At 33.2% G+C, this 115,343-nt stretch carries 89 protein-coding genes (1 of these 89 running past the window's edge); 37 read left to right on the plus strand and 52 right to left on the minus strand.

Annotated elements, in window-relative coordinates; translation table 11 throughout:
* The first annotated feature begins 117 nt into the window (after positions 1 to 117).
* Positions 118 to 732 (plus strand): outer membrane beta-barrel protein, encoded by a 615-nt coding sequence (locus CLU82_RS08410; RefSeq protein WP_100842672.1) that lies wholly within the window; start codon positions 118 to 120, stop codon positions 730 to 732.
* A 183-nt stretch (positions 733 to 915) separates the two neighbouring features.
* Here the strand turns inward: CLU82_RS08410 and CLU82_RS08415 are convergent, their stop codons facing one another.
* On the minus strand, positions 916 to 1,674 hold the full coding sequence (locus CLU82_RS08415; RefSeq protein WP_100842673.1) for a glycosyl hydrolase: 759 nt from the start codon (positions 1,672 to 1,674) through the stop codon (positions 916 to 918).
* 270 nt (positions 1,675 to 1,944) lie between these two features.
* The gene (locus CLU82_RS08420; protein WP_100842674.1) at positions 1,945 to 2,415 is read right to left on the minus strand and encodes a CAP domain-containing protein; all 471 of its coding nucleotides are present in this window, start codon (positions 2,413 to 2,415) and stop codon (positions 1,945 to 1,947) included.
* Between the two features lie 225 nt (positions 2,416 to 2,640).
* Between CLU82_RS08420 and CLU82_RS08425 the strand changes: the two genes are divergently transcribed.
* From CLU82_RS08425 to CLU82_RS08445, 5 genes are all read left to right on the plus strand, one after another.
* Positions 2,641 to 3,756: a sensor histidine kinase gene (locus CLU82_RS08425; protein ID WP_100842675.1), complete on the plus strand. Its 1,116-nt coding sequence runs from the start codon at positions 2,641 to 2,643 to the stop codon at positions 3,754 to 3,756.
* On the plus strand, positions 3,753 to 4,442 hold the full coding sequence (locus CLU82_RS08430) for a LytTR family DNA-binding domain-containing protein (protein ID WP_100842676.1): 690 nt from the start codon (positions 3,753 to 3,755) through the stop codon (positions 4,440 to 4,442). Before CLU82_RS08425 ends, CLU82_RS08430 begins: the two co-directional genes overlap by 4 nt.
* Positions 4,443 to 4,584: 142 nt before the next feature.
* The gene (locus CLU82_RS08435; protein WP_100842677.1) at positions 4,585 to 5,319 is read left to right on the plus strand and encodes an intradiol ring-cleavage dioxygenase; all 735 of its coding nucleotides are present in this window, start codon (positions 4,585 to 4,587) and stop codon (positions 5,317 to 5,319) included.
* Positions 5,320 to 5,349: 30 nt separating this feature from the next.
* Positions 5,350 to 6,048, plus strand: a complete 699-nt coding sequence (locus CLU82_RS08440; RefSeq protein ID WP_100842678.1) for a pirin — start codon at positions 5,350 to 5,352, stop codon at positions 6,046 to 6,048.
* A 6-nt stretch (positions 6,049 to 6,054) separates the two neighbouring features.
* Complete coding sequence (locus CLU82_RS08445; RefSeq protein ID WP_100842679.1) at positions 6,055 to 6,570, plus strand: hypothetical protein; 516 nt, start codon at positions 6,055 to 6,057, stop codon at positions 6,568 to 6,570.
* A gap of 67 nt (positions 6,571 to 6,637) precedes the next feature.
* Here CLU82_RS08445 and CLU82_RS08450 read toward each other — a convergent pair whose 3' ends face one another.
* Complete coding sequence (locus tag CLU82_RS08450) at positions 6,638 to 9,082, minus strand: T9SS type A sorting domain-containing protein (RefSeq protein ID WP_100842680.1); 2,445 nt, start codon at positions 9,080 to 9,082, stop codon at positions 6,638 to 6,640.
* Between the two features lie 423 nt (positions 9,083 to 9,505).
* Between CLU82_RS08450 and CLU82_RS08455 the strand changes: the two genes are divergently transcribed.
* Positions 9,506 to 11,137 (plus strand): hypothetical protein, encoded by a 1,632-nt coding sequence (locus CLU82_RS08455; RefSeq protein ID WP_100842681.1) that lies wholly within the window; start codon positions 9,506 to 9,508, stop codon positions 11,135 to 11,137.
* Positions 11,138 to 11,246: 109 nt separating this feature from the next.
* On the opposite strand, the gene CLU82_RS08460 is transcribed toward CLU82_RS08455, so the two are convergent.
* The 9 genes from CLU82_RS08460 to CLU82_RS08500 form a co-directional block, all read right to left on the minus strand.
* Entirely contained in the window at positions 11,247 to 12,848 is a 1,602-nt protein-coding gene (locus CLU82_RS08460) for a fumarate hydratase (protein WP_100842682.1), read from the minus strand.
* Positions 12,849 to 13,380: 532 nt separating this feature from the next.
* Positions 13,381 to 14,175: a polysaccharide deacetylase family protein gene (locus CLU82_RS08465; RefSeq protein WP_100842683.1), complete on the minus strand. Its 795-nt coding sequence runs from the start codon at positions 14,173 to 14,175 to the stop codon at positions 13,381 to 13,383.
* A gap of 22 nt (positions 14,176 to 14,197) precedes the next feature.
* Positions 14,198 to 15,034, minus strand: coding sequence for an FKBP-type peptidyl-prolyl cis-trans isomerase (locus tag CLU82_RS21150; protein WP_369829006.1), 837 nt, complete (start codon positions 15,032 to 15,034; stop codon positions 14,198 to 14,200).
* A 238-nt stretch (positions 15,035 to 15,272) separates the two neighbouring features.
* Positions 15,273 to 15,749 (minus strand): FKBP-type peptidyl-prolyl cis-trans isomerase, encoded by a 477-nt coding sequence (locus CLU82_RS08475; protein ID WP_100842684.1) that lies wholly within the window; start codon positions 15,747 to 15,749, stop codon positions 15,273 to 15,275.
* A gap of 202 nt (positions 15,750 to 15,951) precedes the next feature.
* The gene (locus CLU82_RS08480) at positions 15,952 to 17,391 is read right to left on the minus strand and encodes a nucleoside recognition domain-containing protein (protein ID WP_100842685.1); all 1,440 of its coding nucleotides are present in this window, start codon (positions 17,389 to 17,391) and stop codon (positions 15,952 to 15,954) included.
* 306 nt (positions 17,392 to 17,697) lie between these two features.
* Positions 17,698 to 18,801: a winged helix DNA-binding domain-containing protein gene (locus CLU82_RS08485; RefSeq protein WP_232735231.1), complete on the minus strand. Its 1,104-nt coding sequence runs from the start codon at positions 18,799 to 18,801 to the stop codon at positions 17,698 to 17,700.
* Between the two features lie 60 nt (positions 18,802 to 18,861).
* Positions 18,862 to 19,575: a 3'-5' exonuclease gene (locus CLU82_RS08490; RefSeq protein ID WP_100842687.1), complete on the minus strand. Its 714-nt coding sequence runs from the start codon at positions 19,573 to 19,575 to the stop codon at positions 18,862 to 18,864.
* Positions 19,576 to 19,661: 86 nt separating this feature from the next.
* Positions 19,662 to 20,147: a methylated-DNA--[protein]-cysteine S-methyltransferase gene (locus CLU82_RS08495; protein WP_100842688.1), complete on the minus strand. Its 486-nt coding sequence runs from the start codon at positions 20,145 to 20,147 to the stop codon at positions 19,662 to 19,664.
* Positions 20,137 to 21,030 carry a LysR family transcriptional regulator gene (locus CLU82_RS08500; RefSeq protein ID WP_100842689.1) on the minus strand — a complete coding sequence of 298 codons (894 nt, stop codon included), beginning with the start codon at positions 21,028 to 21,030 and terminating at the stop codon, positions 20,137 to 20,139. Before CLU82_RS08500 ends, CLU82_RS08495 begins: the two co-directional genes overlap by 11 nt.
* Before the next feature lie 177 nt (positions 21,031 to 21,207).
* Here CLU82_RS08500 and CLU82_RS08505 point away from each other — a divergent pair, with 177 nt between their 5' ends.
* Positions 21,208 to 21,831, plus strand: coding sequence for a bifunctional 2-polyprenyl-6-hydroxyphenol methylase/3-demethylubiquinol 3-O-methyltransferase UbiG (locus CLU82_RS08505; RefSeq protein ID WP_100842690.1), 624 nt, complete (start codon positions 21,208 to 21,210; stop codon positions 21,829 to 21,831).
* A gap of 11 nt (positions 21,832 to 21,842) precedes the next feature.
* Positions 21,843 to 22,550 carry a trans-aconitate 2-methyltransferase gene (locus tag CLU82_RS08510; protein ID WP_100842691.1) on the plus strand — a complete coding sequence of 236 codons (708 nt, stop codon included), beginning with the start codon at positions 21,843 to 21,845 and terminating at the stop codon, positions 22,548 to 22,550.
* Between the two features lie 166 nt (positions 22,551 to 22,716).
* Here CLU82_RS08510 and CLU82_RS08515 read toward each other — a convergent pair whose 3' ends face one another.
* The 16 genes from CLU82_RS08515 to CLU82_RS08595 form a co-directional block, all read right to left on the minus strand.
* Positions 22,717 to 23,571, minus strand: coding sequence for a CPBP family intramembrane glutamic endopeptidase (locus CLU82_RS08515; RefSeq protein WP_100842692.1), 855 nt, complete (start codon positions 23,569 to 23,571; stop codon positions 22,717 to 22,719).
* A gap of 251 nt (positions 23,572 to 23,822) precedes the next feature.
* Entirely contained in the window at positions 23,823 to 24,206 is a 384-nt protein-coding gene (locus CLU82_RS08525; RefSeq protein ID WP_100842693.1) for a c-type cytochrome, read from the minus strand.
* A gap of 4 nt (positions 24,207 to 24,210) precedes the next feature.
* Positions 24,211 to 25,206: a porphobilinogen synthase gene (hemB, locus tag CLU82_RS08530; protein ID WP_100842694.1), complete on the minus strand. Its 996-nt coding sequence runs from the start codon at positions 25,204 to 25,206 to the stop codon at positions 24,211 to 24,213.
* A gap of 100 nt (positions 25,207 to 25,306) precedes the next feature.
* Positions 25,307 to 25,768, minus strand: a complete 462-nt coding sequence (tnpA, locus tag CLU82_RS08535) for an IS200/IS605 family transposase (protein WP_100842695.1) — start codon at positions 25,766 to 25,768, stop codon at positions 25,307 to 25,309.
* Positions 25,769 to 25,861: 93 nt separating this feature from the next.
* Positions 25,862 to 26,770, minus strand: a complete 909-nt coding sequence (gene hemF / locus CLU82_RS08540; RefSeq protein WP_100842696.1) for an oxygen-dependent coproporphyrinogen oxidase — start codon at positions 26,768 to 26,770, stop codon at positions 25,862 to 25,864.
* A complete protein-coding gene (locus tag CLU82_RS08545) occupies positions 26,760 to 27,311 on the minus strand; it encodes a GNAT family N-acetyltransferase (protein WP_100842697.1) in 552 nt (183 codons plus the stop codon). The genes hemF and CLU82_RS08545 overlap by 11 nt, the downstream gene beginning before the upstream one ends.
* Before the next feature lie 2 nt (positions 27,312 to 27,313).
* The gene (locus CLU82_RS08550; RefSeq protein WP_100842698.1) at positions 27,314 to 27,691 is read right to left on the minus strand and encodes a hypothetical protein; all 378 of its coding nucleotides are present in this window, start codon (positions 27,689 to 27,691) and stop codon (positions 27,314 to 27,316) included.
* A gap of 78 nt (positions 27,692 to 27,769) precedes the next feature.
* Complete coding sequence (gene hemE, locus CLU82_RS08555; protein ID WP_100842699.1) at positions 27,770 to 28,795, minus strand: uroporphyrinogen decarboxylase; 1,026 nt, start codon at positions 28,793 to 28,795, stop codon at positions 27,770 to 27,772.
* A gap of 39 nt (positions 28,796 to 28,834) precedes the next feature.
* A complete protein-coding gene (locus CLU82_RS08560) occupies positions 28,835 to 29,488 on the minus strand; it encodes a uroporphyrinogen-III synthase (RefSeq protein WP_100842700.1) in 654 nt (217 codons plus the stop codon).
* Positions 29,489 to 29,511: 23 nt separating this feature from the next.
* A complete protein-coding gene (hemC, locus tag CLU82_RS08565) occupies positions 29,512 to 30,438 on the minus strand; it encodes a hydroxymethylbilane synthase (RefSeq protein WP_100842701.1) in 927 nt (308 codons plus the stop codon).
* A gap of 147 nt (positions 30,439 to 30,585) precedes the next feature.
* Positions 30,586 to 30,990 carry a GxxExxY protein gene (locus CLU82_RS08570; RefSeq protein ID WP_100842702.1) on the minus strand — a complete coding sequence of 135 codons (405 nt, stop codon included), beginning with the start codon at positions 30,988 to 30,990 and terminating at the stop codon, positions 30,586 to 30,588.
* A 69-nt stretch (positions 30,991 to 31,059) separates the two neighbouring features.
* Positions 31,060 to 32,364 (minus strand): glutamyl-tRNA reductase, encoded by a 1,305-nt coding sequence (gene hemA, locus CLU82_RS08575; protein WP_100842703.1) that lies wholly within the window; start codon positions 32,362 to 32,364, stop codon positions 31,060 to 31,062.
* Positions 32,365 to 32,719: 355 nt separating this feature from the next.
* Positions 32,720 to 33,316, minus strand: a complete 597-nt coding sequence (locus tag CLU82_RS08580; RefSeq protein ID WP_100842704.1) for a hypothetical protein — start codon at positions 33,314 to 33,316, stop codon at positions 32,720 to 32,722.
* A 17-nt stretch (positions 33,317 to 33,333) separates the two neighbouring features.
* Complete coding sequence (locus CLU82_RS08585) at positions 33,334 to 33,768, minus strand: hypothetical protein (RefSeq protein ID WP_100842705.1); 435 nt, start codon at positions 33,766 to 33,768, stop codon at positions 33,334 to 33,336.
* 134 nt (positions 33,769 to 33,902) lie between these two features.
* The gene (locus tag CLU82_RS08590) at positions 33,903 to 34,742 is read right to left on the minus strand and encodes a DUF5777 family beta-barrel protein (protein WP_100842706.1); all 840 of its coding nucleotides are present in this window, start codon (positions 34,740 to 34,742) and stop codon (positions 33,903 to 33,905) included.
* A 26-nt stretch (positions 34,743 to 34,768) separates the two neighbouring features.
* The gene (locus tag CLU82_RS08595) at positions 34,769 to 35,158 is read right to left on the minus strand and encodes a hypothetical protein (protein ID WP_100842707.1); all 390 of its coding nucleotides are present in this window, start codon (positions 35,156 to 35,158) and stop codon (positions 34,769 to 34,771) included.
* A 158-nt stretch (positions 35,159 to 35,316) separates the two neighbouring features.
* Here CLU82_RS08595 and CLU82_RS08600 point away from each other — a divergent pair, with 158 nt between their 5' ends.
* From CLU82_RS08600 to CLU82_RS08650, 11 genes are all read left to right on the plus strand, one after another.
* The gene (locus CLU82_RS08600) at positions 35,317 to 35,685 is read left to right on the plus strand and encodes a hypothetical protein (protein WP_100842708.1); all 369 of its coding nucleotides are present in this window, start codon (positions 35,317 to 35,319) and stop codon (positions 35,683 to 35,685) included.
* A gap of 14 nt (positions 35,686 to 35,699) precedes the next feature.
* The gene (locus tag CLU82_RS08605) at positions 35,700 to 36,251 is read left to right on the plus strand and encodes a YceI family protein (protein ID WP_100844980.1); all 552 of its coding nucleotides are present in this window, start codon (positions 35,700 to 35,702) and stop codon (positions 36,249 to 36,251) included.
* A 69-nt stretch (positions 36,252 to 36,320) separates the two neighbouring features.
* On the plus strand, positions 36,321 to 36,878 hold the full coding sequence (locus CLU82_RS08610; protein WP_100842709.1) for a YceI family protein: 558 nt from the start codon (positions 36,321 to 36,323) through the stop codon (positions 36,876 to 36,878).
* 121 nt (positions 36,879 to 36,999) lie between these two features.
* Positions 37,000 to 37,866, plus strand: coding sequence for a helix-turn-helix transcriptional regulator (locus tag CLU82_RS08615; RefSeq protein WP_100842710.1), 867 nt, complete (start codon positions 37,000 to 37,002; stop codon positions 37,864 to 37,866).
* A 102-nt stretch (positions 37,867 to 37,968) separates the two neighbouring features.
* The gene (gene hemH, locus CLU82_RS08620) at positions 37,969 to 38,982 is read left to right on the plus strand and encodes a ferrochelatase (RefSeq protein WP_100842711.1); all 1,014 of its coding nucleotides are present in this window, start codon (positions 37,969 to 37,971) and stop codon (positions 38,980 to 38,982) included.
* 22 nt (positions 38,983 to 39,004) lie between these two features.
* Positions 39,005 to 39,559 carry a CopD family protein gene (locus tag CLU82_RS08625; RefSeq protein ID WP_100842712.1) on the plus strand — a complete coding sequence of 185 codons (555 nt, stop codon included), beginning with the start codon at positions 39,005 to 39,007 and terminating at the stop codon, positions 39,557 to 39,559.
* 2 nt (positions 39,560 to 39,561) lie between these two features.
* Complete coding sequence (locus CLU82_RS08630; RefSeq protein WP_369829007.1) at positions 39,562 to 41,034, plus strand: PAS domain-containing sensor histidine kinase; 1,473 nt, start codon at positions 39,562 to 39,564, stop codon at positions 41,032 to 41,034.
* Between the two features lie 10 nt (positions 41,035 to 41,044).
* Positions 41,045 to 41,827: an enoyl-CoA hydratase/isomerase family protein gene (locus tag CLU82_RS08635; protein ID WP_100842713.1), complete on the plus strand. Its 783-nt coding sequence runs from the start codon at positions 41,045 to 41,047 to the stop codon at positions 41,825 to 41,827.
* A 57-nt stretch (positions 41,828 to 41,884) separates the two neighbouring features.
* Positions 41,885 to 42,283: a hypothetical protein gene (locus CLU82_RS08640; RefSeq protein WP_100842714.1), complete on the plus strand. Its 399-nt coding sequence runs from the start codon at positions 41,885 to 41,887 to the stop codon at positions 42,281 to 42,283.
* Between the two features lie 457 nt (positions 42,284 to 42,740).
* Entirely contained in the window at positions 42,741 to 43,502 is a 762-nt protein-coding gene (locus CLU82_RS08645; protein ID WP_100842715.1) for a LuxR C-terminal-related transcriptional regulator, read from the plus strand.
* A gap of 364 nt (positions 43,503 to 43,866) precedes the next feature.
* Entirely contained in the window at positions 43,867 to 44,592 is a 726-nt protein-coding gene (locus tag CLU82_RS08650) for a hypothetical protein (RefSeq protein WP_100842716.1), read from the plus strand.
* 197 nt (positions 44,593 to 44,789) lie between these two features.
* Here the strand turns inward: CLU82_RS08650 and CLU82_RS08655 are convergent, their stop codons facing one another.
* The 5 genes from CLU82_RS08655 to CLU82_RS08675 form a co-directional block, all read right to left on the minus strand.
* Complete coding sequence (locus CLU82_RS08655; protein WP_100842717.1) at positions 44,790 to 45,269, minus strand: SRPBCC family protein; 480 nt, start codon at positions 45,267 to 45,269, stop codon at positions 44,790 to 44,792.
* 72 nt (positions 45,270 to 45,341) lie between these two features.
* Complete coding sequence (locus CLU82_RS08660; RefSeq protein ID WP_100842718.1) at positions 45,342 to 45,995, minus strand: HD domain-containing protein; 654 nt, start codon at positions 45,993 to 45,995, stop codon at positions 45,342 to 45,344.
* Between the two features lie 88 nt (positions 45,996 to 46,083).
* A complete protein-coding gene (locus CLU82_RS08665) occupies positions 46,084 to 47,070 on the minus strand; it encodes an acyl-ACP desaturase (RefSeq protein WP_100842719.1) in 987 nt (328 codons plus the stop codon).
* Positions 47,071 to 47,083: 13 nt separating this feature from the next.
* Positions 47,084 to 47,818 carry a 1-acyl-sn-glycerol-3-phosphate acyltransferase gene (locus CLU82_RS08670; RefSeq protein WP_100844982.1) on the minus strand — a complete coding sequence of 245 codons (735 nt, stop codon included), beginning with the start codon at positions 47,816 to 47,818 and terminating at the stop codon, positions 47,084 to 47,086.
* A 131-nt stretch (positions 47,819 to 47,949) separates the two neighbouring features.
* On the minus strand, positions 47,950 to 48,732 hold the full coding sequence (locus CLU82_RS08675) for a lysophospholipid acyltransferase family protein (protein ID WP_369829009.1): 783 nt from the start codon (positions 48,730 to 48,732) through the stop codon (positions 47,950 to 47,952).
* Positions 48,733 to 48,808: 76 nt separating this feature from the next.
* Between CLU82_RS08675 and CLU82_RS08680 the strand changes: the two genes are divergently transcribed.
* The 3 genes from CLU82_RS08680 (at position 48,809) to CLU82_RS08690 (ending at position 51,756) form a co-directional block, all read left to right on the plus strand.
* Positions 48,809 to 49,210, plus strand: a complete 402-nt coding sequence (locus tag CLU82_RS08680) for a ribonuclease P protein component (RefSeq protein WP_100842721.1) — start codon at positions 48,809 to 48,811, stop codon at positions 49,208 to 49,210.
* Positions 49,211 to 49,279: 69 nt separating this feature from the next.
* Positions 49,280 to 50,116 (plus strand): DUF4349 domain-containing protein, encoded by an 837-nt coding sequence (locus CLU82_RS08685; protein ID WP_100842722.1) that lies wholly within the window; start codon positions 49,280 to 49,282, stop codon positions 50,114 to 50,116.
* Positions 50,117 to 50,118: 2 nt separating this feature from the next.
* Positions 50,119 to 51,756: a S41 family peptidase gene (locus CLU82_RS08690; RefSeq protein ID WP_100842723.1), complete on the plus strand. Its 1,638-nt coding sequence runs from the start codon at positions 50,119 to 50,121 to the stop codon at positions 51,754 to 51,756.
* Here CLU82_RS08690 and CLU82_RS08695 read toward each other — a convergent pair.
* The 16 genes from CLU82_RS08695 to CLU82_RS08770 form a co-directional block, all read right to left on the minus strand.
* Positions 51,753 to 52,316, minus strand: a complete 564-nt coding sequence (locus CLU82_RS08695; RefSeq protein WP_100842724.1) for a DUF4256 domain-containing protein — start codon at positions 52,314 to 52,316, stop codon at positions 51,753 to 51,755. The two genes, CLU82_RS08690 and CLU82_RS08695, sit on opposite strands and share 4 nt — an antisense overlap.
* 284 nt (positions 52,317 to 52,600) lie before the next feature.
* Positions 52,601 to 53,017: a DoxX family protein gene (locus CLU82_RS08700; RefSeq protein ID WP_100842725.1), complete on the minus strand. Its 417-nt coding sequence runs from the start codon at positions 53,015 to 53,017 to the stop codon at positions 52,601 to 52,603.
* Complete coding sequence (locus CLU82_RS08705) at positions 53,014 to 53,436, minus strand: GNAT family N-acetyltransferase (protein ID WP_100842726.1); 423 nt, start codon at positions 53,434 to 53,436, stop codon at positions 53,014 to 53,016. The genes CLU82_RS08700 and CLU82_RS08705 overlap by 4 nt, the downstream gene beginning before the upstream one ends.
* A 4-nt stretch (positions 53,437 to 53,440) precedes the next feature.
* Positions 53,441 to 53,881, minus strand: a complete 441-nt coding sequence (locus tag CLU82_RS08710; protein ID WP_100842727.1) for a carboxymuconolactone decarboxylase family protein — start codon at positions 53,879 to 53,881, stop codon at positions 53,441 to 53,443.
* An 86-nt stretch (positions 53,882 to 53,967) separates the two neighbouring features.
* Positions 53,968 to 54,777, minus strand: coding sequence for a helix-turn-helix domain-containing protein (locus tag CLU82_RS08715; protein ID WP_100842728.1), 810 nt, complete (start codon positions 54,775 to 54,777; stop codon positions 53,968 to 53,970).
* A gap of 40 nt (positions 54,778 to 54,817) precedes the next feature.
* Positions 54,818 to 55,264, minus strand: coding sequence for a GNAT family N-acetyltransferase (locus tag CLU82_RS08720; protein WP_100844983.1), 447 nt, complete (start codon positions 55,262 to 55,264; stop codon positions 54,818 to 54,820).
* Between the two features lie 91 nt (positions 55,265 to 55,355).
* Positions 55,356 to 56,330, minus strand: coding sequence for a DUF4837 family protein (locus CLU82_RS08725; RefSeq protein WP_100842729.1), 975 nt, complete (start codon positions 56,328 to 56,330; stop codon positions 55,356 to 55,358).
* A 48-nt stretch (positions 56,331 to 56,378) separates the two neighbouring features.
* On the minus strand, positions 56,379 to 57,047 hold the full coding sequence (locus CLU82_RS08730) for a DUF1080 domain-containing protein (RefSeq protein WP_100842730.1): 669 nt from the start codon (positions 57,045 to 57,047) through the stop codon (positions 56,379 to 56,381).
* A 22-nt stretch (positions 57,048 to 57,069) separates the two neighbouring features.
* Positions 57,070 to 59,118: a LysM peptidoglycan-binding domain-containing protein gene (locus tag CLU82_RS08735; RefSeq protein ID WP_100842731.1), complete on the minus strand. Its 2,049-nt coding sequence runs from the start codon at positions 59,116 to 59,118 to the stop codon at positions 57,070 to 57,072.
* Between the two features lie 449 nt (positions 59,119 to 59,567).
* On the minus strand, positions 59,568 to 60,755 hold the full coding sequence (pgk, locus tag CLU82_RS08740) for a phosphoglycerate kinase (RefSeq protein WP_100842732.1): 1,188 nt from the start codon (positions 60,753 to 60,755) through the stop codon (positions 59,568 to 59,570).
* Positions 60,756 to 61,008: 253 nt separating this feature from the next.
* Positions 61,009 to 61,965: a type IX secretion system membrane protein PorP/SprF gene (locus CLU82_RS08745; RefSeq protein ID WP_100844984.1), complete on the minus strand. Its 957-nt coding sequence runs from the start codon at positions 61,963 to 61,965 to the stop codon at positions 61,009 to 61,011.
* A gap of 39 nt (positions 61,966 to 62,004) precedes the next feature.
* Positions 62,005 to 88,683 carry a T9SS type B sorting domain-containing protein gene (locus CLU82_RS08750; protein ID WP_100842733.1) on the minus strand — a complete coding sequence of 8,893 codons (26,679 nt, stop codon included), beginning with the start codon at positions 88,681 to 88,683 and terminating at the stop codon, positions 62,005 to 62,007.
* Between the two features lie 308 nt (positions 88,684 to 88,991).
* Positions 88,992 to 92,501, minus strand: coding sequence for a type IX secretion system membrane protein PorP/SprF (locus tag CLU82_RS08755; RefSeq protein ID WP_100842734.1), 3,510 nt, complete (start codon positions 92,499 to 92,501; stop codon positions 88,992 to 88,994).
* A gap of 1 nt (position 92,502) precedes the next feature.
* Positions 92,503 to 94,026, minus strand: a complete 1,524-nt coding sequence (locus CLU82_RS08760; protein WP_100842735.1) for a gliding motility-associated C-terminal domain-containing protein — start codon at positions 94,024 to 94,026, stop codon at positions 92,503 to 92,505.
* A 200-nt stretch (positions 94,027 to 94,226) separates the two neighbouring features.
* Positions 94,227 to 95,516: a hypothetical protein gene (locus tag CLU82_RS08765; protein ID WP_100842736.1), complete on the minus strand. Its 1,290-nt coding sequence runs from the start codon at positions 95,514 to 95,516 to the stop codon at positions 94,227 to 94,229.
* Positions 95,517 to 95,626: 110 nt separating this feature from the next.
* Entirely contained in the window at positions 95,627 to 96,076 is a 450-nt protein-coding gene (locus tag CLU82_RS08770; protein ID WP_100842737.1) for a hypothetical protein, read from the minus strand.
* 401 nt (positions 96,077 to 96,477) lie between these two features.
* On the opposite strand from CLU82_RS08770, the gene CLU82_RS08775 reads away from it, so the two are divergent.
* The 5 genes from CLU82_RS08775 to CLU82_RS08795 all read left to right on the plus strand — a co-directional run bounded on the left by CLU82_RS08775 (position 96,478) and on the right by CLU82_RS08795 (position 101,299).
* The gene (locus CLU82_RS08775; RefSeq protein ID WP_100842738.1) at positions 96,478 to 97,614 is read left to right on the plus strand and encodes a DNA polymerase III subunit delta'; all 1,137 of its coding nucleotides are present in this window, start codon (positions 96,478 to 96,480) and stop codon (positions 97,612 to 97,614) included.
* A gap of 6 nt (positions 97,615 to 97,620) precedes the next feature.
* Entirely contained in the window at positions 97,621 to 98,004 is a 384-nt protein-coding gene (locus tag CLU82_RS08780; protein WP_100842739.1) for a DoxX family protein, read from the plus strand.
* A 47-nt stretch (positions 98,005 to 98,051) separates the two neighbouring features.
* Positions 98,052 to 98,564, plus strand: coding sequence for an acyl-CoA thioesterase (locus tag CLU82_RS08785; protein WP_100842740.1), 513 nt, complete (start codon positions 98,052 to 98,054; stop codon positions 98,562 to 98,564).
* Positions 98,565 to 98,896: 332 nt separating this feature from the next.
* A complete protein-coding gene (recA, locus tag CLU82_RS08790) occupies positions 98,897 to 99,931 on the plus strand; it encodes a recombinase RecA (RefSeq protein ID WP_100842741.1) in 1,035 nt (344 codons plus the stop codon).
* Between the two features lie 366 nt (positions 99,932 to 100,297).
* Positions 100,298 to 101,299: a hypothetical protein gene (locus CLU82_RS08795; RefSeq protein ID WP_100842742.1), complete on the plus strand. Its 1,002-nt coding sequence runs from the start codon at positions 100,298 to 100,300 to the stop codon at positions 101,297 to 101,299.
* Between the two features lie 654 nt (positions 101,300 to 101,953).
* Here the strand turns inward: CLU82_RS08795 and CLU82_RS08800 are convergent.
* Entirely contained in the window at positions 101,954 to 102,721 is a 768-nt protein-coding gene (locus CLU82_RS08800; RefSeq protein ID WP_100842743.1) for a 1-acyl-sn-glycerol-3-phosphate acyltransferase, read from the minus strand.
* Positions 102,722 to 102,825: 104 nt separating this feature from the next.
* Here CLU82_RS08800 and trpS point away from each other — a divergent pair, with 104 nt between their 5' ends.
* Positions 102,826 to 103,800 (plus strand): tryptophan--tRNA ligase, encoded by a 975-nt coding sequence (trpS, locus tag CLU82_RS08805; RefSeq protein ID WP_100842744.1) that lies wholly within the window; start codon positions 102,826 to 102,828, stop codon positions 103,798 to 103,800.
* A 192-nt stretch (positions 103,801 to 103,992) separates the two neighbouring features.
* Here the strand turns inward: trpS and CLU82_RS08810 are convergent, their stop codons facing one another.
* Positions 103,993 to 104,466: an Lrp/AsnC family transcriptional regulator gene (locus CLU82_RS08810; RefSeq protein WP_100842745.1), complete on the minus strand. Its 474-nt coding sequence runs from the start codon at positions 104,464 to 104,466 to the stop codon at positions 103,993 to 103,995.
* A gap of 189 nt (positions 104,467 to 104,655) precedes the next feature.
* Between CLU82_RS08810 and CLU82_RS08815 the strand changes: the two genes are divergently transcribed.
* From CLU82_RS08815 to CLU82_RS08850, 8 genes are all read left to right on the plus strand, one after another.
* The gene (locus tag CLU82_RS08815) at positions 104,656 to 105,465 is read left to right on the plus strand and encodes a DUF1338 domain-containing protein (RefSeq protein WP_100842746.1); all 810 of its coding nucleotides are present in this window, start codon (positions 104,656 to 104,658) and stop codon (positions 105,463 to 105,465) included.
* Positions 105,466 to 105,792: 327 nt separating this feature from the next.
* Complete coding sequence (serA, locus tag CLU82_RS08820) at positions 105,793 to 107,688, plus strand: phosphoglycerate dehydrogenase (RefSeq protein WP_100842747.1); 1,896 nt, start codon at positions 105,793 to 105,795, stop codon at positions 107,686 to 107,688.
* 78 nt (positions 107,689 to 107,766) lie between these two features.
* Positions 107,767 to 110,685 (plus strand): FAD-binding and (Fe-S)-binding domain-containing protein, encoded by a 2,919-nt coding sequence (locus tag CLU82_RS08825; RefSeq protein WP_100842748.1) that lies wholly within the window; start codon positions 107,767 to 107,769, stop codon positions 110,683 to 110,685.
* 198 nt (positions 110,686 to 110,883) lie between these two features.
* Complete coding sequence (locus CLU82_RS08830; protein ID WP_100842749.1) at positions 110,884 to 111,759, plus strand: helix-turn-helix domain-containing protein; 876 nt, start codon at positions 110,884 to 110,886, stop codon at positions 111,757 to 111,759.
* 150 nt (positions 111,760 to 111,909) lie between these two features.
* Entirely contained in the window at positions 111,910 to 112,341 is a 432-nt protein-coding gene (locus CLU82_RS08835) for a hypothetical protein (protein ID WP_100842750.1), read from the plus strand.
* Between the two features lie 284 nt (positions 112,342 to 112,625).
* Positions 112,626 to 113,474 carry a tetratricopeptide repeat protein gene (locus CLU82_RS08840; protein ID WP_100842751.1) on the plus strand — a complete coding sequence of 283 codons (849 nt, stop codon included), beginning with the start codon at positions 112,626 to 112,628 and terminating at the stop codon, positions 113,472 to 113,474.
* Between the two features lie 25 nt (positions 113,475 to 113,499).
* Positions 113,500 to 113,979 (plus strand): GyrI-like domain-containing protein, encoded by a 480-nt coding sequence (locus CLU82_RS08845; RefSeq protein WP_100842752.1) that lies wholly within the window; start codon positions 113,500 to 113,502, stop codon positions 113,977 to 113,979.
* Positions 113,980 to 114,020: 41 nt separating this feature from the next.
* The gene (locus CLU82_RS08850; RefSeq protein WP_100842753.1) at positions 114,021 to 114,515 is read left to right on the plus strand and encodes a hypothetical protein; all 495 of its coding nucleotides are present in this window, start codon (positions 114,021 to 114,023) and stop codon (positions 114,513 to 114,515) included.
* Between the two features lie 139 nt (positions 114,516 to 114,654).
* On the opposite strand, the gene dprA is transcribed toward CLU82_RS08850, so the two are convergent.
* Positions 114,655 to 115,343, minus strand: partial view of a DNA-processing protein DprA gene (dprA, locus tag CLU82_RS08855; RefSeq protein ID WP_100842754.1) — the 3' portion only. The gene runs 412 nt beyond the window's last position; only the last 689 of its 1,101 coding nucleotides appear in the window; its start codon lies beyond the right edge, outside the window; its stop codon occupies positions 114,655 to 114,657.

Consider the following 115,343-nt stretch of genomic DNA (forward strand, 5'->3'; position numbering starts at 1 on the left):
TAACTCCCTAATAAGTAACATCATTTAATCACACATCCCAGCATATTTAACACATTATTTGTAATATTTTTAATTTTTTTTTTATATTTGTTATAAACAAACACAAACAAAAAAATTATGAAAAATTTCAAATTAGTATTAATAGCATTCTTATTTTCTGCTGGTATGATGGCACAAGATAGAGGATCTGTAGTTCTTGATGTTTATGGCAGTTATACGTTCTCAAACAACGTTAACTTTGATTATGGACACATTAAAATTGGAGATGGTTTTACGTACGGAGCTGGATTTGAATTTTTCCCTCAAAAATCTTCTTCTGTAGAACTAAAATATTTAAGACTTGACACTTCCTTTAGTGCTAATGTTCCAGCAGCTATTGGTAGTAAAAATGTTAATGGTAATGGAGCGTTCAATTACATCTTAATTGGAGGAAATCACTACTTTGATAATGGTGGTAATGCAGTTCCTTATTTAGGAGGAGGAATAGGTATGGCAATTGTTGATGGTCCGCAAGGCGGAAGTGACACTAACTTTGCTTGGGAAATTAAAGGCGGGGTTAAAATAAAAACAGCTTCTATTGTTTCTGTAAGTCTTCAAGCTAACCTTATATCAACTATTGCTCCTGCTGGTACTGATACATACTGGGGTTATTATGGTCCTATAGCCGTTCAGGATTACGCTTATTCTTACCAATTTGGTTTAGGAGCTATCATCGGTTTCAACTTTAAATAAGAAAAAAACATATTTATAAAAAAGCAACTCATCTTGAGTTGCTTTTTTTGTTTAATCAAGTTTATCTATTTAACAAAACATACCGAGTTAGGATGTTTAATTTGTAAAACAACTACTCCTTTTATACTATTCTTAATTATAAAACTTACATACAACTATAATAAAAATTGTAATCTAACTATTTTAGTTACTTGTCACTGAATAACTATTACATGTATAATTTAAACCTCCAGCATTTGTCCCATACGATGATGTGATTTCAAACCCATATTGTATATTACCAACGGTAACATCCCCTATCCAACCTTTAGTTTTTATCCAATTAAAAATAGCTTTCGCATCTATTGTACCACTGTTAGTTTTTGTTGTACGCAAAAATGAATATACATTATTAGAACCATTATTTCCCCTAAAGACATTCCATGTATGCCCTCCAATACTTTGATTTGTATAAACTGGAACAGCTGCTCCAGTGGCAGACCAATTATACGAAATTGGCTTTACGTTCCCGCTACCATCTGCATTACCAGTATAATTCATCCAAAGCATAATTTCATTAGCATTTGTACTGTCCCAAAGATCATAACAAGACTCCCATGCACCTCCTGCCGGAGTAGTTGCATTGAAACTAGTACTAAGCGTATTTATAGCACTAAGTTTTTTTCCAATATATTTAGTAGAATTTGGGTACGATTTGATTCCTCCTGTATTAGGATGATTAGCCCAAACACCCCATTGACTGTAAGTGTTAGCCCAAATAGACTGACTACCTGCTCCCGAACCCCAAATGTTGTTGTAAACTGTATATCCCCCATTTGCCCAACTGGCATATTGAGCAGATGATGACCAAGAAGCCTTTACCTCTGATTCATTGTTTATACTAGGAGTCTCACATCCAACAAATACTAGTACTAATACTGCAAATAAAACTGTTTTTTTCATAAAAATATAATTTTAAAAGTTTAATTAATAATTGTCAAATGTAAATATTATTTTTATATATTCAATTTATTAGTAAAAAAATAATGATATTGACAATATTAATCAAAAAAATATAAACATAATTTAATTATTATGAAAAAACAGAATTAATTATGGTATAATTGACTATAAGTAATTAAAAACGTTACGAATAATATAATCTATGCTAAAAAACACAAAATTTGTACTTTAATTATTACAAAAAAGTAAATCAGCAATAATCAAAACTAATTATTTTCCAAAATTAGCTACCCAAATACTACCAGATTTTCCCGCACCCATTTCAATATAAATTCCATCCATCATAGCTTTACAATGATCTGGACTATTTTTCCAACCAGCAACAACTTCAACAGAATTAGTATAGTTTTTTGCAATTACCTCTCCAACATAAGTTCCTGTATAGCCAAAATACACAGCTCTTTGAATTGGACTTATTCCCTCTGGTGAAATATGATCAAAGTAATTTCGAACATTCATATCATGTGCCTGATTAATAGCCGTTTTACTCAATATAGAATTACTAACTAAAGGAGAAACTGGAGGCATATATTCCTCTCCACATTGACAACCTGTTACTCTTAATTTATTTATTTCAACCAAAACAGTAGAGGTAACATCACTATCTACTATAACATCATCAATGTCATTTTGACAAGAAACTATAAGAAAAAACAAGAAAAAGGCTTTATATAACTTCATATTGCTACTATTTTGAAAACGAATATAATTAAAATGTTTGTTTGTTTATTTGGGCATAATTGATTTCCCAAAATACTCCAATCAACTTTTTGATTATAGGAATTGAACAAAAAAACCATTAAACCTTCTCCATTACATCCAAAACTACCGCAACAATACTCAATTTTACCGCAATAATTTTATTAGAAGCCTTAATAATCATACTTTTGAAGAATTAACTTCATTATGAAAAAAAATATTTCATTTTATGTAATGCACTTTTGTTTGTGTTTTATATTTCTATTTTTACCATATGCTTTTACTACTAATGGAAGTATTTTTAGTTTACCAAACTTAGCAAACAATCCACACGATAGGATTTACTTTTTCATCTATTTTTTACTGCTGATTTTCTTCTATTTCAATTATTACATTTTAATTCCCAGGATTTATTTTAAAGAAAAACAAATTCGTTATATCACCATTTTGCTATTCTTTTTATTATTTTTTCTTTGGGTCTCTAATATTTTTGATACTCCAGATCTCAATTTTTTAGATTTCAGAAATCAGAGACAACTACCATTTGGCCAAATGCCTCCACCTCCTTCTAAGGGCTTTAATCACCAAAACATTCCTTTTTCACATAAAATACCTACTGCTGAATTTAATGATTTAACTCACTTTGGAGGGCCGCCTACACAATACAGCCATACTATTTTAGTATATCTTATTGGTGTTGTTTCAAGTTTATTTATTGCTATAAAAATTCGTCTTTCAAAGGTAGAAGAAGATAGAATGAAATCTGAATTGTCTTTTTTAAAAGCTCAAATCAATCCACATTTTTTATTCAATACCTTGAACAGCATTTATTCATTAGCCATAAAAAAAGATGACAAAACCGCCGATGCTGTCGTACAGCTATCTGAATTGATGCGCTATATTATTACAAATGCCAATGATGATGTTATTGCTTTAGACAAAGAAATCAATTATATCAACAATTACATACTATTACAAAAAACCCGATTAGGAAATACTGTAACTGTTGATTATATATTGGAAGGAAATTCATCTGGTAAAGCCATTACACCGCTTATTTTAATTTCTTTTATCGAAAATGCTTTCAAACACGGAGTAAATCCAAACGAAAACTCCGAAATTTGCATCAAGATTACCATTATTGAAGATTATCTGACATTATTTGTTTCTAATAATAAGGTGCAATCCATAAAATCCGACAGTGGTATTGGTTTACAAAACACTATCGAAAGACTCACGCTTTTGTATCCCAACAATCATGTTTTATCCATTGATGACACTCCAAAAATGTATCTGGTAAACTTAACAATTAAAGTAGGATGATAAAAGCAATTGCACTTGATGATGAACCGCCAGCTCTTGAAATTCTGCAAAGTTTTTGCAATAGAATTGACTGTGTTGATTTGCAGAAAACATTTACAAAATCGGAAGATGCGCTCAAATATTTGAAAAAATATCCTGTCGATTTGTTGTTTCTTGACATTAACATGCCAGCTATATCAGGAATTGATTTCTGCAAAAACTTACCTCATAAAATCATGGTGATATTCACAACGGCTTACTCCGAATATGCTGTAGAAGGATTCACCCTGAGTGCAACAGATTATCTATTAAAACCTATTTCTTTTATACGGTTTGAACAAGCCGTAGAAAGAGCATTTGCACAATGGAAATCCCAAAATCAAAATCAAGAACAGCAATATCTTTTTATCCGAGCTGATTACAGCTTAATAAAAATTCTGATTTCTGATATTTTATATATTGAAGGACTTGATGATTACCTGAAAATTCACATTCAAAATCAAAAAACAATTGTAGCCAGAATGACCATGAAATCCTTACTGGAAAAACTGCCAGAAACTGAATTCATAAGAGTACATCGTTCTTTTATTGTTTCTATATCTAAAATAGAGAAGGTACGCAATAAAACAATCTACATTAACCAACAAGAAATTCCTGTAAGTGCGAGTTATGAAACTACATTTTTCGCACTACTAAACAAAGAATAATACGCTTAAAACAGATTGAGAATATGAATATTCAACGTTTTTAGCATATTCACCTCTTAAAATCATCGCATTACCTCATAAATTATAATCCGCACAAGAGTTTAAATACTTTTACAACCATAACCTTAAAATTGCATTTATTATGGAAAGAAAAGATTTTTTAAGAGGGTTGGGCTTAGTTGGATTGGGTTCTTTGTCCATAATTCCCATGATTAACGCATGTAGTAAAGACGATGATACCACAACTGATTCTGCAGTAGGATCTACAACTGAATCAGGAGAGTGTTCAGTAACAACATCAGAAACGGCGGGGCCATTTCCAACAAAAAATCCAACATCATTAGTTACTTCAAATATTACCAGTAATAGAACAGGTGTAGAATTTGCTGTCAATATTAATATAAAAAACACTAATGCAAGCTGTGCAGCACTAGAAGGAGCGATTGTAGATATTTGGCATTGTGACAAGGATGGCTATTACTCTGAGTATGGTGGAACAGCGATGCAATCAGCTGATTTTACTTCCGTGCATTTTTTGAGAGGAAGGCAAACTACAGATGCTAATGGTCTAGTACATTTTACTTCCATTTTTCCTGGATGGTATAGTGGCAGAGCGACTCATATACACGTACATGTTTACAACGCATCAGGAACTTCATTACTGGTAACTCAAATTGCATTTCCAGAAGGTTCAGATAGTGCAGTAGCACTAGTAAACGCATCAAGTGTAAATGGATATACTAAAGGGCTAACTGGATATACTTATAACGCATCAGACAATGTTTTTTCAGACTCTACTACTAATGAAATGTCAACTATTACTGGAAATGTTTCAGATGGTTTTATTTTGACACACACAATAAATGTAGCTGGCTAAACGATTGTATAATTCTTTTAGTTATTCAAAATGATAAAACAAACTCCTGCTCAAATTTTTAAATCCAATTTAAGAACTGTCATTAAAACAGATGTTTTTCTGAATTTAGCAACTTTTAACTTTGGAATTTATCAAGATTCGTCTCGAAAACCATTTGGCACTTTGAAGGTTTTTAATGAAATAACACTGGCTCCTTTACAAAAAGTACTGACCTTAATTGACACCGACACCGAAATAGTATTCCTTCCTCTTTTTGGAGGAATTACCTATAAAGACGATACAGATAATGAAGATTTCATTAGAATTGAACAAATAAAACACATATCAGCACGAAAAGGGATATCGCTTGAAGTTTCTAACCCCTATGAAAAAGAAAACGTAAGCTATTTAGAAATTTGGTTCTCAACAAAAACTGCCAATTTTAAACCAGCTACAAATCGATTTGATTTTGGATTTTCTGAAAGAAATAGATTAAATCCACTTTTTGACTTCTCGAATACAATGGGTTTCATAGGCATTTATGATGGTAGAAAAGAAGGTTATTATGCTTTAAAAGACAATTTTAATGGTCTTTTCATTTTTGTAATTAAGGGCGCATTTGAAGTAGAAAACAGATTATTACAAGAAAAAGATGGTTTGAGTTTAAAGAAAACAGAAACAGTAGAATGGGAAGCACTCTCAGAAAATGCCATTTTATTAGTGTTTGAAGTTCCAACAGAAAATTTATAATCCACTATGTACAAAGCCAAAATAAGACTCGCTTACAGAATAATTATTGATAGCACTTCTTCCTACTTATGGAACCAATACGTTTGGGAAGACACGTACAAAGAATATGTAATGCAACATCAGCAATTTAACTCAAAAGAAAATCCAAAAAAACAATTTAGAGAATTATTGGCTGAAAATGAAAAGGCTATTCAATTGCATTATTTGGTGGGAATTGCTGCTAATAGCTATATTGATCAATTAAAAGGGAATTTGTATCGTGTAACCGATGTACTTGGCAATAACTACTTCCAGTTCACAAATTATCAGTTAGATATCATCAATACAGATATGACTGACCGGTCAATTCATAAAATAGGCATCACATTTTATTCGCCATTGCTGACATTGGTTGATATTGTCGAAAGCAATTATTTGGTTTCTAAAAATAATGAAAATACCAACAGTTGGGAGACTGTAATGTATCCAATACAACCCAATTTATCTATTTGTTATTACCAAAAAAATGATTTTGTTCCATGATTCAAAAAAACAAAAAAACGCTTTAATAAGCGGTTTTTTGTTTTAAAATTGGGTTAAATAATGTTATCTATTTTTTAACAACTTTTTTAATTGTTTCCCCAGAAGTAGTATATAATTTTACGATATAAGTGCCCGAAGAAAACTTAGACATATCGACTTCAGTTCTATCTGCACTTTGTATTTTAGCTGAGTATAATTCAGCTCCATTCATTGAATAAATTGAAATTTTAGTTGGCGAAATTAAATTTGAAAAAGATAAATTCATTTGGCTACTTACTGGAACTGGATACAACTGAATACTTGAAGATAATTGTTCCAGAGTTGGACCAACAGATAAAGAACCCGATGGTTTACCAACATTAATTTTCACAATAAATGACTGCGAGTTACTTGGTGTACCAATTGCAAAAATATAATTATCTAAATCACCTACTGATTTTGCTTTAGATTTACTTGTAACTAATGCAGTTTCTTCATCTAATGCAATAATATCCGTGACTTGATCTATTCCAGCTGGCATTTCGAAATTATTTACAAAAGTACCATCAAGATTTAATGCAGTTACTTTTCCATCCACTTCTGTAATATATAAAACTGCCCCACCTTGCTCTAATTTCACATAACCATGGTCTGTACTATAGCCAATTGGCGATGCTTTTTGATTTTCATTAAATGGTAAATCCATTTCACCATCTTTCGAAAGTTTAACGACCTGATTAGCATCAGAAATCCCATTAAAAATTTTAAAACCACCTGCAACAATAATTTCACCAGTATCAAGAACTTTAATTTTCTCTATTGAATAATCCGGACCTGAACCGTTTATATTAAAAGTTTCATCAATTGAACCATCTAAATTAAATCTCAACAATTTATAAAGATGATCCGAATTAAAAGTAGTATACATAACTCCACAAATAATTTTATCATCTTGTAATTCAAACTTAACTGCTGTAGTCCAAAAATTTTCAATTGGATTAAAATTAAAAGTTAGCTCTACAGTTCCGTCTGCATTCAATTTACAGAATGTCCCTGAATCGCTAGCAAGTATTTTACCATCATTTAAAACTTTAAACTGATACATGTTAATCAATTGAGTATCTGTTTTAAAATCAAAATCTTTTAAAACTTCACCTTTACTATTTAATTTTAATAATTTATTTATAGTACTAACAAAAATAGTATTATCATCTACAATTTGGAACTGTCTGATTTCTCCTAAATATTTTGGCAAAACAAAAGATTTATCAACTGTGCCACTTTCATCCATCAAAGCAATGCCAAAAGTCTCAACATCATTAACTTTTATAAAATCACCTGAAACAACTAATTTACCATCTAAATAATCACCAATTTGAAAACTACCAAATCTGCTTGCTTTTAATTCAGAAGATTCCAATAGACTACCTGATAAATCGCACACGGATACACCATATTTATTTCCTGTATTTTCAGAATTATTATATAAAATTTTATCACCTACTATACCCATAGTAAAATCATAACTGGTTTCATTTAATTTTCCAGGGGAAAAACTAGCATCCAACGATCCATCAGAATTAAGTCGGATAATATAAAAAGTAAATTCTACACCATTATTAATTCCGGCACTAATGTATATGTAAGTATCTTTTATTATAACAGTTGAGTTCTCATAACTATAATACTCACAAGAGAAACTATTATCAATTGAACCGTCTGTATTTAATCTAATCATATTTGCGTTAGATACTAAATCAGTACTAGGCTTAAAATTTCCTCCAATTACTAATTTATCATTATTCTGAAGTGTCATAGAAAATGTGCGGCCTTTTGCACCTATACCCACATCAAATGTATCATCAATTGTTCCGTCAAATTTCAACTTTACGATACTATTTTTAGAAATTCCATCAACAGAACTAAATAAACCACTGACAAATATACCATCATTCGAAACCACAACAGTATTTGTTGAAGCATTAAAAGCTAAATCATTATTAAAAGTTTCATCTAATGAAAAATCACTATTATATCTATGAAGATAACAACTTGTAAAGCTATAATAACCTATTTCTCCACCAGTAACCAATATTTTATCATCACCCTGAACCGCAATAGAAGTAGCGTTAAAAATTGTACTAACTTCCTTTATAATTCCACCATTCGAATCAAGTTGATATAACATAAAATAATCAGCATATCCACTATTCCCACTAGTTGTTAAAACTATAATATTACCATTACTCTGAAATTTAACATCCTTTATTTTAAATTTAAGATCTCCATTGAAAACAAAAGTTTCATCAAGAGAATAATCAGCATTCAATCGGATAAGATTTTTTACAGTTTTGTCTTTATAAAATCCAATATCTCCACCCAATAAAATTTTTCCATCGGGAAGTTCTTTTATTACAGCAACTTTTGCTGATTTATAAGGAATAGGTTTTACAAAAGTTTCATCAACGGTTTGAGCATAAGATGATAAAATTCCGAAAAGAGTAAGCAATAACAATGAGTAAAATTTCTTCATACGCAGTATTTGAAAGATTAATTTATTTGGTTCCTTAAACTAAAAGATTATTAGTTTAAGTGGTAAATGTAGTTTTTATATTGATGTATATTATGAAATACCACGAAAAAACAAGAATAATCATAGCTTTTTTTAATCTAGTCAAAATATCTCTCTCCCAGATAAAACAGCTCTTTATCTTCAAAAAGGAAATTAAACCAAAAAAAATGAAGTAACCTTTTACCATCAGCAATACTAAAAGCAGAAAAAATAATTTATGGTAATTTCATAAACGGCTTCTACCTTCATTTTTATTTGTTCTCTATTTTTTATTAAACAAACTCATTCACAAACATTTGAGTTAAACACAAAAAAATACTTCTTTATAGGTATTTTAAGTCGTGCAATAAAATTATAATTTTACAAAAAATTAAATCAAATTTTATGAAACAGCTTTACTCAAAACTTTATTTATTATTGACCATTAGTGTACTACTACTTGTGTCATGTTCAAAGGAAGATACTACAGAAGAACCCATTAAAGAAGTAGGTGGTGAAATTTCACGATCACAACTAGTAACCATAAATTTACCAGACGCCAATTTATCTAATAATGAATACCAAGGTGATTTTGATGGAGTTACTATAACTTTAATAAAATCAGGGAATGATAAATTAGTTTTTTTATTGCCTTATTCAACAACTCTCGGGGTACATACTTTAACCATTCCCGCCTTAAACAGTGCGACTTTCACTTATGATGTTAAAGATACTTTGCTTACTGGCACACCCGATGCTGCAATGTCTGATTTGTTTGTAAACCTAAACACCTTTGAGCAAAATTTAGATGATTCTCAAGAAGCTACAGTATTAAAAAATGCTATAAATACTTTTAATACTCAATATGAAAGTGCTTCTATTCAGGAGAAAACACAAATAGCTATATTATACAGTGCAAATAAGGCAAATTTTGACAAAATCTTTTCATTTGATGCCGCTACTACCAAAGGGTTTTCTTTTTCATTACCAGCTTCCGTTGGTAAACATATAGCTGCTGTTGGTCTAATGGGAGCTGCAGTTTTACTAATTCCTACCTCTCCGATTTTAGGCGGAGTGGCAGCTTTGGCTGGTGCTTATAAAGCTTATAAAGCTAATGAAGAAATAATAGATAATACGGTATTAACAATAGCAACTCATTTTGGATACAATTCTGGCAAGAGAGAGGATGCTATATTTATGCTAACAGATGGTGTAGAAACTACTATTAAGGCTGATTTTATTCAAAGAGGAATAATTACTGGTGATAGAGCGAACACGAATCCGTCACTTCAACAATATTTTGAATCATATGACCAATATAACTATTATGCTGAAAAAGAAAATATTGAAATTCAAAAAGCAAATGCAAGCAAAGGGCTTGATTATGGTTCAGTTACTTTAGAAACTTTAAAATCATCTGATACTGAAACAGCTATATTAGCCAATTCTGAAAATTTTAAAAACATTCAATTTTCAATAAGCGATTCAAATTTAGAATTAGTTTCATCAAACCTAGAAAAAGATGGACAATTAAATTTTGAAGTAAAAATAAAAGAAAATTCTAGTCAATCAGTTGTTGAATCTTTTATTGATTACAAATACACTGATGAAATAAGTTCTTTTTCTGGTAAATTACCAATCAAAGTGGTTCGTTCAATTGTAGGTACTTGGGAAATGGAATCATTCAATAATGGTTTATTACTTGGTCAGTATGACGATGTTTATTTTAATTGCAACATAGTAGGTGGTGCTTATACTTATACAAGTGAAGTTTTAGTATTTACTGAGAACACTTATACTACAAATGGCACATCAAACCATATTTACTACAATTTTCAAACTGATAAAAATTGTGTAGTTACTGAAGACGGAAAAGATACTCAGGAAACAATTAATGACTCATCCAATGGTACCTATATTCTTAAGGGAAATAGTTTAGAGGTAACAGATGCTGGTGAAGTTAGTTCGATTCCATTAATTTTTATTTCTAACAATAAATTAAAGGTTGGTGAAAATGTTTATGTTCGAAAAAATTAGAACCATAGATATTCTAAAATGGGACTTCCTTAAATATTTCTGAATTAAAATAACTAAAAAGACCGCTAAAGTATAGCGGTCTTTTTGATATAAATATTTTCTGCTTTATCTAAAGATTCTCAAAGAAATCATTTCCTTTATCATCAGTAATAATAAAAGCAGGGAAATCTTTGATAGTAATTTTACGAACAGCTTCCATACCTAATTCCTCAAAATCAACTACCTCAACCGAAAGGATATTTTCTTTAGCCAAAATAGCTGCAGGACCTCCAATAGACCCTAAATAGAATCCACCGTAAGTTTTACAAGCATTCATAACATCTTTGGTTCTGTTTCCTTTGGCAAGCATTACCATACTTCCACCATTTTTTTGGAATTCCTCAACATACACATCCATACGACCCGCAGTTGTAGGACCAAAACTTCCCGAAGCCATTCCTTCTGGAGTTTTTGCAGGACCTGCATAATAGATTGGGTGATTTTTAAAGTATTCTGGCATTGGTTTACCAGCATCCAATAATTCTTTGATTTTTGCGTGTGCGATATCACGAGCAACAATCAAAGTTCCGTTTAGCTTTAAACGGGTTTTAATTGGATATTGTGAAAGCTTTTTAAGAATATCAGTCATCGGTTGGTTCAAATCAACCTCAACTGCTGGTTCCAAATGTGGAGCTGTTTCTGGCAATAATCGTTTTGGATTTACTTCTAATTGTTCTACAAAAATACCATCTTTGGTAATTTTTCCTTTGATATTTCTATCAGCAGAACAAGAAACTCCTAACCCAACTGGACAAGAAGCAGCGTGACGTGGCAAACGAATTACACGAACGTCATGTGTAAAATATTTTCCTCCAAACTGTGCTCCAATAGCACTTTGCTGGCAAATTAACTGTACTCTTTTTTCCCACTCCAAATCACGAAATGCCTGACCAGACATGTTTCCAGTTGTCGGTAAATGATCAAAATAACCTGCAGAGGCTTTTTTTACAGCAGCTAAATTTGCTTCAGCAGATGTTCCTCCAATTACTAAAGCCAAATGATAAGGCGGACAAGCCGAAGTTCCTAAATCCATTATTTTGGCACGAATGAAAGCATCCAATGATTTTTCATTCAATAACGATTTTGTTTGCTGGTACAAATATGTTTTGTTGGCAGAACCTCCACCTTTTGCTAAAAACAAAAACTCATACGAAGCTCCTTTTTTAGCATAAATATCAATTTGCGCCGGAAGATTAGATCCAGAATTCTTTTCCTCAAACATGCTTATCGGTACAATTTGAGAATAACGAAGATTACGCTCCTGATAGGTGTTAAAAATCCCCCTAGAAAGCCATTCTGCATCATCGGCTCCCGTATATACATTTTCACCTTTTTTGGCCATTACAATCGCTGTTCCGGTATCCTGACAAGAAGGCAACTCGCCATCGATAGCCACAACTGCGTTTTGCAATAAATTATACGCCACAAAACGGTCGTTGTCTGTCGCTTCTGGATCGTCAAGAATTGCTTTTAGTTTTTCCAAATGTGAAGTTCGCAACATAAACGAAACATCTTTCAATGCTTCCTGAGCCAACAATTCCAATCCTTTTGGATCGACAGTAAGAATTTCGCGTTCTCCAAATTGTTCCACTTTTACAAAATCAGAACTAATTTTGCGGTATTGCGTATCATCTCTTAAAATAGGATAAGGATCCTGATATATAAAGTCCATAGTTTGTTTTTTTTAAAGAAAGCCAAATATAAGAATTGTTCAAAGAAACATAACTGATTTATATCACGTTCCGTAAAGAAATTATTAAAATATTAACTCAAATATTTATTTTAGAAACTGTAACATCAGCCATTTTGGGTTGGATGTGTCCTGCTCTCCGCTTTATCTTTATAGTTTTAAATAAAAACCACAAAGGATATCACTTCGATCAGGGCTAAGAGGAAAGATTTTACTTCTTTGCTATGATTTACAATTACCATCAAATCGGCTTTATAAAAAAGAAAAACCTCACATAATGCTACCGTGTGGACATAAGTATAAAATCAACCACAAATTTCACAAATTAGCACAAATTAGCACAAATTTGAATATGCTAAATCAACCCAATAACTATTTTCACTATACCGATTTGCGCTAATTTGTGAAATTTGTGGTTAAAAAGTAATATTTACTATTTGTGTCCACACGGTAGCATTATGTGAGGCTTTTATATTATACATAGATTTTGAATCAAAAAATTAATTAACCCAAATTATGACTTTTGATTTTTACGAATGAATTTGGCAACATCTACCATAGGAGCATTCCAAATTTCCTTTTCATGTAATTTCATAAATTGCAGTAATTCTTTATGGGCTTTTGCAGAAACATTGATAGCATGTTCTCCACCAACACCATGAAATAAAAACACTAATAAAGTATGAGACTCAATTGCTTTTTTAACCAAATCAATCATATAATCACCAGAATGACCATCGATATAAAAACAATTGATATTATTTAAATCAACCTCTTTTATATGTTGAAAACCAGACTGAACACCTCTAGCACCAACAAAATCATTTTTTAAATCATCATAAAAATTAACTGAACCAATTTTAGTATCTCCACATGGAAACGCAAAAGTTCGTTCTGTTTTACCGTCTATTGCCTGCAAAAGAGTATTTGTAACTCTAATTTCGTTGACTGCTCTTGTCACTGTATAATTATTAAGCGCTCTATCAGGACTTACCCAAGACCTACCTTGAAAAGTAGCATCACATGGATGCATTAAAGAATGATTACCCAATTCATGGCCTTTTTGCACAGCCAATCTCCACTCGGGAATTCGTTTGCTTACAGCAGAAGACTCTCCAATCAAATAAAATGTTCCTTTGAGACCAAGCGAATCAAGAGCTGGAATTACAATATCCAAATCTATATTAAGAGCGTCATCATAAGTAAGTACAACGGCACATTTTTTATTGTTCCATAATTCAGTTTGCTGTGATTGAGCCTGTTGTCCAAACATTAACAGTAATAAGATAATGATGCCTTGTATTTTCATAGTTATAAAATTTACTAAACGTTTAATTAACTGAAATTAGCTTAACATCGAAAATCAAAACAGATCCCCCAGGAATACCCCTATAATCGTAACTACCGTAACCCAAACTAGCTGGTATTAAAAGTTTACCACTTCCCCCTTCTTTAAAATATGGAATTCCTTCCATCCATCCTTTTATTACACCTTGCAGGTTAAATGAAATGCCAGTACTACTTCCTTGATCGAAAACAGTTTTATCAGTATAATAGCCTTTATAAGCAACCGTAACATTTGAAGTAGCTGTAGGTTGTTTACCTGTCCCCGCTTCGTCAATTACATAATACAAACCAGATTCTGTTTTTACGGCATTTAGTTGATTGTCTGCAATATATTTCACAATTTTGGCGTCATTTGCAGCACTGAATTCAACCGAAATCAATTTAATCTCAAAAATTAATACAGAGCCTGCTGGAACACCTTTATAATCATTACTGCCATAAGCCAAATGCGCTGGTATCAACAGAATGCCACTTCCACCTTCTTTAAAAAAAGGAATACCCTCAATCCAACCTTTTATCATTCCCTGCAAATTAAAAGTATAACCAGCGTCTGTACTTTGATCAAGTATCTTTTTGTTAGTATAATACCCTTTGTAAGAAACAGTCAAATTTGAAATTGCTGTAGGTCGCTTGCCTGTTCCTTCTTCGTTAATTACATAGTACAAACCTGAATCTGTTCTTTTTGCATCTAGATTGTTCTCTGTTACATAAGCCTTTATTTCAGCTTCATTTTGAGCGCTATAATCTACTTCTTCTTTAGAGTCACTGTTACTGCAAGACATAAAAAGTACAGCAATAATAGCAAGGAATGAATATTTCATAAATAAATTTTAATAGTTGTTGGTAGCAAATATAACTTTTTTGGCATAGCACCAATTACTAATATTTTCTTAAAAAAAATAACTTTTAAAATTAATAAACTGTTCAGTAGCTAATGCTTAATAACATTTGGTTTAATTAAACTGTAATTAACAGCGGCATACAATAACAGCTTACCAAAACTAAAAAAGCTACAGTTATTGATCTGTAGCTTTTTTAGTTTTTTGTGAATAGAGAGTTCTATTTAACTGAGTTTAATTTAATATCAAAAACCAGTACTGATCCTCCAGGAATTGGACCTTGTCCTCCAGGACCGTATCCCAAATCAGAAGGAATTAAAAGAATTCCTTTACCACCTTCTTTAAAATACTGAATTCCTTCTGTCCAACCAGCAATTACACCACGTAAAGGAAAAGAAATCCCTTTTTTATCACTCTGGTCAAAAACTTCTTTATTGGTAAAATATCCTTTGTATGCAACTGTAACTTCAGAATCAACAGTTGGCTGTTTTCCTGTTCCCGCTTCTTCAATTACATAATACAAACCCGACTCAGTACGTGTTGCTTTTAAATGATTATCTGCAATATATTTTACGATTTCGGCCTCATTGTTTGGGACAGCCTCAGTATTAGCAGCAGGAGTTATATTTTCTTCTTTTTTCTTGTCATTACAAGACATAAAAAGCACAGCTACAAGAGCTAAAAAAGAGTATTTCATTTGTTGAGATTTATTGTTTGAGTAAAATTTAAGCTAATAAACTAGTAACTAAGAATAAGATAAGTAAACCTATCGCAATGTATTTAGTATATTTTGACATTTTTTTCTGTTTAATTGGTTAATAATAGATTGTGAGCATCCAAAAGAATGAAAAATAAATTAAAACACCTAATCTTCTAAAATTAATTTGCAGTTCTTTTTTTTAAAAAAACCAACTAGCCACAAATATAGCTGTAATTACACAAATCAAATCGACCAAAAGCATCGTTCCTAAAGCGTAACGGGTATTTTTGATATTTACCGAACCAAAATAAACGGCAATTACATAGAAAGTACTTTCGGCACTGCATTGAAAAATACTACTTAACCTTCCCGTCATAGAATCGGCACCAAAAGTATTCATCGAATCAATCAAAAAACCTCGTGAACCAGCAGAACTAAACGGTCTAAGCAATGCTACTGGTAAAGCATCAGTAATTTCTTTATTGACACCCATATTAGAGAAAGCAAATGCAATCCAGTTGCTAATAATTTCAAATAAACCACTGTTTCTGAATAAAGAAATAGCCACCAACATTCCCAAAACATAAGGAAAAATGGTAACTCCTGTTTTGACTCCATTATTGGCACCTGACACAAAGGCTTCAAAAACTGTGGTTTTAGCATCTGTAAATTCCTTCTCTTTTATAAATGAAAATAGCAAAGTAAAAGCAATAATTCCAACCAATATCAAAGCAGAAAGATTAGATGTAAAATAGTTTTTTCCAATTAAATCTAAGTGGTTTACGTACATCAACAAACCAACTATGGCGGCAATTAATGTTATCAGAGCCACAACCAATGAAGCGCTTTTGAAATTAATTTTTTGCTTGATTCCAACAATTAAAAAAGCAGCAATAGTACCAATAAAAGAAGTTATAATACAAGGTAACATTACATCGGCTGGGTTAGTAGCATTCGCAGCAGCGCGATAGCCAATAATAGATGTTGCAATTAATGTCAGCCCCGAAGCATGCAGACACATAAACATAATCTGAGCGTCGCTGGCTTTGTCTTTTTCGGGATTTATTTCTTGCAAACTTTCCATGGCTTTAAGCCCAAATGGTGTCGCAGCAGAATCTAATCCTAGGAAATTAGCAGCAAAGTTTAACGTCATGTAGGATATAGATGGGTGATCCTTAGGAATACTAGGAAACACTTTTACAAATACAGGACTCAATAGTTTAGCTAATTTTCCAGAGGCTCCAGAAATGATTAAAAGTTCCATCAATCCGCAGAAAAAGGCCAGATAAGCCATAAGTGGCAAAATCAAATCAAGCAAAGTACTTTTACAAGTTGGTAATAAACCATCCGATTTTTGAACTCCGCTGAAAATCTTTACTGTTTTATTTTTATAAACATAAGTTGTGTCTGCATTTAGCGTATCACGATTGATAATCATGGTTTGATCTGTTGCTTTCTTAATACTGTCTTTGATAAAAGCAGGAACTTGTTCAATATATTTTTCAGAAATTAAAACAGGATCGTCTTTTTTTCCATTCAAAACATAATCAATGGTATAGGTATTGGCAGTAAACAAACTGACAACAATAAAAACAATCGAGGAAATAAAAATAACCAACCAGAATCTACTTAATACCATAATTTATATTTTTTGTAAATGTAATAAATCAATAACAATTTCAATATAAAGGGCAAACTGCAATTTACATTTTAAAATTACTATCAAAATTAATTTTTTAAACATCACTAACCTCTAACAAAATCATTAAGTCTTCTCATCGTGAATAAAACAAAATTTAAATCATACCATTTTAATCTTTTTCATAGTGATTGACTATTCAGTCAGTATTTTTTTATATCAAAAATACACTTAAAATTATTATCACGATTAATCTATTGATTGGTTTTAAATGTTTTGCCTATTTATCTTAGAAAATAAAGAAACCTACTCAATTATAACTTTGGTTTCCAGATAATTTTCAAAATGTTTAATCTCTTCAAAAACAATACTCTTTTTAGCTTCATCTGTAACAGTAAAAAACTGCGTTTCTACTTTCATGTGATCTTTTTTGATGGTTCGTTTCCAGGTTCCAATGACTTTGCCGTTTTCGAGAATGACGGGTTTAAAAATGCCATTATTTGTAAATGCTTTAGGTTGATGCTCTAATAAAATGGATGCTTCTCGAGTTTTATAGGAGATTAAAATCTCATCAAAAGCAGGTAAAAAATGCACACTTTCGTGAAAGTTATCAATATCAATTACATCAAGTCTAAACCAATACTTCTGATTATTAATTTCAATCGAATCCAATTCAGACTCTATTAAATTAATTACTGATTTAATTATTGCTATTGAAAAACCAGACCACCACGAAAAGTCGAGCAAAGTTGCTGGACCATGGCTTTCAAAATACCGTTTGGCTAATTTAGCTAGCGCTTCTTCTGTAGTAAGCTTCATTTCGGATTTCAAAACTCGTTCATCGAGCAAAGCATAAGTAATTTGCTTCCCTTTCATTCTTCCATTACAGACCAAACCATCCAGTTCCGCATTCATCATTATTACAGCACTAAGAAAATCCTGACTAGAAGTTTTTTTAATATCTAGTTCTTGCATGATTTCATCGCGTGTCAGATGATTATTTCCTGCTAATAACTTTTCAATCGATGAATTAGTTTGATCCAATTTTTTGTCATCAAAACCATACTTTTTTGCGGCCGAGGCTGTAAATTTTTTTACTTGTGGTGCAGAAAGAGCTAACATCCAACGAATATCTTCGGCAGCTACAAAATGCCACGTTGGTCTTAAAATATGTGTTCTAATAATTTCACCCGAATTAATAGCTTCTTCAATACTTTTTTCAGAAGCATCACATCTCGAGCCAATCGCCCATTTAGCCATAGCATAATCCTGCGCTTGCATAGCTCCAAGATGCCGTACGATTTCTTGTGGTGTTTGCTGAGTCATTTTAAAAATCTTTTGCGAAGCAAGTCGATAGTTTGCAATTTCCTGATGTGTCATTTTTAAACCATATAAGTTATATAAGTTCATTTAAGTGTGGTTCTAAAACTCAGCCACTTTGCATATTAGAAACTTAGCTACTTAAAAAAACTATACATGAATAATCTCTTCTTCAATCAATAAATCCTCTCTTCGTAAGCGAAGAAATATTTGCGCTACAGCAATTGTATCTTTTTCACAATAAGTGACTATTCGGTCAATGTCTTTTTCTACATAAAAAACGTACCCAACCTGGCTACCGTCGATATCGCCTTTTGGAGAAGGAATACCAAGGACTTTACACATCAATTTTAAAGAAGTATAATGTTTGTAATCACCAAATTTCCATAATTCTAAAGTGTCCAAGTGCGCAATTTCCCAAGGTTTTTTACCAAATAAATTCAGCTTGTCGGGAATTGGAATCTGATTGATAATCATCCTACGGGCAAGAAACGGAATATCAAATTCCTTAGCATTGTGTCCACACAAAACATGTTGAGGCCCGTTGAAATGATTATTCAACAAATTATTGAAATCTTTTAAAAGTTTCGGCTCTTCGCCAAAGAAAGAAGTCACTCTAAAGTTTCGAATATCACCTTTAATGACAAAATATCCCACAGAAATACAGACAATTTTCCCAAATTCAGCCCAAATTCCAGCACGGTCATAAAATTCTTCAGCTGTAAAATCATCTTTGCGTTGGTATTGTGTTTTTTGCTCGTACAACACTTGCATTTCAGAGTCCAAAGCATTGTAATCTTCAGATTCAGGAACAGTTTCTATGTCTAGGAAAAGGATATTGTTGAGATTTATTTTCTCTATCATAATAATTAATTTAAATCTGAATTTCAATAACAAATCAAATCTAATAATTTAATTGATGAAAATTCGTTCAATTCTTCTTTATTTAACTAGAATAAGCTTTGCTGAGTCGTTGGATTTTCAAGTTCTAGTAGCCATTTCTTTCGCCATAATCCACCTGCGTAACCCGTTAGCGATCCATCGCTTCCTATAACACGGTGACAAGGAACAACAATCCAAAGTGGGTTTTTCCCATTAGCAGAAGCTACAGCACGAATTGCTTTTATATCACCTAATTTTTTTGATAAATCCATATAGCTTAATGTTTTACCATAGGGTATCTCTAGTAGTGCTTTCCATACTTTTTGCTGAAAATCTGTTCCTTTAGGATTCAGTTTAAAATCAAAATTTGTTCTTTTACTGTCAAAATAATCCGTAAGTTGAGAAACAGCTTCTTTTAGAATAACCGGGATTTCATTTGATATTTCACCTTCAGCTAATATTGAAATTACCGAAATTCCCTTTTGGTCACCTATGATTTTTGCAATTCCCAATGGAGTCTTGAAATACGCCGTAGATTGATCGTTATTCTTCATTTTTCACATTTTGTTGCATTAAAAATTGTATGGCTGCTTTGGATATTTCTGATTGGCTTCCTTTTGGAGTAGCCAATAGAATATGGGTAAAAAGAAACCTTCTTTTGATTTCTACGAATTCCAATTCTGGATAATTATAATTTTTCATAATCGCAGTTGGAACAATCGAAATACCCAATCCGCTCTTTACCAGCTGGATAATCGACGAAATGTTATTGGATTCATGAACAACTTTTGGTTCAAAACCATATTGAGCACAAATTTGCAATAAAACATCGTAAAAGTAAGGAGCATAATCTTTATTAAAAAATACAAAAGTTGCATCTTGTAATTTTTTCAGTTCCTCTTCTGTAGTAATATTATATTTATTTCTGTTAAATACAATGGAGAAACTGTCTTTGAACCATAATTGAGAATCTATTTTTGAAGAATACAAAGGCGCACGAATAATTCCAAAGTCTATTTTTCCTTCTTCCAAAGCAGCAATTTGTTTGACTGTTGGTACTTCGTAAAGCCGAAAATTTACAAAAGGATATTTCTCAGAAAGAAATTGCAACAGCTTTGAAATATCTCCCGAAAAAGTAGAACTGACATAGGCAATGCGAAACTCACCACTTTGATTTTCAGCAATTTTTTTGGTAGTCAAATTGATGCGTTCCAAGTTTTGAACCAATTCCTGAATTTCCTTTTGGTAATATTTTCCAGCCTCAGTAAGAATTACGCGTTTATTGTTACGCTCAAAAAGCTGAGCTCCAATTTCAGTTTCCAATTCTTTAATCTGACGACTCAAAGGCGGTTGAGAAATGAATAATTTATCCGCAGCACGAACAAAGCTCAATTCCTCAGCTAATTTTAAGAAATATTTTAAGTGACGTAATTCCATAAATACTTATTAGGTATTAATAATTGACAAATTAAGCATTTTTAAGTCATATATAAAAATTTTAAGTTTGTAATGTGAAAATTAAAAATTTAGTCATTAAAACTAATAATGAGTTCGTTACAACCAAATATCGATAATTAATTTTGACACTAATACTAAATATAAAAACAAAATAGTATGGAACAGATTTGGAAAGACAGATGGGACAAAAGATACAGCAACAAAGAATTTGCTTATGGAGAAGAGCCTAACAAATACCTAAAAGAACAACTAGACAAATTAAAAGTGGGAACTATTCTTTTTCCTGCAGAAGGAGAAGGCCGTAATGCCATTTATGCTGCCAAATTGGGTTGGAAGGTTTTTGCTTTTGATATAAGTCTGAAAGGAAAAAAGAAAGCACTACAACTTGCAGAATCAAATAATGTGACGATTGACTATCAAGTTGGCGAACTGGAAACAATAGATTATGAACATGATCAATTTGATGCTATTGGGCTTATTTACGCTCATTTTCCAGCTACAATCAAATCCCAATATCATAAAATTTTGGATCGTTATTTACGAAAGGGAGGAGTCGTTATTTTTGAAGCTTTCAGTAAAAAACATCTTCATTATGTTCTAAAGGATGAAAAAATTGGAGGTCCAAAAGACATAGAATCTTTATTCTCGATAGAAGAAATAAAGGCTGATTTTCCAGATTACGATTTTGAAGAATTGGCAGAAAAGGAAATTGAACTTAACGAAGGAATATTTCATAACGGAAAAGGTTCAGTAATACGATTTGTGGGAAGAAAAAAATAAAATTAGAAACTATGAAAAAATCAACAGTAAACGAAATCAAAGAACGTTTTGACAATGATGTCGAACGATTCGCCAATTTAGAAACAGGACAAGTAGCAACAATGGATGCGCAAATTTCATTAGACCTTTTGACAGCTTCTGCTAAAGCGATAAAACCAAATGCAACCACCGTTTTGGATCTAGGTTGTGGAGCAGGAAATTATACGTTGAAAATGCTTTCTAAAGTTCCTGATTTGAACTGTACTTTGATTGATTTGAGCCAAAATATGTTAGATAAAGCTCAAGAGCGAGTTTCGGAAGGGACAGCCGGAACTGTAGAAACGATTCAAGGGGATATCCGAGATATAGATTTACCTAAAAATCATTTTGACATTATCTTAGCTGGAGCGGTTTTGCATCATTTAAGAGAAGATTCGGACTGGGAATTTGTTTTTAAGAAATTGTATGATAGTTTAACAGACGGTGGTTGTTTGTTGATTTCGGATTTATTGACTCAAGATAACGAAGCGATAAATCAATTGATTTGGGGCAGATATGGTGATTATTTGAAGCTACACGGTGGCGAGGAATACCAACAAAAGGTTTTTGATTATATCGAAAAAGAAGATACTCCGAGATCGATGGTGTATCAATTGGATTTGATGAAAAAAGTAGGTTTTTCGAGTGTTGAAATTTTACACAAAAATGCTTGTTTTGGAGCTTTTGGTGGAATCAAATAATTATAAAAAAACAAAAACCATCTCTAAATTGAGATGGTTTTGTGTGTTTTTTTTTACTACCAAATAACCTTGTCATTTTTCGACAGAGTTGAAAGAATTTTGAAATGATACTTTCAAATATTTTCTATAATCAAATTTGGAAATTAATGAGCCTTTGGAATAGTGTTTATAAGTTTTCAGTTTTTGCTTTATACCAAAAGTAAATTGCAAAAATTGTTGTGATAATTGGGAGCATTATTCCAAATTCATCTATCCAAAATTTACTTATCTCATTTGTTGATGTTAATGGAGTAAATATTTTCTGTATATAAATATTATGAACTGAATGATAAAGAGCTGCAGGCCATAGACTATTTGATTTATAAGTATAGTAAGTCAAAATAACAGACATTCCTATTATCATTACTGTAAATGAAACTATATGAATTAAAATATCGTTACTTCCTTTATAGATTAAGAAAATAAGAGGCCAATGCCAGAGTGACCAAATTAGACCACTAATTATTGATACGCCTCCAAAAGAGAATATTTTTCTAAGTTCAAAAATAAAAAATCCCCGCCATCCTATTTCTTCACCTAAAGTAGAACCTATGTTTTTTACAACACCTACTGTTGCTAAAAGTAAAACCATCAATAGTATTACAAAAAAACTATTGAATTCTTTTATTCCTAATTCATTAGACCATTCGACAACTGTATTTTGATTAAATAAGCTTCCAAAACCAAATATCCATATTAAAATATATGCTATTGATATATAAATAGTTGGAACTAAATATGATAATCGTAAATATTTAATTTTTTTCAATTCCCAAGGTAAACTTGAAATAGGTCTTTTTATGATTTTTAATGTAATGAATGCAGATAATGCAGGACACATCATTAATGCTCCAACATAAATACTTGTAGGATTTAATTTTATTATAGCATAATAGCAAATTGCACTAAGTATAATTAAAATACTTAAAAATAATATCAAAGTTTTCCAAACTTGTTTTCGAGAAATTAAAAGTGTATCCATATTGTAAGTAGACGTTTTAGTTTATTTTTTGTTACATTGAAATAGATAATAGTCCGAGATCAATGGTATATCAATTGGATTTGATGAAAAAAGTAGGTTTCTCTAGTGTTGAAACTTTACACAAAAATGCATGTTTTGGAGCTTTTGGTGGGATTAAATAAGTGTTCAAACGAAAACCCTTTCAGAGTTTAAAACTCTGAAAGGGTTTCACGGAAAGGATTTTAATATTAAGATTTGTTCTTTTAGAAGTATTATTTCAGATTGGAATCGATATAAGCTTCTAAACCTTTCAATTCTTCGTCTGAAAAGGTTCTGGTAATTTCTATATTGGCTCTCATTACTTCAAACTGACTTGGGTCAACAATAGCTTCGCCTTCGCCCTTGAAGAAATTAACTAGATTGCCATTTTTATCTTTATAGATTTTGGCAATTTCCTGAAGACTTGGTCCAATCAATTTTTTATCTACTTGATGACAAGCAACGCAATTTCCTTTACCTTCAAAAATTTCTTTTCCTAAAGCTTCTGGTGTTTGAGCTTCTGTTGTAATTTCAGTAGGTTTTCCAAAAGATTCCTGACTTTCTTTTTTACAGGATACTAATACAAAAAGAGTAACGGCTATAATTATTTTCTTCATGATTTTATTTGTTTAAAAGTATCGCAGCTTCTTTGGCGAAATAAGTAGAAATCAGACTTGCTCCTGCCCTTTTGATACACATCAATTGTTCCATCATAATTTTGTCGTTATCCAACCAACCTCTTTCGGCAGCAGCTTTAATCATTGCATATTCGCCTGATACATGAAAAACAGTCACAGGAACATTAACTGCATTTTTAACTTCACGAACGATATCTAAATAAGCGATTCCAGGTTTTACCATGACCATATCGGCACCTTCTTCGACGTCCCAAAGTGCTTCTTTGATGGCTTCGATGCGGTTAGCATAATCCATTTGGTAGGTTTTTTTGTCTTTTGGAACTACAACATTAGCTTCTCTTGGTGCGCTGTCTAAAGCATCACGGAAAGGTCCGTAAAACGCCGAAGCATATTTTGCCGAATAACTCATGATTCCCACATTGTGAAAACCTGCGACATCCAATCCTTGGCGTAAACGCAATACACGACCGTCCATCATATCCGAAGGCGCTACAAAATCGGCACCAGCTTCGGCGTGAGAAACTGCCATTTTTACTAACGCATCGTTAGTTGAATCATTTTCAACATCGCCATTGGCAATAATTCCGTCGTGACCATAAATCGAATAGGGATCTAAAGCCACATCGGGCATTACAATCATTTCTGGACAAGCGGTTTTGATAGCCCGGATAGCTTGTTGCATCAATCCGTTTGGATTCCAAGCTTCTTTTCCAGTATTGTCTTTTAAATCTTCACTAACTTTTACATAGATATTTACGGCACGAATTCCCAATGCGAATAATTCTTTGACTTCTTCAACAGTTAAATCAATAGAACGACGGAAAATACCTGGCATCGATGGAATTGCAACATTTACGTTTTCGCCTTCAGCAATAAACATTGGAAACATAAAATCGGATGGACTTAAAGTCGTTTCACGTACTAAAGAACGAATGGATTCGTTGGTTCTTAATCTTCTACCTCTTTGTAATGGGAACATAATTATTTGTGATTTTTAGCTCCATTGGAGCGATATGTTTATAGAAATATTAGTGTTGTTTTCTTGAGCTCCAGAGGAGCGACATTTTAATCGCAATGTATTATTCTAATTCTTCAAAAATATATTCGTCTTTGTATTCAATTTCAAATGCTTTTAAAAAATCGATGTATTCTTCTTTAAATGTTTTCGTTTTATGATGTTCTTCCTGATTTTGGATATAATTGATAACATTTGTCAATTGTGATTGACTATAACTGAATGCTCCAAATCCTGTTTGCCATTCGAATTTACCATTTATCCATCTTTTTTCATTGATAAATCGAGAAGAATTAGCTTTTATATCTCTAACCAAATCTGATAATGCTCTATTAGGTTTTAATCCAATTAGAATATGAATATGATCAGACATTCCGTTAATAGCTATCAATTTTTGATTTTCATTTGTAACAATTCCTGTTATATATTTATACAATTCGTCTTTCCATTTGTTGGAAATCAAATTTTGTCTGCCTTTGACAGCAAAAACAATTTGAATATATAATTGGGAATATGTGTTTGCCATTATAAATTTATCTATAAATATTCAGCTATAAATATAACGCTCCTATGGAGCTCAGTTGAATACGTAAATTTTTTTTCTATAATTATAGCGCTTCTACGAAGCTATCCAATCAATCGGATTTTCTAATACTTTTATCAATTTCTCTTCTTCACTTCCAACTTCAGGATGATGATCATAAACCCACTGAACATGTGGTGGTAAACTCATCAAAATACTTTCTATTCTTCCGTTGGTTTTTAATCCAAACAATGTGCCTTTGTCGTGAACCAAATTAAATTCAACATAACGACCACGTCGGATTTCCTGCCATGTTTTTTGTTCTGGTGTATAGGGCAAGTCTTTTCTTCTTTCTACAATTGGCACATATGCTTGAAGAAAGCTATTACCGACTTCAGCTACAAAGTTAAACCAATTTTCCATACTCATCTCTTCGTTTGCTTTGCAATAATCGAAGAATAAACCACCGATTCCTCTGCCTTCGTTCCGATGTGCATTCCAAAAATAAGTATCACATTGTTTTTTATATTTTGGGTAAAACTCTGAATTGTGTTTGTCACAAGCTGTTTTGCAGGTTTGATGAAAGTATTTTGCATCTTCTTCAAACAAATAATAAGGCGTTAAATCTTGTCCACCACCAAACCATTGTTGAATCACATTACCGTTATCATCGTACATTTCGAAATAGCGCCAATTAGCGTGAACGGTTGGCACCATTGGATTTTTTGGATGCAAAACCAAACTCAATCCACAGGCAAAAAAATCGGCTTCGCCAACGTTGAATAATTTCTGCATGCTCTCTGGTAATTTACCATGAACAGCTGAGATATTTACACCGCCTTTTTCAAAAACAACTCCATTTTCGATAACGCGGGTTCTTCCGCCACCGCCTTCTGGACGATCCCAAAGATCTTCTTTGAATTTCGCTTGACCATCAACAGCTTCTAATCCTGCTACGATTTGGTCTTGTAGGTTTTGTATGTAGGCGTAAAATTTATTTTTCATTTTTTAAATATTCAGATTTAAGCAAACCGTAATAAACAGTGTTTTCTAATGTTCCATCACCGTTTCTAAATTCGTCTCGTAAAATTCCTTCTTGTTGGAAATTATGTTTTAATGCAATTCTTTGGCTTGCAAAATTAACATCTGAAGTGCAGATAAAAACCTTATTCATCATCAATTCGTTGAAACAAAAATTGAGAGCTTCAGCAACCATCTTTGATGTAATTCCTTTTCCTTGAAAATCTTCTGCGATAAAATATCCCAATTCGCACTTAGAAATGCGATAATCTATGGTTTTTATACACAAATAACCAATTAAAGTATTTGTTTTAATATCTCTTGCGAAAAAATAAAAACCTTCTTTGTTCTTCTCTTTGTCAAGATTGACAGCGATGAAATTCTCTGCCTTTTTAAAAGAATCAGAATTGGTAAGAGTTACAGGGAAAGTTTTTGCAATATGATTTTTATTCTTATCAATAAGTTGATGGAACTCTTCGGGAAGAATATTTTCAATTCGGTCTATTTTCCAATCTGTAAAACTCATTTTTATTTGTTTTTAGCGGAAGCGATTTTAGCATTTATTCCAAAAGAAAACATCTTACTTTCCGATTGAATATGATTGTAAATAGCAATTATTTTTTCATTTAAATCAAAGTTGTTTTCTTTAGAAAGCGCCACTAAAAAATCAGCAAATTGTTCTTTTTGATTCCAATCAAAATGCAATCTATCCAAAAGTACAACTAAATCATTTGCTTCTATTTCGACCAAACTTTCAACATTCAATCCAAAATCTTTGAGCTGTTCTTCAACTTGATTTAAATCCTCAAAAGTCCAAACCTTTGGAACAAAAACAATAGACATCAACCTTTTGAGGATGTTGTCTATTCGCTGACTTTCCTGATCTTTTAAGCCTTTGTTTAGCATTTTATAAGTTGATTGTTAATGATTTATAGTTGATAGTAATTGCAAACCCAACAACTATCAACTACAAACTATCAACTATTACTGTCCGTATTCTTTCACCGCTTCCACAAAAGCTTTCGCGTGGTCAACAGGAATATTTGGTAAAATTCCGTGACCTAAGTTTACGATGTATTTATCTTTTCCGAATTCGTCAATCATTTCGTGTACCATTTTTTTGATGACAGGAATTGGCGACAATAATCTTGATGGGTCGAAATTACCTTGTAAAGTAATCTTTCCTCCTGATAAATAACGAGCATTTCTAGGCGAGCAAGTCCAATCTACTCCAAGAGCAGAAGCTTTACTTTTACCCATATCGTTCAAAGCAAACCAACATCCTTTTCCGAAAACAATAACTGGAGTAACCTCAGCCAATGCTTCAACGATTTGGTTAATGTATTTCCATGAGAATTCTTGATAATCTACAGGAGAAAGCATTCCTCCCCAAGAATCAAAAATCTGAATAGCATTACAGCCTGCTTTTACTTTTTCTAATAAATATAAAATAGTAGTATCGGTGATTTTTTGCAATAAAGTGTGCGCTGCTATTGGGTTTGAAAAACAAAATCCTTTAGCTGTATCAAAACTTTTTGACCCTTTTCCTTCAACAGCATAACAGAAAATTGTCCAAGGTGAACCTGCAAAACCAATCAAAGGCACCTCATCATCAAGCATTTCTTTGGTCAATCTGATTGCATCAAAAACATAACCTAAAGTTTCATTTACATCCGGAACATATACCTGATTCACTTGCTCCATCGTACGAATTGGATCTGGAATAATTGGTCCCAAATTATCTTTCAATTCTACATGAATTCCCATCGCTCTTGGCACTACCAAAATATCCGAAAACAAAATAGCCGCATCTGGTTTTACAATACGAATCGGTTGAACGGTAATTTCTGCCGCTAATTCTGGAGTTTCACAACGGGTGAAAAAATCATATTTATCACGCAAAGCTCTAAATTCTGGCAAATATCTTCCTGCCTGACGCATCATCCAAACTGGTGGACGTTGTACTGTTTCTCCTTTTAGTGCTTTTAAAAATAGGTCGTTCTTTAACATAATTGTATAGATATTGGCTCTAGTGCTGAGCTATTTATTTTATTTATATTCTTCTAGTACTGCTTCAATTACATCTTCAACAGAAGGTTGGTCAGCGATGATGATGTTTTTTGCTATATTTTCTAATGCAGATGCCGTGGTATCGCCAATGCAAAAGCATACTTCTTTTTTGATTGTGTTTTCTTTTAAATAACTTTCCACTCCCGAAGGGCTGAAAAAAAGAATAGCATCTACAGCATTCTTTATTTTATGAGGTGTTAACGAAGTTTCGTAAACTTGAATTTCGTTCCATTTTATCCCAGCTTCTGTCAATGCAGTTGGCAATGTATCTCTTCTAAGATTACCACTGAAAAAAGTGAAACTTTCGGAATTGTAAATCAAAGTAATTATTTCTGCTAAATCAGAAGCATATCCTGTATAAGCGATTACTTCAAAACCACTTTCGGAAAGTAATATTTTGGTTTTCAAACCAACACAATATATCTTTTTAGTTTTTAATATTTCTAAATCAGGATGTTGTAGAATGGTTTCAACAGCATTTTGACTGCTAAAAATCAAACTTTCGTTGATGTTCTTTAAATCAAAAGGTTTAATTTTGCTAGTAATAAAATCATTTTCAGCGAACTCTAAACCCGCTTCAATCAGTGGTTGTTTTTGATATTCAGCAAGTATTTTTGTAGAGAGTATTTTCATGATTTTATATTGAGGAAATCGAATTATTTTTTCAAAGTTGCTTTTATCGTCGCCATCAATTCAGCTCCGCCATTATCTAATATTTCTTTAGCACAGCTAAAACCTAATTTTTTCCACTCTTCAACGGGAACAATTTTTTCGATTTCTAATTTTTGTTTTCCATCAATAGACAATAAAATTCCTTTAAAAGTAAAAGTATCTTCTATTTCACAATAAGTTGCTAATGCACCTATAGGCGCTGTACAACCTCCTTCAAGGATTTTCAGGAATTGTCTTTCTATATGAGTACAGATTTCTGTTTCGACGTCATTAAGTTGAGAAACAGCATCAAGTATATAATCATCGTTTGCCATAGCCACAACAACCATCGCGCCTTGCGCTGGAGCAGGAATCATCCAATCCAAATCGATAAAATCTGTTGGTTTTAAGTTGATTCTTTCCAAACCTGCTGCTGCGAAAACAGCGCCATTCCATTCGTTATCTTGTAGCTTTTGCATTCTTGTATTCACGTTTCCACGTAAATCGACTACGGTATGAGTTGGGTATTTGTTCAGCCACATCGCCTGACGACGCAAACTTCCTGTTGCAATCGTTCCAGTACTTTCAAGAAAATCCAGATTTCCTTTGTGAACCAAGATATCCAAAGTATTGGCTCTTTCCAAAACTGCTGCTTGAACAATTCCAATTGGCAAAGCAGTAGGAACATCTTTCATCGAATGCACGGCAATATCGACTTGCCCATTTATCATCGCAATGTCCAATGTTTTTGTAAATATTCCAGTGATTCCGAGTTCGTATAGAGGTTTATCAAGGATAATATCACCCTCCGATTTTACGGCAATAATTTCAGTTTTATACCCTAAATCGTTTAATTTTTTTTCAACGGTATGCGCTTGCCAAAGTGCTAATTCACTATCGCGTGTTCCTATTCTAATAACTTTTTCAGCCATATTATTTTAAAAACATTGTTTTATTTTTAACCATTAAGAAATTAAGGTTCATTTAAGGTTTTTTTTGAAAGAGTTTATAAGCAATCTTAATTTTCTAAATCTCTAATGCTTAAAAAATTATATTTTATTTTAACCACTAAAAATTACTTAATCTTCTAATTTAGAAAAAAATTCGTTTACTAATGGTTTCATTGACTTTGTTATGTTTGTTGTATTGAAATTAATCAATAGCCCTTGCGGCCTTTGTAATAATTTCATATATGTTAATAATTGAGCTTCATGAATTGGTAATAGATTTTCTATTGCTTTTAATTCAACCACAACACAATCATTTACAAGTAAATCAATTCTTAAATTTGATTCTAATTTGAGCTCATAATAATCAATTTTAACACTCAATTGTTGTTTTACATCATATCCGCTTCTTTCTAATTCATATTTTAGACATTGCTCATAAACACTTTCTAGAAGTCCTGGCCCAAGCTCTTTATGAACCTTTATGGCAAACCCAGTAATCTCATAAGACAATTTCGTAACATCTTTTTTTGTCATAGAATTTTTTCAACCATTTTTCAGTAATTAACTAAACCTTAATTTTCTTAATATCTTAATGGTTAACATTTATGACAAATTGATTTTGTATTTTTCTTCGATTTCAGAAGGAATATTTTTTGGTACTAATTGTCCAATTTGAAATATTTTTTCAATAAACTCAATACTGTCATCTACCGAAGTATTTTCATCTTTCAAATGAGTAGCAAATTGATTCGTAATTTTTTGAATAATTCTAGCACTGATTAAATCAGCCTGTTCCTCATTAAAATTAGATGTTTTTTTTCTTTGAAAAGCCAATTCACTTGCTACTATATCGTTCAATTTAGCTTTTAATGCGTGGATGGTTGGTGCATATTTACGACCATTCATCCAAATATTAAATTCTAATTTTATATCCTCGATAATTGCTTCGGCAGCAGGAATATGTTGTTTTCTTCTTTCTAGAGTATCATCTGTTATTTGAGACAAATAATCCAAATGTATTAAAGTTACACCCTCGATTTGTTCTACATCAGGATTCACATTTCTAGGAATGGATAAATCCAAAATTAATAACGGTTTTTTTAAATTCAACAATGCTTTGTCTATTGTTGGATTTTTAGCACCTGTAGCTACAACCAAAACATCTGTTTGTTGAAGTTCTTCTTGTAAATTGGCATAATCTTTTACGATTACATTTAATTTACCAGCTAAAATTTCGGCTTTATTTTTGGTTCTGTTTACCAAAGTAATATGACCGTTTTTAGTATGCTTTACAAGGTTTTCACAAGTATTTCTACCTATTTTTCCTGTTCCGAAAAGTAGAATATTTTTGTCTCCAATGTTTTCTACATTTCTAATAATATATTGTACAGATGCAAACGAAACGGATGTTGCACCAGATGATATTTCAGTATCTGTTTTGATTTTTTTGCTCGCCTGAATCACCGAGTTTACCAAACGATCTAGAAAAGTATTCACTAAATCTAGAGCCTTACTTTGATTAAAAGCATTTTTAATTTGACTGATAATTTCAAAATCACCTAAAATTTGACTGTCTAAACCAGTTCCTACACGAAACATATGGTTAACTGCTTCTTGATTTTTGTAGATAAAAGCAACTTCTCTAAATTCCTCTACAGAGCCATTACTATTATCACAAAGTAATTTGATTAACTCATATGGATGATTGGCAAAACCATAAATCTCTGTTCTATTACAAGTAGAAGTTACAAGTAATGATTCGATTCCTTCGACTTTGGCTTGTTCTAATAAGGCAGATTGTGCATTAGCATCTAAACTAAATTTTCCTCTAATTGTAGCATCTGCTTTTTTATAACTTAAACCTAAAGCGTAAAATGTGGTAGTTTTGGACATATTGAAATTTTCCATATTATACTTCCTTAAAAGTTTGACAAAATTATTACTAACTAATTTATAAAAACAACGCTAGAGGAACTTTTTATATCGCTATGGAATAAATTGATTCAAAATAGCAATTCTAAATAGTATTTATTGCCTTTTATAATGAAATCAAGCCTTCGTTAGTGAGTTATGTAGATTTATTCTAAATAATATTTTCCTTATTGCTTTGAATTTTAAACGAAAAAATATCGCTGTGAGTTCTGAGATGGGTTTTTTAAATTTGATAAATCATTCACTTTCATAATACTAATGAAGTTTATAAAACAGCTTTATTAAATAAAACCCTACCTGTCCAGGCAGGGTTTTATTAAGAACTAACAAATTATTTTTGAACAATAGGTGTTCTCAATGATTCTAAAACAGCAACAACATCTGTATAAAGTTCTGTATTTGAAGCAACTCCATTAGCATTAGCAGCTGCACCAACATAACCTTCAAATTTAGTATAATCAGCATTACTAGCTTTAGTACCCATACGAGCATTTGTCGCTGGGTTGTGAGCCGCTACCATACTCAAACCAGAATACGTATTTACAGCGTTAGTTCCTCCTGTGTTAAATGAGAAGAAGTCAGTCAAATTATCTGATAATTTAGCAATATTAGTAGCTTGAGTATCTCCAGTTTCTGCTAATAGAGGAGCAAAATGAGCCTGTAAATTTCCTGCTGCATTTGATTGAATATCTGCTACAATTAATCCAATAGTTGAATTTACTACTTTACGGTAACTCAAACGACCTTGTTCGATCATCATTCCTGGATTGTCTGGATCTGTCACCATTTTTGTTCCTCCTAGGCGCTCATAAATTGTAGCTTTTGCTACTGGCATTGGTGTTGCTTCATCATCATTATTACTGCAAGAAGTTAAAGTTGCCGATGCAACGATCAATACACTTAGTGTAATTTTTGAAAAATTTTTCATAATAAAAATATTAAAGGTTAATTAAAAATTTGATTTATTGATTTAGCCATTTTATAGCTAAAACTGTTTTGATCTATTGGACAGACTTCTTTGTTTGCCAAATTTGCTGGTAAAATGTATCGCTGAGCGTCATAATGTCCTTTGGCCATTAATTGATCATACACTTTTTTAGAATTCGTAATTTTATTGTTGTGGAAATAAACCACAACATTTCTTTTTACGATTATAGAATCGGAGGTTAAGCCATTTATAGACCTTAAATCCGAACATATTTTTTTTGCTTCAACAGAATCTATGTTCGATTTGAAATCGATTCGACTGATTTGCAAATTTGGGCTTTCATACACAGCTGGTTTTGCTGTAACAATGTGGAAAATGAGAATTCCGAAGAATAGCACCATAAGAACTAATGCTGCCAAAAGACCTCTTTTTATTGTTTTGTTAATTTTCATACCGATGCATTTTAAAATTGATTTGATTTTAAAAGCATATACGAGAGCTTTTTTAAGTTGGTTTTATTTAAAAGAGAAAAAACATTAATTTAGAATTGTTTTAAATAATTAAAACTCTAAACTGTCAAATATTTTTAGAAAACTCTAGCGAGATTAAACCCAAAAAACACATCTCCTTTGGACCAATCTCCTGTAGTTCTAGCCAAATATCCAGCTTCGTCTATACCTTGGGAATTGGTAAAATGCATTTGAAAAACATGTCCACCCGTTTCTAAATCAAAACCAATAGATAATGGATTGTTATAAATAGAATTGGAAACCCTGTTCAGGTGAGCAGCATAATCGATATTTAAAGACCAGCGTTTAGCAAATTTGTACCTACCTCCAAAACCAATCGCATATTGTGTATTGTTTTGCTCAGGGTTTTCTACAAAATTTTCATGAAAAATAGTTGGCACTACTTCCAATGAAAGCTTCTCCGTGAATTTTCTAGAAATTAATAATTGGGCTACATAAGTCAACCTATTTTCAAATTTCAATTCAGGATAGTTACTTTCTTTGAGTGTGTTGTTTATTGACAAACTGTTAAATCCAACAATGCTAACTGGGAAACCATCTTTTATCTGAGGAAATAAAGCATATTTTGCAGCAAAATCATAAGCCAATTGGCTTCTGGCAGCGCTAATATGAAAACCGTCTGTTATTCCGTAGATGAATTTGATTTGGGTATTAGCGTTATCCAATCCGTAAAATCCTTCGAATCCATCTTTTATTGACCCGAATCGGTGTGCCACTATAAAGTACATATCCCCTTTTGCGGCTACTTTTGTAGATTCCAGGTTAACGATTTTCAGGGCCTTAAAAGCAGAAATTACTTTTTCTTTTGAAACAGGAATATCTACACCAGACAATAAGTCGTTTTGAGAATAAATCCATAAAGGGAATAAGAATAAAAATAGTACAAGTTTTTTCATGAGATATAATTTTAAATTATTTTGTTTTAGTACGTTACAGAACATTGATCGATTTTAAATTCTCCAAGCAATTCATCATACCCTAAAAATCTTCCTTTGATGTTTAGTATTTTATCATTTGCGATACTTTTAGGTAAGCTGTCTTTGAAGGTTGCAAATACTTTGTCATTCAATACAATCCCTTTGTTTACAGCATCAATAGCTGTTATTTGTCCGGTCATTTCGATGGTTTTATCTTGATATTTGGCATAAGCCAAACTACCATTAGAAGAAAATTCTTTTTCAAGTCCAGAAATGGCGACCACATAATCTGGTGTTTCAGAACTTATATCCCGATGTTCTTTATAAGTGTAGAGATAAATGGAAGTTGCAATTGCCAAGGAAAATGAAATCCCTAGAAGTATTTTATTTTTCATAGCTACTTTTTTTTGGTGTTTGAAGTATCTACGTTAAAAACGAATCTTTGGTTTTAAAAAATAATAATGCAGTTCAAAAAAACTATACAATACATTTTATCGTATATGTTTTAGAAATGCTTTTATGATTCATTCTTTTTAATTTAAAACCAGTCATTATGAATGCGAAAATTCTTTTTGTTTCCTTGTCATTATCTACAATTCTTTTGAGTTGTACCAATGACAACCCAGACACGCTAATGGATGATACCACAATAATAGGCTTGGCAACCTATAATCAAAATGTAAAATCCATAATTGACAACAATTGTATTGTCTGTCACGCTACAGTTCCAAAAAATGGAGCACCTATGTCATTAGTAACTTATGACCAAGTAAAACAAGCCGTTTTAAATCGTGGATTACTCACCCGAATTTCATTAGAAAACGGAAACAGTTCCTTAATGCCAAATGGAGGGCCAAGATTGCCTCAAACCACAATAGACATCATTCTTAAATGGAATCAAGATGGATTATTAGAAAAATAATTCCAAAAAACATTATGAAAAAAACATTACTTATAATAATGTTACTGGTTTCATTGATTCTCTTTTCGCAAGAAAAATTGATAACAAAATCGGGAACAATAACTATTGAAGCTTCTGTGCCTTCATTTCAACCTGTTGAAGGTATCAATAGTAATGTAACTTTTGTTTTAAATCCAGAAACAGGAGACATTGCAAGCTTGGCTTTGCTAAAAGGATTTCAATTTGAAATCGCTTTGATGGAAGAACATTTCAATGAAAATTATATGGAAACGGATAAATATCCTAAAACAATTTTCAGAGGACACATAGAAGGATTTGACGCTAACAATTTGACAGGAGAATATAAAGATTATATCATAAAAGGGAAACTAGAACTTCATGGAAAATCTAGAGATATAAACGCTAATGCAAGAATCAGTAAAACAGGTTCTCGAATTACTGTTTTTTCGAATTTTACTGTAAATACAAGTGATTTTAGCATCCCAATTCCATCTATTATTAAATATAAACTTGATAATAAAGTAAATATTAAAATTGCAGCTGTTTTGATACCCGAATTTAATTAATAACCATTAGTTCAATTTGGCAGATTGACCAGAGATATATTGCTAGAATGATAATTTAAAAATAGAATCATGAAAAAAAACATACTCATAGTAATGCTAAGTATAGGAAGTATTTGTTTTTCACAAGAAAAAATAATTGACAAATCAGGAACTATAACTTTTGAAGCTTCTGTTCCTTCCTTTGAAGAAGTTAAGGCAACCAATAATAGTGTAACTTTTGTTTTAAATCCACAAACAGGAGAAATTGCAAGTTTGGCTTTAATGAAAGGATTCCAGTTTAAAATCGCCTTGATGGAAGAGCATTTCAATGAAAATTTTATTGAAAGTGACCAATATCCTAAAGCAATATTCAAAGGAAAAATTAATGGGTTTGATGTGAATAGTTTAACTGCAAATCCTAAAGATTTTACAATAAAAGGAACATTAGAACTTCACGGAAAATCTAAGGATATAATAGCTACAGCAAAAATTAGCAAGACGTCTTTAGTAATTAAAATTTTAGCAAACTTTAGCACAAATGCAAGCGATTTTAATATTTCAATACCTGCTGTTATCAAAAATAAACTGACAAATAAAGTTAATGTACAAATCTCTACCGTTTTTAAATATAATGAGACAAAACAATAAAGATTTTATAAAATAGATGGGAAGTAAAGGATAAACCATCAAAAAGATTTAATTTTGAAAAGATAAATTATTCGTTTTATCAAAAACGGTAATAATAACTTGACTAAAGGGAATCAACAAAATGGAGGAAGAAATAAAAATTGACGATGATTTTATTTTAATTCGTTTTCAAAACAACACCAATGAAATTATAACGTTTCAACGCCCTATTCAATTGGGTTTGATTCAATTTCATTTTGGTTTGAAAGGAAATGCCAATTATATTTTTAATCAAGGAAATTATAACTTAAAACTCAACGAAGAAAAAGCTTTGCTTTTTTATAATACCGAAAAAGAATTGCCTTTACATGTTGAAATTGCCCCAAAGTCTTGGTTGATTTCTATATTTGTTTCCATCAAAAAATTTCACGGATTATTTACGACTGATGCCGAACATATTCCTTTTTTAAGTAAAGAAAACCAGGAAAAAAAATACTATAACGAAAGTGATATTAGTCCATCGATGGCGATTGTTTTGAACCAAATGTTTCATTATAATTTAAATCCATCCATCAAAAACTTGTATTACAAAGGCAAAGGGTACGAATTATTGAGTTTGTTTTTTAATCGAAGTGAAGATCCAAATGCTGAGCAATGTCCGTTTTTAATAGATGAAGAAAATGTGTTGAAGATTAAAAAAGCTAAAGAAATCATTATTGCGAATATGGCCGAACCTCCAAGTTTACAAGAACTAGCCGATCAAATTGGTTTGAACTTAAAGAAGCTAAAAATGGGTTTTAAACAAATTTATGGCGACACGGTTTATGGTTTTCTATTTGATTACAAAATGGACACAGCCCGAAAGTTGCTCGATAGCGGTTCCTATAATGTAAACGAAGTCGGTTTAAAAATTGGTTATAGTACTGGGAGTCATTTTATTGCAGCCTTCAAAAAGAAATTTGGAACTACTCCAAAAAAATATTTAATGTCAATTAATACCAATGTCTAAAAAACTATCATTTTTAGATATTAAATCATAATAAAAAAATAACATTTATCATATTTCAAAAAAGTGGGTTTTTCTACTTTTGACAAAAATCAAAATCTGCATATGAAAGGCGTATTATTAGTAAATTTAGGTTCTCCAGAAAGTCCACAACCAAAAGATGTAAAACCATATTTAGACGAATTTTTAATGGATAAATATGTTATTGATGTTCCATATTTGTTACGTGCTTTACTGGTTCGTGGTATTATTTTAAGAAAACGTCCTGAAGAATCGGCTCACGCATATCAAAAAATTTGGTGGGATGAAGGCTCTCCTTTAGTAGTACTTTCAGAAAGAATGCAGAAAAAAGTACAACCTTTAGTAAATATTCCTGTAGCACTCTCAATGCGTTACGGCACGATGACTATTGAAAAAGGTTTACAAGAATTGCATGATAAAGGAGTTGATGAAGTATTACTTTTTCCTTTATATCCTCAATATGCTATGGCTTCAACTTTAACTATTTTGGTCAAAGCCGAAGAAATTCGCAAGAAAAAATTTCCAAACATGAAATTTACGGATGTTCCTGCATTTTACAATAAACCTGATTATATTAAAAACTTGTCTGACTCCATTCAAAAACATTTATCTGGATTTGAATATGATCATTTATTGTTCTCGTATCACGGAATTCCAGAGCGTCATATTCGCAAAACCGATGTGACCAAATCACATTGCAAAATTGATGGTTCTTGTTGCAACACGCCTTCACCTGCACATGAATTTTGCTACCGTCATCAATGTTATAAAACTACCAGACAAGTAGTTAAATTACTAAATATTCCTGAAGACAAATACAGTTTGACTTTCCAGTCTAGATTAGCTGGTGACAAATGGTTAGAGCCTTATACTGATATCGAAATTGATAAAATGCCTGCAAAAGGAATTAAAAATCTTGCCGTTGTAACTCCAGCTTTTGTTTCAGATTGTTTAGAAACTCTTGAAGAAATTGCCATGCGTGCCAAAGAAGATTTTGAAGCAAAAGGAGGTGAAAATTTCTTTGCTATTCCGTGTTTAAATGATGATGACCAATGGTGTCAAACCGTTGGGAATTGGATTAACGATTGGGCTAAATAACACAAAATAAGCATAGTACTCTATGGAATATTATAACTACTTAAAATCCCTGCACCTCATCTTTGTTATTACATGGTTTGCAGGACTTTTTTATATCGTTCGTTTGTTTGTGTACCAAATTGAGGCTAACGACAAACCTTCGCCAGAAAAAGAAATCTTGCAAAAACAATACAAAATAATGACCTATCGTTTATGGTACATTATAACTTGGCCAAGTGCAGTTTTGGCCAGTATTTTTGCCTTTTGGATGTTGTTTTTTACCCCAATGGGAAATGCTTGGTTACAAATGCCTTGGATGCACGTAAAACTTGGCTTTGTTTTTGTGCTATATTTATATCATTTAAAATGCCAGCAGATTTTTAGTCAATTACAAAGAGATGAAATTAAATACACTAGCAACTTTATGCGTTTGTGGAATGAAGTATCCACTATCATATTATTTGCTGTAGTTTTTTTAGTAATCTTAAAAAATGCTGTAAATTGGATTTACGGCGTAATCGGAATTTTTATATTTTCGATTACAATCATGCTTGGATTTAAATTTTACAAAAAAATCAGGAAGAAAAACAATTCATAATCATGTCTAAAAGTTTTAAGATTCCATTAATTTCATTACGTTTTAGAATCTTCATTTCGATGGTTGTATTAATCATCGCTACTTCACTTTTACTCATAACCATTTCCATTATTCAGTATAAAAATGTCGCAAAAAAATACAATCAAAGGCGAATAGAAGCAATGGAAACCTATGTAAAAAAGCATATTGATTACATGCTTTCAACAACAACTTATCCTTTAAACGATGAAAATATCAAATTAATTTTTAATGATAAAATTCACGAAATATCAGATATACAAAATACCGAAATACAAATTTATTCCTTAGATGGAAAATTAATAAAATCATCTAAAGAATCATTTTCTGTAGAAAAATATTCCCCAACAGTTTCAAAATTCATTCTCCGATTAGTCAATTCCTCAATTGACAAAAGGTTTCTTGAGGTCAAAACCGTCAACGGAATCAAATACAGATCTTCTTATAGTCTTATAAAAAATAAGAAATTCAAACCTATTGCAATCCTAAAATTACCAAACATCCCAGATGATGGTTATTACGAAAAAGAATTAAACAATTTCTTAATTCGATTAGTACAAGTCTATTCGCTAATGATCGCGATAGCATTTGGATTGGCTTATATACTCTCTTCATTTATCACTAAGCCTATTTATGATTTTGCCGAAAGATTAAGGGAAACCAGTTTGAATCAGAAGAATGAAAAAATTCCGTTTTCGGCAAAGATTAAAGAAATCAACATGCTGTTGCTCGCCTACAACAGAATGACCGAAGAACTCGAAAGAAATGCAATTGTACTGGCCCAAAACGAACGTGATTTGGCTTGGAGAGAAATGGCAAAACAAGTGGCTCATGAAATCAAAAATCCGCTTACACCAATGCGGCTTACAATTCAGAGCTTTCAACGAAAATTTGATCCTGAAGTTCCAAATATTAGACAAAAACTAAATGATTTTTCAGAATCATTAATACAGCAAATTGATACAATGAGTTCGGTAGCTTCGGCATTTTCTGATTTTGCCACTATGCCTGCACAACAAAATGAACTACTAAATGTAGTAGAAGTAATAGAACTGACCTTGGATATTTTTCATGAAGATTATATTGTTTTCGAATGTTCTGAAAAGGAAATTATATCCAAAATTGACCGAACTCAACTCATCAGAATCATTACCAATTTGGTCAAAAATGCTACCCAAGCTATTCCAGAAAACCAAGAAACAAAAATGATATTGGTAACCATACAAAAAACAAAAGACCAAGTTATCATCACTATTAAAGACAATGGAACAGGCATAGATCCAGAGCATATTGACAATATTTTTGAACCCAAATTCACTACCAAAAATAGTGGAATGGGTTTAGGTCTCGGAATTATAAAAAACATTATAGAAAACTACAACGGAACAATTACCTTTGAAACTAAATTTGGAAGAGGAACTATTTTTACGGTTACCCTCCCCATTATTAACTCCTAACACAAACGCTATGAACTACGACAATCTTTTAATTACAATAGAAAACAACATTGCTACTGTTGTAATCAATAGACCCAGTAAACTGAATGCTTTGAATATCGCAACCATAAATGATTTGCATAAAGCCATCAAAGTATTGGGGAAAAACAAAGAAATTCAAGTTATTATACTCACAGGAAGTGGAGAAAAAGCATTTGTTGCAGGTGCTGATATTACCGAATTTGCGCATTTTACCATTGAAGAAGGTGCTCAACTAGCGTTTCAAGGACAAGAATTACTTTTTAATTATATAGAAAATCTAAAAACTCCTGTCATTGCAGCTGTTAATGGTTTTGCTTTAGGAGGAGGATTAGAATTGGCTATGGCTTGTCATATTAGAGTAGCTTCTGATAATGCCAAAATGGGGCTTCCTGAAGTTTCTCTTGGTGTTATTCCTGGCTATGGAGGAACGCAACGTTTACCTCAACTAGTTGGTAAAGGACGCGCTATGGAAATGATAATGACAGCTGGAATGGTCACTGCCGATGAGGCTAAACAATATGGCTTAGTAAATCATGTAGTTCCGCAAGAAGAATTAATCGAATTTGCTATTTCGATTGCTCAAAAAATCATGAATAACTCTCCTTTTGCCATTGGTAGAGCCATAAAATCAATCAATGCTAATTTTGCTGAGGGCAAAAATGGATATGAAACTGAAATAAAAAACTTCGGTCGTTGTTTTGGGACTGAAGATTTCAACGAAGGAACCAAAGCATTTTTAGAAAAAAGAAAACCAGTTTTTAAAGGGAAATAAAATTCAAAAACTCTCTTTTAAAATTAATTATTAAAAAAACAATAAAAAATCAAACGTATGTCGTTCCAACCTGTATTTGCCGAATTCTGGGAAAAAGTAAAAGAAAGCATCGAAAATAAAACCTATGCCAAATTAACTTTGGCTAAAACTATTGGCGATACCGAATTAAAAAACATTTACGTTCGCCCCGTTTTATTAGAAAATGACGTGTTTAGTCTTTCTATTATTGCCCGATACAAAACCGAAGAAATTGAAAGTTTCCATTCATTGGAAGAAGCTTTTTTTGTATTAGCTCCTTATATGAATAATCCTTTTTTGACTGCATTATTATTCACAATAGAAAACGATATTACCTTCAAATTGAATAAAAAACGTGTTGGAAGTATTATTGAACAAGCGCCAACTTTCAAGAGCGCTTCAGATGTGATTTTGGAGATGAAAGAGAAGGGCTTGTGAAAACAATCAGGATAATAAATTGTAATCATATTGACTTCTAATTCCTTTAAAAACATTTAGTTAATTCGTTCAATCTATTATAAAACAACTAATAGACACCTCATTTTTAAAGCAATAAACACAAATAATCATTGCCAAATTGATAGATTTGGTTTAACTTCTTATTCTATTACAAGTAAAAGTAGATAGCTCTAATTCTGTCATTCATTAAACGTTACTTTTTAGTATTCCAAAATCTCTAATTAAGAATGTTTAGAATCTTTTTTCAATCTTTATCTGATTGTTGAATAAATTTACTCTATTTTTAAAACTTTAGTTTGAATAATCATATCTTTTTACCCCCCTCAGAGCACAACTTTGACCACTCTCGATTTCAGACTTTAAAAAATTGTTACTTATTTATGATTTTAAAATTAGTTAACACCTAATTGGTATCAATCTTTAAATCAAATAATTTATGAATCTAAAAATAAACAAGCTAAAAACAGTTTGGGAGGCTGCAGGAGTAACAACAGAACTAACTTCTTTAATTCATCAATTCAACTTTGATAAAATTATAAATTCTTTAATTAGTGTAGGACCTTTTTATTTTTATATAATAGATTTTTGTGACATGTCACTATCTAATGTTAGTCCATACATATCTGAAATTCATGGATTTAACTCTGAAACAGTTACTTTTGATGATATCTTAAATACAATTCATCCTGATGATATGGAGTTTGTTTCAAAAGCTGAAGCCACTTATTTTGAGTTCCTTTATAATAAATTAGGAAAAGAAAATACGCTCAATTACAAAGCAAATTATTCCTTTAGAAGTCGAATGAAAAATGGGGAATATTGCATGCTCAATCACCAATCTATAATCCTCACAATGGATGATGACTGCCGCATTGGAAAATCCCTCAATATCCACACAAATATAGATCATCTTACCAAAACCAATACCAATACAATTTCACTTATAGGCTTAAATAATGAGCCCTCATATACTAATATAGATGTGGTTTTTGATTTTAAGAATATCACAGCATTTTCAAAAAGAGAAATTGAAATTATAAAGCTTATTTCCGAAGGGTATACTAACAAAAAAATTGCTGATTTTCTTGTTATTAGTGAATACACCGTAAAAACTCATCGAAAAAACATCAATTATAAATCAGGTTCAAAAAACTCAATAGAATTAATTCGTAAATGTTTGCTATTAGGTTTGATTTAAACTAGGAAAAACTACTCCAGTACCATTTCTACCATAATTCTTACTTTATTAAATATCAGAAATTGTTTCAAGCAACAAAATTAATACCACAAATACCTATTTGTAGGTATTCTTTTTGTGGTCTTAAATATAGTACTTTGAAGAATCTAATTTTATCAAAATAAAAAAGCTAATCTTTTAAATATATTCTTAATCACATTGTTGCATCAATATTAATTACTAAATAATATTTTTTATAAATAATGACAAATAATGTGTTTTTTATAAGATACATTTCCAGCTTATATTTTAAATAGTAATAACCAACCCGCTAGCCGAAAAGGGGTAATAGAGTAGGCATACAAATTTTAAAAAACCTAAACAAATGAAATCTATTTCAAAAACGATTTTAGCATTAGTGTTCATTGGATCAATGGCATTTTCATGCTCATCAGACAAAGACGAACCTGAACAATCACAACAATTAACGGAGACTCCAACTGCAATCAAAAAATTTGATTCTAGCAACTTCGGGACTTACAAAGGAGTTTTTATTGGTTCTACTGGCACAATAGAAATAAACCAAGATGAAAACACCAAAACTGCACATTTAGTTATTGATGGTAAAGAATATATATACACTGCGACAGAAAACAGCACTATTGGACAAGAAACAGTTGGTTTGACTTTTAAAAATGGAGAATCTTCTTTTGATTTCAATGTTGGTGCTTCTGGAGAAGAACCAAACATTACAAATATTTCAATTGTTGGGCATGCAAACGCTAGTATTGAAATACAAAAAGAAAAATCAGATAAAATCGTAAAATGCTATGTTGGAATTTCTACTGATGAAGATGGAAAATCTAATCCAGCTGCATTTAATTTTTGCATCCTTGGGGAGCATCTTATTGGTATTGCCCATAATGATTCTGGCACAGCTTTAATAGTAACCGGTACTGTAACAAATAATACTATTACTGGAATTGTAGAGTACACTAAAGGAACTGTGGAAGCAAATATTATAGGCACAATAGAAGGAGAAAAAGCAGAGGGTACTTGGGCAAATATACATGATGACAATGGCTTCTTTAAGACCGTAAGAGTGCTTTAAATCTTCATCATATATTTTTTTATATCAACCCTCCAAAATTTATTTTTTCCTGGAGGGTTATTTTTTTATAACCCTCCGCCCCATTCTACATAAAACTGAACAATGGACGGAAGAATAATAAAAAGAACTTTATTTACAAACAAAATACAGAGATTCTCTCTCATATTGAAAGCCTTTTAATAATCTATCATTGGATTTTAGTTCCCGTGTTGCATTAGTTCTTTCGGAAATTTGTCTAGAATAAGATTCAAATTGATACCATGCTCCAAATAGGCTTTGAGTCCAGCAAGAACAATGGTAAAACCACCTGTCGAATCCTTAATTGTTTCTAATAATTCATCTCCGGTTTTATCAAAACCATAATGTTTGATACTTACAAAAGTAGAACCGTCGCTTAGTGTTTTGAAATTAAAATCAACACTGGTAGGTTGTTCTGAAGTAAACCAATTAATAGCTATTTTGTGATTAGGAATAATTTCTTTTGCCACTACTTTGGTCGAGAAATTATACATTTCCCATTCCCAAATTACCTCTTTATCTACTTCTAGCTTGTGGCTACCTTTTGTAAACCAAAAATGTTTGGTCACTTCTGGATCAATAAATGCTTGAAAAACCTCTGAAACAGGTTTTCTAATTAGCATATCAGCTTCTGAACATTTTAAATTACTCTCTGACATAATTGCTGCGTTTTTAAAGTGAATTAAAATTTATGATGACAGGAATTTAGCTTGCAGTCTGAATTCTAATATCTACAACTCTCCATCCCATTCTGCATAGAACTGCGCCAAAAAACCTTGCATATATTCATGCCTTTTTTGAGCTATTTCCTCGCCAGTTGGAGTATTCATTTTGTCTTTTAGCAATAATAACTTTTCATAAAAGTGATTTATTGTAGGCGCCACACTATTTTTGTACTCCTCCTTTGTCATGTTCAATTTAGGAGCAATTTGAGGGTCATGCATCGGTCTATTCTTGAATCCTCCATAATTGAATGCTCTCGCAATTCCAATGGCACCTATAGCGTCTAAACGATCCGCGTCCTGAACGATATCCAATTCGATAGACGAGAATACTTTTTCGTTATTTCCTCCCTTAAAAGAGATGTTATCGATGATTTGAATAACATGTGTAATTGTATCTTCAGAAACACCTTCGCTTTCTAAAAAATCGCGGGCAACTTTTGGACCTACCGTTTCATCTCCATCATGAAATTTACTATCTGCAATATCATGAAGCAAAGCTCCAAGCTTTACAACTGTCTCATCACAAGTTTCTCTTCGGGCTATTAATAACGCATTTTTATATACTCGCTGAATGTGAAACCAATCGTGACCGCCTTCAGCATTGGCTAATTTCTCTTTTACAAAAAGGATTGTTTTATTTATTAAATCCAGATTACTCATTTGCTATTTTATATTTATAAAAAAAGCTGATTTTTAAAGTATAAACCTCAAAAATCAGCAATTTCAATGTATTATTAATTTTAAAAAATTATAGTCTCGCTGGTTCTACCCATTTAAATTGAAATGATTCTGAAGGAATTACTAATCTTTCAGAGATTCTTGCCATTCTAGCGGGTAATTTCATCAAATAATCACGAGCTTTCTCTGCTTCATCTGTTAAACCTCCAATTTTGTCGATTTCCCATTTGTCGATTAATTTTTGCATGATTTCCACATAATCGTTGGCAGTATAAACCCCAATTCGTTGTGCTGAATCAGAAAAATGTTCGAAAGCAGAACTGATTTTATTTCCAGATTCTCTTAAGAAATGTGCAGGCATTACAATTTTAGCTTTCATCATATATTGAAACGCAAGCATCATTTCGCTTGGATCTACTTTGAAAATTTCAGTTACAAACTGACTGTATGCATGATGATGACGCATTTCATCACCAGCAATCATTTTACACATTTTTGCTAATTTTTTATCTCCGTAACTTTTAGCCAATTGCGACACCCTGTTGTGAGAAACATAAGTAGCTAACTCTTGAAAACTTGTGTAAATAAAGTTTTTATAAGGATCTCTGCCAGTTCCAATATCAAAACCATCGCTAATTAAATGTTGCGTAGTCATTTCTATTTCGCGCATATTCACACGACCGGACAAATACAAGTATTTATTCAATAAATCACCATGACGATTTTCTTCACCAGTCCATTGACGAACCCATTTTGACCAGCCATTTCTTGCTTCGTTATCGACGCCTTCTACTTCCATCAACCAGTTTTCGTAGGTTGGTAGTGCTTCTTCGGTAATCATATCTCCAACCATAGCTACCCAAAAATCATAAGGAAGGTCTTTGGAAATTTCTCTAAGCTCTTTTACTTCTTCAAGGAAATTATCGCTTTCGGAATTGGGTAAAAAGTCTGATGGCTGCCAAATTTGTTCTACTGGTATCAAGTATTGATCCACAAAGCTATCTACCTTATTTTCTAGAAATTGCATTACTTCCAGACGAATGTTTTTTATAGACATTATATATTAATTATTAAATTTTTATTCCGTTTACAATAGCCGACTCGGTTTTTTGCATGATTTCTTTAAACTCAAAATCTTTTACCGCGAATGCTTCGTGCACTACAAAGGTAATACGATTTCCTAAACCATAAGGAAAAGTTCCATATTTTACTAGTTTCCAAGAATTATTAATGCTTATTGGAACTACATATGCCGATGGAGCATTTTTGCATAATATTTTCAAACCTGTTTCTGCAAATTCCTTTGGTTTTCCGTCTTTACTTCGTGTTCCTTCTGGAAAAATTACTGCTGAACGTTTATGTTCTTCTATGTAATCTGCAATTTTTTTAATAGCAGGTATAGCTTGTTTTGGATTTTTTCTATCTATAACTACCGATCCCCCATGTCTTAAATTATAAGAAACACTTGGAATTCCTTTAGCTAATTCTTTTTTGCTAACGAATTTTGGGTGAAATCTTCTTAAATACCAAATTGACATAATGATATCATACAAACTCTGATGATTCGCTACAAAAATGATAGGCACTCCTTTTGGAATACTTTCTCTGTTTTCAAAACTAAAAGTCGTTCCTAATAATATAACAATCTTTAGTAATATAAAGTTAAGATAATCAACGCTTTTTTTATGCGCCTGATAACCAAAAACATTCAAACAAATCCATTGAATTGGGTGAAACACCGACAAAGTCAACAGAATTAAAACTAAAACGATAAAAGATAAGGGATACGAAATTAACTTCTGCATACTATTAAATTTAGCACAAAAGTAATAAATATATATTTTATTTATAGCCATTTCAGAAAACAGCTGGATTTTCATTATAAAATTACTTTGTATTTTACACTAAAAGTAAAGGAAACAGAGGAATTGTAATTTTAAACTTTCACACCTTGAACAATGGCATTTTGTGTTTTTTTCATGACCTCTTCAAATGAAAAATCACTTATTTTCAAAGGTCTATGAACTGTAAAAACAATGTGATTTCCAAAACTTAAAGGAAAATAACCATATTGATATACTTTCCATGAATCATTAATACTTATAGGGACAACGTATGCTGATGGTGCATATTTACATAAAATTTTAAGTCCGCTTTCTGCAAATTCCTTTGGTTCTCCTGTTTTACTTCGCGTTCCTTCCGGAAAAATAACAGCGGAGTAATTTTCTTTTTCAATATATTCGGCCAAAGATTTTATTTTCGGAATAGCTTGTTTGGGGTTATTTCGATCAATAAGTACATATTCCGCATTGCGTAAAAAATAAGAAACACTTGGTATACCCTTTGCAAGTTCTTTTTTCGTTACAAAAAAGCAATTAAATTTTCTCAAATACCAAATAATTCCGGCGGTGTCAAGTAAACTTTGATGATTAGCCACAAATATAACGGGAACGTTTTTGGGAATAAACTCAATATTTTCAAAAGTAAATCTACTGCCTAAAATATGATTACACTTTAAACTGATATAAGCTATATAATTAAAGATTGTTTGTAATCCCTGATTTCCAAAAAGCTTAAAAGCAACCCATTCTATTGGTTGCAAAATACACATAATTGTAAAATAGATAGCATAATATACCATCGTTACTGGATATAATAAAAACTTCTTCATTATTAAAAAATTATACTCAAAAATAATAAATCTCTTTTTATTACTCAATTTTAAACTAGAACAATTATACCTTTTAGTGTTTAATTGTACCTTTGGCCAAATATAACAGCGTCTATTTTATAAAATGAACTTTACCTATCCTAAAAACGAAAAACTAAAAAGCAAAATTACCATTGGATTATTATTTACCAAAGGCAAATCGGTGGCAAAATATCCGTTGCGATTAGTTTATAATACAGGAACTTTTGGTGAAGGCGAAAAAATAAAAATTGGTGTTTCAGTTTCCAAAAAATATTTCAAAAAAGCCGTAGACCGTAATTATTTCAAAAGAGTACTCCGCGAAACGTATAGACTTAATAAACATTTACTGCTGGACAATCTGGATCAGCCTTACTCGTTTATGTTTTTTTATCAATGCAAAGACAAATTGTCTTTTGAAGAAATCAACACCAAAACTATACAGTTGTTTGAGAAATTCGTATTGCAGATAAAAAACGAAAAACAACAACCCGATGCGGAAGTATAGACTAAAGCGTCAATTCTCTTTAGTTTAAAATCTAAATTAATTTTGTATTTTTAAAAAAATTACCAATCTATGAAATCAAAATTAATAATTGTCTTTGCATTATTTTTCGTCTCACTAAGTTGCAAAAAAACAGACGCAGCTGCTGAAGAATCAGCTGATATGAAAATGGAAGTGCTTTCGGCACCTGCAAAAGCGATAGTTAGTGATGATGCTAATTCCTATGAATCAGATGATACTGAGAATAAAATTCCAGAACAAAAAATAATCAAAACTGGTAATCTTAAATTTGAAACAGATAATTTAGAAACCACTTATCAGCAAGTTAAATCTGCTGTAATAAAAGGGAAAGCCTTCATACAAAACGATAGTGAAGGAAAAGATTATAATTCGGTTTACAGGAAAGTAATAGTCCGAATCCCAAATGAAAACTTTGATGTTTTTATAAAAGATGTTTCAAATGGTGTTTCTTATTTTGACAACAAAGAAATTAACGCACAAGATGTTACTGCCGAATACATTGACCTTGATGCAAGATTAAAAACCAAAAGAAAATTAGAAAACAGGTATTTAGAGCTTTTAGCAAAAGCCAACAAAATGCCTGATATGTTGGCTATTGAAGCACAGCTTTCAACTATTCGCGAAGAAATTGAAGCAAAAGAAGGACAATTGAAATACCTTCAAAATCAAGTTTCGATGAGCACTATAACAATAGAATTTTACAAAACAGTCGCTGAAAAAAGTGGCGTAACAATTTCCTACGGAGCCAAAGTATGGAATTCATTTAAGTCTGGGTTTTATAGTATCTCCAGTTTCTTTTTATGGTTATTAGAAGTTTGGCCTTTTATTATTTTAGCAATACTTCTGTTTTATTTTATTAGAAAACGATTCAAGAAAAAAAACATATAATTATGCGTACCCTTTTCCAAAAAAAAGTCATTATTCCAGTTGTTGCTTCAGCCTTTTTATTTGTTGGAGTAAGTTTTAAGGACGACTATTTTGAGATTGCCAAACAGTTGGAAATTTTCACGACTTTGTTCAAAGAATTGAATAAGAATTATGTAGATGAAACAACACCTGCAGAACTGATGAATAATGCTGTCAAAGGAATGCTGAGTTCACTTGATCCCTATACTGTATATTTTAATGAGCAGGAAGTACTGAAGTTTAAAATTAACAATACTGGTGAATACACAGGTATTGGAGCTTTAATCACTAGAGAAAATGATAAATTAATTCTGAAAGAACCGTATAAAAATTTCCCTGCTGACAAAGCTGGACTAAAGGCTGGTGACGAAATTATCCAAATTGGTGATACTCCATTGGCCGATTTCAAGGATGATGCTTCGCAACTTTTTAAAGGTTCTAAAAACACTAAAATTGATGTCAAATATATTCGTCAAGGCAAACCGTATTCGACCGTAATTGTATTGGATGAAGTCGAAATCAAATCGGTTCCTTATTTTGCCAAAATCGATGACAAAACAGGTTATATTGTATTGGCTCATTTCAATAGAAAAGCTTCTACTGAAACCAAAGAGGCATTAGAACAATTAAAAAGACAAGGTGCCGAAAGAATCGTATTAGATTTAAGAGGAAACCCTGGCGGATTATTGAACGAAGCGGTAAACATCTGTAATCTTTTTGTAGCGAGAAACGAAATTATTGTTACTACAAAATCCAAAATTGAAAAACATAACAACACTTATAAAACATCCCAAGACCCAATAGATACAACAATTCCTTTGGTAATTTTAGTAAATGGCCGAAGTGCTTCTGCCTCCGAAATTGTTTCGGGAGCATTGCAGGATTTGGATCGTGCTGTGGTTTTAGGAAGTCGTAGTTTTGGAAAAGGATTGGTACAAAGACCTGTTGAGTTAACTTATGGAACGCAACTAAAAGTTACTATTTCACGTTATTATACTCCATCAGGAAGGTGTATTCAGGCTTTGGATTATGCTCATAAAGACAAAAATGGTGTGGCTATTCGAACACAAGCTAAAAACTATAATGCCTTTAAAACCAGAAAAGGGCGCACTGTTTATGATGGTGGTGGAATTTTACCAGATATCGAAATGGAAGAAACCAAAACGAGTCCGATAGCAAATGCTTTATTAAAAAATGATGGCATTTTCAATTATGCAACTAACTATTATTATAAAAATCCAAATTTAGGCACTAAAATTCCAGTAATCACAGATGCGGATTATATGGATTTCAAACAATTTCTAAAAGCTCAAAAATTTACTTTTGATACCGATACTGAAATTGCCTTGAAAAATACTTTGGCAACAGCTAAAACTGAGAAACTAGATGAAGCTATTGCTCCAGAATATCAGCAGCTTCTCTTGGCCCTTCAAAAATCGGAGAATGCTTTATTGGATAAAAATCAAAAGGAAATCAAAGGATTACTGCTCGATGAACTCATCAAACGTTATCAATATCAAGAAGGACTTTATGATTATTACATTAAAAACAATCCTGAAATCAAAAAAGCAGTTACCATCTTGAATTCAACAGCAGAGTATAATTCGATTTTAAAAATCTAAACTCTAAGCGAAGCTCGAAATCCTCTTGCCGCGTAGTAAGAATCTGCGCCATTGTGGTAAACGAAAACTGTTTCGTATCGGAAATCGGCAAAAATGGCTCCGCCAAGTTTTCTAATATCAGCTGGTGTTGCTATCCAGCTGGATGTTTTATTGTCAAACTTTCCTAGCTTTTGTAAATCGCGGTATTGCTCTTCGGTTAAAAGTTCAACACCCATTACTGATGCTGCTTCCAAAGCGTTGTTTTTGGGCTTGTTTTCTTTTCTTTTATCCAAAGCTTCGCGGTCATAGCAATAACTTCGTCGACCTGCAGGACTTTCGACGGAACAATCGTAGAAAATATATTCGTTTGTTTTATTGTCGTATCCAACTACGTCTGGTTCACCGCCTGATGTTTCCATCTCATTAAGTGTCCATAATTTTTCAGAATTGGCTTCTAGTTTTGCCAGAACGTTTTTCCATTCAAGACCTTTGTGCCTATCACTGTTTTTTTCAAAACGTGTTTTTAATATTTGAAGTAATTCATTGCTTTTTTCTTGTGATAACTCTTTTTTAACTCCCATTCTTGTTAGATTTTTATTTGAATTTGCACTTTTTAGTATCGCTATTTTACGCTCATCTCAGTGATTTCATTTATAAGAAAATAGCACTTTCGTAAAATTACAAAAAAACTTTTTTAACGACCTAAAATCGATTGAGATTGTAAATCATAGCAAAGAAGCCTGATCTTTCTTTTTAGCCCTGATCGAAGTGAAAATCCTTTTTATTTTTTCTTTAAAAATAAAAAGATTGTAACGGAGAGCAGGACTCATCTAACTCAAAATGCCAAGTCTTTCTGCTCCAATAATTATGCGATATTCTTTTGCGAATTCTTTTTTATAAGAATGCTTAGTGCAAATGCTCCCGCTGAAGCCGTAAAAACAGAATAATCAAGTGGTGCTTTACAGTTTAAAGTAATTGCCATTGATACTCCAAAAATTAGCAACAGAACACCGCTACATTTGGCTATAAATTCACTTTTGAAATTAGTCAACAACGCAATTGCAAAAGCTATTTCAAGAAAAGTAGCTATTCCACCAACTATTGAAGCTAAATTATAGCTTAAAAAAGGCATTAGCGAATTTGTATATTTTGCAAAAGCTCCCCAATTACCCCAAGCCGATAGCTCTTTATCCCACAAACCAAAACGGTCTGCGACTGCCGATAAAAACCCGATGCTTAATGATATCCTTAAAAACCATTCAATTGTTTTTTCTTGATTCATAACTGTTTATTAAAATGAAATGCACTTATAGTAAAATTTTCTTTAAAGTAAAGTTTATGCGCATCGGTTCGTGTGGGACCGCTGTCCAATTGTACCGATATACAATTTTGCTCCTTGGCAATCTCATAAATATGGTTAAGCAGAGTCGAAGCATAGCCTTTTCCTCTGGAATTTTCCAGAGTTGAAAGATCGTCTATGTACAGCATTTTGCCACAATAGAGCATCGTCCAAATTCGGTAACCTGCTAAAGAAACCACTCTATTATTCTCGAAAATAAATAGAAGTGTATAGCCTTCTTTTTGCATTTCCTTGATTTGTTGTACAAATTCGTCTTCCTTCAGCATGGGACGTAAAAGAGACATAGCCTCCCAACAGGAAGCTATGTCTTGGTCTGTAATTGCAATTTTAATTTCGTTCATTTTGTTATTCAGGAATTAATAATGTAGCTTTTCCTATTCTGTTCCAAGCGTTTATACAGGCAATTGCCATAATTGCATGCGAAACTTTCTCTTCTCCCAAAATCTGAATAGCTTTATCAAAAGTTTCGTTTGAAACACCGTTTTTTGCAATCAAAGTAGTTTCATCGGTCAAGGCCAAAATTACTCTTTCTTCGTTAGTAAAATAAGGAGAATCTGCCCAGGAATTTAAAGCTAATAAACGTTTGGAGGATTCGCCTCCCGCCAATGCATCATTACTGTGCGATTGTATGCACAAGGCACAACCGTTGATTAATGATGCGCGAACTTTGATAAGATGATACAGAGATTTAGATAAATTTGTTTCGGTAACATATTTATCTAATTGAATAAGCGATTGGTATGCGCCTGGCGTTACGGTGTTGATGTCAATTCTTTGTGTTTGCATTTTTTCTTTCGTTTAAATTATAATACAAAACTATGATGAAGGCTTTCGGCAAAAAATGGACAAAACTTTAAAAATGGTGGACTTTGTTATTCGGTCAAAAGTGTACGCAAATGGTCTTTGGCTCTTGTTGCTGTTTGTTTTTTAAAAAATCTAGAAAAATAGTGACTATCATCAAAACCTAATTTGAAAGCGACTTGCTTCACATTCAGGTTTTCATAGTTAAATAGGCGTTTGGCTTCCAAAATGATTAAATCATTTATGAGTTGCTGCGTGGTTTCGTTGGTGTTTTTCTTGGTGATTTCATTTAATTTTTGCTCAGAAATAAGTAATAACTGGGCATATTCTTTTACGGTGAGACGTTTCTCGAAGTTGTCTCTTATCAAGTTTAAAAATTGCAAAAACAAAGCGTCAGGTTTGTAAAGCGGTCTTTCCTGCTGAATAATTTTGCATCTGCTTACCTCAATGATCAATAATTTGAGAATAGAATGCAAACTTGTTTCGTATTCAAAGGGTTTGTTTTCTAATTCACTTTTTAATGCATTACAATAATCCTCAATTCTGCTTAAACTGTTTTGATCAGATATTTTGATAAGTTCGTTTAATCCGAAATGGCAGTATAAACCGTTGTGGTAAATGAGTTCAACAGACTTTTCATCTTTACAAAAGAAGTCATACGTGAATTCCAAAATACATCCTTCGCAATTATTGATTTCAATAAATTGATAATATTGTTTTGGTGTAATAGTCAAAATATAACCTCCACTAATTTCATAAAGCTGATTGTCAATTTCAATTTTTACTTCTCCAGCTTTGCAAAAAATCAATACAAATTTATACTGTCGCTCGGGCAGATTCATCAGTATAGTTTCGTCAATTAGTTTTAAGTTAAAAGCCATGGATGTGTGATAAAGTTTTGATTAAGAATTACAGTTTTAATTAGCTCTTAATCATTTCAATATGCGGAATGTCATCTTCAAGATACATTTCACTTGATTGCACAAAACCTAGTTTTTCGTAGAATTTCTTGAGATATAATTGCGCTCCAATAGTAATTTGACTTTCGTCAAAATGTTCCAAAATACCAGCAATCGCATTTTCCATCAAATCATGACCCCATTTTCGGTCTCTGTAATCTGAATCTACAGTTACTCTTCCAATAGAAGCGTTATCAAAAGAAATTCCTGCTTTGAAAAGTCTCGCATGCGCAACAATTTTATCCTCATAAATTCCAAAAAGATGTAATGCTACTTTGTCCTTTCCATCCAAATCAAGATAAACGCAGTTTTGCTCCACTACGAAGATCTTACTTCGTAATTGAAGTATATCATATAATTCAGTTACAGTTAATGCCTCAAAAGGCTTTATTTTCCATTCTATAGACATCTGTGGAATCATTATAGGTTTAATAATATAAAAGTAAAAACAATTTTCAACAAATATAAACCTCAAAAATAAAACGATTGTCACATAAAAATTAATTTATCTGAACACTTTTAATAATGGATTCTAATTCATGCATATAATCTCGTCTCTCTCTTGAGGGAACATAGCAAAATCCTTCTAGGTAAATGATACGTTTATTTTTAGAATCTACTATCAGATAATTTAAAAAGGGGCCAAACATAAAGTTATCTCTCAAACGCCAAACACCTTTCGTTTCATAAGCTGGTTTGCCGTCAAGAGTAATTTGTGATAAATAAATAGGATATGTTTTGTCAATATAAAGACTAGAACTAGGTTCTTTGCCTTTTATATACAAAGTCCCTATGGAATCATGAACTTTTATGACTTTCTCTAACACATTATCTTCAGAATTAAAAGTACAAATAGGTAATTGAGTGATAAGTAAACTGGCACTTCCACTTGGAAACTCACTTTTGAACCAAACAAAACTCTTATTCTTTACTATATAAGAATAGTTTTTAGGGATTTTTAAAGTCAGCTGAAATTGCTTTTGGATTATTTCTGGATTAAGTATAGAATCATTTAGTAGAATTTGGTGTGCTTTGATTTCACCCTCCTCAATGACCTTAATGATTTGAGGTGTTCTCTTTTCAATAATCTCCAATAAATCCGAAAGATTTCTTCCTGTTATATGAATTACATTTTGAGGAGTAGCATATTGATTTTTTTTAATTGCAAAAAGATTCTCTTTCCCTTGTTTAACAACGATAATAGTTCTGCTTTTTGTCACAAAACCTTCCATTACGTCTATGGGATACTGATTTATGTCAAATTGAGGTTCTTCTTTTGATAAACCTTCAACTGGACTAGCAAATTTATTTCGAATGCTATCGCCAATAATACCATTCCACAACTGATCATCTATAACTATTGAAATAGTGTTAATCTTGCCTGTTGAAGGTCTGGAACTATTTTCACTTTTCTTAGAGCAGGAAATAAAAAAAAGAGAAAAAAATGAAAAAAAGAAAAAGAAAATTTTATTCATCTATTGAGTAATTTATCATCAAAAATAAAAAAAGGCTTTAGATAAATTTTACTTTTCTTCTTTAGAAATACTTTTTAATTTAATATTTCTGAAATCAATTGGAGAACCTTCGTAATTTAAAGAAATCTTACCTTCCGTTGAAGAAACGTCTGAGCATTCATTTACTAATTTTCCATTCAAAAATTGGACGATTTTCCCATTGAATGAACGAATTAAAATGGTATTCCATTCACCATAAGGATTTTCATTAGCTGTAAATTTAGGTGAAGTTACACTTGCACCGGCTTCCACCAATTTCCCATTTACTACTGCTGTTATATTATCTAAAAAAATGAAGTCTCCAGTAGTATTTTCTTTTATCTGAAATTGAATTCCTTTTGGCCAGATGTTGTCAGGAAAATTTGTTGGTATGTTGTACATGACACCACTATTTTTTTTAGTGTTGTTTTTGTTATATTTTTCTTCAATATTCCATCTAAAATCTAAATGTAATTCAAAGTTTGTATAACTTTTATTGGTCATCAAATAACCAATATTATCTCCATGCATCCGAATCGTCCCATCATCTGTAAACTCATATACCTCTGAAGGTTTGATTCTTTGCTTACTTGCTTTAGTAAAAGCATACCAATCATTCTGTGAAAAGTTTTTTTCGTGTACAGAACAAGAATTTAAAATCAGAAGAAAGGCAATGGAAAAAAATATTTTTTTAAACATTAAGATTCAATTTAAACGAAGCTTATCCTTTTATTTTTAAACCCATGCCTGGTTTTAAATCGTCACCTGTGATGTTATTCCATTTTTTTAAATCTGACACAGAAACACCTGGATATTTTTTAGATATACTGAATAAAGAATCTCCTTTTTGAACCAAATAACTAATATCAATATTATTAGAAGAAGTGTTAGAATCTCTTTTTTTGAATGAATCTACTGTAGCATTATTAACAACAATTGCAACTTCATTCTTAGCTACTGTTAACACATTTCCAACAGCCAAACTATTAGAGTGTAAATTATTCCAATTTTTTAAATCAACGATAGAAGAACCAAATTTTTTGGCAATACTTCCTAAATTATCACCTTTTTGAACTTCATAACTAATATCTCTTAACTCTGGTGCAACTGGAGTTTCTGTAGCAGCAACAGCTTCATTTGTTTCAACAGGAACATTCCCTACTTGTAATGAAGAACCTAATTTTAAATTTGAAGAACTTAAATGATTCCATTCTTTAATTTCGGCAACGGTAGTATTAAATTTTTTGGCAATAACGTTTAGATTATCTCCTTTTTGAACTATATATGAATTTGCCGCATTTGCAACCAAAGTATCTTTTTTGTCTACAGTACTTTTAGATTCTGTAGTAACCACGTTTGTATTATCTTTTACAATAATGGCTCTACTTTTCTCTTGGTTGGAAGCTAAAGCTACACTTGTGTCTAAATCTTTTTCAACAAATATCTTTAAAGATTTTCCAGGTGTTACGAAATTACTTTTAATGTAATTCCACTTTTTTAAATCAGAAACCGCGACATTATTATTCTTAGCAATTATACTTAAATTATCACCACGTTTTACTTTATAATACTTTACTCTGCTGTTAGAAGAAGCTAAAGCGGTAGAATCTTTACTATAAATTGTTTTTCTACCTTGATTTATTTTTTCTCTTTTGTCCAATTCAGATTGAACGTACGCATAAATTTTGTCTTCATTAGAAGTAAAAACAGCAACTTTACAAGAAGGAAGCGTTAAATAATGATCTTTACCAGCATAATTAGGAATTACATTTCGCTTATAGGATGGATTTAATGCTTGCAATTGCTCAATTGGAATATCTAATAAATTAGAAATTTGAGTAAATGACATTTCTTTTTTAACCATTACAGTGTCTGTTGCAAAATGTCTAACCAGAGCTTTTTTAGGAACTATACCATGTTCTTTATGGTACTCATAAATATACATAGTGGCTAGAAAAGCTGGAACATACCCTTGAGTTTCTAGTGGTAAATGTTTTTTAATATTCCAAAAATTTTGTTGACCTCCTGAACGGCGAATTGCCTTAGTTACATTTCCCGGACCTGAATTATAAGAAGCTAAAACCAAATCCCAATCATTAAAAATGGTAAACATATTGGTCATATACTGAGCCGCTGCAGCAGATGCCTTCAAAGGATCCGAACGTTCATCTACATAAGAATCAATACTTAAGTTATATTGCTTACCTGTATTATACATAAATTGCCATAAACCTGTAGCACCAACTCGAGATACAGCCTTTGGATTTAATGCCGACTCAACAACCGCCAAATATTTAATTTCTAGAGGAACATTTTGTTTCGCCAATGCCTCTTCGAAAATTGGAAAATAATATTGAGCAACTGCCATTTGGTTAGCAAAAGCTTTTTTTCTATTTTTAAGGAAAGACTTAATTAAATTCTCTAAACCTTGATTATACTCAATGTTAAAAGGTGATTTGGCGTCCATTGCTGCTAGCCTTGCCTTCAACAATTCAGTAGGAAGCTCAGCATCTATATCCTTGTCAACATTTACGGTATTAATTTCAGTAGCTAAATCATTATAAATATCAAGAGAAGTACCTATTTGATTCATCCATAAACTATCCGTTTTAACAGTACGGTCATATTTTACGAAAGAATTTTTGATAGAGTCTAAATACGAAATAGGTTTTTGAACAGTTCCAATTTCTGCATTTTCTACAGTATTCTGAGAAAATGCACAAGTAGTAAGCATTAGAAAAAACGAAAGTGTGGTATTTTTTATTGTCATAACAGTAATTTAATTTGCTATTATTCAATTGATTAGAAATCAATTTATGCAAACATAGAATGTATTTTCCAATTTGAATCACAAATAATGTTAAAAATACAAAAAAAATCGACATTTAGCCTAATTTTTGATGATTTGTGCGTAATTAATTTCAAAAAAAATGTAATCAGCAATTTTTAAAAAAAATAAATTTAAACAAAGTCAGATATTACATAAATTAAAAAAAAAATCACATCTAAAATAATATAACTTTAACATAACCTATTAATCAAAAAAGAACAATAGCTATTAGAACTTTATAACGTAAAATATTGATATATAGTATAATATAAATAAAAAACCTTAAGTTACTGTATTAGTAACTTAAGGTTAAAGTGATTTTTAAAATATAACTAACACTAACTATTTAAAAATTTAAAAAAGCTAGAATTTATAATAGTTCAAAGTATTTAGTCTAATATAGCAGCAATTCCAGGTAAAATTTTGCCTTCTAACATTTCTAACATAGCACCACCACCAGTAGAAACATAGCTCATTTTATCTTCGAATCCAAATTGTTTTACAGCAGCAACTGAATCTCCACCACCTACAAGTGAGAAAGCTCCATTGGCAGTTGAAGCAGCAATAAAGTTACCAAGTGCAATTGTTCCTTTAGCAAATGTTTCCATTTCAAAAACTCCTAGAGGACCATTCCAAAGAATAGTTTTAGACTCCATAATCACTTTTTCAAAGTTTTCTAATGATTTTGGACCCGCATCAAGACCTTGCCATCCATCAGGAATTTCTCTTACATCAACGATCTGTGTATCTGCAGTATTCGAAAAATCATTCGCAGCTACAACATCAACAGGAATATGGATTTGTACTCCTTTTTCTTTAGCTAGTCTTAAAATTTCAAGAGCTAACTCTAACTTATCATCTTCACAAATAGATTCACCTACTTTTCCACCTAATGCTTTAACAAAAGTAAAAGTCATTCCACCACCAATAATCATATGATCTACTTTGTCAAGAATATTTTCAATAACCGTGATTTTAGAAGAAACTTTAGAACCTCCAAGAATTGCAGTTACAGGTTTTTCACTGTTTTTTAAAACCTTATTTAAACTTTCAATTTCTTTAGCTAATAATGTTCCGAAACATTTATTTACAGGGAAAAACTGTGCTATAATAGTAGTCGAAGCATGCGCTCTATGTGCTGTCCCAAAAGCATCATTTACATAGATATCTCCAAGTGAAGCTAATTCTTTAGCGAAAGCCACATCTCCAGCTTCTTCTTCATCATGAAAACGTAAATTCTCCAATAATAATACTTGTCCAGCTTTCAAATTTTTGGCAGCTTCTTGAGCTTCAGCTCCAACGCAATTTGCAGCAAATTGAACTGGTACTCCCAAAATCTCTGAAGTAGTTGCTAAAATATGTTTTAATGAATATTTATCTTGAGCTCCTTTTGGTCTTCCAAGGTGAGACATTAAAATAACACTACCTCCTTGAGCTAAAATAGCATCGATAGTCGGTTTTGCAGCTTCAATACGAGTAGCATCTGTTACATTAAAATTTTCATCTAAAGGAACATTAAAATCAACTCTTATTATTGCCTTTTTGTTATTAAAATCAAAATTATTTAAAGTCTTCATGGTTCTTTTTTTTAATTGTTTTTTGAAAGAATGACAAATATATAACTTTTAAATAAGTATTAAATTTCAAAATTCTAAAATAAATATCAAATTACTAACGAAATCGATGTAAATACAGAAAAAGTCTAAAATATTACATAAATAACTGAATAATTAAAGCGTAAATGCAATACGATACTATAACTAAAAAAGATCCTTATTAATTCTGCGACGAGAACTAATAAGGATCTTTTTAGTTTAAAATAATGACTATTTATTCATGTACAGGACCTTGCGTACAAGGACAGTTACTAACTCCCTGCAGGAATCTAAATCCAATAGTCAAAGAATGCGTTCCTGAATTGTAAGCAGCTAGTTTATTTAATGTTATTTGATATGAATAACCAACAGAAATATAACCTTTCAAAAATCCAACTATAGGTCCCACTGCAAGGGGTTCTCCAATTTGGTCATTCAAAAAACGATAAGAAGCTCCTACCCAAAAGTAATCTTCATATCTATTAAATTTTCTATATTTTATATTTAAATCCGTTACCGAACGTCCATCACTTTGATAATATTGGTAAAAAGCTGAAGGCTCTAATTCACTTCTATTACCAAAATCAAGTACATAACCAGAGTAAAATTGATAATTAGTAAGCTTATTTGGTTCATAAGCTATGTCAAGTTGAAGGTCTTTTTGTAAAATGTTAGTAGCAGTAGCACTCGCATAAAATCCTTTATTACGATAAAGAAAACCTACCTCAAAGTTATTATTCATCGTAGAACGATTATCAGTAATATCTGAATCAGCCTCTCCAGGCTTAAAATTAGCTGTATTAAGTCGAAATGAATTATAGATGTACGAAATACCAAAAGAAAGGTACTGTTTAGAATAATAACCCAAAATGATATGGTGAGCAAAAGTAAGTTTACCCCCTGATTGCTTTGTATTTCCATTGGAGTCATTATACAGCGTTAATCCAACACCTGACTGATCTAAAACTCTAAAATCGGCATAAAGCGCCTGACTCTGAGGTGCATCTGGCACACCTACCCATTGTTTATATCCATTCAGATTAATTCTAAAATTATCGCCAATTCCAGCATAAGTTGGAGAAATCACATAAGGATTATCCGCTAAGTATTGAGTAGCTACGGGAACATTCAACTCTTGACTATAGCTACTCGCTACAGTCAAAAGTAAAATGCTAATTAAGATCTTTTTCATTTTATTATTTTTCATTATGGATAACTCCTCTCACTTTTGTTATCTGTAAAGGGTAAAGTGTCCTATAAACTCTCGATCATCTCTAGAATTTCTAAGTTTCAAAACGTACCAGTAATCACCCATTGGTAACTCTGCATTTTTGTATTTACCATCCCAAGACTGACCTGCTCCAAAACGACCTACTTCACGACCATAACGGTCATATACAACAAATTGAAGATCCGGGTAGTTCTCTGTCTTGGTTGGTTTCCAAGTATCATTAGGACCATGACCATTTGGAGTAAAGACATTTGGAATATCAATATCTATGAAATCAAAATGCTTCGTAACAGTTAATGAACAACCGTTAGTATCAGTTACCGTAAATGTATAATCACCACTATGGTAAAAAACGTATTTATTGTTAGAACCAATATCTTCTCCATTTACAGAATAATGATACACACCTGAACCACCTGTTGTTGTTGCCACAATTTCATTTAATTTACCTAAATCTAATGTCATAGCCAAAGGATCTACTTGGTCTACTGGGAAAACTACAGTAGCATCAACACAACCATTTTTATGATGCGCCATAATATAATGATCACCAGGAGCTAAATTAAGGAAAACTTTACTAGTCTGTACTGGTAAAGCTGGTGCTATACCATCTCCATCTAATGAATAAACCACATCGGCATCATTATTACTAATATCAATAGTCATAATAACTTTATTAGCAGGCGAATTATTAACACAATCATAAGTGACATTTGCAACTGGATTCAAAATAACAGCAGCATCCAACGGCACAATTAAACCACGTGAACAAGTGTTAAAATCTTTAATGTAAACAGTATGAGTACCTCCTGATAAACCAGTAAAGTCAACTTGATTCAGAACATAAGTTCCTTTACTATTATCAAGACTAGTACTGTAAGGTCCTACTCCTCCAGAAATTACAATACTGAAAGCAGCATTTTTCTCACCATCACAAATTTCTTGTTTGATAGAAAGTGGGACAACACTTGCAACAATTTCCAGTGGCTCTTTAACTTCAATATCTTTAAGTAAAACAAAACAACCATTTTGATCTTGTACAAGTACATCATATAAACCTGGCTCTAAATTCGTAAAATTACCAGTTTCAAAAGATTGATTCAAATCAGGTGAAATTGCATAAGAAATATTACCAGTTCCACCAGAAGCAGCAATTACTATTTTACCATCATTATTACTGTAACAAGTAATAGGAGTTACAGTAAACGATGACAATAATGCTTTAGATGGCTCAGAAATAGTGATTTCTGCTGAATCATACTGACAATCTCCACTATCTACACGTACAAAATAATTGCCAGCAGGAAGAATATCAAAATAACCAGTTGTCTGAACAGGTCTAATTGCGTTTTTAGCACCATCTAATAATGTGTACTTATAATCACCTAAACCTCCAAAAGCTTCTGCATCAATAACTCCTGTTGCAGAGCCTTTACAATTAACTAATGCATTACTTAAATCTACAATAAGAGTTAAAGGTTTTAATGCGTTTATAGTAACATTGTTTGAAATAAAACTAACACAACCATTAGCATCTCTAACATAATACTGATGATCACCAACAGCAACACTAAATATAGTTGATGATGCAAATGATGCTGATATTGTTGTAAAATTCACATCTGTACTATATACATACGGACCAACGCCACCAGTTACATTCAAAGTAAGTGTAGCATCAATTTGACAAGTTACATCACTAGTCAATGATAGTGTTGCCTCAACTTTTGTTGGCTCAGCTATTATTATATTTGCTGTTGGCTGCGAAATACAACCAAGACCATCTACAACTGTTACTGAATATGTACCTGCTCTAAGTCCAGAGAAAACAGGACTCGTCTGAGCTGCAGAAGAGAAAGCCGGACTAACAGAAATATAATTTAAAATATAAGAATAATTACTTCCCTGACCACCAGTTGGAGGATTAACAATGATTTCTCCACTTGTATCTCCATTACACAATAATACATTTGCTGTAGCACTTGCTGTAACAACTATTGGTGTTGGCACGCTCAAATTTACAGTTGTTGTTTCAACACAACCATTTATATCTTTAACATTTAAAGTATAAAGTCCTGCACTTAAATCAGCAAAATAATTTTGAGTTGAATACCCCACACTTCCAGTAGAACCAATCAATTCATATTGATAGCTTCCTGGCCAACCGCCTTCTGCACTTACTGAAATTGTTCCATCATTACCAGGATCACAAGTGATTGGAGTATGAGTTTCTGAAATTTTCAATATAGATAATGGCTGTTCAATTGTAAAAGTTGTTTCAACTTCACAAGATGGAGTAGCAATCAATGTTGCCTTAATAGTATAAACTCCCGCTGGTAAATTTGGAATATTAATTTTAGCTCCCGTAGTTGTTATGAAAGGGCTTGTACCTGCTGGACCAGCAATAGTATACCTAAATGGACCTGCATTGTCAACAGGAATCAATTGATTATCAACAAAAGTTAAATCAACACTTCCTGTAGAGGTTCCATAACAAACCACATTTTTAAGATTACTAGGAACTATAACAAATGTATTTGGTTCGTTTACATAATGAACAGTCTTAATGCTACATCCTGTTACTGGATTGGTAACAGTAATTGTATAGCTTCCAACTGTTAAATTTGTGAACTGACCTGTATTATTCGTTTGCGAAGGATAAGGTAACACATTTGACGCAGTCGCTACAATAGTATAATTTAACGACGCAGGTACACCACCAATGTTTGAAACATTAACCATTATATCTTCGTTATTAAGACAAGTAATAGGATTAGTTACAGTTACTGCCGAAGGAGTAGCAAAATCAATTCCAATAAATGGTTTAATTATTGCTGTATTTGTTCCTACACATCCTTTACTGTCGTATACATTGATAATATAATTACCTCCTAATAAATCGGTTTCTGTATAAACTGGGTTGTTCCCTTTTTGAACAATAATTGGACTACCATTTTTAATCATTATAAACTCATAAGTAGGGAACACGTTAGAACCACCTGTTGGAACATTTACAGTAATTGCTGCATAATTAGTTCCGTTACCTGTAATACAACCAAACTCAGTAACGATAGGAGCTGATACAACTATTGGAAGCGGTTGAGTTACGTCAATAGTAGCTGTCGCTGTACAACCTCTACCAGAAGTTACTGTTACGCTATAACCGTTAGCTGCGGCTAATCCTGTAAATACATTAGATGCTTGAGGAATACCTCCATTCAAACTGTACATATAAACTGGATTGTCATTTGTACCAACCGCTGGTGTAGTCATAGTTGCTGTAATCGTACCATTATTACCAGCATTACAAGTAACTGGAGTCATGCTCAAAGCAAAACCAGTAACAGATGTAGCAGGTGTTAAATTAAGCACTACCGTATCTGTACAATTTGTTGTAAGATCAGTAACCACAATAGTTTGATTTCCTGAAGCTAAGCCATTGAAAACAGCCGGAGTAGTAGTCAATGTAACTGCTCCCAATTTGTAGCTATAATTTCCAGAACCACCCGTTGCAGTTGCAGTAATGATTCCATTATTAACTGTACAGCTTGGTAACGCTGTGATATCTGTTTCTAAAGCAATCGGTTTTAAAATAGTTACTGCCGTTGGAGTTGAAATACATCCATTAGCATCTTTTACAGTAACATTATACATTCCAGAAGCATTTACTGTAATGATATTACTTGTTTGGAAACTAACTCCATCTACACTATACTCTAATGCTGAACTAAATCCAGATGCTGTAACTGTAATCGTATATGTTCCTGTCGCACTCGGACATTGAGTCGGAACTGCACTTGCAATAGTTGGATTAACATCTACAAGAATCGCTTGAGGATTATTTGTTGGACAACCATTGGCGTCTATTACATACACAACCCAATTCATATCTACTCCACCATTAGTATCTACAACTAATTCTTTGCTGGCAACAAAACTAGATATTGCTGGAGGAGCATCTGACGCTCTTGCTACTGCATATTTATAAGTACCTGTACCTCCAATCGCAGTTACAGTAATTGTAGCAGTATCTTTGTTACAATTAATATTTGTAGCTACAGACGTTGAGGACAGTGCCATTGCTGGTTCGCTTACAATAAAATTAGCAACACTTGCAGTACAACCTGAAACTCCATCAATTACAGTGAAAGTATAATTACCCACACTAAGACCAGTATAACTGATAACGTCTCCATTTTGTGTAAATGTACCAGTTGCTGGTGTTATATTATATGTATAATTCCCAGCCGTAATATAATTAGAAACAGTTAAATCTACTGCACCTGTATCGTCGTTTTTACAAAGAACATCACTAATTAATTGAGCTGTAACAGCAATTTTAGATGCTTCTTTTAATTCAAAAATCTTAGTTGTATTACATCCATTCTTGTCTGTTACTTTAATCACATAAGTATTAGGAGCTAAGTTTGTAAAACTATTTCCAAGACTTGGTAAAGTTACAGAAGCTGCTGGTGAAATAATTTCATAAGTATAAGGAGCTACGCCACCTACTACTGAATTTACAGTAACTGTAGCAACCGTTCCCGGTGTAATACAATAAATTGCACTCGCAGAAATGTCCATATCTGTTGGCGGTGTATAACCTAAAACAGTAGCAGAACCATTAATGCTACAATTATTAGCATCAAGAACCACATAATTAATGGTTTGTGCTGAATTTACTGCAAAAGAAGGAGATAATTGGAAAGTTACTCCGCCATCAAAACTGTAACTGTATGGAGATGTTCCATCAAGAGCAGTAATAGTAACTACAGCATCTTTAGGCATATTAGTACTAGAACAACCTAATGGTGTTACGACAGCCGTTGCTGTTAATACAGCTGGAGCAGTAATAACAATCGCTGGAGCTGCTACCGAAGTACAGCCTTTAGAATCGGTTATTACCATGGTATAGGAACCTGCTATTAATCCTGTGTAAATTCCTGTAGCATCTCCTGTATGATTTACTACCGGACCTGTCAATGCAAAACTATATGGCGCAACTCCTGTTGCTGGAATTATCGTAATACTTCCGTTAGCACCTCCTGTACAACTCACATTAGTTTGTGTTTTTGTAAAAGTTGGTGTTGCTGGTGTGTTTACAACAACTGTATTGGTTGTTACTGAACAAGCAGCTCCGTTACTATCTGTTATTACAAAATGGTACGTACCTGCTGTTCCAACCGAAGCAGTAAAGCCTGTTCCTACAACTGCTGTTACTGATCCTGTAGCCGATCCATTCAAATACATTTGATATGAATATGGTGCTTTTCCATCTTTTATAACAACATCAATTGTTGCATTAACTGGAGCTGTACAATACAAGTCTTTTGTTAAAGTAGCGGATGCTAATAATTGCTTTTCTATAACATAAGGAACAAAAGCCTCACATCCATTATCATCTTTAATACCTAATGTATAAGTACCTGCTGCATTAAACGTAGCTATAGATGTAGCAATAGCTAAACCATTTACCGTATAAGTTTTAACCCCACCGTAAACAGTAGTTAAACCATTTAAGTTAACAGTTAAAGCTGCGCCAACAAAACACTGTGAAGCCGGAGGCAAAATCGTTGGTGGTATATTGTATACTACTGGTGTAGTAACTTTTACAGAAACACATCCATTAGCATCTTTAACATAAACATCCCATGATAAATCAGTAAGATTTGTATCTACTGAAAGTACCGGATCACTACTATATGCTGAAGCTATTGGAGCAAGTGCTCCTGCTTTTACAACTGCATAAGTATAAACACCTGTTCCTCCTGTTACACCACTTACTGTGATTTTTGAAATATCCTTAGAACAATATACTTTACTAGCACTAGTTGTGAAAGCAATAGCAACTGGTTCTGTTAACGTAACAGCATCGCTTTTAGCACAACCTGTAGTATTATCGGTAACTGTAACTGTATAAGTTCCTGCTGAAAGTCCTGTTAAAGTAATAACATCGCCAACTTTACTAATTTGGGCTGCTGGAACTAATGGTGAAGTCAACACTGTGTAATTACCTGTTGAACTAAATCCGGTTACTGTATATTTAGCAGATCCAGTAGTATTTAATCCATTAGAAGCATTACATGAAATATCACTTACCAATGCGCCTTCTATAGCAATTGGAACTACTGCTTTAACAGTGTATAATTCTTCGTAAGTACATCCATTAGCATCGGTTACCTGGAAAGTATAGTCACCAGGAATCAAGTTTGCAAAAACATTTCCTTGCTTGCCAATAATCATTGGAGAAGGTGCAATAGTTTCAAATTGTAACGTACCAACTCCATTAGTAGCTGTAAGAGTTACTGTTGCTGTTGGTGCTGGACAAGTTGGTGCTACTGTAAGTACAAATGCCAAATCTGTTGGTTTGTTCAACGGATTAACAACTATAGGTTGTGGCACTGTTGTACATCCATTAGCATCTTTTACAGAGTACATAATAGTTTGAATTGAACCATTATCATTAACGGTAAACTTATTAGACGTATCATATGTTACGCCATTATCAAAACTATAATAGTATCCAGTACCACTGCCTGTTTGCGTACCATTATGACCAACTACAGTTATAACTGTAGCAACACTACAAGTACTATTAGCAGGGAATGAAGCCGTTGCTGTTAATACAACTGGCTCTGTGATAACAATCGCTGGAGCTGCTACCGAAGTACAGCCTTTAGAATCGGTTATTACCATGGTATAGGAACCTGCTATTAATCCTGTGTAAATTCCTGTAGCATCTCCTGTATGATTTACTACCGGACCTGTCAATGCAAAACTATATGGCGCAACTCCTGTTGCTGGAATTATCGTAATACTTCCGTTAGCACCTCCTGTACAACTCACATTAGTTTGTGTTTTTGTAAAAGTTGGTGTTGCTGGTGTGTTTACAACAACTGTATTGGTTGTTACTGAACAAGCAGCTCCGTTACTATCTGTTATTACAAAATGGTACGTACCTGCTGTTCCAACCGAAGCAGTAAAGCCTGTTCCTACAACTGCTGTTACTGATCCTGTAGCCGATCCATTCAAATACATTTGATATGAATATGGTGCTTTTCCATCTTTTATAACAACATCAATTGTTGCATTAACTGGAGCTGTACAATACAAGTCTTTTGTTAAAGTAGCGGATGCTAATAATTGCTTTTCTATAACATAAGGAACAAAAGCCTCACATCCATTATCATCTTTAATACCTAATGTATAAGTACCTGCTGCATTAAACGTAGCTATAGATGTAGCAATAGCTAAACCATTTACCGTATAAGTTTTAACCCCACCGTAAACAGTAGTTAAACCATTTAAGTTAACAGTTAAAGCTGCGCCAACAAAACACTGTGAAGCCGGAGGCAAAATCGTTGGTGGTATATTGTATACTACTGGTGTAGTAACTTTTACAGAAACACATCCATTAGCATCTTTAACATAAACATCCCATGATAAATCAGTAAGATTTGTATCTACTGAAAGTACCGGATCACTACTATATGCTGAAGCTATTGGAGCAAGTGCTCCTGCTTTTACAACTGCATAAGTATAAACACCTGTTCCTCCTGTTACACCACTTACTGTGATTTTTGAAATATCCTTAGAACAATATACTTTACTAGCACTAGTTGTGAAAGCAATAGCAACTGGTTCTGTTAACGTAACAGCATCGCTTTTAGCACAACCTGTAGTATTATCGGTAACTGTAACTGTATAAGTTCCTGCTGAAAGTCCTGTTAAAGTAATAACATCGCCAACTTTACTAATTTGGGCTGCTGGAACTAATGGTGAAGTCAACACTGTGTAATTACCTGTTGAACTAAATCCGGTTACTGTATATTTAGCAGATCCAGTAGTATTTAATCCATTAGAAGCATTACATGAAATATCACTTACCAATGCGCCTTCTATAGCAATTGGAACTACTGCTTTAACAGTGTATAATTCTTCGTAAGTACATCCATTAGCATCGGTTACCTGGAAAGTATAGTCACCAGGAATCAAGTTTGCAAAAACATTTCCTTGCTTGCCAATAATCATTGGAGAAGGTGCAATAGTTTCAAATTGTAACGTACCAACTCCATTAGTAGCTGTAAGAGTTACTGTTGCTGTTGGTGCTGGACAAGTTGGTGCTACTGTAAGTACAAATGCCAAATCTGTTGGTTTGTTCAACGGATTAACAACTATAGGTTGTGGCACTGTTGTACATCCATTAGCATCTTTTACAGAGTACATAATAGTTTGAATTGAACCATTATCATTAACGGTAAACTTATTAGACGTATCATATGTTACGCCATTATCAAAACTATAATAGTATCCAGTACCACTGCCTGTTTGCGTACCATTATGACCAACTACAGTTATAACTGTAGCAACACTACAAGTACTATTAGCAGGGAATGAAGCCGTTGCTGTTAATACAACTGGCTCTGTGATAACAATCGCTGGAGCTGCTACCGAAGTACAGCCTTTAGAATCGGTTATTACCATGGTATAGGAACCTGCTATTAATCCTGTGTAAATTCCTGTAGCATCTCCTGTATGATTTACTACCGGACCTGTCAATGCAAAACTATATGGCGCAACTCCTGTTGCTGGAATTATCGTAATACTTCCGTTAGCACCTCCTGTACAACTCACATTAGTTTGTGTTTTTGTAAAAGTTGGTGTTGCTGGTGTGTTTACAACAACTGTATTGGTTGTTACTGAACAAGCAGCTCCGTTACTATCTGTTATTACAAAATGGTACGTACCTGCTGTTCCAACCGAAGCAGTAAAGCCTGTTCCTACAACTGCTGTTACTGATCCTGTAGCCGATCCATTCAAATACATTTGATATGAATATGGTGCTTTTCCATCTTTTATAACAACATCAATTGTTGCATTAACTGGAGCTGTACAATACAAGTCTTTTGTTAAAGTAGCGGATGCTAATAATTGCTTTTCTATAACATAAGGAACAAAAGCCTCACATCCATTATCATCTTTAATACCTAATGTATAAGTACCTGCTGCATTAAACGTAGCTATAGATGTAGCAATAGCTAAACCATTTACCGTATAAGTTTTAACCCCACCGTAAACAGTAGTTAAACCATTTAAGTTAACAGTTAAAGCTGCGCCAACAAAACACTGTGAAGCCGGAGGCAAAATCGTTGGTGGTATATTGTATACTACTGGTGTAGTAACTTTTACAGAAACACATCCATTAGCATCTTTAACATAAACATCCCATGATAAATCAGTAAGATTTGTATCTACTGAAAGTACCGGATCACTACTATATGCTGAAGCTATTGGAGCAAGTGCTCCTGCTTTTACAACTGCATAAGTATAAACACCTGTTCCTCCTGTTACACCACTTACTGTGATTTTTGAAATATCCTTAGAACAATATACTTTACTAGCACTAGTTGTGAAAGCAATAGCAACTGGTTCTGTTAACGTAACAGCATCGCTTTTAGCACAACCTGTAGTATTATCGGTAACTGTAACTGTATAAGTTCCTGCTGAAAGTCCTGTTAAAGTAATAACATCGCCAACTTTACTAATTTGGGCTGCTGGAACTAATGGTGAAGTCAACACTGTGTAATTACCTGTTGAACTAAATCCAGTTACTGTATATTTAGCAGATCCAGTAGTATTTAATCCATTAGAAGCATTACATGAAATATCACTTACCAATGCGCCTTCTATAGCAATTGGAACTACTGCTTTAACAGTGTATAATTCTTCGTAAGTACATCCATTAGCATCGGTTACCTGGAAAGTATAGTCACCAGGAATCAAGTTTGCAAAAACATTTCCTTGCTTGCCAATAATCATTGGAGAAGGTGCAATAGTTTCAAATTGTAACGTACCAACTCCATTAGTAGCTGTAAGAGTTACTGTTGCTGTTGGTGCTGGACAAGTTGGTGCTACTGTAAGTACAAATGCCAAATCTGTTGGTTTGTTCAACGGATTAACAACTATAGGTTGTGGCACTGTTGTACATCCATTAGCATCTTTTACAGAGTACATAATAGTTTGAATTGAACCATTATCATTAACGGTAAACTTATTAGACGTATCATATGTTACGCCATTATCAAAACTATAATAGTATCCAGTACCACTGCCTGTTTGCGTACCATTATGACCAACTACAGTTATAACTGTAGCAACACTACAAGTACTATTAGCAGGGAATGAAGCCGTTGCTGTTAATACAACTGGCTCTGTGATAACAATCGCTGGAGCTGCTACCGAAGTACAGCCTTTAGAATCGGTTATTACCATGGTATAGGAACCTGCTATTAATCCTGTGTAAATTCCTGTAGCATCTCCTGTATGATTTACTACCGGACCTGTCAATGCAAAACTATATGGCGCAACTCCTGTTGCTGGAATTATCGTAATACTTCCGTTAGCACCTCCTGTACAACTCACATTAGTTTGTGTTTTTGTAAAAGTTGGTGTTGCTGGTGTGTTTACAACAACTGTATTGGTTGTTACTGAACAAGCTGCTCCGTTACTATCTGTTATGATAAAATGGTACGTACCTGCTGTTCCAACCGAAGCAGTAAAGCCTGTTCCTACAACTGCTGTTACTGATCCTGTAGCCGATCCATTCAAATACATTTGATATGAATATGGTGCTTTTCCATCTTTTATAACAACATCAATTGTTGCATTAACTGGAGCTGTACAATACAAGTCTTTTGTTAAAGTAGCGGATGCTAATAATTGCTTTTCTATAACATAAGGAACAAAAGCCTCACATCCATTATCATCTTTAATACCTAATGTATAAGTACCTGCTGCATTAAACGTAGCTATAGATGTAGCAATAGCTAAACCATTTACCGTATATGTTTTAACCCCACCGTAAACAGTAGTTAAACCATTTAAGTTAACAGTTAAAGCTGCTCCAACAAAACACTGTGAAGCTGGAGGCAAGATCGTTGGTGGTATATTGTATACTACTGGTGTAGTAACTTTTACAGAAACACATCCATTAGCATCTTTAACATAAACATCCCATGATAAATCAGTAAGATTTGTATCTACTGAAAGTACCGGATCACTACTATATGCTGAAGCTATTGGAGCAAGTGCTCCTGCTTTTACAACTGCATAAGTATAAACACCTGTTCCTCCTGTTACACCACTTACTGTGATTTTTGAAATATCCTTAGAACAGTATACTTTACTAGCACTAGTTGTCAAAGCAATAGCAACCGGTTCTGTTAACGTAACAGCATCGCTTTTAGTACAACCTGTAGTATTATCGGTAACTGTAACTGTATAAGTTCCTGCTGAAAGTCCTGTTAAAGTAATAACATCGCCAACTTTACTAATTTGGGCTGCTGGAACTAATGGTGAAGTCAACACTGTGTAATTACCTGTTGAACTAAATCCGGTTACTGTATATTTAGCAGATCCAGTAGTATTTAATCCATTGGCAACATTACATGAAATGTCACTTACCAATGCTCCCTCTATAGCAATTGGAACTACTGCTTTAACAGTGTATAATTCTTCGTAAGTACATCCATTAGAATCGGTTACTTGGAATATGTAATCGCCAGCTAATAATCCTGCAAAAGATCCTGTTGGACTAGAAGTACCCGAAGTAATATTTTGGAATGTAAACGGAGCTATTCCATTTATAACATTACTAATAGTTACTGTACTGGTAGTTTTAGCAGCTGGTGAACACCAAATTGGAGTACCTACAATATCCATCTGAGTAGGCGCCTTTAATACTGGAATATTAACACCGTTAGTTAAAGTAAAAATACATCCATTAGCATCTTTTACTTTCACATCAAATGTTATTCCTACATAAGATTTATACGTATTAGTAGTAGAATAATTTAATCCATTATCAAAACTATATTGATAAGGGCTTGTACCAGTTCCAGGAGTAGCTGTAACTGTAACTGTAGCTTGTTGAGCAACATTTCCTGCACCACAAGTTAATGGAGTCGTTATAACTGAAGTTGCAGCTAATGGTGTTGGAGTACCAACAACTACATTAGGTTTTGAAGTTGAACAACCTCTACCAGAGTTCACTTTCACCGTATAACTTCCTGTAGGTAATCCAGTAAACACATTTGAAGATTGAGCCAAACGTGTTGTAGGTCCAGCTATAATTTCGTAAGTATAATTAGGATTATCATTACCTGCACTTAAGGTAACTGTAATAATACCATTCGAATCACCATTACAAGCTACCGGTGCTGTTACTGTTGTAAAAGTTACTGGTGTTGGAGCACTTAGAGTCACCGATGCTGTAGTTGTACAATTCGTTGGTGTAGCAGAATCTTTCATTGTAACAGTATACGTTCCTGCTGGCAATCCAGAAATAACGTTTCCTGCAATAGTTCCTGCAACTGGACTAATAGTATAACTATAAGGACCTGCACCTCCTGTACCCGACATAGTAATTATACCATCATTATTGGCACAAGTTGGCAATGTAGTAATTGCTGGTGTAGCTACTAATGGTTTATCAATAGTAATTGACTTCGTATCTGTACAACCATTAACATCTTTAATAATAATAGTATGAGGACCAGAATTTAATCCTGTAACAATATATGATAAACCTGCTATACTTGTAAAAGTACTGTTGTCAACACTAATTGTATAAGCACCAGTTCCTGCAGTTGTTTGAGTAACATTGATGCTGAAAGTTCCTTCAGCAACACATTTGTTAACAACACTTAAAGCAATAACTGGACTAGGGTCTTTTGTTAAATTAACTACTGCACTTGGTTGAATACATCCATTAGCATCTTTTACATGCACATAATAAGTTCCTGCTGCTTTAGTGAATGTACTTGTGCTATTCCAAGCTGGATTAGTTGCAAGTGGTGCAGTTGCAGAATTTGTAATCATATACAAATAAGCAGCTGTACCGTCTTTGGCTAATGCAGTTATAATTCCTAAATTATTACAGTTTTCATTTTTAACAACAGAAGCTGAAATAGATAGAGCAACAGACGATTCTTTTATTTCAAAAATAGCTGAAGCAGATTTACATCCATTAAATGATCCTGTTCCATTTTCAATAAATTTAATATAATACTGTCCTGGAAATAAACTTCCTGGACTTGGAAGTGTAACAGTATAAGGTGGTAAACCTGTCACAGATAAATTCGCAACAGCACCAACCGCAACGTTAGAAAAAGAATTAAATATTTGATAATCTACACTAGTTGTCGTAGCATCTAACCCACTAAGAGTAAAAGTAACACTTCCATCATGAGCACCTTTACAAGTAACATTATGAGGAGTAACTACAGAAGTCAAAGTAGACGCTGGCAGAATTGGCTGATTGGCAGCTTTTACATAATAACATTGAGTTGTTTTATCATGTACAACAAATGTATAAGTCACTCCAGGAACAAGATTAGTGAAAGTCGCTGTACTTCCACCAACTACATCTGGTGCAATCCAAGTAGTTGTATAAGGAGAAGTATTAAATTCTAAAATACCAAATTCATAATTACCACTACCTACTGCTGATATTACTTTAACATTAGCTGTACCACCTGTTGTACAATTAGATGTTAAAGTAGTAACGTCAATAGTTAAATCAGTAGGTGGTGAAGCAATCGTAATTTGTTTTGAAAAACTACAACCATTAGCATCAATAGCATTAATTGTATAAATTCCATAATTAATAATCGAAAAAGTATGATTTTCACGACCTGTACTAATTGCCGTATAAGGATTACCAACAATTACATCACCAAAATTATTAGTTATAAAATATCTAAATGGTGTTGCAGCTGAAGCCGTACCTCCTAAAACATTTGACACAGTAATAGAACCCAAACTTGACCCAGTAGCCGCATTACATGTAATATCAACTTTAGTTAAATCAAAAGTAATAGTGTTTGGCTGATTAATGGTAATTCCGGCAGGTACAGTATTAATACAGCCTTTGCTATCTTTTACAGTAATAGTATAAGAACCAGCTATAAGACCTGTAAATATATTAGAAGATTGATATGTAATACCATCTTTACTATATGTAAATGGTCCCACACCTTTTGTTGCATCTATATCAACTCTAATTATCCCTGCATTATCTCCATTACATTTAATAAATTGTGTTTGAACAACAGCAGTAATTACTGGATTAACTATAGGATTAACAGTGATAATGTTAGTTTCTTTAGTACAAGCATTCGCATCTGTAATTTCGAACTGGTACGTTCCTGCAACTGTTGGGTTATAGCTAAATGTGTTACCAACAACTGCAGTTGCTAACCCATAAGTTCCGCCGTTATATTTAGTTTTAAAACTAAAATTAGCTTTCCCTCCAGTAATAGTAATATCAATTTTAGCATCCGTTGGAGCTGAACAAGTTAATTCTTTAACTAAAATAGCATTTGCCGTTAATGCATCATTAACAGTAACGGAAGTAGTATTCGTACAACCATTAGCATCTTTTACAGTAATTGTGTAAGTACCTGCAGCAACAGTAAAAGTATCAGCCGGACTTGGCGCAACACCAGTATTAATAGTGTATGTATATGGTGCAACTCCCGAAGCACCTGTTGCTTTAATTGTAAATGTACTTCCTGAAGCTGAACATTGATTCATTACAGCAGCAGTTACCGTTGGAACCAAATCCTTAGCAACAGTAACATCTAATTTAAAAGTACACCCTTGATTATCTTTTACCCATACATCCCAATTTGGACTAGTCGTTGGGTTTAAGTCTCCAACATTAGTAGTATTTAAATAATCTGCCGCAACTGGTGCTACTCCGTCAAGCTTATAAGCGTACGTATAAGGAGATGTTCCTCCTGATGGAGTAACCGTAACTTTTGAAGTTGCAACAAAACAATTAGCATTTACTTTCGTAAATGTTGCTGTTAATCCCGCAGCTGGTTGATTAATTATTATTGTTGCATTTGCCTTACATTGTGTAGCTGTATCGGTAACTTCAACTGTATAAGTTCCAGTAGCTACATTTGACAACGTCAAAATATTATTAGATTTTGTTAATGTTCCAGCTCCTAATGTTCCAACAGTTAATACAAAAGTATAATTCCCAACTATTGCATTTCCTGATACAGTGTAGGTCCCAGATCCAGTATTATTTCCAAAACAAGCAACATCTGTCAATTTAGCTGGCGAAATAGCAATTGGAGTAACGTCATTAATAGGATATGATTCTGTATAAGAACAACCATTAGCATCAGTAACTTTAAAGAAATAAGTTCCTGCAGTTAATGTTGCAAATGAATTTGACGTTTGTTTACCTCTTATTATTGGTGATGGAGCGATTGTTTCATATTGTAAAGTTCCAGCTCCTCCTGTATGCCCTAAAGTAACAGTAATGGAAGTTGTTGCACATGTTATAGGCCCTGATGGAGTAAAAGTCAAATCCGTTGGAGGATTTAATTTATTAACAGTAACCGTATTAGAAACCGTTGTACAACCATTTGCATCTTTTACTTGATATGAAATAACCTGATTTGTTCCATTGTCATTTACAACATAAAAATTATCAGTTATAAAAGCACCACCTTTAAAACTATACGTGTAAGTTCCTGTTCCTCCTGTTGCAGTAACCGTTACAGTAGTCGATGTACTACATGTCGTTGTAGCTGGCGCTACAGCTGTAGCTGATAATGCAATTGTCGGTTCGGCTATAGTAACCGATTTAGTTCCTGTACAACCCAAAGCATCTGTAATTACTACTGTATAAGTTCCAACTGTTAATCCAGTAGGATTACTAGTGGTATAATTAGTAAAAGGTGCAGTGGTTTTGGTTGTGCTATAAGTATATCCTGGTTTACCTGAAGTTGGTGTAATTGAAATACTTCCTGTAGCATCGCCTTTACATTTTACATCTACTTGTGTAGTGCTTAATGTTAAAGCTGTAGCTTTTGTAATTACTGGTACATCTGTTGAAAATGCAGTACAAGTTGGTGTTGCTGCATCGGTAACTCTAAATTTATAAGTACCAGCTATAGCCGTTACATAAGGACTTGTTGTGGTTGTATAACTACCACTATTAAATGAAACTGCATACGTATAAGCACCTGTTCCTCCTGTTGCTGATAAATTAATAGTCGTATTTGCTGTACAGGTAACATCTACTGCTGGTGTTGCTGTTAATGTTAATTGATTTGCAACAACATATGGTGTAGATGCCACACAGCCAAAACCATCTTTTAAATATAAAGTATAATTCCCAGGTGTTAAACTAAAAGTTGATCCACTAACGTAAGTAGTCCCATTTGTACTATACGTTAAAGCTCCTGTACCTGATCCTGTAATAGTAACTGAAATGGCAGTCCCCGTATAACATTGAGAGGCTGGTGTATTAATCGTTGGTACATTCTCCGAAAGGATAGTAATAGTTTTCTTTACAAAACAGTCATTAGTATCTTTTACATAAACATCAATACTACTAGTTAAAACTGCTGTATCAACTGTTGTTGTTGTATCATAAGCGGTACTCGGAACTGTTGAAGGACTTGCAGCATATGCATACGTATAACTTGGAGATCCTCCGCTTACACCTGTAAAGGTCAAAGTAGATACTGTTGTCTTACAATTGATTTTCGTAGCATTAACTGTATAATTAATTGCTGTTGCTGCACTAACTATTACTGAAGCAGTATTAGAAGTACAACCTGTTGTAACATCTTTAACTACTAAAGAATACGTATTAGCTCCTAATCCAGTAACTTTTACTACATCTCCAGTTTTTGTAATTGTTCCAGTATTAGGACTTAAAGTATAGGTGAAATTCCCTGAACTACTTGCTCCTGTTACTGTAAAAGTTGCTGTGCCATCTAATGCTCCAAAACATTTTTCATCCGTTTTTACTCCTGAAACTGCTATCGTAGCTGCTGGGTCAATTGTTTTTGTAGCCTGTTTTGAACAACCATAAACATCAGTAACTTGGAATGTGTAATCACCAGGTAACAATCCTGTAAATGTTCCACTTGATGCTCCAGTTGTATTTATTGTAGGACCAGAAACAATACTATAAACTAATGGTGCAACTCCTGCAACTGATGTCAAAGTGATACTAGTGGTAGTAGCAAGACATGTGATTTTTGCTGGTACTGACAAATTAATTCCTGTTGGAGGATTTAATTTCTTAACCGTAATATTTTGAGAAAGTGTGATACAACCATTTGCATCTTTAACTTGATATGAAATAACCTGATCAGTTCCATTGTCATTTACAACATAAAAATTATCAGTTATAAAAGCACCACCTTTAAAACTATACGTGTAAGTTCCTGTTCCTCCTGTTGCAGTAACCGTTACAGTAGTCGATGTACTACATGTCGTTGTAGCTGGCGCTACAGCTGTAGCTGATAATGCAATTGTCGGTTCGGCTATAGTAACCGATTTAGTTCCTGTACAACCCAAAGCATCTGTAATTACTACTGTATAAGTTCCAACTGTTAATCCAGTAGGATTACTAGTGGTATAATTAGTAAAAGGTGCAGTGGTTTTGGTTGTGCTATAAGTATATCCTGGTTTACCTGAAGTTGGTGTAATTGAAATACTTCCTGTAGCATCGCCTTTACATTTTACATCTACTTGTGTAGTGCTTAATGTTAAAGCTGTAGCTTTTGTAATTACTGGTACATCTGTTGAAAATGCAGTACAAGTTGGTGTTGCTGCATCGGTAACTCTAAATTTATAAGTACCAGCTATAGCCGTTACATAAGGACTTGTTGTGGTTGTATAACTACCACTATTAAATGAAACTGCATACGTATAAGCACCTGTTCCTCCTGTTGCTGATAAATTAATAGTCGTATTTGCTGTACAGGTAACATCTACTGCTGGTGTTGCTGTTAATGTTAATTGATTTGCAACAACATATGGTGTAGATGCCACACAGCCAAAACCATCTTTTAAATATAAAGTATAATTCCCAGGTGTTAAACTAAAAGTTGATCCACTAACGTAAGTAGTCCCATTTGTACTATACGTTAAAGCTCCTGTACCTGATCCTGTAATAGTAACTGAAATGGCAGTCCCCGTATAACATTGAGAGGCTGGTGTATTAATCGTTGGTACATTCTCCGAAAGGATAGTAATAGTTTTCTTTACAAAACAGTCATTAGTATCTTTTACATAAACATCAATACTACTAGTTAAAACTGCTGTATCAACTGTTGTTGTTGTATCATAAGCGGTACTCGGAACTGTTGAAGGACTTGCAGCATATGCATACGTATAACTTGGAGATCCTCCGCTTACACCTGTAAAGGTCAAAGTAGATACTGTTGTCTTACAATTGATTTTCGTAGCATTAACTGTATAATTAATTGCTGTTGCTGCACTAACTATTACTGAAGCAGTATTAGAAGTACAACCTGTTGTAACATCTTTAACTACTAAAGAATACGTATTAGCTCCTAATCCAGTAACTTTTACTACATCTCCAGTTTTTGTAATTGTTCCAGTATTAGGACTTAAAGTATAGGTGAAATTCCCTGAACTACTTGCTCCTGTTACTGTAAAAGTTGCTGTGCCATCTAATGCTCCAAAACATTTTTCATCCGTTTTTACTCCTGAAACTGCTATCGTAGCTGCTGGGTCAATTGTTTTTGTAGCCTGTTTTGAACAACCATAAACATCAGTAACTTGGAATGTGTAATCACCAGGTAACAATCCTGTAAATGTTCCACTTGATGCTCCAGTTGTATTTATTGTAGGACCAGAAACAATACTATAAACTAATGGTGCAACTCCTGCAACTGATGTCAAAGTGATACTAGTGGTAGTAGCAAGACATGTGATTTTTGCTGGTACTGACAAATTAATTCCTGTTGGAGGATTTAATTTCTTAACCGTAATATTTTGAGAAAGTGTGATACAACCATTTGCATCTTTAACTTGATATGAAATAACCTGATCAGTTCCATTGTCATTTACAACATAAAAATTATCAGTTATAAAAGCACCACCTTTAAAACTATACGTGTAAGTTCCTGTTCCTCCTGTTGCAGTAACCGTTACAGTAGTCGATGTACTACATGTCGTTGTAGCTGGCGCTACAGCTGTAGCTGATAATGCAATTGTCGGTTCGGCTATAGTAACCGATTTAGTTCCTGTACAACCCAAAGCATCTGTAATTACTACTGTATAAGTTCCAACTGTTAATCCAGTAGGATTACTAGTGGTATAATTAGTAAAAGGTGCAGTGGTTTTGGTTGTGCTATAAGTATATCCTGGTTTACCTGAAGTTGGTGTAATTGAAATACTTCCTGTAGCATCGCCTTTACATTTTACATCTACTTGTGTAGTGCTTAATGTTAAAGCTGTAGCTTTTGTAATTACTGGTACATCTGTTGAAAATGCAGTACAAGTTGGTGTTGCTGCATCGGTAACTCTAAATTTATAAGTACCAGCTATAGCCGTTACATAAGGACTTGTTGTGGTTGTATAACTACCACTATTAAATGAAACTGCATACGTATAAGCACCTGTTCCTCCTGTTGCTGATAAATTAATAGTCGTATTTGCTGTACAGGTAACATCTACTGCTGGTGTTGCTGTTAATGTTAATTGATTTGCAACAACATATGGTGTAGATGCCACACAGCCAAAACCATCTTTTAAATATAAAGTATAATTCCCAGGTGTTAAACTAAAAGTTGATCCACTAACGTAAGTAGTCCCATTTGTACTATACGTTAAAGCTCCTGTACCTGATCCTGTAATAGTAACTGAAATGGCAGTCCCCGTATAACATTGAGAGGCTGGTGTATTAATCGTTGGTACATTCTCCGAAAGGATAGTAATAGTTTTCTTTACAAAACAGTCATTAGTATCTTTTACATAAACATCAATACTACTAGTTAAAACTGCTGTATCAACTGTTGTTGTTGTATCATAAGCGGTACTCGGAACTGTTGAAGGACTTGCAGCATATGCATACGTATAACTTGGAGATCCTCCGCTTACACCTGTAAAGGTCAAAGTAGATACTGTTGTCTTACAATTGATTTTCGTAGCATTAACTGTATAATTAATTGCTGTTGCTGCACTAACTATTACTGAAGCAGTATTAGAAGTACAACCTGTTGTAACATCTTTAACTACTAAAGAATACGTATTAGCTCCTAATCCAGTAACTTTTACTACATCTCCAGTTTTTGTAATTGTTCCAGTATTAGGACTTAAAGTATAGGTGAAATTCCCTGAACTACTTGCTCCTGTTACTGTAAAAGTTGCTGTGCCATCTAATGCTCCAAAACATTTTTCATCCGTTTTTACTCCTGAAACTGCTATCGTAGCTGCTGGGTCAATTGTTTTTGTAGCCTGTTTTGAACAACCATAAACATCAGTAACTTGGAATGTGTAATCACCAGGTAACAATCCTGTAAATGTTCCACTTGATGCTCCAGTTGTATTTATTGTAGGACCAGAAACAATACTATAAACTAATGGTGCAACTCCTGCAACTGATGTCAAAGTGATACTAGTGGTAGTAGCAAGACATGTGATTTTTGCTGGTACTGACAAATTAATTCCTGTTGGAGGATTTAATTTCTTAACCGTAATATTTTGAGAAAGTGTGATACAACCATTTGCATCTTTAACTTGATATGAAATAACCTGATCAGTTCCATTGTCATTTACAACATAAAAATTATCAGTTATAAAAGCACCACCTTTAAAACTATACGTGTAAGTTCCTGTTCCTCCTGTTGCAGTAACCGTTACAGTAGTCGATGTACTACATGTCGTTGTAGCTGGCGCTACAGCTGTAGCTGATAATGCAATTGTCGGTTCGGCTATAGTAACCGATTTAGTTCCTGTACAACCCAAAGCATCTGTAATTACTACTGTATAAGTTCCAACTGTTAATCCAGTAGGATTACTAGTGGTATAATTAGTAAAAGGTGCAGTGGTTTTGGTTGTGCTATAAGTATATCCTGGTTTACCTGAAGTTGGTGTAATTGAAATACTTCCTGTAGCATCGCCTTTACATTTTACATCTACTTGTGTAGTGCTTAATGTTAAAGCTGTAGCTTTTGTAATTACTGGTACATCTGTTGAAAATGCAGTACAAGTTGGTGTTGCTGCATCGGTAACTCTAAATTTATAAGTACCAGCTATAGCCGTTACATAAGGACTTGTTGTGGTTGTATAACTACCACTATTAAATGAAACTGCATACGTATAAGCACCTGTTCCTCCTGTTGCTGATAAATTAATAGTCGTATTTGCTGTACAGGTAACATCTACTGCTGGTGTTGCTGTTAATGTTAATTGATTTGCAACAACATATGGTGTAGATGCCACACAGCCAAAACCATCTTTTAAATATAAAGTATAATTCCCAGGTGTTAAACTAAAAGTTGATCCACTAACGTAAGTAGTCCCATTTGTACTATACGTTAAAGCTCCTGTACCTGATCCTGTAATAGTAACTGAAATGGCAGTCCCCGTATAACATTGAGAGGCTGGTGTATTAATCGTTGGTACATTCTCAAAAAGGATAGTAATAGTTTTTTTTGCAATACAATCATTAGCATCTTTTATATACACATCCCAAGTTAAATCAACTCCTGAATTAGTATCTACAGTCTGAACAGTACTAGAATTGTATGCCGATGTAGGAACAGTTGACGGACTTTTGGCATAAGCATACAAATAATTAGGAGTTCCATTTGCCCCTACAATTGTAATTAGTGAATTATCATCTTTACAATTTATTTTCGTTGGAGTAGCACTTGTAACCGATAATGCAGCACTAGGCTGTGTAAGTGTTATTACATAAGTCACAGAGCAAGTTGTTTTTCTGTCAGTAGCTGTTATGGTGTAAACTCCTGCTGGTTGTGCTGTAGGCACATTAATAGTAGTAATAGTCTCACTAACATTATTAGCACTTTGAATAACTGTATTAGCTGCATTCTTAATCACATAATCATAACCTCTGTCTTTTACACCATTCACTGTAAATTGAATTGTTCCTTTATCACCAAAACATTTAATCGGTGTTACTATAGAACCACCAGCTACTATATCTGGTACATCACTTACATGATAATCTCGGTCAAAACTACATCCATTTTTATCGGTCGCTCTGAAGATGTAGTCACCAGGCTTAAGGTTTTTAAATTCACCATCTGAAACAACTGCTGAGCTAAAGCCAAAAGGACCAGAAATAATTTGGTAACGAATAGGTGATAATCCACCTATTGCTTGAAATTTAACATGAGCTTCATATGCTGGACACTCTAAACCTGTTTCAAAAAATACATCAATACCAGTAATAAGTACTTTTGGGCTAATCACTACAGATAAAGGTCCAAATTGACAACCATTTTTATCTTTAATATAAGCAGTTACTGTACCTGACGTTCCTGTAGAGTAAGTACTAGTTCCAGTAAAATTAGTGTTTCCATTAAAACTATATTCATAAGGTCCTGTTCCTCCTGCTGGATTAAAAACCGTAACCACAGCATTTATTGTTCCTGTTCCACTACAACCTAACTCTGTAGCTTTAATTTCGCCAGTAACAACACTTGGATTTACTATGATAACGTCGCTAACCGCAGATTCGCAACCTTTACTATCAATAACTTTAATATTATAAGTTCCAGCAGCTAAATTAATAAACTGATTAGTAGTTTGAGTTGTATAAGTTACTGCTGAACTTAATTTAATTGCATAAGTATATGTGGTAGTAAAACCATTACTTGCGGTAACAGTAATAGTACCATCATTTTTATTATTACAAGTGATATCTGTTTTATTTGTACTTAATGTAGGTGTTGTTTTTGCTGAAACAGTAATAGGATTACTTGTAGCCTTACATCCTTTACTATCAGTAACAGTAAAAACATAACTTCCAGCAAGTGTAGCTGTATAAGGGAAAGAAGCTACTGCAGTGGCTGCTAATCCGTTACGAGATACAGTATATGTGTATGGACCTCCATTTCCTCCTGCTATTGTAGTAGATATAGAAGCATTTACTAAACATGTTAAATCTTGATCTAACTTTGCTGTTAAAGTTAATTCTTGCGCTATAATAATGTTATCAATAGTTGCTGTACAATTTTTACTGTCAGTAACTAAAATGGTGTGAGTCCCTGGTGCAACATCAGAAAAAGGATTACTACCTGATTGTCCATCTAAACTATACGTAAATGGACTTGTACCTCCTGTCACTTTTACTACTAGTTTAGCTTTATCTACTGTATCATAACATAAATCTGAAGTAGCATCCAAAGTGGCTGTTAGTGCTGGTGGAGCAACAATATTTACTGGAGCACCAACAGGACTAACACATGAATTAGCATCCCTTGCAAATACTGTATAATTTCCAGTACTAACATTTGTAAATTGATCACTATTTTGAAATACTCGAACTACTGCACCTCCAGTAGTATTTCTTAATTCATACCAATAACCAGAGAGTGAACCACCTGCACCTATGGCAGTAATAGTTGCTCCTGTAGAACAAGTTGGAGCAGTTGCTGAAGCTGTAACACTAACAACTGCTGGCATTTTAATCTCCTGAGCAAATGAAAAAGTACAACTACCAACAGAATTGTCGTAGCGGACTTTTATTTTATTATAAATACCACTCGCTAAATTTTGTATTGTAACACTGCCATTTGTTGAAGCTGGAACTGGTTTTACCGTTATCCAGGTTGTACCATCTAATGTATATTGAAACCCTTTAGCTGAATCGAAATTTTTGGCAGATAATGTAATTTCTCCATTACTTTGCCCATTACATTGTACATCTTTGTATCCTGTTATACCAGCAGAGAATGCTTTACTACCATCAACAATTAAAGGGAAACTAACTATTGAATTACAAGATTTTGGTATTTGACGTACCCAAATGTCATCAATCAAAACATCATTTCCATTGAATTCATTATTATAGGATCTAACTACAAAACTTAAATTAGTATACGCTCCTGGATCAAGGGATAATTCTTTATATTCCCATTTGTCACTTTTAGGAACTACCCATGGAGAAGCTACAGGAGTAGTTGCTACAATTGTTTCTGTACCACCAACACCATTCAAATTATTTACTAATTGAATTGTTAATTTTGGATCATCATAAGTTGGCTTAGTACTTTTAATTAAATTCTCTGCCCATAATGAAATTATTACGGGTTGGTTAGCAATAACATCTTTGATCGGTTTACTATACAAAATACCTCCAATACCAGCTGTACCCCCAACATTTACACATAAAAATCTTCCTAATGGATCGTCTGGCAATGTATGATCATTAGCAACTAACCAAGAGCCAAAAGTTGTTCTAATTGCACTGGCAACAGCATACTCTCCATCATTAATCCATTCATCAGTATTACAGGTATATCCTGGTAAATTATGAGTGGTTGCTTCATCCTCAAAACAATATGCAGGGTTAATACCTGGTGTAGTAGTAAATCCTCCTTTTCCAAAATCTTCTTGTAATAAGTTACTATAGGTAGAAACACTTAATACATTATAATTTACCGTTACAGTATGATCTCCTTGAGTAACATTCTTGAAAATATTAGAAGGAGTACTAGTATTAAGAACTCCATCCATATAATAATCATAACTAAACTTAGGATCTCCACTTCCACTATTAGTAACGGTTACGGTACTCGTTGCCGATCCGTCACAATTAAAAACTGGATTATCGATAGTAATTGTTGGAGCATCAGGTTTCTTATCTATAGTGATACCAGTCATAGCATACATACATCCAGCCAAATCTTTTATATAAACTGTATATGGTCCACCATAATTCATATAAGCCTCGTTGGAAGTGACCCAAGTAGCTTTATTATCAAAACTATATCTGTAAAGATTAGGTGCTGCATAAGGTGTACCTCCTTGAGGATTTACAATTCTAACCTTTCCATAAAGTTCTTTACCTACAGGGCCACAACCAGACAATTCTGCTACCCCTGCAGAAGCAGTTAAAGCAGTAGAAGCACCAATTGTAATTGAAATAGCAGGATCTGAACAATTGTTACCACTATTGACTCCTGATTTTTTATATCTTACAACTAGGCTATAAATCCCAGGAAGAAGATTACTATAAACATTACTACTTTGAGAAGATGCTCCATTAAGTTTATAACTCATTGTATAACCATTGGCATTGGAAACAAGTATTTCAATTTTTCCTAATGCACCGTTACAATCTCCATCAACTTTATTAATAGTATAAATTGGTTTATCGACAACTGGAACAGTTACAATTGTACTACTTGCAGAACAACCGTTTACATCATCTACACGAATATCATAACTTCCAGATTTATCAACAATAATAACTTTTGTAGGATTTTCTACGAATCCAGTACCATTAATATTTACAAAATATTTATAAGGTCCTGTTCCACCAGCTGGAGTAACCGTAATTTGACCTGTAGCACAAGTCGATAAACCTGTCGTTATGCTAGCAGTAGCTGTTAATGCACTAGGAGCGTTAGCAACAACTATATTTGTTTGTGTATCAACAATAGTACAAGAAGGAGTTTCTATAGAAGTTACTATACTATAAGTTCCCGAACTTAAATTTAGAAAAGTATAATCCAAATTACCAGTAGGCCCTAAAGAACCACCTGATACATTCGAACTATTAAAAATTTCATATTTGTATTGTTGCCCTACATCATTTGTAATTACTTGAACACTTCCTTTGGATCCGTCACACTTTGGTGATGTAATTGACGTTGTAACTTTAAAATCTAAACTTTTTATTTCTAGGTTTATGACTTTAAATTCACAAGAACCAACAACATCTTTTACTCTAATAAATGCAGTATAAATCCCAGGTGTTGCTGTAGTAAACACATTACTATCTTGCCATGTAACTGGAGTTGTTCCTGTAGTAAAGCTATATTCGTAACCAGTACCAAATCCTCCTACAGTAATTTTACCGTCAATCTGACAAGTCCCTCCTGCATATTTAACAATATTGCTTTTGGTAACAGCTGTAGGAACTAAAGTATTTTGGTATACGTTAAAATAAAAATATATTGAAGTTCCGTCACTTGCTTTTATTCTAATTCTAAATTGCCCTGCAGTATTTGCCAAATAATCTTTTCCGGTTGCAATTTGACTCCAACAGGCAGCTGCCGCTAATGATGAATTAGGACAATCACTATTAGCCACGGTGACACAACTCCCACCTGAGATAAATCTTTCCCAAGTAACAGTAACTAGTGGATCTACTATTCCTGACTCAATAAGTCGAGAATCATTTCCTCCACATAAAAACATTTTAGATAATTGTTCCCCAGTAGCAGTACATGTTGAAATTTGCCCAGCATAAGGCAATTGTGCGTATTTTAATAATGGATTCTGAATTGCAGCTGTAACAGTCGCTTTATCATTAGCCTCAGATACTTTACTTTTTAAAGAATCACCTATTAATAATAAGTTTTCCCTTAATTCAATGCTTTTAAAATTGATTCTGCGTATATCAGATTTACCGATATTAGAAAAACTAGATAGAGTAATTATTAAAAAGAAAAAGAATGCAAAAGCAGTAGTTTTGCTTTGCATTGCTAAAATAGTCTTTTTTTGAAAAAGGGGTTTTTTCAAATTTTGTATTTCATTCACAATAGAAATACTAAGAAATAACATTGTTTGAAATAAATTTTCAAACATAGATAATAGCCAATGACCAAGTTTAGAAAAAGTAGGTTTTCTCATGTGTTCATATATTTATTTCTATTCGGTACAATTATCCAATGAGGCTCTGAATAAATTATACCGAATAGAATATTTTAATTAAATGCTGTTTTTTTTAACTCAATTTTTACACGAAAGTGTATTTTTATGTTAAAAATAAATTTTTAACTTAAAAAATAGCATTTTAGTTTTATTAAAATTGTTTCATCAACACTTGTTTTTTATGATTTATATTACAAATACTGCGTTAAAAAAAATAAAAATAAACATTTTTAAACAAAATCAAATAGAAATACTAATTATTTTATGCTAAATAAAATAGACTTAAATTATTTATCAATTTTAACAATAACCATTCTTCCATTATAAGGTTTATTTCCTTTTACTGCTAATGCTTCTGTAGCTTCTTGTATATTGTCAAACTTGTCTGTATATATAAAATATTTACTGCTATTTACGTCATAAAAGAAATTTACATTTGACTGTCCAGCAGCAACAGTTTTAGTGACAAATGCATCTCTTTTTTGTACATCAGTATGAACCGCTAATATCATATAATAGCCGCTTTCTAAATTTTTATTATTCTTAATGATCTGCATGTTGGCTTGACTGTCTCCAAAATCAAAATCCTCAGCTTTTAATGGTACACTACTAACTTTAGTTGTTTCTTTTATTCGTTTCAAAGTAGCTGCATCCTGCGCCAAACGATCTTGGTCATTTGAAGAAACAGCACGTTTAATTCTACGTTTTTTCTCTATCTCAGTTTGAACTTTAATTTGCTCCAAAGTAGTAATTAAAGCTGTATTAGATTGTTCTGTCTTAGCTTGCTCCGCTTTTAGATTTTCGATAGTTTTCAAATAATTTTGATTAATCAAATCATTTTTTGGAGTCTTTTTAAGTCTTTCATTATAAAGTCTGTTAAATTCAGCTAAATTATCAGACTGTGTTTTATTAAGTTCGGCAATTTGTGCTCTGATAGATTCCAGCTCGGCATTCTCTCCAGCGGTACTCTTGAACTCTACTGTTGTATTTTTCACGATACCTTTATCACTTAAATCATTCTCCTCTCTCATCTCTTTCAGCGCTTTTTCTTTATTTGCAACCGAAACATCTAAACGAGATAACAATTGTTGTTGTTTTCTTTTAGAATCTTCCAACATTTTTGTCAAATTATCCATTGACTTACCATACTCATCTTTAGGCATTGCATCAGCTTTAGCCTTGGCTAAAGCATCAACAGCTAGTTTCGCAGCGGCAGCAGCTTCAATCTTATCCTGTTCAATTTGAGCAGCAGCATCTGCTTTTGCTTTGGCATCGGCTGCTAATTTTGCAGCAGCAGCAGCAGCATCAGCTTTGGCTTTAGTATCGGCAGCTAGTTTGGCAGTAACAGCGTCTGCATCAGCTTTGGCTTTAGCATCGGCTGCTAGTTTTGCTGCGGCAGCATCGGCAATAGCTTTAGCTTTAGCATCAGCAACCAATTTAGCGGTAGCATCAGCATCAGCTTTTGCTTTTGCATCGGCAGCAAGTTTGGCAGCGGCAGCATCGGCATCAGCCTTAGCTTTAGTATCTGCAGCTAATTTTGCAGCAGCAACTGCATCAGCTTTAGCTTTATTATCAGCAGCAAGTTTCTCTGCAATTGCATCAGCATCCGCTTTAGCCTTGGCATCTGCAGCTAATTTTGCAGCAGCATCTGCTTTAGCTTTAGCATCCGCAGCTTGTTTAGCAGCATCGGCATCCGCTTTAACTTTATTATCAGCAGCAAGTTTCAGTGCTGCTTCAGCAGCAGCTTTTACTTTGGCGTCCGCAGCTAATTTTGCCTCGGCAGCTTGAACATCTGCTTTAGCTTTATTTTCTGAGGCTAATTTTGCAGCAGCAATTTCAGCATCTGCTTTAGCTTTAGCATCAGCAGCCTGTTTAGATGCTTCAGCATCAGCTTTGGCTTTATTTTCAGAAGCTAATTTAGCAGCTTCTTCTTCGGCATCCGCTTTGGCTTTAGCAGTAGCTGCAAGTTTTGCAGCAGCAGCATCAGCTTCTACTTTAGCTTTAGCATCTGCAGCTAATTTTGCAGCAGTTGCATCGGCATCAGCTTTAGCTTTGTTATCAGCAGCTAGTTTTACGGCAGCAGCATCGGCATCCGCTTTAGCTTTGGCATCAGCAGCAAGTTTAGTAGCCACTGCGTCAGCATCAGCTTTCACTTTATTATCAGCAGCTAGTTTTACAGCAGCAGCATCGGCATCCGCTTTAGCTTTGGCATCAACAGCTAGTTTAACAGCCGCTGCGTCAGCATCTGCTTTCACTTTATTATCAGCAGCAAGTTTTACGGCAGCAGCATCGGCATCCGCTTTAGCTTTGGCATCAGCAGCAAGTTTAGTAGCCGCTGCGTCAGCATCTGCTTTCACTTTGTTATCAGCAGCCAATTTAGCGGCAACAATTGCTTTAGCTTTATTTTCAGCAGCAAGTTTTGAAGCAGCATCTGCATCAGCTTTAATTTTAGTATCAGCTGCTAATTTAGCAGCTGCATCCGCTTTGGTTTTATTTTCAGCAGCAAGTTTCGCAGCCGAGGCTTCAGCATCAGCTTTTGCTTTGGCATCAGCACCTAATTTAGCTTTAGTAACTGGATCTTGTTTTTTAGTAGCTAATACTAATGCTGCCGCAGCATCAGCTTTAGCTTTAGCATCGGCATCTAATTTAACTTTACGTTGAACTGCATCTGTTTCAGATTTAGCTTTAGCAGCTGCAACAGCATCTGCTTTAGCTTTAGAAGCAGCTTCCAATTTAGCCTTATTAGCTTCAGCAATTTTAGCGCGTTCTGCCACTTTTGCATCAGCAATTGCTTTAGTATCAGCTTTAGGTGTAGCGACAACCTTTTTTTGTACAGGTGCAGGTTCTATCAAAGCACCTTCTTCTTCTTCATCCCCGTAATCAAAATTCTCATTCTTAAACTTATATGCCAATACAATTATATGTGAGCCTCCTAATTGTGAAATATCTCCAATACCCATACCATATGAATATTCAAGGGCAATTTTAGGGGTAATATTTAATCCAAGGCCAGCTGTCATACCAAGAACGGAATGATAGCCCGCTTGAGCCCAAATTCCTTTTGGAATGGTAAACATTGCTGATCCTGAAAAAATGGTTTTTTCTTTATTAATTTCAGTTTTAATTATTCCTGAAAATTTACTTTTATCAAAAAAACCATAGGAATCAATAAAACCTGTATACATTATATGCCCTTCAACACCTTGATTCGGATCATCTTTTAGAATTCCAGAATCAAAATTATACGTGACCATATTATTTAATGCCAATCCAAAGTCTAGGAAAGTAGTTCCATAATTGACTCCTGGACTAATTGTCATTAAAGTATTTGACGGTATGTTTTGTAATGAAGGGTCAGCAAGATCATAAGCAACGACTTTACCTCTATCTAAACCACTTTTATAAGCACTAACATTAATTCCAAAAGTTAAATTATTGTCTTCTTGTAAAAGAATATTATGAGCAAAATTGGCAACAAGACCAGTCGTACTTAGCACACCTTGGCTTTGCTTAAAAATACCAAGTCCTACTCCTTCATTCTCTTTGAAACGACCAGAGTAACTTAACATATAGGTTTTAGGAGCATTATCAAATCCAGTCCATTGGGTTTTATTAAACAAAGTAATATATGCACTTTGTTGTCTCACAAAACTAAAGGCAGGGTTAATAACAAAGGAATTAAATTTTAAAGAGTTTCCTGGTGGTATAACATAAGACACAACACCGTTTTCTTGTTGAGCATAGAAAACATGAATAGAACAGCAAAAAAAGAAAACGCTTAGTAAAATTTTTTTCATATTATTTAAGAAGAGTTATCGAACCCTTTTTGGCAGATTCGCCATTTGGAGTAATTATATAATAATAAATAGGATTGAAACTTTTTACTTCAATCGAAGATTGTGGCCAGCCGTTATAATTATCATAATCATTTGTTTCAAAGACATTTTCACCAAAAGAATTAAAAATAACAACATGGGTATTTGAATTACTATAAACATCTGGAACAATCCAGGTATCATTTATACCATCAGAATTTACCGAAACAATATTTGTAGGCTCAGAAGTTTTATAAACAGTACCGTCTGACACTCTAAAAGAAATTGCACATCCCGATATAATCGCTTTATAACTTCCGGCTGCATTTATAACTAAAGCACTTTGATTTGCACCTGCAATAGCTCCATTATTAAAATACCATTGATAAGTTGGATTTGAGTCAATAGTAGAAGCAGCTACATTTAGTGTATCTCCTTTGGCAATAGTTAATGTCTCACCTTCAGTAACAACTTTATCAATATAAATATTCTTATAGTTAGCAGTTATGGTACCCGTAGATTTCAAATCAATTGAACCAGTAGCTGTACAACCACCAAAATCAATATCACAAGTATATACGCCCGAAACATTTGTTTGATAAGTTTGACCAGTAGCTTCAGCAATTACTGACCCATCTTTTTTCCAGATGTAAGAATTACCAGCAGTTGCTGTTAAAGTAGTCTGATCTGAAGAACAAAAAGGATTTCCTAAACTTGAAACAATAGTAGGTCCACCAGGACCAGCACCACTTGTTACTGTAACCGATTGTGAGCTATTATTAAAATCTGAACAAGGCCCATAATTTAATTCTGCATAATAAACACCTACAGTATTTACTACTAATGAACTTGACGATTGACCAGCAATTAAAACATCATCTTTATACCAATGGTATTTTAATTGTGGATAGTTGGCTGGCGATGAATCCGGAATAGTTGGTGTTGGATTATATACTGTCAAAGTAAGACTACTACCGCTACAAAAACTAATCACATCTTTTTTATCATTAATAAAAAAAGATCCGCTATATGATTTAAAGTAAACTGGTAATGACTTATTACTTATCGTTCCAAAAATTGTAAAACTAGGACTTACTACACCTGATGGACTACTTTTAATTCTCAATTCATAATTATCAGAACCAACTATATCAGTTGGTATAGCAAAGGTTAATGTCTTATCAGTTGCAGTATCTGGAGGAGTGTTATTAAGAGGTGGTAATGGAATAGTAGCAATAGGGGTGGTAAAATTACCAGATGGGTCTGATAATTCAACAACAAAGGTTTCACTTGGATCAAAACCTGAAATTTTGAATTGCGCCTGAAACTCATTAAATATTTTACTAGGATCATTAGGATAAGGACCTCCTGCACAAATCTTCTCAAAAGGAAGTATTTTGGGTGAAATTTTTTGTGCAAACAAAACTCCAGTTGATGGAAACGCCAACAACATCAAAAAAAACAGAAATGTACAAAAAGAAAATAAAGATGTAGTTTTACTATTCATAGGTTGATATTTGTTGCTTTTTTGGGGAGATATCCAATATGTTACACATCAATTGTGTTCAACCAATTATTGGATATGTTTGCTATTTAATAGGATTTTCAAAACAATTGAAACACTTTTTAATTAATAAAATGAAAGCTAAACCTACTTAAAATTAGGTTTAACTTTCATTTTTTATATTTAAGATCAAATGTCCTCTTTTATTTTGTAGAAGCTGTTATTTTAGTAAGTGCTAATCTAAAATCTGGTCTTCTTGGATTTGCAAAATCATTAAACGTTTCAAGATTAGAAGTTTTAGACATTAAATTAAAGAAAACACTGTTTCCATAATAACTTTCTAAATCTTCATTATTTAAAGAACCCGCTGAAAATATATTTCCTTTACAGAAATTTAAATACATTTCCTCGATTCTTATTTTCTTAAGATTTTTGTCATTAATATCGATTTTAGAATCTAAAATCACTGCAGGATTAAATCCAGATATTACACTTTTTCTTAAAACTAGTGTTGTATTCTCTGCTACGAAAACCGCTTCTTTTACCAATCCAGCTTTTATATCTGCATCAATATCATCACTATCATTTGCTAATGTAAGATTGGTAGCCGTTACCGAAGTTTGTTTTTTAGTAAAATCAACATCTTCTTTTTTAATATAAGAAGAAATATCAAGACAACGAGAGCCATTACTATTACTTATATAAGAAGATCTAATTGCTAAAGAATTATCGATTTTAGCTTGTGCTCCTAATGTAAATTTAAAATCAATACCATTACATCTGTATGAAACTACTTTTTCCATTACTGGTTCGCCACCAAGAACATCAAAAGCGTCTCCAGCTGCATAACTTACCATTATATTTTCTAAGATTGTTTTATTTCCAATCCCTCCAAGTAAAATAGCATCAAAATTATCAGCTCCTCTGGCTTTCTTTCCAGCATATTCAACTCTGACAAATCTTAATACTCCAGATGAACTTGCAGGATTACTACCACCATAAGTTGTTAATGAAGGATCTAAATCATCATAATTAACAGAAGAATAAAGTCCGAATTTATTAATAGGTGCGTCACCAAGAATCACGATACCACCCCAATCTCCAGCTTTTTTAGTGCTTTTATTAGAAGTAAAAACGATAGGATCAGTTTCTAAACCTTCAGCTACTATCTGCGCTCCTTTAGTAATAATCAAAGTTGCTCTAGATTCAGCATCACCAATAATTATAGTACCTGGATCAATTGTAAGTACTGCATTATTAGTAACATATACATTACCTTGAATAATATATACATCTTTTTTTGTTAGTCTTGTATTTACTGTGATATTACCAGCTAGAATTTGCGTTGCTTCACCATAATCGGCTTTAGCAGGTTTGAATTCTGTCCAGTTATTCAACCAATTGCTTGGTCCGAAAATTCCTTTCTCTTGTTGAGCACTTACGTTACTAACAACTGCAAGAAAAACCCATATAAATAGTAATTTAGTTTTCATAGGTTTGGGGTATTAAATTTTATTTTAGTCCTCTGTAGGCTAGAGTTAATGACTCATAAAAAGAGTTAAAGATCAGGCTTAGAAAATGTAATTTCTCTAAAAATATTTTTTTATTGTGCTTCTAATTCCTTCAATGATTTTAATGTTTGCTCATAAAACAAAACAGCAGCTACAAGTTGCCCTTTGTCGCAAAATGGTAACATTTTTCTTAAATAATCAACAGTGATATCCAAGTAAGTTTGTGTAGCCTCTACTTCTAAATCCAAAGCTTTTTTATTATCTGCAGTATCAGGAATACCTAAATCCGTCATGGTAACACCTGGCTTAGTCGCCAAAGCAATATTTGGTAAAATTTTCACGATTACCTTCATACGCTCAATGTATAATTCCACCAATTCTCCTTTTGATAAAGCTTTCAGTGTTTTATCATCATTATAAGTACGAATAGACGCACTTGTACTAATAATACTTTTTGGCATATTTGGTTTTGCTTGTGCTATACATTTTGAAGAACTTAATGCTAACATAAAAATACTGAAAAAAATAATTTTCCCTTTCATATCTTGGATTTATTAATTAATAAAACAAAAATATACAATTAAATTGAATTTCCAACTCTTGAAAAATAAAATATAGATTATTTTAATGTCCAAATACATCAATTTTTACATTACATCATGTAAAATCAGCACTTTATCGAAATAACTTGTATATTAAAAAAAAATTAAAATTAACCAAATTTTAATTTAAAAGAAATGATTTTCCTATTAAATTCAATATCTAAAATACAAAATTAACACTTTTAACAGAAGTAATACAAAAGTTATTAACACATAATGGTTAAAAACTACGGATACAATTAAAGCAATTGCAATTATCCAAAAGCGTAATAGCTATTGGCCACTATTAAACTTTATAATAGAAAATTTTTGAAACTATCATTTTCTCCTATCTTTGCCACATGAAATTCTCGAAAATTTTAGGACAGGAATACATTAAAAATCACTTAATAAAAAGTGTCGATTTAGGCAGAATTCCTCATGCTCAACTTTTTGTAGGCCCAGAAGGTAGTGGAACTTTACCAATGGCAATTGCTTATGCACAATATGTTTTATGTAATTCTCAACAAGGATTAAATGATTCTTGTGTTTTGAAATTTGAAAAAATTTCTCATCCTGATTTGCATTTTATTTATCCAACAGTAACTACTGACGAAGTAAAACAAAAACCAAAAAGTATCGATTTCATTTCCGATTGGAGACAATTTATGTTCGAAAACCCATATGGTGGATTGTTCGATTGGTATGCAAAATTGGGTGTTCAAAATAAGCAAGGAGAAATTCGTGTAGATGATGCGCAGGAAATTTTAAAATCACTTTCTCTTAAATCATATGAAGGCGGGCACAAAATAATGATTATTTGGATGGCCGATAAAATGAATATAGCTGCCTCCAATAAACTTCTAAAATTACTTGAAGAACCACCTGAAAAAACAGTCTTTCTTCTTATTTCTGAAAATGAAGAAGATATCATTCAAACCATTCGATCCAGATGTCAGATTACGCATTTTAATGGATTGAGCGAACAAATAATTGCTAATGCACTTGTTGAAAAAGAACAAATAGAGCAAAAAGCAGCTTTAAAAATTGCTCATCAATCGCAAGGCAATTATAACAAAGCGCTTCATTTATTGAATGCCGATGATGAAGCTACACCTTTTGAACAATGGTTTGTTACTTGGGTTCGAGCTGCATTTAAAGCAAAAGGAAATGCAGCGGCTATTCAAGACTTAATAGAGTGGAGCGAACAAATTGCAGCATTAGGTCGGGAGACTCAAAAAAAGTTTCTGCAGTTTTGTATTGAAATGTTCCGTCAGGCATTGTTACTTAACTACGAAGCCAAAGAACTTGTTTACATTGAAACCAAAGTTGAAAAATTCAAATTAGCCAATTTTGCTCCTTTTGTAAATGGCAATAATATTAATGATATTTTTAAAGAAATATCAGACGCCATGTATCATATAGAACGCAATGGTAATGCCAAAATAATTTTAACCGATTTATCCATAAAGCTTACACGTTTAATTCATAAAAAATAAAACCTCATGAATAATATTGCCTCAATCTTATTATTAGTTTTTTTAGCAATCACCTTTTTACAATCTTCACAAGACAAGTTATTTCATTGGAAGGACAACTTGGATTGGCTTAAAGAACATTTTAAAGATACCGCTTTACGCAATCAAGTACCATTAGCTTTAGTTAATGTCTTAATATTAGAATTGATTTCTGGTATTTTATGTACTGTAGGCGCCATAGAACTTGCACTAAACAGTGGTAGAGTATATGGTTTGTACGGAGCTATCTTTTCTAGTATCACTCTTATCATGTTACTGTTTGGACAACGTTTGGCCAAAGACTATGATGGAGCTAGAACGATAGTTTTATACTTTATCCCTTCGGTAATGGCGGTGTATTGGTTGAACTAAAACAATACCAATAGAAACAAGAATAAACAAAATCACAACAAATAAATATGACGGCAAAACACCCTTCTGAATCTTTAACAATTTTAACCGATTTGGTTTTACCGAGCGAAACCAATCCTTTGAATAACTTATTTGGAGGTGAATTATTGGCCAGAATGGATCGTGCTGCAAGTATTGCCGCAGGAAGACATTCGCGTCGCATTGGAGTAACTGCATCCGTAAATCATGTTGCTTTCAACAAATCTATTCCTCTTGGAAGTGTCGTAATCATAGAAGCAAAAGTATCAAGAGCTTTTAAGAGCTCAATGGAAATCTATCTTGATGTTTGGGTTGAAGATCGTCAATCTGGAAATAGAACCAAGGCTAACGAAGCTATTTACACATTTGTAGCTGTTGATGATACTGGTAGACCTGTAGAAGTTCCGCCAATTGAACCTGAAACCGAATTGGAAAAACAACGTTTCGATGCTGCATTAAGAAGAAAGCAACTAAGTTTAGTACTAGCTGGTAAAATGAATCCTCATGAAGCTACAGAATTGAAAGCCTTATTTACAACATAAATAATATATTAAAACAGCTATTCTATTAAAAACCTAGGTTCTAAATTCGAAGCCATGATTTTACGTGAGGGATGGAAGCAAGCTACCACGTAGCGCTTACAACCAAACAGCCTCTTGATAAAAGGGCGAATACGCGCAAAAAGAATTAGCCCTTTTATCAAGAGGGTGGCACGCCCAGAAGAACGAACAGACGAAGTAGATATTCAGACCCAATTTGTTGAAAAGTCGTCTATTGTGACTTCAAAAAAAAGAAGTATTTTTACGGGCACTAAAATAAATTTACACCCAAGTATTTGATTAAAATAGTTGGAAATCATATAAACGGAAGAAAAATGAAAGAAAAAGTTAGTTCAGAAAAAGTCGGTTCAGAAAAAGAAGCTAAGTTAAAAGCATTACAACTTACTCTTGACAAATTGGACAAGACCTACGGAAAAGGAACTGTAATGAAAATGGGGGATAAAGCCATTGTGGAAGTAGAAACAATTTCATCTGGTTCATTGGGAGTTGATTTAGCTTTGGGAGTTGGCGGTTATCCAAAAGGAAGAATTATCGAGATATACGGACCAGAATCATCTGGTAAAACAACTTTGACTTTACACGCTATTGCTGAAGCTCAAAAAGCGGGAGGAATTGCTGCTTTTATAGATGCTGAGCATGCATTTGATAGAAATTATGCTGAAAAATTAGGCGTTGATATTGAAAACTTAATCATTTCACAACCTGATAACGGTGAACAAGCATTAGAGATTGCTGAAAACTTAATTCGTTCGGGAGCAATTGATATTGTGGTTATTGACTCGGTTGCAGCATTGACACCAAAAAGTGAAATTGAAGGTGAAATGGGAGATTCTAAAATGGGTCTTCATGCACGTTTAATGTCACAAGCTTTACGTAAATTAACAGGAACGATTAGCAAAACAAATTGTACAGTTTTCTTCATTAACCAGTTGAGAGAGAAAATTGGGGTAATGTTCGGAAATCCTGAAACGACCACGGGTGGTAATGCATTGAAGTTTTACGCTTCGGTACGTTTGGATATTCGTCGTTCTACTCAAATTAAAGATGGTGATAATGTATTGGGTAACCGTACCAAAGTTAAAATCGTTAAAAATAAAGTAGCACCACCATTTAAAGTTGCAGAGTTTGATATCATGTATGGTGAAGGTGTTTCAAAAACAGGAGAGATATTAGACCTTGCCGTTGAATTTGAAATTATCAAAAAATCAGGTTCTTGGTTTAGCTATGGAGAAACAAAATTAGGTCAAGGGCGTGATGCTGTTAAATCATTAATTAAAGACAACCCAGAATTGGCAGATGAACTTGAAGTGAAAATCAAAAGTCACATTAAAGAATTGGCTGACGCATAAAAACTAAAAGTTTACAATTATACAACCCTCAAAAAAGTAAAATACTATTTGAGGGTTTTTTTATGAAATAGATCATCAGCAATCAAGCTCATTTTCAATCAGAAGACTTGAAGAAAGCATTGAGGAATTATAATTAAAATTTAACTTAATAATAGAGACAAGGGTACCCTATGGAATAAATTATGAAAAATGAGTTCGAATAAATCCAGCAATGACAGACTTTATTATATAACATATTAGCATCACAGGAATATCTATTCTTTAAAAAAAACTTCCAAAACGTTCATGTTCAATTTAAAATTTATTTACAAAACTTCTTTTTAATTTATTAAGAATAAAATTATATTTACATAAAAAAATTTACCAATGAAAAATTTAAAAATGAACCGTCACTTTATAATATTCTCATTGCTAATTACTTTTAGCACCTACTCCCAGTTTAGTGGTTGGAAAGATAAAATAACTCAAGCAGGAGCAGCACTTGGTGCAAAGACCTTGGGACTAGATAAAATTCTGAAAAAACCAGCCGCAATTACAACCTCTTTTGAAGATGTAGATAAAACCAATTCTAAACTTCCAGACTTTTTCCTTGTAAATAATCTGCAACCCTTATACCTTCTACCAAAAGCACCAAATGGGGGTTACATTCTATGCGATGGTTTTTATGAAATGACTAATAAAAGTTATTGTTTACACGCTGGCACATTTGCCCCTTCAAAGGGAGATGGCTATATGTATTCACCTACTCTTGGCCCTAAGCAAGAAATTGTAACTACTATATTAAAAAATGCTGAGAATCACCCAGAGATTAGTCAACATGATATTCAAATATTATTATGGACTATTATCGCCAGAACACGTTTTGCTGATTATGCTGGTCAGGTTAAACTAACTGCAATTGCTTTATTAAGCACTCTTGAACTAACTCATCTTGAAGGAGGCATGCTTGGAGTACTTCCGCAAAGCGTGATGGACAAAGCAAAATCAACTCTGCCTGAAAATCTACAAAGTATTTTTGCAGCAGAAAATGAAATCCGCCAACTAGTTGCCTCTGGTAATTACACCTATGCCGAAATGGAACAATATGCTATCCTAGCGGGTATGGCTCCCACAAGGAGCGATGTTCCTAGTGGCATTTGGACTTTACACCCAGATGGTTATTATATTCGATATTTCCCTTCGGGTTATTCCGTTACTAGGGTGCAAATTTATGTTCCAAAAGAAATTATAGCTTCTGGGAAGACTATTATATATGATGCAACTAATGACATTGCTTGTCCAGCAAATACTGGTTCACAACGTTTGGCTCAAACAAATGAACCATTGAATCCTCTTTATAGTATTAAAATAAAAACCAATTGTAAATAACTGTATAGATCTAAAAAAATTTATATAGCAAGATCAATATGTGTTTTTGATTAAAGACAATCAAGAATTGATGGATAAGCGTGAAGCAAAATCGAAAGTCGTATTAAAGAATTGGCTGACGCATAAAACTAAAAAGTTTACAACTATAAAACCCTCAAAAGTAAAATACTATTTGAGGGTTTTTTGTAAAACACAACGCCATACTAATATAGTGGCTCGCCTACCGATTTTGTAGGCACACTCGATTTTTTTGATAGGCTCGCCTTCGATTTTAGTGCGCACGCCTATCGATTTGGTAGGTGTCGAATTTAAAATGGTTAGGCGTGCCTAAACATTTTAAAGGCATCGCCTCGATTTTAATAGGCGATGCATCGTAATTGTTTATGCGGGCTATAGTTTTAGTTAGGCGAGCCTATAAAAAAGATAGGAACCCCTATGATTTTTGTAGGCGAGCCTATCATTTCAGTAGGCGTGCCTATGGTTTTAGCAGGTGGGCCTACCCAAATGATAGGCTCGCCTATATTTTTTTTAGGCGTGCCTCTAATTTATATAAGCGTGCCTAAGATTGAGATAGGCTAACTAACCAACAACATATCTAAGAAATATAAATTATCAACTAATCTATAAAAAAAGGTCCGCAATTGCGGACCTTTTTTATTTGGATTTAGAAGCATCTATCTTTTGAAACTCCATCAATTCATCAAATATTATTTTTCGAACCTGCTCACGCAATTCTTTTCGATCTAATGACTCTCCAGTTTCAGAAACACTTTCAACAGGAGGTAACATTTTTGCCCGCATCAATCCGGGACTTCCACTATAAAAGGTATAGGATAATCTTTTTTTATTGTCTGGAAAAACGAGAGGTACTATGGGTAAATGATGTTCGGCTGCTAAACGGAAAGCACCGTCTTTGAAAGTATCTAATATAATAGACTCATCATGCGGAACTCCTCCTTCGGGAAAAATACAAATACTAAGACCTCTATCAATTCTTTTTTGAGCTTCATCGAACACTTCCATTCTACTTTTCGAAGAACTTCTATCAACCAATATACTCGTTCTTTTGTAGAAGAAACCAAACAGAGGAATTTTGGCCAAAGACATTTTTCCAACAAAGACAAAAGGATTATCTACAACCGCAAGCATTAGCATAATATCGGTCATCGAAGTATGATTGGCCACAAACATGTAACTCTTTTTACGATCTAACTTTTGAACTTTTTCTACCTTATAATAGAAGCCCATTCCAAAAAGAACACATTTCGCCCAAACGCGAGACATTTTAAAAAAATATGGATATCCGCTAACGGTCAATATAGAAGCAACCAAAAATGGTAGCATAACAAGAATAGGAATGAGCATTACAATGTAAAACCACACCCGCCAAACGGACCATAATATTTTTTTTATACTTTTCATGGAGCCAAAAATAGGGAAACTTGTGGAAAATTTAGCAAAAGAATTAACTTTGCGAAAAAAATAACATACTTCACCATAATCACACGAGATTTAAAAAAATAAAAATGGCAAAAATACTTACAGGCGTTCAAAGTACAGGTACTCCACACTTGGGTAACTTATTAGGCGCAATTATTCCTGCAATCGAATTATCTAATAAACCAGAAAACGAATCTTTTCTTTTTATTGCCGATCTGCATTCTATTACACAAATAAAAAATGGTGTAGAATTAAGAGCCAACACCTATAGTACAGCAGCGGCTTGGCTAGCTTGTGGGTTGAATACTGATAAAGTGATTTTTTACCGTCAATCAGATGTGGCACAAACAGCAGAATTAACTTGGTATTTGAGTTGTTTTTTTCCATTTCAGCGCTTGACATTAGCACACTCTTTCAAAGACAAAGCAGATCGTTTGGACGATGTGAATGCTGGTTTGTTTTCGTATCCAATGCTAATGGCTGCAGATATTCTTTTATATGATGCAGAATTTGTACCTGTTGGAAAAGACCAATTACAGCATTTAGAAATTACTCGTGATGTTGCTTCACGTTTCAACCACCAAATGGGGGAAACTTTTGTTATTCCAGAAGCCAAAATTCAAGAAGATAGCATGTTGATTCCTGGAACCAATGGTGGCAAAATGAGTAAGTCAGCCAATAACTTTATCAATATTTTCTTGGACGATAAAGCGTTGCGCAAACAAATCATGAGTATTGAAACGGATAGTACTCCGCTTGAAGAACCAAAAAATCCAGATACTTGTAATTGCTTTACACTTTATAAATTACTTGCAAATGAAGAGCAAATTGAAGCCATGAGAGCAAATTACTTAGGTGGAAATTATGGATACGGTCATGCGAAGCAAGCTTTGTTTGAATTGATTGTAGAAAAATTTAAAACTGAAAGAGAAAAATACAACTACTACATCAACAATCTTCCTGAAGTTGATGCCTTATTGAAAAAAGGTTCTGCAAAAGCAACTGTTATCGCTAATGGTGTTTTGGCTAGAGTAAGAGAGAAATTAGGATTTGAAGTTTAATTCAATGCCAAACAATTGAATGTAAATTTTGCAAACTAAAAAAATTAGTCACGCAGATTTAGCAGATTTACACAGAATAACTTTTACAAATCTGCTAAAATTTACTAAATCTGCGTGCTTATTTTATTAATGAGTTGCACTAACTAACACGAATCTGTTCGTGAAAATTAGTGCAATTCGTGTTTATAAAAACTATTGTATCGGCAAGTTTTTCTCAAAAGCGGATCCAAACGAAATAAAAGAATCCGTTCCCCCTACTCCTTCTATAATATGTATCTGTTCGTAGATAATTTTGCGAAGCTCTTCGTTGTTCGCCGCAACAATCTTAATAAACAAAGCATACTTGCCCGAAACCCAATGACATTCCACTATTTCTGGAATCAATTTTAATTGTTCAGCAATTGAATAAGAGAATCGTGCTTCTTTGGTAGTGATTCCTGTATACGTAATGGTTTCAAAACCATAAGCCTTAGCATTTAACTTTACAGAAAAACCAGCTATCAATCCTGATTCCTGTAATTTTTTTACACGTAAATGCACTAGCGAATTAGACACTTTCAATTCCTTCGCCAATTCCGAAAAAGGAATTCTTCCATTCTCACTTAATCTTCTGATAATTTCCTGATCTAAATAATCAGTATTTTCATTGTTTTTTGAATATAACATACTATTAAGGTATAGGTTGAAAATTACAACATTGACACTTCTAAAGTAAAAAGCAATACTATAACTGTCAAAATTACATAAATATTATTCAAAAATGTCTAATTATAAATAATCGATACATAAATATGTTACTACAACATAATTCTATCTAGTTTTGTGTCATTATTACAATTTAAAACAACAACAGAAATGGACAAAAATCAACTACTTTCGAAACTATGGGAACAATATGCTGATATCACCCCATCTGCAAAAAAAATACATACTTTATTAGAACAAAAAGGCGAAACGATTCAAAATGATCATATTGCAATCCGTACTTTTAATGATCCACGCGTTAGCATTTCAGTATTAGAAAAACCATTCTTAGCCGTTGGTTATGAAGCTCGTGGAGAATATGTTTTTGAATCCAAAAAATTATTCGCTCAACATTATGAACATACTACTGATGCAACTGCGCCACGTATTTTTATTTCTGAATTGGAACTGGAAAAATGTTCAAAAGGGCTTCAAGAAACGGTAACAAAATTACTGGATGATTGTGACCAAAACGAATTCGATAAATACGATTTAGTGCTAAATAGTACCATTTGGAAATCCGATTCAAAAGCTATTTATGATACATTATTAGAAGAATCTGAATATGCAGGCTGGATGTATGTGTACGGGTTCCGTGCCAATCATTTTACCATCAACGTAAATGCTTTAAAAAACTTCGAAAAATTAGAAGAACTAAATGACTTTTTAGAAGAAAGCGGATGGAAACTGAACGCTTCAGGAGGAAAAATAAAAGGAACTCCAGAACAATTATTAGAACAATCTAGCACTTTAGCAGATTTACATACTATTCAATTTGAAGAAGGATCATTCGAAATTCCATCTTGCTATTACGAATTTGCTTTGCGTTATGCAATGTCAAATGGAGAATTATACCAAGGATTTGTAGCTTCATCAGCGGATAAAATTTTTGAAAGTACAGATGTAAAACTTCAAAATTAAACTCAAAAATCTTTCAATAACTTGTCATATTCATCGTTTTCAGCGCTGGATAATGACAAGTTATTGTCTTTTTAAAGAAATATCGGCTCGATCTTGAAAAAATCAATCTCAAAAAATCCTTTTTTAAATAAATAAAATCAAATTTAAAATTGCTTTTCAAGGATTAAATTTAATAATACACTGCCAAAAAGATATTTTATAACAATAACCTCAATTCTCGTTAAACAGGCTAGTATTATACCAATTAATTTTCACATTACCAACGGAGAGGTTATCTTTGCACAAAAAATTGACAAATAATTTCTATTTGTGAAAAACACTAAAAAGATGACAGAAAATCCGGAAACATTTATATTCGATTTTGACAGTACTTTTATAAAAGTCGAAGCACTAGATGTGTTATGTGAAGTAATTTACCAAGACAGTGCAGCTGGAGAGCAAATTTTAAAAGAAATTCAAAGGTTAACTGACCTGGGGATGGAAGGAAAGCTTTCGCTAAAAGAATCTTTGACTAAAAGAATTCAGTTATTACAAGCCAATAGAGATCACATTGGAACTGTAATTGAAGAATTGAAAAAGAAAGTAACTGCCTCGGTAATTAGAAATAGAACTTTTTTCAAACAACACTCTGATAATATCTATATCATATCTAATGGTTTCAAAGAAATCATTATTCCGATCGTTTCCGAATACGGCATCAAGCCAGAACACGTTTTAGCTAATACTTTCAAATTTGATCATGATGGAAAAATCATTGGTTTTGATGAGAAAGACGAATTGTGTGAAAACCAAGGCAAAGTAAAGAAAATCAAATCATTAGCCCTAAAAGGCGAAGCGATAATGATTGGTGATGGTTATACTGATTATGAAACTCTTGAAGGTGGAGCGGTATCTCAATTTTTTGCTTTTACTGAAAACGTAAGCCGTAAAATTGTAGTAGAAAAAGCCAGCCAAATAGCACCTTCATTAGATGAAATTCTTTATGAACTGTCTTATAAAGCATCTGTGTCTTATCCAAAAAACAGAATTAAAGTTTTATTACTGGAAAACATTCATCCAGACGCTGTGACTATCTTCGAACATGAAGGGTATTCAGTAGAAACGATGAAAGGTTCTTTGAATGAGGATGAATTAATCGAAAAAATAAAAGGTGTTTCTATATTAGGAATCCGTTCTAAAACTCATGTTACGGCAAAAGTTTTGGAGCATGCTAATAAACTTCACGCTGTTGGAACATTTTGTATTGGAACCAACCAGGTAGATTTGAATGCGTGTAGTATGAAAGGAATTTCAGTTTTCAATGCTCCTTATAGTAATACCAGATCGGTTGTTGAATTGGCTTTGGGACAAATTATTATGTTAGTTCGTAATACTTTTGAAAAAAGCAAAATGATGCACGAAGGTGTTTGGGATAAATCAGCAACGAATAGTGTTGAAATCCGTGGTAAGAAATTAGGTTTGGTTGGATACGGAAGTATCGGATCACAACTTTCTATTGTTGCCGAAGCATTGGGAATGAAAGTATATTTCTATGATGCTGTAGATCGTTTGGCTCTTGGAAATGCTAAAAAATGTACATCTCTAAAAGAATTATTGTCACTTTCTGATGTGATTTCATTACACGTAGATGGACGCGCCAGCAACAAAAATATAATTGATGCCGCTGCTTTCGAATACATGAAACCAGGCGTTATCTTTTTAAATCTTTCCAGAGGTCATGTTGTTGACATTCCAGCATTGGTTGCCAACTTAAAAAGTGGTAAAATACACGGTGCTGCAGTTGACGTTTTCCCTGAAGAACCAAAAAACAATGACGAGCCTTTTGTTTCTGAATTAATTGGAATGAAAAATGTAATCTTAACTCCACACATCGGAGGAAGTACCGAAGAAGCTCAAGAAGACATCGGACATTATGTGGCTAACAAAATCATCAATTACATCAATACTGGAACAACTTACGGAAGTGTAAACCTTCCTGAAATTCAGCTTCCAGAACTTCAAAGTGCGCATAGAATCATGCACATTCATGAAAATGTAAAAGGAATTTTGGCTCAAATTAACAACATCCTTTTAGAATATGACAACAATATTTTGGGTCAATATCTAAAAACAAATGAAACGTTGGGTTATGTAATTACCGATATCGATAATTTCCATAACACCGATTTAGAGAAAAAATTAAAAGAGATTCCAAATACAATTCGATATAGAATTCTGTATTAAATAATTTTAAACTTCAGACTTTAGCTTTCAAATTACTAGAAATCTAAAGTCTGAAATTTTTAAGCTAAAATCATCAAAATGAACCTTGAAAATCTTGAAAAGCAATTAGATGGAAAATTATTGTACGACCACACCATGCGTACACTTTATGCCACTGATGCAAGTGCCTACAAAGAAATGCCATTGGCAGTAGCCATTCCAAAAACCAAGGAAGACATACAAAAAATCATTGCTTTTGCCAGAGAAAACAAAAGCAGTGTCATTCCACGTGCTGCGGGAACTTCACTTGCAGGACAAGTAGTTGGAAACGGAATTGTAGTTGATATTTCGCAACAATTCACCAAAATACTTTCGGTTGATGCAGTCGAAAAATCGGCTTGGGTTGAACCAGGTGTGATTCGTGACGAACTGAATCTTCATTTAAAACCTTATAAATTGTTTTTCGGACCCGAAACCTCAACCAGTAACCGTTGTATGATTGGCGGAATGGTCGGAAACAATGCCTGTGGTGCGAGATCTGTTATTTACGGTTCGACTCGTGAGCATTTATTGGAAATTAAAGGATTCTTGGCGGATGGAAATGAAGTGACTTTTGGCGCTTTGACCAATGCTGAATTCGAAGACAAATGCAACGGAATAAATGTAGTAAGTCCTTTGGAACAAAACATTTATTTGCAAGCCAAAGAAATTTTAGGTTCAGCATCTAACAGAGTTTTGTTTGATGAAAATTATCCAAAGAAATCAATTCCAAGAAGAAATACAGGATATGCGTTAGATTTATTGGCCGATAGCCAGCCTTTTGGTGATCCAAATGAGAAATTCAATTTCTGTAAATTAATTGCAGGTTCAGAAGGAACATTGTTCTTTTCGACAGCGATTAAATTGAATTTAGTTGATGCTTTAAAACCATTCGCCGCTTTGGTTTGTGTTCATCATAACAGCATCAATGAATCATTAAAAGCCAATTTAGAAGCTTTGAAATTCAAACCGGACAGTGTTGAGTTGATTGACCATTATATATTAGAATGTACCAAAGAAAATATTGAGCAAAGCAAAAACAGATTTTTTGTTGAAGGCGATCCTCAGGCTATTCTTGTTGTTGAGTTTTTGAGAGATACGCAAGAAGAAATTCTGCAACTTGCTAAAGATATGGAAGCATTAATGCGTTCCAAAGGTTTAGGTTACCACTTCCCGATTGTTTTTGGGGAAGACACTAATAAAGTTTGGAATCTTAGAAAAGCAGGTTTAGGATTATTATCTAATATACCTGGTGATGCCAAAGCAGTTGCCGTTATCGAAGATACAGCAGTTGATGTAAATGATTTACCCGCTTTTATTGAAGATTTCAATGCGGTTTTAAAAGAAAGAAATCTAAGTTGTGTGCATTACGCGCACGCTGCGACTGGAGAATTGCACCTTCGCCCTATCATTGACTTAAAAGCAAAAGATGGAGCGGCTCTTTTTAGAACTATCGCTACCGATATTGCACATTTAGTAAAAAAATACAAAGGTTCATTGAGTGGAGAACACGGAGACGGAAGACTTCGTGGCGAATTTATTCCATTGATGTTGGGAGAAGAAATTTACCAATTGTTTATCCAGGTTAAAAACACTTGGGATCCGTGGGGAATTTTTAATCCAGGCAAAATTGTGAATACGCCTCCAATGGATTCTAGCCTACGATATACTCCTGGGCAAGAAACTCCAATGCCGGATACTTATTTTGATTTCTCTGAGCATAACGGAATTGTTCGTGCAGCAGAAATGTGTAACGGTTCTGGAGACTGTAGAAAAACAGAGAAAAGTGGTGGAACGATGTGTCCAAGTTATATGGCAACCCGTGATGAAAAACACACCACTCGTGCCAGAGCTAACATCCTGAGAGAAACCATTACCAACTCTACCAAAGAGAATAAATTTGACGACGAAGGTTTACTGGAAGTTCTTGATTTATGCTTGAGTTGCAAAGGATGTAAATCCGAATGTCCTTCAAATGTGGATATGGCAAAGCTAAAAGCCGAAACCTTACAACAATACCATGATAAAAATGGCGTAAAATTCCGTTCGAAACTAATTGGTAATACTCCAAAACTGAATCAATTGTTTGCTTCTGTACCGTGGTTGTATAATTTTGGTTCTACCGGAATCATAGGAAACATCATGAAACGTTCTACTGGTTTTGCAACAGAAAGGTCATTACCACTAATGCATAAAGTTACGTTTGCCAAATGGTTTAAAAACTATAGACAAACTGGGAATTTCATTCAAGGGAAAGTCTATTTGTACAACGATGAATTTATGAATTTCTTCGATGTTGAAATTGGTCAGACTGCTGTGAAGTTGTTCAACCGTTTGGGTTATGAAGTGGTTGTTCCAGAAATCGGAATCAGTGGAAGAACGTATCTTTCTAAAGGAATGCTGAAAGAAGCCAGAGAAATTGCCGAAAAGAATATTCAGGCTTTCGCCAAAGAAATGCCAGAAAATGCCATTTTAGTTGGAATTGAACCTTCAGCAATCTTATCTTTCCGTGATGAATATCCGGATTTGTGTCGTGGCGAATGGAAAGAAAAAGCGAAAGCATTTTCAAGCAGAGCAATGCTGATTGAAGAATTTTTAGCTCAAGAGCTAGATGCTAATCGAATAACCTCAGCATCTTTCACAGAAAACACGGAGAGAGTTCGTATGCACGGACACTGTTTCCAAAAAGCATTGTCTTCATTAGTCCCTCTTAAAAAAATATTGATGCTGCCACAAAACTATACCGTACTTAATATCCCAAGTGGCTGTTGTGGTATGGCGGGGTCTTTTGGTTATGAAAAAGAGCATTATGATATTTCGATGAAAATTGGAGAATTGGTTTTATTCCCAACCATCCGCGCCGAAGAACAAGCGACCTTGATTTCTGCCTCAGGAACGAGTTGCAGACACCAAATTAGCGACGGAACAAGCCGAAAAGCATTTCACCCTGTTGAGATACTATTTAAGGCTTTAAAATAATCGAAAATTAGTTTTTATATAGAAATGCAGCTGTTGTGAAATGGCTGCATTTTTTTTTATCATAACTATTTAAATTGGTTCCAGAATCTTAAAAAACAATTTATATATTAGCTTAATAGTAAATTCTCAAGTTTATCAGACATATACATAAGTCGTGAGTAATTATCACGAAAATCGGACAATTTAACTAAAATAAAAATGGAGAAATATAGTTTGGAGTACTTACAAAATTTGATAGAAAATCAAATCGAGGAAAGTTTACATCTTGATTACAAAGCTTCGGGATCATTTGGTAAACAAAATGATAAAACATCCGAAATCTCTAAAGATGTCAGCGCAATGGCAAACGCAGATGGCGGTATTTTGATTTATGGAATCATAGAAGATGAAAATAATAAACATTTGCCAAAAGAGATACAACCTATAAAAAGAAAAGAATATCCAAAAGAATGGCTAGAGCAAATTATTAACGATAAAATTCAGCCTAGAATAAACGGCATAGAAATTTTTTCAATATCAATTGAAAATGAATATGTTATTTACATTGTTGAAATTCCCAAAAGTGATACTGCACATCAAGCTGCTGACAAAAAATACTATAAGAGATTCAACTTTCTTTCAACGGCGATGCACGATTATGAAATACGCGATATCTTTAATAGAGCAAAAAATCCACAAATTCATCTTGAATTCAAATATTTACATCAAACTAATGAATTAATTGTTGTTGCTTATAATACAGGAAAAGTTTATGCCAAATATTTAAATGTAAAACTCAGATTACCTAAAAAAATCGTTGTTAGTCGAAATGATAATTTTAGAATTATAAACAACGACATTGTCGAAATATTTATGAATAATACTGTTCGTGACTTACTAAATAATTATTCTCAAATAGCAATGTATGGTCAGCCAAGATATGAACCTACACTACCACAAACAAATCTAGAATTAGCTCGCATTCGTCTTCATAATTATCCTTTTGATTATGAAAATATGATGGAATGGGATATCTTCTGTGATAATGCAAATTCAATAAAAAGTTCAATTAGATTATCTGATTTATTGAAATAATAACTGCTCCAGATAGTGCGGATTTGCAATCCTTGCCCAAAAACACAATCCTTATAATTACTATAACTTCCTTTTTGTAACCTTTAATTGAGTAGCAATAACACGATCTTATAAAGTACCGACCCATAATCACTTATTTAATTAACTTTTATGAATCAATCCGAATTTCACGAAGCTTTTGAAACACATTCACGAAATGCTTTTGAAGAATTAATACTTTGTTCTGAAGAAGAATTATGGCAAATTATTCTTATAAAAAACAATAAAAGATATGATGTTTGGAAAGGATCTGAAAATTATCAAATCTGGCGAGTAATAAATGTCAAAGGAACCGCAAAGTCTATTAAACCTTTATTTGATATTGTTAGCAATCTTAAAAACGAATATTTGGTTCGTTATCATGCATGTGATGCATTATTTAAATTGGCTGGAATTAATGATGCTGAATTTAAAGGTAAAATTCAATATGGACTCAATTCGAATCGCAAAAAAGTAAATCAAATTACCGAAATAGAAAAACTTAGAAATGTTTTGCAAATCACAAAAAATACAGAAAAAAAAGCATGGTGGAAAATTTGGTAAACAAGTATTAAAAAACTCCCGATAACCCATATTTCCCATTCATGTAATCGAAGACAATCAAAACAATTACTACCCCTTCTTTTTGTAATCCTTTCATCGAATAACAGTTAATATTTTTGTAAAAAACAATAGCAAATTACTTTATATCGTTAGCCTGATTAACTTTACGGGACGGAATGCAAATCCGAGCTATCGTTATCATTAACAATCTATATTTACAAAACAATAAAAGTAATTTAGAAATCATTGTTATCTATTTCTAAATCGCCTTTAAAAACCAGATCATGAAAAACATTATTTTCGCCTTCTTTTTACTTATTAGCATTAAATCAACTGCGCAGTTAACATTTGACAAATCAATACTCGATTGTGAAGATAAATGGGTTGCATTTCCACAGGAAAGTAATGGATCATATAAGTATGGTTTCATTTATGCCGATTCGCAAGCAGGTCTTGTATTTGATTATGGTGGTAGTTTTAAAATTGACGCTACCGGAAAGATAAGAGCCAATCCCAAAGAAGAAGGATCTACGATGAAAGTTCCCTTATATCCGAATAAAATCCTAATTGCTCTTATACCTGAAGCCAATTTCGAGCAATTAAAAATAAGCAAAGTTCCTGATTGGCTTAGCAATTATAAAATGAAAGAAGGTTCTATTGAACGATTGTACACTTGGGGTTCTATCTATAATACTTGGGGTGAATATAAAAAAGGATTGGAGTTATTAGAAGGCGCCTCTAAAATTAATAACGAATATAAAGGACTAGATGGACAATTAGCCTACTCATACAATCGTTTGAATCAATATAAAAAAGCTATTGAAATATTAAAAAAAGCACTAGTCCTAAATCCTACAGATGCCATCATTACTAAAGAATATATTTATGCATTGGCAAAAAGTCAACAGTTAGATGCGGCTATCGCTTTCTACAGAAATTCTTTGAAAGTTTGTCCCGATACAACCTATGTTCCAGAAAATGCTTATTATATTTTAGAAGGTTATTTTTATAAGTATAACCGAGTAAACTTCGATAAATGGTTAGTCGAAACGGAAGTTGTAATGTCTTCGAATGAGCAAATAAAAAAAATAATTGGAGAAATGAAAATCGAAATCACAAAGAATAGGCTGTAGCTTAATTAAAAATAATATTGTAAAAATGAACCCAAGAATAGTAACTACAAACGAAAAAAAATTAATTGGAAAAAGACTTATAATGAGTTTCGCAGACTATAAAGTGGGCGAACTTTGGAAAAGTTTTATGCCAAGGCGAAACGAAATAACCAATACTCTAAGCGGCGATTTAATCGCGATGACTATTTATAAACCAGATCATTTTTTAAATTTTAAACCTACAAACGAATTTGAAAAATGGGCAACCGCTGAAGTTTCAAATTTTGACAACTTACCAGCCGAAATGGAAACATTTACTTTGTCCGGAGGGCTTTACGCAGTCTTTGATTATAAAGGGTTGAATACTGATGACTCTATTTATCGATATATTTTTGTGGAATGGATACCTAATTCGGATTACGAATTAGACAACAGACCACATTTTGAAGTTTTGGGTGAAAAATATAAAAACAACGATCCAACATCCGAAGAAGAAATATGGATTCCCATAAAAAGGAAACAATAAGACACTTCAACTATAAAATTGAATAACCTAAAATTGAACCATTGAACAGCATTCAAACTTTACCTAGAGATTTACAATCCGTTATTGGAACAGAAAAAGTTGATTTTTCTATCATTGCCAGAAGAAAACAGCCTTTAAATAAGTCACTGGGACTAATTGCTTTTGGAATTATATGGTCTGCCTTTATCAGTATTTTTGTAATTGCTTTTTTAGGTCCACTTTTTAAAGGAGAAGAGGTTAATTTTAAAGTAAACGATGAGCCGACTACAGCCAGCTGGGATAATTTTGAACCGTTACTTGTTCCAACTTTAGTTATTGGTTTCTTTGTTTTGGTTGGAATTGGAATTTTGGCAAGCGGGATTTACTCTTTATTTCAAAAAGGAGGTTATTTTGTAGGGACAACAAATAGACTTATTCACTTTCTTAACGGAACAATTACTACTTATGATTGGGAGCAGTTTTCCGGAAATATGGAAATAAACAGTAAAAAAGAAGACATTTCATTTGAACTTAGGACTGGAAAAATGCAAAGCTGAAAAAACAAACCAGATGAATATGTACCTGATATTCTCTATATTTCGGGAGTTCCAAATGTTTTAGAAATTCAAAAAATATGTAACCAACGAATTAAGGAAAACGACCCAACTCCTGCAACCCTTCAAAATACCTGATAGGTTAAATTGCCTCAAACATTTTGCCTGGCAACGGTCGAATAACACCTTTCAGTTCCATATTGAGCAGTAAACCCGAAATTCTATAAATCGGAAAATCACATTGTAAAGCAATCATATCCATTACTTCTTTACCCGTTTTCAGTAAATAATCGTACACCCTTTGTTCATCAATATCAAGAGTAACAAACAATTGTTTTTGAATCGCTTTCGTTTCTTTGGCAATATCCCAGTTCAGATTATAAATCAAATCGGCGGCACTGGTCAGTACATTTGCTTTTTGAGTTTTTATCAAATTATTACAACCTTGACTGTATTTATCAGTAATACGCCCCGGAACTGCAAAAACATCACGATTATAATCGTTGGCCATATTTGCAGTAATTAGGGACCCTCCTCTATCGGCAGATTCAATGACAATTGTGGCTTCGGTCATTCCGGCAACAATCCTGTTTCTGCGAACAAAATTTTCTTTATCTGGATTAGAACTACTCCAAAACTCAGTCATAAAACCTCCGTTTTGCTCCATTTTAGACATGTACTTTTTATGTGGTTTGGGATAAACTTGGTTTAATCCATGTGCCAGTACCCCAATGGTTTGCAAATTATTTTCCATTGCGATTTGATGAGCGACAATATCCACACCATAGGCAAAACCACTAACAATTATAGGATCCAAAGGCGCCAAATCTT

The sequence above is a fragment of the Flavobacterium sp. 5 genome (assembly GCF_002813295.1).
Lineage (GTDB): Bacteria > Bacteroidota > Bacteroidia > Flavobacteriales > Flavobacteriaceae > Flavobacterium.

What these genes read in the sequence shown, in the direction of transcription:
- CLU82_RS08705 (WP_100842726.1), bottom strand. Translation starts at nt 53,436, where the DNA reads ATGAACGAAATTAAAATTGCAATTACAGACCAAGACATAGCTTCCTGT.
- CLU82_RS08585 (WP_100842705.1), bottom strand. Translation starts at nt 33,768, where the DNA reads ATGAAAATTAACAAAACAATAAAAAGAGGTCTTTTGGCAGCATTAGTT.
- CLU82_RS08445 (WP_100842679.1), top strand. Translation starts at nt 6,055, where the DNA reads ATGTACAAAGCCAAAATAAGACTCGCTTACAGAATAATTATTGATAGC.
- CLU82_RS08435 (WP_100842677.1), top strand. Translation starts at nt 4,585, where the DNA reads ATGGAAAGAAAAGATTTTTTAAGAGGGTTGGGCTTAGTTGGATTGGGT.
- CLU82_RS08460 (WP_100842682.1), bottom strand. Translation starts at nt 12,848, where the DNA reads ATGGACTTTATATATCAGGATCCTTATCCTATTTTAAGAGATGATACG.
- CLU82_RS08465 (WP_100842683.1), bottom strand. Translation starts at nt 14,175, where the DNA reads ATGAAAATACAAGGCATCATTATCTTATTACTGTTAATGTTTGGACAA.
- CLU82_RS08700 (WP_100842725.1), bottom strand. Translation starts at nt 53,017, where the DNA reads ATGAATCAAGAAAAAACAATTGAATGGTTTTTAAGGATATCATTAAGC.
- CLU82_RS08800 (WP_100842743.1), bottom strand. Translation starts at nt 102,721, where the DNA reads ATGAAAAGTATAAAAAAAATATTATGGTCCGTTTGGCGGGTGTGGTTT.
- CLU82_RS08735 (WP_100842731.1), bottom strand. Translation starts at nt 59,118, where the DNA reads ATGACAATAAAAAATACCACACTTTCGTTTTTTCTAATGCTTACTACT.
- CLU82_RS08730 (WP_100842730.1), bottom strand. Translation starts at nt 57,047, where the DNA reads ATGTTTAAAAAAATATTTTTTTCCATTGCCTTTCTTCTGATTTTAAAT.
- hemF (WP_100842696.1), bottom strand. Translation starts at nt 26,770, where the DNA reads ATGAAAAATAAATTTTACGCCTACATACAAAACCTACAAGACCAAATC.
- CLU82_RS08770 (WP_100842737.1), bottom strand. Translation starts at nt 96,076, where the DNA reads ATGAAAGGGAAAATTATTTTTTTCAGTATTTTTATGTTAGCATTAAGT.
- CLU82_RS08605 (WP_100844980.1), top strand. Translation starts at nt 35,700, where the DNA reads ATGAAAAAAACATTACTTATAATAATGTTACTGGTTTCATTGATTCTC.
- tnpA (WP_100842695.1), bottom strand. Translation starts at nt 25,768, where the DNA reads ATGGCAAACACATATTCCCAATTATATATTCAAATTGTTTTTGCTGTC.
- CLU82_RS21150 (WP_369829006.1), bottom strand. Translation starts at nt 15,034, where the DNA reads ATGAAATATTCATTCCTTGCTATTATTGCTGTACTTTTTATGTCTTGC.
- CLU82_RS08570 (WP_100842702.1), bottom strand. Translation starts at nt 30,990, where the DNA reads ATGACAAAAAAAGATGTTACGAAATTGTCTTATGAGATTACTGGGTTT.
- CLU82_RS08455 (WP_100842681.1), top strand. Translation starts at nt 9,506, where the DNA reads ATGAAACAGCTTTACTCAAAACTTTATTTATTATTGACCATTAGTGTA.
- CLU82_RS08810 (WP_100842745.1), bottom strand. Translation starts at nt 104,466, where the DNA reads ATGTTATATTCAAAAAACAATGAAAATACTGATTATTTAGATCAGGAA.
- CLU82_RS08595 (WP_100842707.1), bottom strand. Translation starts at nt 35,158, where the DNA reads ATGAAAAATAAAATACTTCTAGGGATTTCATTTTCCTTGGCAATTGCA.
- hemE (WP_100842699.1), bottom strand. Translation starts at nt 28,795, where the DNA reads ATGTTAAAGAACGACCTATTTTTAAAAGCACTAAAAGGAGAAACAGTA.
- CLU82_RS08690 (WP_100842723.1), top strand. Translation starts at nt 50,119, where the DNA reads ATGCGTACCCTTTTCCAAAAAAAAGTCATTATTCCAGTTGTTGCTTCA.
- CLU82_RS08845 (WP_100842752.1), top strand. Translation starts at nt 113,500, where the DNA reads ATGAACCCAAGAATAGTAACTACAAACGAAAAAAAATTAATTGGAAAA.
- CLU82_RS08725 (WP_100842729.1), bottom strand. Translation starts at nt 56,330, where the DNA reads ATGAATAAAATTTTCTTTTTCTTTTTTTCATTTTTTTCTCTTTTTTTT.
- CLU82_RS08450 (WP_100842680.1), bottom strand. Translation starts at nt 9,082, where the DNA reads ATGAAGAAATTTTACTCATTGTTATTGCTTACTCTTTTCGGAATTTTA.
- CLU82_RS08410 (WP_100842672.1), top strand. Translation starts at nt 118, where the DNA reads ATGAAAAATTTCAAATTAGTATTAATAGCATTCTTATTTTCTGCTGGT.
- recA (WP_100842741.1), top strand. Translation starts at nt 98,897, where the DNA reads ATGAAAGAAAAAGTTAGTTCAGAAAAAGTCGGTTCAGAAAAAGAAGCT.
- CLU82_RS08765 (WP_100842736.1), bottom strand. Translation starts at nt 95,516, where the DNA reads ATGAAAACTAAATTACTATTTATATGGGTTTTTCTTGCAGTTGTTAGT.
- CLU82_RS08755 (WP_100842734.1), bottom strand. Translation starts at nt 92,501, where the DNA reads ATGAAAAAAATTTTACTAAGCGTTTTCTTTTTTTGCTGTTCTATTCAT.
- CLU82_RS08560 (WP_100842700.1), bottom strand. Translation starts at nt 29,488, where the DNA reads ATGAAAATACTCTCTACAAAAATACTTGCTGAATATCAAAAACAACCA.
- CLU82_RS08580 (WP_100842704.1), bottom strand. Translation starts at nt 33,316, where the DNA reads ATGAAAAATTTTTCAAAAATTACACTAAGTGTATTGATCGTTGCATCG.
- CLU82_RS08825 (WP_100842748.1), top strand. Translation starts at nt 107,767, where the DNA reads ATGAACCTTGAAAATCTTGAAAAGCAATTAGATGGAAAATTATTGTAC.
- CLU82_RS08420 (WP_100842674.1), bottom strand. Translation starts at nt 2,415, where the DNA reads ATGAAGTTATATAAAGCCTTTTTCTTGTTTTTTCTTATAGTTTCTTGT.
- serA (WP_100842747.1), top strand. Translation starts at nt 105,793, where the DNA reads ATGACAGAAAATCCGGAAACATTTATATTCGATTTTGACAGTACTTTT.
- CLU82_RS08615 (WP_100842710.1), top strand. Translation starts at nt 37,000, where the DNA reads ATGGAGGAAGAAATAAAAATTGACGATGATTTTATTTTAATTCGTTTT.
- CLU82_RS08835 (WP_100842750.1), top strand. Translation starts at nt 111,910, where the DNA reads ATGAATCAATCCGAATTTCACGAAGCTTTTGAAACACATTCACGAAAT.
- CLU82_RS08665 (WP_100842719.1), bottom strand. Translation starts at nt 47,070, where the DNA reads ATGTCTATAAAAAACATTCGTCTGGAAGTAATGCAATTTCTAGAAAAT.
- CLU82_RS08745 (WP_100844984.1), bottom strand. Translation starts at nt 61,965, where the DNA reads ATGAAAAAGATCTTAATTAGCATTTTACTTTTGACTGTAGCGAGTAGC.
- CLU82_RS08415 (WP_100842673.1), bottom strand. Translation starts at nt 1,674, where the DNA reads ATGAAAAAAACAGTTTTATTTGCAGTATTAGTACTAGTATTTGTTGGA.
- CLU82_RS08485 (WP_232735231.1), bottom strand. Translation starts at nt 18,801, where the DNA reads ATGAACTTATATAACTTATATGGTTTAAAAATGACACATCAGGAAATT.
- CLU82_RS08715 (WP_100842728.1), bottom strand. Translation starts at nt 54,777, where the DNA reads ATGGCTTTTAACTTAAAACTAATTGACGAAACTATACTGATGAATCTG.
- CLU82_RS08685 (WP_100842722.1), top strand. Translation starts at nt 49,280, where the DNA reads ATGAAATCAAAATTAATAATTGTCTTTGCATTATTTTTCGTCTCACTA.
- hemA (WP_100842703.1), bottom strand. Translation starts at nt 32,364, where the DNA reads ATGGAAAATTTCAATATGTCCAAAACTACCACATTTTACGCTTTAGGT.
- CLU82_RS08480 (WP_100842685.1), bottom strand. Translation starts at nt 17,391, where the DNA reads ATGGTATTAAGTAGATTCTGGTTGGTTATTTTTATTTCCTCGATTGTT.
- CLU82_RS08590 (WP_100842706.1), bottom strand. Translation starts at nt 34,742, where the DNA reads ATGAAAAAACTTGTACTATTTTTATTCTTATTCCCTTTATGGATTTAT.
- CLU82_RS08550 (WP_100842698.1), bottom strand. Translation starts at nt 27,691, where the DNA reads ATGCTAAACAAAGGCTTAAAAGATCAGGAAAGTCAGCGAATAGACAAC.
- CLU82_RS08640 (WP_100842714.1), top strand. Translation starts at nt 41,885, where the DNA reads ATGTCGTTCCAACCTGTATTTGCCGAATTCTGGGAAAAAGTAAAAGAA.
- hemC (WP_100842701.1), bottom strand. Translation starts at nt 30,438, where the DNA reads ATGGCTGAAAAAGTTATTAGAATAGGAACACGCGATAGTGAATTAGCA.
- CLU82_RS08645 (WP_100842715.1), top strand. Translation starts at nt 42,741, where the DNA reads ATGAATCTAAAAATAAACAAGCTAAAAACAGTTTGGGAGGCTGCAGGA.
- CLU82_RS08610 (WP_100842709.1), top strand. Translation starts at nt 36,321, where the DNA reads ATGAAAAAAAACATACTCATAGTAATGCTAAGTATAGGAAGTATTTGT.
- CLU82_RS08600 (WP_100842708.1), top strand. Translation starts at nt 35,317, where the DNA reads ATGAATGCGAAAATTCTTTTTGTTTCCTTGTCATTATCTACAATTCTT.
- CLU82_RS08710 (WP_100842727.1), bottom strand. Translation starts at nt 53,881, where the DNA reads ATGCAAACACAAAGAATTGACATCAACACCGTAACGCCAGGCGCATAC.
- CLU82_RS08630 (WP_369829007.1), top strand. Translation starts at nt 39,562, where the DNA reads ATGTCTAAAAGTTTTAAGATTCCATTAATTTCATTACGTTTTAGAATC.
- CLU82_RS08495 (WP_100842688.1), bottom strand. Translation starts at nt 20,147, where the DNA reads ATGAAGAATAACGATCAATCTACGGCGTATTTCAAGACTCCATTGGGA.
- CLU82_RS08660 (WP_100842718.1), bottom strand. Translation starts at nt 45,995, where the DNA reads ATGAGTAATCTGGATTTAATAAATAAAACAATCCTTTTTGTAAAAGAG.
- CLU82_RS08430 (WP_100842676.1), top strand. Translation starts at nt 3,753, where the DNA reads ATGATAAAAGCAATTGCACTTGATGATGAACCGCCAGCTCTTGAAATT.
- CLU82_RS08695 (WP_100842724.1), bottom strand. Translation starts at nt 52,316, where the DNA reads ATGGGAGTTAAAAAAGAGTTATCACAAGAAAAAAGCAATGAATTACTT.
- CLU82_RS08830 (WP_100842749.1), top strand. Translation starts at nt 110,884, where the DNA reads ATGGAGAAATATAGTTTGGAGTACTTACAAAATTTGATAGAAAATCAA.
- CLU82_RS08545 (WP_100842697.1), bottom strand. Translation starts at nt 27,311, where the DNA reads ATGAGTTTTACAGATTGGAAAATAGACCGAATTGAAAATATTCTTCCC.
- CLU82_RS08840 (WP_100842751.1), top strand. Translation starts at nt 112,626, where the DNA reads ATGAAAAACATTATTTTCGCCTTCTTTTTACTTATTAGCATTAAATCA.
- CLU82_RS08670 (WP_100844982.1), bottom strand. Translation starts at nt 47,818, where the DNA reads ATGCAGAAGTTAATTTCGTATCCCTTATCTTTTATCGTTTTAGTTTTA.
- CLU82_RS08440 (WP_100842678.1), top strand. Translation starts at nt 5,350, where the DNA reads ATGATAAAACAAACTCCTGCTCAAATTTTTAAATCCAATTTAAGAACT.
- CLU82_RS08500 (WP_100842689.1), bottom strand. Translation starts at nt 21,030, where the DNA reads ATGGAATTACGTCACTTAAAATATTTCTTAAAATTAGCTGAGGAATTG.
- CLU82_RS08425 (WP_100842675.1), top strand. Translation starts at nt 2,641, where the DNA reads ATGAAAAAAAATATTTCATTTTATGTAATGCACTTTTGTTTGTGTTTT.
- CLU82_RS08815 (WP_100842746.1), top strand. Translation starts at nt 104,656, where the DNA reads ATGGACAAAAATCAACTACTTTCGAAACTATGGGAACAATATGCTGAT.
- CLU82_RS08635 (WP_100842713.1), top strand. Translation starts at nt 41,045, where the DNA reads ATGAACTACGACAATCTTTTAATTACAATAGAAAACAACATTGCTACT.
- CLU82_RS08655 (WP_100842717.1), bottom strand. Translation starts at nt 45,269, where the DNA reads ATGTCAGAGAGTAATTTAAAATGTTCAGAAGCTGATATGCTAATTAGA.
- CLU82_RS08515 (WP_100842692.1), bottom strand. Translation starts at nt 23,571, where the DNA reads ATGGATACACTTTTAATTTCTCGAAAACAAGTTTGGAAAACTTTGATA.
- CLU82_RS08775 (WP_100842738.1), top strand. Translation starts at nt 96,478, where the DNA reads ATGAAATTCTCGAAAATTTTAGGACAGGAATACATTAAAAATCACTTA.
- CLU82_RS08505 (WP_100842690.1), top strand. Translation starts at nt 21,208, where the DNA reads ATGGAACAGATTTGGAAAGACAGATGGGACAAAAGATACAGCAACAAA.
- CLU82_RS08475 (WP_100842684.1), bottom strand. Translation starts at nt 15,749, where the DNA reads ATGAAATACTCTTTTTTAGCTCTTGTAGCTGTGCTTTTTATGTCTTGT.
- trpS (WP_100842744.1), top strand. Translation starts at nt 102,826, where the DNA reads ATGGCAAAAATACTTACAGGCGTTCAAAGTACAGGTACTCCACACTTG.
- CLU82_RS08760 (WP_100842735.1), bottom strand. Translation starts at nt 94,026, where the DNA reads ATGAATAGTAAAACTACATCTTTATTTTCTTTTTGTACATTTCTGTTT.
- CLU82_RS08720 (WP_100844983.1), bottom strand. Translation starts at nt 55,264, where the DNA reads ATGTCTATAGAATGGAAAATAAAGCCTTTTGAGGCATTAACTGTAACT.
- CLU82_RS08680 (WP_100842721.1), top strand. Translation starts at nt 48,809, where the DNA reads ATGAACTTTACCTATCCTAAAAACGAAAAACTAAAAAGCAAAATTACC.
- CLU82_RS08650 (WP_100842716.1), top strand. Translation starts at nt 43,867, where the DNA reads ATGAAATCTATTTCAAAAACGATTTTAGCATTAGTGTTCATTGGATCA.
- CLU82_RS08780 (WP_100842739.1), top strand. Translation starts at nt 97,621, where the DNA reads ATGAATAATATTGCCTCAATCTTATTATTAGTTTTTTTAGCAATCACC.
- CLU82_RS08750 (WP_100842733.1), bottom strand. Translation starts at nt 88,683, where the DNA reads ATGAGAAAACCTACTTTTTCTAAACTTGGTCATTGGCTATTATCTATG.
- CLU82_RS08490 (WP_100842687.1), bottom strand. Translation starts at nt 19,575, where the DNA reads ATGATAGAGAAAATAAATCTCAACAATATCCTTTTCCTAGACATAGAA.
- CLU82_RS08795 (WP_100842742.1), top strand. Translation starts at nt 100,298, where the DNA reads ATGAAAAATTTAAAAATGAACCGTCACTTTATAATATTCTCATTGCTA.
- CLU82_RS08510 (WP_100842691.1), top strand. Translation starts at nt 21,843, where the DNA reads ATGAAAAAATCAACAGTAAACGAAATCAAAGAACGTTTTGACAATGAT.
- CLU82_RS08625 (WP_100842712.1), top strand. Translation starts at nt 39,005, where the DNA reads ATGGAATATTATAACTACTTAAAATCCCTGCACCTCATCTTTGTTATT.
- hemB (WP_100842694.1), bottom strand. Translation starts at nt 25,206, where the DNA reads ATGTTCCCATTACAAAGAGGTAGAAGATTAAGAACCAACGAATCCATT.
- CLU82_RS08785 (WP_100842740.1), top strand. Translation starts at nt 98,052, where the DNA reads ATGACGGCAAAACACCCTTCTGAATCTTTAACAATTTTAACCGATTTG.
- CLU82_RS08525 (WP_100842693.1), bottom strand. Translation starts at nt 24,206, where the DNA reads ATGAAGAAAATAATTATAGCCGTTACTCTTTTTGTATTAGTATCCTGT.
- pgk (WP_100842732.1), bottom strand. Translation starts at nt 60,755, where the DNA reads ATGAAGACTTTAAATAATTTTGATTTTAATAACAAAAAGGCAATAATA.
- hemH (WP_100842711.1), top strand. Translation starts at nt 37,969, where the DNA reads ATGAAAGGCGTATTATTAGTAAATTTAGGTTCTCCAGAAAGTCCACAA.